Origin of the sequence: Azospirillum sp. (assembly GCF_035627195.1) — a bacterium.
Taxonomy (GTDB): Bacteria; Pseudomonadota; Alphaproteobacteria; order Azospirillales; family Azospirillaceae; genus Azospirillum.
The window spans coordinates 1-107632 of the sequence record NZ_DASPMG010000043.1 but is presented as its reverse complement, the minus strand read 5'-3'; the positions used below and the strand labels follow the sequence as shown (position 1 = coordinate 107632).

At 68.9% G+C, this 107632-nt stretch carries 74 protein-coding genes; 36 read left to right on the top strand and 38 right to left on the bottom strand.

Going from position 1 to position 107632, the window contains the following annotated elements:
* Nucleotides 1-2064: glycosyltransferase family 9 protein (locus tag VED21_RS03860; RefSeq protein WP_324880990.1), on the top strand; the 2064-nt coding region annotated here is incomplete at its 5' end.
* A gap of 427 nt (nt 2065-2491) precedes the next feature.
* Here VED21_RS03860 and VED21_RS03855 read toward each other — a convergent pair.
* Genes VED21_RS03855 through VED21_RS03840 form a run of 4 tightly spaced genes read right to left on the bottom strand, consistent with a single transcriptional unit; the run spans nt 2492 to nt 7430 of the window.
* Nucleotides 2492-3259, bottom strand: coding sequence for an SDR family oxidoreductase (locus VED21_RS03855; protein ID WP_324880989.1), 768 nt, complete (start codon nt 3257-3259; stop codon nt 2492-2494).
* A gap of 3 nt (nt 3260-3262) precedes the next feature.
* The gene (locus tag VED21_RS03850) at nt 3263-4351 is read right to left on the bottom strand and encodes a ketoacyl-ACP synthase III (protein ID WP_324880988.1); all 1089 of its coding nucleotides are present in this window, start codon (nt 4349-4351) and stop codon (nt 3263-3265) included.
* 51 nt (nt 4352-4402) lie between these two features.
* Nucleotides 4403-5794 carry a tetratricopeptide repeat protein gene (locus VED21_RS03845; RefSeq protein WP_324880987.1) on the bottom strand — a complete coding sequence of 464 codons (1392 nt, stop codon included), beginning with the start codon at nt 5792-5794 and terminating at the stop codon, nt 4403-4405.
* A 28-nt stretch (nt 5795-5822) separates the two neighbouring features.
* Nucleotides 5823-7430 (bottom strand): phosphotransferase, encoded by a 1608-nt coding sequence (locus VED21_RS03840; RefSeq protein ID WP_324880986.1) that lies wholly within the window; start codon nt 7428-7430, stop codon nt 5823-5825.
* A gap of 190 nt (nt 7431-7620) precedes the next feature.
* On the opposite strand from VED21_RS03840, the gene VED21_RS03835 reads away from it, so the two are divergent.
* From VED21_RS03835 to VED21_RS03825, 3 genes are all read left to right on the top strand, one after another.
* Complete coding sequence (locus tag VED21_RS03835) at nt 7621-9252, top strand: tetratricopeptide repeat protein (RefSeq protein WP_324880985.1); 1632 nt, start codon at nt 7621-7623, stop codon at nt 9250-9252.
* A 32-nt stretch (nt 9253-9284) separates the two neighbouring features.
* Nucleotides 9285-10280, top strand: a complete 996-nt coding sequence (locus VED21_RS03830) for an NAD-dependent epimerase/dehydratase family protein (protein ID WP_324880984.1) — start codon at nt 9285-9287, stop codon at nt 10278-10280.
* A 104-nt stretch (nt 10281-10384) separates the two neighbouring features.
* Nucleotides 10385-11113, top strand: coding sequence for a sulfotransferase family 2 domain-containing protein (locus tag VED21_RS03825; RefSeq protein WP_324880983.1), 729 nt, complete (start codon nt 10385-10387; stop codon nt 11111-11113).
* Between the two features lie 57 nt (nt 11114-11170).
* Here the strand turns inward: VED21_RS03825 and VED21_RS03820 are convergent, their stop codons facing one another.
* Both VED21_RS03820 and VED21_RS03815 read right to left on the bottom strand, forming a co-directional pair.
* Complete coding sequence (locus tag VED21_RS03820; protein ID WP_324880982.1) at nt 11171-11419, bottom strand: hypothetical protein; 249 nt, start codon at nt 11417-11419, stop codon at nt 11171-11173.
* A 193-nt stretch (nt 11420-11612) separates the two neighbouring features.
* Complete coding sequence (locus tag VED21_RS03815; protein WP_324880981.1) at nt 11613-18818, bottom strand: calcium-binding protein; 7206 nt, start codon at nt 18816-18818, stop codon at nt 11613-11615.
* A 271-nt stretch (nt 18819-19089) separates the two neighbouring features.
* Between VED21_RS03815 and VED21_RS03810 the strand changes: the two genes are divergently transcribed.
* The 4 genes from VED21_RS03810 (at nt 19090) to VED21_RS03795 (ending at nt 25771) form a co-directional block, all read left to right on the top strand.
* Nucleotides 19090-20199 carry a ketoacyl-ACP synthase III gene (locus tag VED21_RS03810; RefSeq protein WP_324880980.1) on the top strand — a complete coding sequence of 370 codons (1110 nt, stop codon included), beginning with the start codon at nt 19090-19092 and terminating at the stop codon, nt 20197-20199.
* A gap of 204 nt (nt 20200-20403) precedes the next feature.
* On the top strand, nt 20404-21933 hold the full coding sequence (locus VED21_RS03805; protein WP_324880979.1) for a methyltransferase regulatory domain-containing protein: 1530 nt from the start codon (nt 20404-20406) through the stop codon (nt 21931-21933).
* A gap of 164 nt (nt 21934-22097) precedes the next feature.
* On the top strand, nt 22098-24293 hold the full coding sequence (locus VED21_RS03800) for a peptidase domain-containing ABC transporter (RefSeq protein WP_324880978.1): 2196 nt from the start codon (nt 22098-22100) through the stop codon (nt 24291-24293).
* Nucleotides 24287-25771: an HlyD family type I secretion periplasmic adaptor subunit gene (locus VED21_RS03795; RefSeq protein ID WP_324880977.1), complete on the top strand. Its 1485-nt coding sequence runs from the start codon at nt 24287-24289 to the stop codon at nt 25769-25771. Before VED21_RS03800 ends, VED21_RS03795 begins: the two co-directional genes overlap by 7 nt.
* Nucleotides 25772-26037: 266 nt before the next feature.
* Here the strand turns inward: VED21_RS03795 and VED21_RS03790 are convergent, their stop codons facing one another.
* Nucleotides 26038-26838, bottom strand: a complete 801-nt coding sequence (locus tag VED21_RS03790) for a sulfotransferase domain-containing protein (RefSeq protein WP_324880976.1) — start codon at nt 26836-26838, stop codon at nt 26038-26040.
* Between the two features lie 224 nt (nt 26839-27062).
* Here VED21_RS03790 and VED21_RS03785 point away from each other — a divergent pair, with 224 nt between their 5' ends.
* The 3 genes from VED21_RS03785 to VED21_RS03775 are packed head-to-tail and all read left to right on the top strand — an operon-like array spanning nt 27063 to nt 28527.
* On the top strand, nt 27063-27383 hold the full coding sequence (locus VED21_RS03785) for an NAD/NADP transhydrogenase alpha subunit-like protein (protein WP_324880975.1): 321 nt from the start codon (nt 27063-27065) through the stop codon (nt 27381-27383).
* A 5-nt stretch (nt 27384-27388) separates the two neighbouring features.
* On the top strand, nt 27389-28207 hold the full coding sequence (locus VED21_RS03780) for a hypothetical protein (RefSeq protein WP_324880974.1): 819 nt from the start codon (nt 27389-27391) through the stop codon (nt 28205-28207).
* 11 nt (nt 28208-28218) lie between these two features.
* Nucleotides 28219-28527 (top strand): hypothetical protein, encoded by a 309-nt coding sequence (locus VED21_RS03775; protein WP_324880973.1) that lies wholly within the window; start codon nt 28219-28221, stop codon nt 28525-28527.
* Between the two features lie 54 nt (nt 28528-28581).
* Here VED21_RS03775 and VED21_RS03770 read toward each other — a convergent pair whose 3' ends face one another.
* From VED21_RS03770 to VED21_RS03745, 6 genes are all read right to left on the bottom strand, one after another.
* Entirely contained in the window at nt 28582-29829 is a 1248-nt protein-coding gene (locus tag VED21_RS03770; protein WP_324880972.1) for a glycosyltransferase family 2 protein, read from the bottom strand.
* Between the two features lie 25 nt (nt 29830-29854).
* Entirely contained in the window at nt 29855-31819 is a 1965-nt protein-coding gene (locus VED21_RS03765) for a glycosyltransferase family 4 protein (protein ID WP_324880971.1), read from the bottom strand.
* Between the two features lie 222 nt (nt 31820-32041).
* Nucleotides 32042-34651, bottom strand: coding sequence for a glycosyltransferase family 2 protein (locus VED21_RS03760; RefSeq protein ID WP_324880970.1), 2610 nt, complete (start codon nt 34649-34651; stop codon nt 32042-32044).
* Nucleotides 34652-34664: 13 nt separating this feature from the next.
* On the bottom strand, nt 34665-35402 hold the full coding sequence (locus VED21_RS03755; protein ID WP_324880969.1) for a class I SAM-dependent methyltransferase: 738 nt from the start codon (nt 35400-35402) through the stop codon (nt 34665-34667).
* A 169-nt stretch (nt 35403-35571) separates the two neighbouring features.
* On the bottom strand, nt 35572-36537 hold the full coding sequence (locus VED21_RS03750) for a type II secretion system F family protein (protein WP_324880968.1): 966 nt from the start codon (nt 36535-36537) through the stop codon (nt 35572-35574).
* 12 nt (nt 36538-36549) lie between these two features.
* Nucleotides 36550-37521, bottom strand: coding sequence for a type II secretion system F family protein (locus VED21_RS03745; RefSeq protein ID WP_324880967.1), 972 nt, complete (start codon nt 37519-37521; stop codon nt 36550-36552).
* Nucleotides 37522-37790: 269 nt separating this feature from the next.
* On the opposite strand from VED21_RS03745, the gene gmd reads away from it, so the two are divergent.
* On the top strand, nt 37791-38873 hold the full coding sequence (gmd, locus tag VED21_RS03740) for a GDP-mannose 4,6-dehydratase (RefSeq protein ID WP_324880966.1): 1083 nt from the start codon (nt 37791-37793) through the stop codon (nt 38871-38873).
* Between the two features lie 4 nt (nt 38874-38877).
* Here gmd and VED21_RS03735 read toward each other — a convergent pair whose 3' ends face one another.
* Nucleotides 38878-41070, bottom strand: coding sequence for a tetratricopeptide repeat protein (locus tag VED21_RS03735; RefSeq protein ID WP_324880965.1), 2193 nt, complete (start codon nt 41068-41070; stop codon nt 38878-38880).
* 221 nt (nt 41071-41291) lie between these two features.
* Between VED21_RS03735 and VED21_RS03730 the strand changes: the two genes are divergently transcribed.
* On the top strand, nt 41292-42644 hold the full coding sequence (locus VED21_RS03730; RefSeq protein WP_324880964.1) for a tetratricopeptide repeat-containing glycosyltransferase family protein: 1353 nt from the start codon (nt 41292-41294) through the stop codon (nt 42642-42644).
* Nucleotides 42641-42940 carry a hypothetical protein gene (locus tag VED21_RS03725; protein WP_324880963.1) on the top strand — a complete coding sequence of 100 codons (300 nt, stop codon included), beginning with the start codon at nt 42641-42643 and terminating at the stop codon, nt 42938-42940. The genes VED21_RS03730 and VED21_RS03725 overlap by 4 nt, the downstream gene beginning before the upstream one ends.
* A 10-nt stretch (nt 42941-42950) precedes the next feature.
* Here VED21_RS03725 and VED21_RS03720 read toward each other — a convergent pair whose 3' ends face one another.
* The 3 genes from VED21_RS03720 to VED21_RS03710 are packed head-to-tail and all read right to left on the bottom strand — an operon-like array spanning nt 42951 to nt 46131.
* Nucleotides 42951-43877, bottom strand: a complete 927-nt coding sequence (locus tag VED21_RS03720) for a DUF1612 domain-containing protein (protein WP_324880962.1) — start codon at nt 43875-43877, stop codon at nt 42951-42953.
* Nucleotides 43871-44887: a UDP-glucose 4-epimerase GalE gene (gene galE, locus VED21_RS03715; protein ID WP_324880961.1), complete on the bottom strand. Its 1017-nt coding sequence runs from the start codon at nt 44885-44887 to the stop codon at nt 43871-43873. Before galE ends, VED21_RS03720 begins: the two co-directional genes overlap by 7 nt.
* Nucleotides 44869-46131 carry an O-antigen ligase family protein gene (locus VED21_RS03710; RefSeq protein WP_324880960.1) on the bottom strand — a complete coding sequence of 421 codons (1263 nt, stop codon included), beginning with the start codon at nt 46129-46131 and terminating at the stop codon, nt 44869-44871. Before VED21_RS03710 ends, galE begins: the two co-directional genes overlap by 19 nt.
* A gap of 173 nt (nt 46132-46304) precedes the next feature.
* Here VED21_RS03710 and VED21_RS03705 point away from each other — a divergent pair, with 173 nt between their 5' ends.
* From VED21_RS03705 to VED21_RS03685, 5 genes are all read left to right on the top strand, one after another.
* Complete coding sequence (locus VED21_RS03705) at nt 46305-47885, top strand: glycosyltransferase (RefSeq protein ID WP_324880959.1); 1581 nt, start codon at nt 46305-46307, stop codon at nt 47883-47885.
* Nucleotides 47886-48048: 163 nt separating this feature from the next.
* Nucleotides 48049-49527, top strand: a complete 1479-nt coding sequence (locus VED21_RS03700; RefSeq protein ID WP_324880958.1) for an MBOAT family protein — start codon at nt 48049-48051, stop codon at nt 49525-49527.
* Entirely contained in the window at nt 49517-50800 is a 1284-nt protein-coding gene (locus VED21_RS03695; protein WP_324880957.1) for a hypothetical protein, read from the top strand. The genes VED21_RS03700 and VED21_RS03695 overlap by 11 nt, the downstream gene beginning before the upstream one ends.
* A 189-nt stretch (nt 50801-50989) precedes the next feature.
* A complete protein-coding gene (locus VED21_RS03690) occupies nt 50990-51649 on the top strand; it encodes a class I SAM-dependent methyltransferase (protein ID WP_324880956.1) in 660 nt (219 codons plus the stop codon).
* A gap of 174 nt (nt 51650-51823) precedes the next feature.
* A complete protein-coding gene (locus VED21_RS03685) occupies nt 51824-52609 on the top strand; it encodes an ABC transporter permease (RefSeq protein WP_324880955.1) in 786 nt (261 codons plus the stop codon).
* A 27-nt stretch (nt 52610-52636) separates the two neighbouring features.
* On the opposite strand, the gene VED21_RS03680 is transcribed toward VED21_RS03685, so the two are convergent.
* A complete protein-coding gene (locus tag VED21_RS03680; RefSeq protein WP_324880954.1) occupies nt 52637-54319 on the bottom strand; it encodes an ATP-binding cassette domain-containing protein in 1683 nt (560 codons plus the stop codon).
* Between the two features lie 496 nt (nt 54320-54815).
* Here VED21_RS03680 and VED21_RS03675 point away from each other — a divergent pair, with 496 nt between their 5' ends.
* Nucleotides 54816-57317: a sulfotransferase gene (locus VED21_RS03675; RefSeq protein ID WP_324880953.1), complete on the top strand. Its 2502-nt coding sequence runs from the start codon at nt 54816-54818 to the stop codon at nt 57315-57317.
* A 55-nt stretch (nt 57318-57372) separates the two neighbouring features.
* Here the strand turns inward: VED21_RS03675 and wecC are convergent, their stop codons facing one another.
* The 4 genes from wecC to VED21_RS03655 all read right to left on the bottom strand — a co-directional run bounded on the left by wecC (nt 57373) and on the right by VED21_RS03655 (nt 63547).
* Nucleotides 57373-58638 (bottom strand): UDP-N-acetyl-D-mannosamine dehydrogenase, encoded by a 1266-nt coding sequence (gene wecC, locus VED21_RS03670; protein WP_324880952.1) that lies wholly within the window; start codon nt 58636-58638, stop codon nt 57373-57375.
* A complete protein-coding gene (gene wecB, locus VED21_RS03665; protein WP_324880951.1) occupies nt 58619-59824 on the bottom strand; it encodes a non-hydrolyzing UDP-N-acetylglucosamine 2-epimerase in 1206 nt (401 codons plus the stop codon). Before wecB ends, wecC begins: the two co-directional genes overlap by 20 nt.
* A 236-nt stretch (nt 59825-60060) precedes the next feature.
* Nucleotides 60061-62136: a glycosyltransferase family 4 protein gene (locus VED21_RS03660; RefSeq protein ID WP_324880950.1), complete on the bottom strand. Its 2076-nt coding sequence runs from the start codon at nt 62134-62136 to the stop codon at nt 60061-60063.
* A gap of 169 nt (nt 62137-62305) precedes the next feature.
* On the bottom strand, nt 62306-63547 hold the full coding sequence (locus VED21_RS03655; protein WP_324880949.1) for a glycosyltransferase family 4 protein: 1242 nt from the start codon (nt 63545-63547) through the stop codon (nt 62306-62308).
* Between the two features lie 145 nt (nt 63548-63692).
* Between VED21_RS03655 and VED21_RS03650 the strand changes: the two genes are divergently transcribed.
* Entirely contained in the window at nt 63693-64871 is a 1179-nt protein-coding gene (locus VED21_RS03650) for a glycosyltransferase (protein WP_324880948.1), read from the top strand.
* Nucleotides 64868-66574 carry a tetratricopeptide repeat protein gene (locus VED21_RS03645; RefSeq protein WP_324880947.1) on the top strand — a complete coding sequence of 569 codons (1707 nt, stop codon included), beginning with the start codon at nt 64868-64870 and terminating at the stop codon, nt 66572-66574. The genes VED21_RS03650 and VED21_RS03645 overlap by 4 nt, the downstream gene beginning before the upstream one ends.
* A 77-nt stretch (nt 66575-66651) precedes the next feature.
* On the opposite strand, the gene VED21_RS03640 is transcribed toward VED21_RS03645, so the two are convergent.
* The 10 genes from VED21_RS03640 to rfbB form a co-directional block, all read right to left on the bottom strand.
* Nucleotides 66652-71034 (bottom strand): PPC domain-containing protein, encoded by a 4383-nt coding sequence (locus VED21_RS03640; RefSeq protein WP_324880946.1) that lies wholly within the window; start codon nt 71032-71034, stop codon nt 66652-66654.
* 303 nt (nt 71035-71337) lie between these two features.
* Complete coding sequence (locus VED21_RS03635) at nt 71338-74838, bottom strand: pre-peptidase C-terminal domain-containing protein (protein WP_324880945.1); 3501 nt, start codon at nt 74836-74838, stop codon at nt 71338-71340.
* A 41-nt stretch (nt 74839-74879) separates the two neighbouring features.
* Nucleotides 74880-75065: a hypothetical protein gene (locus VED21_RS03630; protein WP_324880944.1), complete on the bottom strand. Its 186-nt coding sequence runs from the start codon at nt 75063-75065 to the stop codon at nt 74880-74882.
* A gap of 87 nt (nt 75066-75152) precedes the next feature.
* Entirely contained in the window at nt 75153-76310 is a 1158-nt protein-coding gene (locus VED21_RS03625; RefSeq protein ID WP_324880943.1) for a DegT/DnrJ/EryC1/StrS family aminotransferase, read from the bottom strand.
* Between the two features lie 3 nt (nt 76311-76313).
* Nucleotides 76314-76943: an acetyltransferase gene (locus tag VED21_RS03620; protein ID WP_324880942.1), complete on the bottom strand. Its 630-nt coding sequence runs from the start codon at nt 76941-76943 to the stop codon at nt 76314-76316.
* A complete protein-coding gene (locus VED21_RS03615) occupies nt 76940-77554 on the bottom strand; it encodes a sugar transferase (protein ID WP_414638151.1) in 615 nt (204 codons plus the stop codon). The genes VED21_RS03620 and VED21_RS03615 overlap by 4 nt, the downstream gene beginning before the upstream one ends.
* Before the next feature lie 276 nt (nt 77555-77830).
* Nucleotides 77831-79048, bottom strand: a complete 1218-nt coding sequence (locus tag VED21_RS03610) for a L,D-transpeptidase family protein (protein WP_324880941.1) — start codon at nt 79046-79048, stop codon at nt 77831-77833.
* A 181-nt stretch (nt 79049-79229) separates the two neighbouring features.
* Nucleotides 79230-80102: a glucose-1-phosphate thymidylyltransferase RfbA gene (gene rfbA, locus VED21_RS03605; protein WP_324880940.1), complete on the bottom strand. Its 873-nt coding sequence runs from the start codon at nt 80100-80102 to the stop codon at nt 79230-79232.
* A gap of 8 nt (nt 80103-80110) precedes the next feature.
* Nucleotides 80111-81028 carry a dTDP-4-dehydrorhamnose reductase gene (gene rfbD / locus VED21_RS03600; protein ID WP_324880939.1) on the bottom strand — a complete coding sequence of 306 codons (918 nt, stop codon included), beginning with the start codon at nt 81026-81028 and terminating at the stop codon, nt 80111-80113.
* A complete protein-coding gene (gene rfbB, locus VED21_RS03595) occupies nt 81025-82104 on the bottom strand; it encodes a dTDP-glucose 4,6-dehydratase (protein WP_324880938.1) in 1080 nt (359 codons plus the stop codon). The genes rfbD and rfbB overlap by 4 nt, the downstream gene beginning before the upstream one ends.
* Nucleotides 82105-82286: 182 nt before the next feature.
* Here rfbB and VED21_RS03590 point away from each other — a divergent pair, with 182 nt between their 5' ends.
* The gene (locus VED21_RS03590; RefSeq protein ID WP_324880937.1) at nt 82287-82622 is read left to right on the top strand and encodes a hypothetical protein; all 336 of its coding nucleotides are present in this window, start codon (nt 82287-82289) and stop codon (nt 82620-82622) included.
* Here the strand turns inward: VED21_RS03590 and amrS are convergent.
* Nucleotides 82619-83722, bottom strand: a complete 1104-nt coding sequence (gene amrS, locus VED21_RS03585) for an AmmeMemoRadiSam system radical SAM enzyme (RefSeq protein WP_324880992.1) — start codon at nt 83720-83722, stop codon at nt 82619-82621. The two genes, VED21_RS03590 and amrS, sit on opposite strands and share 4 nt — an antisense overlap.
* Before the next feature lie 203 nt (nt 83723-83925).
* On the opposite strand from amrS, the gene VED21_RS03580 reads away from it, so the two are divergent.
* From VED21_RS03580 to VED21_RS03545, 8 genes are all read left to right on the top strand, one after another.
* Nucleotides 83926-88023: a Calx-beta domain-containing protein gene (locus VED21_RS03580; protein ID WP_324880936.1), complete on the top strand. Its 4098-nt coding sequence runs from the start codon at nt 83926-83928 to the stop codon at nt 88021-88023.
* Nucleotides 88024-88149: 126 nt separating this feature from the next.
* A complete protein-coding gene (amrB, locus tag VED21_RS03575; RefSeq protein ID WP_324880935.1) occupies nt 88150-89499 on the top strand; it encodes an AmmeMemoRadiSam system protein B in 1350 nt (449 codons plus the stop codon).
* Between the two features lie 210 nt (nt 89500-89709).
* The gene (locus tag VED21_RS03570) at nt 89710-90798 is read left to right on the top strand and encodes a glycosyltransferase (RefSeq protein WP_324880934.1); all 1089 of its coding nucleotides are present in this window, start codon (nt 89710-89712) and stop codon (nt 90796-90798) included.
* A 17-nt stretch (nt 90799-90815) separates the two neighbouring features.
* A complete protein-coding gene (locus VED21_RS03565) occupies nt 90816-92375 on the top strand; it encodes a tetratricopeptide repeat protein (RefSeq protein ID WP_324880933.1) in 1560 nt (519 codons plus the stop codon).
* 51 nt (nt 92376-92426) lie between these two features.
* Nucleotides 92427-93209 (top strand): hypothetical protein, encoded by a 783-nt coding sequence (locus VED21_RS03560; RefSeq protein WP_324880932.1) that lies wholly within the window; start codon nt 92427-92429, stop codon nt 93207-93209.
* A complete protein-coding gene (locus tag VED21_RS03555) occupies nt 93200-94153 on the top strand; it encodes a hypothetical protein (protein ID WP_324880931.1) in 954 nt (317 codons plus the stop codon). The genes VED21_RS03560 and VED21_RS03555 overlap by 10 nt, the downstream gene beginning before the upstream one ends.
* Nucleotides 94143-94934 carry a hypothetical protein gene (locus VED21_RS03550; protein WP_324880930.1) on the top strand — a complete coding sequence of 264 codons (792 nt, stop codon included), beginning with the start codon at nt 94143-94145 and terminating at the stop codon, nt 94932-94934. Before VED21_RS03555 ends, VED21_RS03550 begins: the two co-directional genes overlap by 11 nt.
* Nucleotides 94935-94942: 8 nt before the next feature.
* Complete coding sequence (locus tag VED21_RS03545; RefSeq protein WP_324880929.1) at nt 94943-95575, top strand: sulfotransferase family 2 domain-containing protein; 633 nt, start codon at nt 94943-94945, stop codon at nt 95573-95575.
* Here VED21_RS03545 and VED21_RS03540 read toward each other — a convergent pair.
* Complete coding sequence (locus VED21_RS03540) at nt 95566-96432, bottom strand: radical SAM/SPASM domain-containing protein (protein WP_324880928.1); 867 nt, start codon at nt 96430-96432, stop codon at nt 95566-95568. The two genes, VED21_RS03545 and VED21_RS03540, sit on opposite strands and share 10 nt — an antisense overlap.
* A 73-nt stretch (nt 96433-96505) precedes the next feature.
* Here VED21_RS03540 and VED21_RS03535 point away from each other — a divergent pair, with 73 nt between their 5' ends.
* Nucleotides 96506-97477 carry a sulfotransferase gene (locus VED21_RS03535; RefSeq protein WP_324880927.1) on the top strand — a complete coding sequence of 324 codons (972 nt, stop codon included), beginning with the start codon at nt 96506-96508 and terminating at the stop codon, nt 97475-97477.
* A 12-nt stretch (nt 97478-97489) separates the two neighbouring features.
* On the opposite strand, the gene VED21_RS03530 is transcribed toward VED21_RS03535, so the two are convergent.
* From VED21_RS03530 to VED21_RS03520, 3 genes are all read right to left on the bottom strand, one after another.
* Entirely contained in the window at nt 97490-97831 is a 342-nt protein-coding gene (locus tag VED21_RS03530) for a type II toxin-antitoxin system PemK/MazF family toxin (protein ID WP_324880926.1), read from the bottom strand.
* Nucleotides 97828-98073: an AbrB/MazE/SpoVT family DNA-binding domain-containing protein gene (locus tag VED21_RS03525; protein WP_324880925.1), complete on the bottom strand. Its 246-nt coding sequence runs from the start codon at nt 98071-98073 to the stop codon at nt 97828-97830. The genes VED21_RS03530 and VED21_RS03525 overlap by 4 nt, the downstream gene beginning before the upstream one ends.
* 624 nt (nt 98074-98697) lie before the next feature.
* Nucleotides 98698-100800 (bottom strand): class I SAM-dependent methyltransferase, encoded by a 2103-nt coding sequence (locus VED21_RS03520; RefSeq protein ID WP_324880924.1) that lies wholly within the window; start codon nt 100798-100800, stop codon nt 98698-98700.
* A 184-nt stretch (nt 100801-100984) separates the two neighbouring features.
* Here VED21_RS03520 and VED21_RS03515 point away from each other — a divergent pair, with 184 nt between their 5' ends.
* The 3 genes from VED21_RS03515 to VED21_RS03505 all read left to right on the top strand — a co-directional run bounded on the left by VED21_RS03515 (nt 100985) and on the right by VED21_RS03505 (nt 104103).
* Complete coding sequence (locus VED21_RS03515) at nt 100985-101767, top strand: tetratricopeptide repeat protein (RefSeq protein ID WP_324880923.1); 783 nt, start codon at nt 100985-100987, stop codon at nt 101765-101767.
* 75 nt (nt 101768-101842) lie between these two features.
* Entirely contained in the window at nt 101843-103066 is a 1224-nt protein-coding gene (locus VED21_RS03510; protein ID WP_324880922.1) for a radical SAM protein, read from the top strand.
* A gap of 17 nt (nt 103067-103083) precedes the next feature.
* On the top strand, nt 103084-104103 hold the full coding sequence (locus tag VED21_RS03505; protein WP_324880921.1) for a glycosyltransferase family 2 protein: 1020 nt from the start codon (nt 103084-103086) through the stop codon (nt 104101-104103).
* 290 nt (nt 104104-104393) lie between these two features.
* Here VED21_RS03505 and VED21_RS03500 read toward each other — a convergent pair whose 3' ends face one another.
* Nucleotides 104394-105389, bottom strand: coding sequence for a glycosyltransferase family 2 protein (locus tag VED21_RS03500; RefSeq protein WP_414638150.1), 996 nt, complete (start codon nt 105387-105389; stop codon nt 104394-104396).
* Nucleotides 105390-105726: 337 nt separating this feature from the next.
* Here VED21_RS03500 and VED21_RS03495 point away from each other — a divergent pair.
* Nucleotides 105727-107632: peptidase domain-containing ABC transporter (locus tag VED21_RS03495; RefSeq protein ID WP_324880920.1), on the top strand; the 1906-nt coding region annotated here is incomplete at its 3' end.

Below are 107632 nucleotides of genomic sequence, written 5' to 3'. Positions count from 1 at the left end.
ATGGCCGATACCCACTTCAACGTCGCCAATCTCTTCACTCAGGCCCACCGGCGCGCCGAGGCGCTGGTCCATTATCAGGCCGCCGCCCGGCTGTTGCCGAACGGCCTCCATACCCAACGCGAGTACCTCTACAACCTGCTGTTCGGCTGCCATTTCGACGAGGCCGACCGGATGGCCGCGGCTTTCCGCGCCGTCGTGCGGCACCACCTCGCCGCCGAGCGCGACTGGCGGCGCATCGCCGACGTGGTCTACCTCAGCGTCCTCGTCGCGCTGGACGACGCGCTGTTCCCGCCGATCTTCGAGCGCTTCGCCGCGCTGCTGCCCGAGGAGCCGGGGGCCATGGCACGGGCGCGCGCCGCCGCGCCGCCGCGCCCCGACGGCCGGCTGCGCATCGGCTATCTCTCGCCCAACTTCGGCAACCACCCGGTCGGCCACGTCACGCTCAGCCTCTACGGCCTGCACGACCGCTCCCGCTTCGAGGTCTTCGCCTTCTCGCTGGAGGACCGCGCCCACGAGGCCGAGCCCTTCCACCGCCAGATCCGCGCCGGCGTCGACCACTTCGAGGAGATCGGCCACCTGTCCGACGCCGCCGCCGCCGCCGCCATCCGCGCCCACGGCATCCACATCCTGATCGACCTCAACGGCTGCATGACGCCCAAGCGCCTGGGCATCCCGGCGCACCGCGCCGCCCCGGTCCAGGTCTACTGGCTGGGCCATGCCGGCGGCGTCGGCATCCCCAGCCTCGACTACCTCCTGGCCGACCGCGTCGTGGTGCCCGACGGCGAGCCGCGGCGCTACCGCGAGGCGGTGGCGCGGCTGCCCGACTGCTATCACGTCACCGACCGCGCGCCGATCGCCGCGGCGGTGAAGCCGCGGGCGGCCTACGGGCTGGCCGACGGCGCCGTCGTGTTCTGCGCCTTCAACAACCCGCAAAAGATCGACCGCGCCGGCTTCGGGCTGTGGATGGCGATCCTGCGCCAGGTGCCGGGCAGCCAGTTGTGGCTGACCCGCAACGACGATCCGGCGCTGGAGGCGAACCTGCGGCGGGCGGCGGAAGCGGCCGGGGTCGATCCCGGGCGGCTGGTGTTTGCCACCCGCGTGGCCGACAAGGCCGAGCATCTGGCCCGCCACGCCTTGGCCGACCTGTTCCTCGACACCGTGACGCTGACCGCCTCGACCACGGCGCTGGACGCGCTGTGGGGCGGGCTGCCGCTGCTGACGTTGCGCGGCTCCCGTTTTGCCGGGCGCATCGCGGCGTCGATGCTGACGGCGGTGGGGCTGGCGGAGATGATCGTCGACACGCCCGAGCGCTTTGTCGCCCAAGCGGTGGCGCTGGCGGGCGATCCGGCGCGCCTGAAGGGCTTGCGCGCCCGGCTGGAGCACCAGCGCAACAGCTTCCCGCTGTTCGACACCGAGCGCTTCGCCCGCCATTTGGAACGGGCGTTCGAGACGATGTGGGCCAATTTCCAGGCCGGGCGGCCGCCGCAAGACTTCGATGTGCCGGCTATCGGCGCTGGAGCGGTGCCGGCCGACCTGTCCGGCGTGGTGGCGGTGTGTCCCGGCGCCGGCCATCCCGCCCGGGCCTTCCCGCCGGCGCGGCTGGCCGACATCTGCCGGTGGCTGGCCCGCGATCCCGGCGTGCGCTTCGTGGTGCTGGGCGGCGAGGCGGAACGCCCGTTCGCCGAACGCTTGCCCGGCGCCCTGGATCTGACCGGCCGGTTGACGCCGGCCGAGGCAGCGGCGGTGATACGGGGGTGCAAGGCCGTCCTGTCCATGGACGAGGCGCCGGCGCGACTGGCGGCGGCGGAGGGCACGCCGGTGGTGGTCTTCACCTCCCATCCTTCGGCAAGCGATCCCGCCTACGAATCCGGCAAGGTCCTGCTGCTCCGCCCCGACAGCGCCCTGTGGCCGTGCGAGGACGGCTGCGCCGCGCCCGTGCCCCACTGCATCGCCAACGTCCAGGACGCCGAGGTGGCGGAGCGGATCGCCGCCTTCCTGTCGGGCCGCCCCTTCCCCCCGCCACCCCCATCGCGGGCGCCGGACTCCGGGTTGTCGGAACGCTGAGCCTTATCCCTGAGCTCGACTTTGCTCATTCGAGCCGTCTGCTTCCCAGCCTGAATGAGCAAAGTCGAGCTGAGTGAAGAAAAAAAGCGGCTTCTTCATCATGACATAGGGGAATTTCATTTTTCCGATGCCACCATAAGGCTACTATGACGCCGATTTCGAGCCCGTGACGTGCAGTAACAATCCTCTTTCAGAGGCCAACAGCGCCGCCCGGCGAGTCCCCGGTTCCCGCTGAATCGTGTTGTATACTTCCGCGCACGAAACCATTTAGGGAAAACTCTCCACAGTTTCTGTGGATATCTCCGTGCATAGTTGGGGAATGATGGTCGGCCGATCCCCCGCCCGCCACGGTTCAGCCTGTGAGTAAGTCGATATGCCCAAATTTTAGGCATTCACGAAGGTGTGATTTCCCCCCAGGGAACCGGGCTTAACCCGCCAGGTAGCCGCCGTCGAGCGGCAGCATGACGCCGGTGATCCACCGGCTGGCGTCGGACAGCAGGAAAGCCGCCGCGTCGGCCACATCCTGGGGCTGGCCGAAGCCCAGGGGATGGGCGGCCTTCAGGCCGGCGTTCTGCTCCGCCGTCAACAGGGCGAACTGCTGTTCGGCCCGCCGCCCCGCGACGATCCCCGGCGCCACGCCGTTGACGCGGATCTCCCGGTCGGCCAGTTCCAGCGCCAGGGTCTGCGTCGCCGACGCCAAGGCCGCCTTGGAGGCGGCGTAGAGCGCCCTTCCCTTCTGCCCGGTCAGCCCCGCCACCGAACCGACGAAGACGATGGCCGCCGGAACCGCCGCCACTCCCTTCCGCTGAAGCCCGCGCGCCAGCATCAGGCCCGAGCCGACGTTGAGCGTGAAGTAACGGTCCACCTGCGCCCGGTCGATCCGGCGCAACGGTGAATAGCCCTGGACGGACGCGGCATGGACGAGGCCGGAAAACGGCCCGCCGTCGTCGGCCAGCCGCGCCATCCAGCCCGGGATGGCGTCCAGGTCGGCCAGATCGACGGCGGCGACGATGTGATCGTCGGGCGATGGCAGCAACGCCCGCGTCTCCTCCAGCGGCTCCCGGCGGCGGCCGACCAGCACCAGCCGCGCGCCGAGGTCGGCGAGCGTCAGGCACAGGGCGCGGCCGATGTCGCTGTCGCTTGACGCCCCCGTGACCAGGATACGGCGGCCGGTGAGGGCCAGGGGATTGCGCATGGCTCAAGCCAGGGTAAGCGGTGGAAAGTCGTCGGGGATTTCGCTGACGCCCGGCGGGGCGATCGGGCCGATGTCGGCGATCAGCGCCCCCCACGACCAGCCGACCCCGAAGCCGGCCAGCAGCATCTTCATCCGCCCCCGGCTCAAGGGCTCGCCCAGGCGGTGGCTGATGGCCAGCGGGATCGAGGCGGAACTGGTGTTGCCGAAGTCCTGGATGTCCACCAGGAATTTGTCCTCCGCCACCCCGGTCTTCTTGCGCAGATGGTCGAGCATGAACTTGTTGGCCTGATGCATGACCACCATGTCGAGGTCGCCCAGGCCGACACCGGCGTGCTCCGTCACCTCGCGCAGCAAAGGCGGCACGGCGCGCAGGGTAAAGGCGAAGACCTCGGCGCCGTTGAGGCGCAAGCGCGAGTCCTCGAACAACCGGGCCTCCTCCTCGGGCGTGCGGGCGACCAGCCCCGGGGTCAGGTCGTGGCGCCGGCCGCCGGCCTTGACCAGGATATGCGGCGCCCCTCGCCCGTCGGTGCCGTAGCAGGCGTACATCGGTGCGGCGTCCTCGGCGCGCTCCAGCGCGATGGCGCCGCCGGCGTCGCCGAACAGCGGCAGGGTGGAGCGGTCGCCCGGCACGAGATGGCGGGTCGAGACGTCGCCGCACAGCACCAGCGCGCGGGTGGCGCTGGAGCCGCGCAGCAGTTGGCTGGCGATCCAGGTGCCGTAGACGAAGCCCGAGCAGCCGAGGTTGACGTCGAAAGCGGCGCAGGAGGTGGACAGCCCCAGCCGGCGTTGCATCACGCAGGCCGTGGCCGGCAGGTTGTAGTCGGCGTCCTGGCTGACGAAGATCAGCACCTCGACGCCGGCCGGGTCCCAGCCGAGCTGGGCCAGCAAGCCCTCGCCGGCCGCCACCGCCATGTCCGAGGCGCACAGATGGTCTGCCAGCACCCGGCGCGAGCGGACGCCGGTGGCGGCGTGGAGCTTGGCCGCCTCGTCGGCGGTGAACGGCTCCGGCGTCTCCACGAAGGAATGCCGCGCCCGGGGCACCGCCGCCCGGATGCCGGCGACCCGCACGCCTTCGATAACCGCCTTGACCATGTGCCGCCCTCGCTTGGAACCGGCGCCGACCATAACACGGCCGACGAAGCCTTATGAATGGTCACCGACCGCCAGGGCCGCCCAGTCCACGCCCGGCGACAGCCACTCCGGCTCGACATGGGTGGCGCGGCCGGGCAGCACCGAGATCAGGAAGCGACCCTTCTCCTGAAGCTCGAAAAAGGCGCAGTAGTCCTGCGGCATGCCCTCGGCGGTCCAGCGATCCCAGACCGCGCGGTCCGCCCGCAACGTGCCGGCCCGCGCGGCGAAGGTCATGGTGGTGCTGGCGGTGAACTTCCAATGGCTCGACGGCGTGCGGATCACCCGCGTCAGCTCGCCGCCGCAACGCACCACATGGGGCAGGCGCGAATCCTGCAAACTCAGGTACTTGTCGGCATGGTCGTAGAGGGTGACGTAGTCGGCCCGCGCCAGTCCTTCCAGGAGGTAGCCGCGCGGCTGCTCCAGATGGAGGTAGTCGTCCTCCAGAAGGTAGACCGCCCGGCCATCGTCCAACTCCAGGGCAAGGTCGCGCACGTAGCGCCAGGACAGGGAGTTGCCGAGGCTCGTCCGCTCGACGATCCGGTCAGGCTCCAGACCGGCCTGCGACAGGCACCGCCGAACCATGGCCACCAGGTCGTCCGTGGCATTGTCGGCGATCACCCTGAGCTCGGCCCCGTCCGGGCGGAAGGTATCGAGAAAGTTCCGCAGGCAGGTTTTCTTACCGGCGGTCTTGTGGTCGGGCCGACCGGAGCCGCTGATGCGGTAGTACACCATCACCGGCTCCGGGGCCGGCGTGGGTATGGCCCGGAAGTCGGGAGAGGGCGGCGGCCGGCTGGCTTCGTAGGCGTCCCACGGCCCGCCCTGGTTGCGCAGCTCGATAAGAGCCAGCAGCCGCCCGCCTTGCGCCTTCAGATAGGTCGGATCGGCGGCGACGGCCTGTTCGTAGCGCTCCAGGGCTTCCCGTGGCCGGTCCAGCCCCAGGAGAAGGGTGGCGACGTTGTACTGGGCGGGCGCCATCGCCGGGCGAAGAAGGGTGGCGTTGTGAAAACAGGCCAGGGCCTCGACGGGGCGGTTGCAGGCCATCAGCAGGGTGCCCAGCGAGGTATGCGCGTCGACCAGATCGGGTTGGAGGGTAATGGCCCTCATCCAGCAGACGGCGGCCTCGTTCGGCTGCTTCGCCTCCCAAAACAGGCAACCCAGCTCGAAATAGGACTGGACGTGCTGGGGAGTGAGTTCCAGCGTGCGCATGAAAAGGGCGGCGGCCGGTTCGGCCCGGTCGAGGCGGCGGAGAAGCCAGCCGGTGGCATAGGTCAGGCAGGGATCGTCCGGGCTGGCGTCGAGCTGGGCACGGCACAGGGCCAGGGCGGCTTCCAGCTCATCGGCCTGAACCAGCTTTATGATCCGCATGCGGGCGTGTTGATCCGTGTCCTTGGAACGTCTGTTCATGGCCTTCTCGCCGAAAAGGGGCCTGCCCCTACAGTTCGGTGTACAGGCGCAAGGCGTTGGCGAGAAGCGCCTTTTGCCGGCACGGCTCGTCGGCGTGCAGCGGCAGCATGGACAAGAACAGCAGCACGGTGATCGTCTTGACCGAGGGGGCCTCGACGGCGCGCCCCGCCAGCCGGGTCTGGCGGAACAGGACGGCCAATGCCCGGATGGCCTCGGTCTCCGGCAACTCGAAGGTCAGGTCATAGGGGGCGTGCTCCTCCAGATGATAATAACCGGCCATGATCATGTCGTAGCGGCCGACCATCGAATGGCGGACCTTGGCGAGGTCGTAGCGGATGTCGCCCCACGGCGTGGGGGTGCCGTCGGCGGCCATGCCCCGGGGGTCGATGACACGCACGGTTTCCAGCCGGAAGTCGTAAAAGACGTTGGAAAAGCACAGATCGCCGTGGACGAGGCAGAGATCGTCCGGCGCCGGGGGCTCCAGGCGCGCCGCCAGATCGTTCAGGATGGCGGCCAGCGACGGCAGGGGGCGGCCGTTGAGGCGCCAGGGCCGTTCCAGGTCGAGCCGCGCCGCCTCGGCGTAGCGATGGAGCCGCGCGCGGGTCTTGGCGACGCACAGTTCCATCGCCTGCGTCGCCACGCCGGCGCGCTCGGCGGCCGGCACGGGGTGGGCCATGCAGCCGCGCAGGAACTCGTCCAGCCCCGCCAGGATGCCCCGCCACACGAACGGCGGCAGCCGGCCGAACACGAACAGGTCGCTGAGCGTGGGCAGGAACAGATGCTCGATGGCGTAGCCCGGAATCCCGTCCACCACCTCCTCGCCCACGAAGGCCGGGGTGTGGAGCCGCATCGGCCCGGGCAGCGCGCGATACCAGCCGGCCTCGGCCGCCATCTTGGCGCCGTCCCGGCTTGCCTTGCGCACGGTGCGCCGGGTCACGCTCAGGCGGTTGAAGGCGCGCGCCCGGTTCAGTTCCGCCTTGGACTGGTAATAGGTGGGCAGGCTGCCGAAGTCGAGCCACGGCCCCGCCTCGACCGGCGTCAAGCCCGCCCCGTGGGCGTAAAGCGTCAGTCCCCGGATGAAGTCGCCGCCCGACGCCGCGATGGCCGCCGTCAGCCGGGCGCCGTCGCTGAACGCGAAATAGCCCGACAGCACCTTGCGTTCCTGCCGGTCGCTGCCCAGCCCATAATCGAAGGCGAAGGCGCCGTCGGCACCCGTCTCCACCTCGCTCCAACGGTAGTAGGCACGCGGGCTGCCCACCGTCACCACGTCGAGGGAGTCGAGCGGCAGGTCGCGGATCAGGGTATCGCCGTGCAGGAGGCGCACCGGGCCGCCGCTCCATCCACCCGCCTCCAGGCAATGGAGGATCGACCAGCCGAGCGTCAGGCCCGCCGGCACCCGCAGCACGACCACCCCCAAGCGGTCCAGCAGGTCCCGGTCCATGGGATCGAGGGCGAAATCCTCCGGCAGCGACAGGTGGACCGGCTCACCGGCCCCTTCGCGAAGAACGGCCGTGATCTCCTGAAGCTGATGGACGAACAGCCGGCGGTTGCCCACCGGCAGGAAGGCGGGCGGCAGCAGGCCGAACTCCGCGCTGAGTTCCGGGGCGACGTAGGCGGCCGAGGTGATCAGGAACATGCGGGCGTCTTGCCGGAAGCGGTGAAGGGCGGCCGGTATTGTGCGGCAAGCGGCGGGCGTGGCCAAGATGGTGTTCTCGGAAGGGGTGGGGCGAAATCGGCGACCGTCCAAGGGGGGCTTGCGCCGCCTGGGGCGGGTGGTCACACTGCGGGTCCCGATCCCGACCGCGCCGATCCCCAAGGACTCCCCCATGGCCGACGACTTCCGCGACCGCGTCCGCCGCCGGACCGAAGCCGGCTACCACTACGCCATGGGCAACGCGCTGCTGGTGGACGGCGATCTGGCGGGGGCGGTCGCGTCCTTCGAGCGTGCCGTCACCGTGGACCCCGGACACGCCGGCGCCTGGGACAACATGGCCGAAGCCCTGGACGCCGCCGGCCACCCGCCGGCCAAGGCGGCGGAGGCCCGCGCCCGCGCCCGCGCCACGGGAAGCGACGCGGGCGGGGCGTGGTACGATCTGGCCCTCCTGTGCGAGCGGCGCGGCCGTTACGACGAGGCGGTGTTCCTGCTCCAGACCGCGCTCGACCATCGGCCGGGCGCGGCCGAGTTCCACGCCGCCCTGGGGGACACGCTGCGCCTTCAGGGCCGGCTGGAGGAGGCGCGCGCCGCCTACCGCCGCGCCATCGACCTCGATCCCCGGGGGCGCGCCGTCGTTCGCCTGCGCGATCTGGCGCGTGACGACCTGCGGCTGGCCGAAAGCCTGGAAGCGGAACAGGGAGCGCAGGCCGCGCTCGCCTCCTGGCGCGCGGCGGCCGACACCGATTCCGGGCTGGTGGAGGCCCATGCCGGGCTGGTGCGCGCCCTGGACGGGCTGGGCCGCCTGCCGGAAGCGGCGGCCGCCGCGCTCGGTCTTGCCCGGGCACTGTCCCGGCGGGAACGCTGGCCCGAGGCCGAGGCGGTGTTCCGCCAGCTCGTGGCCTTCGCCCCCAACCATGCCCCGGCCCACGCCGGTCTTGCCGAGGTGCTGGCCAAGCTGGAGCGCCGGGCCGAGGCCATCGCCTGCTGGCGCCAAGCCGCCGACCTCACCCCCGACGCCGCCCCGCAGGCCGGCAAGATCTGGTTCGAGCTCGGCCGGGCGCTGGTGTTCGCAGGCCGCCCGGCGGAAGCCGAGGCGGCGCTTCGCCGGGCGCTGGCGTGCGGGAACGCCGCCATCCAGGTCCGCAACTTCCTGGGTGACGCGCTGCTCGCCCAAGGCCGGCAGGACGAGGCGGAGGCGGTCTGGCGCGAGGCGCTGGCCATCAGCCCCAACGCGCTGTGGGTGCTCCTGCGCCTGGGCCGGCAGCTTGTCGCCCGGGGAGCCTTGGCGGAGGCCATCGGCCTTTTCACCAAGGCCACGGCCCAGGCGAACGCCCCGACCGAGGCGTTTGCCGGGCTGGGCACCGCCCTGGCCGCGCAAGACCGCCTGCCGGAAGCCCTGGCGGCCTGCGAGACGGCCCTGGAACGGAGCCCCGACCATCCCGCCACCCTGGCGGAGCTGGCCGAAACCTTGGCCGGGCTGGGCCGCGCGGATCGGGCGGCCGACGCCCAGGCGCGGCTCGCCCGTCTCCTCCTCGACCGCAAGCGCCTGGGCGAAGCGGAACAGGCCGCCCTGGCCGCCCTGGCGCTCGATCCGGACAGGGCGGCCGCCCATGCTGCCCTGGGTCACGTCCGCCACGCCCAGGGGCGGGCGGAAGACGCCGCGGCGGCGTGGACGCGGGCGGTCGCCCTTGATCCCACGCCGGGCGAAACGCACCATCATCTGGCCCAGGCGCTGACGGTCTTGGGGCGAACCGCCGAGGCCGCCGAAGCCCGGCGTCTGGCGTTGGAAGCCGACTGGTGGTGATGGCGTAAACCTTCGGGAACAAGGAGAAACGGATGACCATCGTCGTGACGGGCGCCGCCGGCTTTATCGGCGCCCACCTCACCCGGGCGCTGCTGGCACGCGGCGAACGCGTGGTCGGCGTGGACAGCCTGAACGATTACTACCCCGTGACCCTGAAGGAGGCCCGGCTGGGCCTCTTCCGGGATGATCCCGCCTTCACTTTCGTGCGCGCCGACATCGCCGACCCGGACGCCATCGGCGGTCTGTTCACCCGGCTGGAGGCGCGGGGGCAGCCGATCACCGGCATCGCCCATCTGGCGGCACAGGCCGGGGTGCGCTATTCGCTTACCAACCCCTATGCCTACGTCCAGGCCAACGTCATGGGCCAGGTGGTGATGCTGGAGGCCGCCCGCCGGCTGTCCCATCTGCGGCATCTGGTTTACGCCAGTTCCTCCTCGGTCTACGGCGCCAACACCAAGCTGCCGTTCGCCGAGGACGACCGCGTCGACCGGCCGGTATCGCTTTACGCCGCCAGCAAGCGGTCGGCCGAACTGATCAGCCATACCTACAGCCAGCTTTACGGCCTGCCGGCGACGGGCCTGCGCTTCTTCACCGTCTACGGCCCGTGGGGCCGCCCCGACATGGCGCCGTGGCTGTTCACCGAAGCGATCACCCGCGGAGAGCCGATCCGGCTGTTCAACAACGGCCGCATGCGGCGCGACTTCACCTACATCGGCGACATCGTGGCCGGCGTGACGGCGGCGCTGGACCGCCCGCCCGAACCGGACGCCGACGGGGTGCGGCACCGGGTATACAACCTCGGCAACCATCAGGCCGAGGAGCTGGGCCGCTTCGTCGCCATCCTGGAACAGGCGATCGGCCGCCCGGCGATCCGCCGGTTGGAACCCATGCAGCCGGGCGACGTGGAGGCGACGTTCGCCGACATCGAGGCCAGCCGCCGCGACCTGGGGTTCGCGCCCGGCACATCGCTGGAAGACGGCCTGCCCCGCTTCGTCTCCTGGTACAAGGGCTATCACGGGCTGGCGTAAGCGGGGCGCGCCCGCACATCTCCTTACGCAACACACCCAATAGCAAACAGGCTATCAATCCACGATTCTCGGCCCCGTCAGCATAAAGCACGGCGGGCGCGCGGATGATCAAAGTCGTTTTCCTGCATATTCCCAAAACCGCGGGAACGTCGATGATGAAAAACATGGCCGGACATTACGAAGAGAGCCGGTGCCTGTTCTCATCCGGCCTCGCCGATCTGGCCTATTTGACCGACGCGGAACTGGCGGGGTTCGATTACATCCATGGCCACTTCGGTTACCGCCTGTTCCGGCGTCTCAACCTGCCGCACCGCAAGGTCACGACCTTGCGCCATCCGGTCGACCGGGTGGTGTCGCTGTACCATTATCACCGATCGGTAGACGAGCCGCAGCAGATGGCCTGGCTGACCAAGCGCCTGACGCTGGAGGAATTCATCGACAGCGATCACGCCGTGATCCGCGCCAACGTCGACAACGGCCAGACCTGGCAGCTTTTCCACGATATCCCCCCCTTCTGCCGGGCCCAGTACCGGCACTGGCGGGGCCGGGACATCCTGGCCCAGGCCAAGGAAAACCTGGCGGGTTTCGACGTGGTGTGCATCCAGGAACACTTCGCGGAGAGCCTGGATACTCTGGAGGAGCGGCTGGGATTGCCCCTGAACCGGCGCGCCCGGGCCAACGTGAATGCCCACCGGCCACGGCTGACCGATGTGCCGCAACGTATCCTGGACAAGATCGCCGACCGCAACCCGCTGGATATGGAACTCTACGAAACCGCCGTCGTCCGGCTCCGGTCGTTGACGGCAAGGGCGCTCCAGCCCTCCTTCGCCTGAAGAGGGACGGTTCAGCGACGGGCGGGGACGCCGGTCAGGTCAGGTCAGGCCGCCGCCTCACCACTCCAGCGGCTTGGCCGCGAACTTCTCGTTGACCTCGACCACGCCGCCGCAGGAGCGCACCAGCGCCGCCAGTTCCTCCGGCACGCCGATCCCGTGCCACGCCCGGTTGGCGTAATGGAAATCCCGGCCTTCGAGAACGGCGTGAACCGTGTCGGACGGACGGTCGGAGAAGCGGATGACCACCGCACGCACACCCCAGCAGGCGGTGTCGGCGTCATGATTCCAGGTCTTTTGCGCTGACATGGTGCTCTCCCCCTCAAAAGACTTCCGGTGGGGCGGACTGCATCGGCCAGCCCTCTTTTTCCGATTATCTTTATCCAGTTTGCACCAAAATGCCAGTCAGACGAATGCGGCACCTCGGCGCATAGCGCCAAAGTCTGGATCAAACGTTACGGCAACTTGGGAGGGCGGCGTGCGACGCCGCCCTCCCGGCGCATCAGAAGATGACGAAGTTGGACGAGGTCATGCCGGTGATGGTGGTGACGCCCTCCAGCGACGCCAGATGCACGACGTTGGCGCCGGCCCCGTTGGTGCCGACGTTGCTGTCGTAGATCATCTGGAAGCTTGCCGCCGCCCCGGTCTGGAAGAACACGACCATCCCGGTGCCCCCCGACGCCGCGCCGAAGCTGGTGAGGACCGCGTCGACCGCCGCCGCCGAGGTCCAGGACGCCTGGGTGTCGGTAAGGACCAGGACGTTGGCGGCGAAGCCGGACATCGGGCTGACCAGGGTGCCGGAGCCGCCTTCGGCGTAAGTGAAGGTGCTGCCGTCCCACGTCCCTTCGGCGTAGCTGATGGAACTGCCGCGCAGGCTCAGGTTGGCGTCGCCCAGATGGAAGCCGTCCGTTCCCGCCACGAAACCGGAAATGGTGTCGCCGCCGCTGACCGCCGTTCCCGCGCCGTCGCCGGTGGCGGTGTAGAAGAAGTAATTGGTGCCGCTGCCGGCGATCAGGTCATCGCTGCCGCTGCCGCCGTGGATCGAGTTGGTGCCGCCGCCGCCCACCAGGGTGTCGTTGCCCGCCTCGCCCCACAGAATGTCGTTGCCGCCGCCGCCCGCAAGACTGTCGGAGCCGCTGCCGCCGTACACCGTGGCGTTGCCGGCGCCGACGACCACGAGGTCGGTCTGGGAGGAGCCCTGGACGGTTTCAACCCCGGCGACGGTAACGGTGTTGGCCCCGGCATCACTCAAGGTCAGGCTGTCGGAGCCGCTTCCCAGATTGACGAAGCCGTTGGTCACCGTGGCCGAGAAGACCACCTGGTCGACGCCGGAATTCCCGGCGATGGTTTCGGTGCCGGCGACGGTCAGCGTGTAGTCGCCCGCCTTGGACAGGACCAGACTGTCGGCGCCGTCGCCCAGGTCGATGATGCCGTTCGTCAACGCCTGCCCCAGCAGGATGGTGTCGCTCCCGGAGCCGCCCTGGACGGTTTCGACGTTGACGGTGGTCACCGTGTTGGCGCCGGCGGCCAGATGCAGGGCATCCTGCGCGTTGCCCAGATTGACATAGCCGTACGCGACCGCCGCGCTCAGCACGATGTCATCGGAGCCGGCGTTGCCCTGCACGGTTTCGACGCCGCCCACGGTCAGGGTGTAATCGCCGCCCGTGGACAGCAGGATCAGGGTGTCCGCGCCGTTGCCCAGGTTGAAGATTCCCGCCGCCTGCGGTGCCCGGACGACGATGGTGTCGTTGTTGCCCGACGCGTGCAGGGTTTCGACGTCGCCGATGGTCAGGGTGTTGGCGGCACCGCCCGCCATCACCAGAGTGTCCTCGCCGTCGTCCAGGTCGACGAGTCCGGCGGTGGCGACGTTGCCCAGCACCACCGTGTCGGCGCCGGTGCCGCCGTAGACGCTCTCCACATTGACGGCCGTCAGGGTGTTGGTGCCGCCGGCCAGGACGAGCAGGTCGACGGCGGCGCCGAGATCGACGATGCCCAAGGTCTGGGCGCTCCCCACCACCACGATGTCCTGGCTGGTGCCGCCGATCACGGTTTCGACGCCGGAAACGGTCAGGGTGTTGGTGCCGTTGGCGAGATCCAGCCGGTCCGAGCCGCTGCCGAGGTCGATCAGCGCCTGGGTCGTGGCGCGGCCGGCGACGATGATGTCCTGACCGCTGCCGCCGGCGATGGTTTCGATGCCGTAGACGGTCAGGGTGTTGGTGCCAGCGGCGAGAACCAGCCGGTCGTCGCCCTCGTCCAGGTTGATGAAGCCGAAGGACTGGGCCTGGCTGAGAACGAGGGTGTCGGCGCCGGTGTTGCCGAAAATCGTCTCGACATTGGTGGCGGTGACCGTGTTCTCGCCGGCGTACAGCGCCAGACGGTCCGAACCGCTCGCCAGATCGACCCAGCCGTTGCCCAAGGCGGCGCCGAGCACGATCAGGTCGGCCTGCGAGCCTTGGCTCACGATGCTTTCGGCATGGCGGACGGTCAGGGTGTTGGCGCTGCCGGAGGCGAGCGAAAGGACGTCGCGGTCGCCATCGCCCAGGTTGATGTGGCCGGCGGACTGGGATGTCCCGAGCGTGACGGTGTCGTTGCCGGTGCCGCCGGTCAGGGTTTCGGCGTTGGACACCGTGAGCGTGACGCCCGAGGCCGTGACGATCAGGCTGTCGGAACCGCCGCCGAGATCAACGATCCCGGGCGAGGATGCCGCGCCGATGGTGACGAGATCGGTCAGGGAGCCGCCGGCCAGCGTCTCGACGCCATTGACGGTCAGGGTGTTGGCGGTGTTGGCCAGCGTCAGACGGTCGCTGTCCGCCCCCAGATCGATCACGCCGGCAGTCAGCGCGTCGCTCAGCGTAATGGCGTCGCCGCCGGTGTCGCTCAGCACGGTTTCGACGGAAACCAGCGTCAGGGTGTTGCCGCCGGCGGCCAACCGCAGGCTGTCCGAGCCGCCGCCCAGGTTGATCGTACCCCCGGTCCGCACCTCTCCCAGGACCACGGCGTCGGCGCCGCCATCGCCCACCAGGGTTTCCACCCCCACCACGGTCAGGGTGTTGGACGCCACGGCGAGCCGGAGGCTGTCGGAGCCCTGGCCCAGGTTGATCAGCCCCGAGGTCTGCGCCGCCCCCAGGGTGATGTCGTCGCCCAAGCTGCCGCCGACGATGGTTTCGACGCCGCTGGCGGTCAGGGTGTTGGCGCCGTTGTACAGCGCCAGCGAGTCCTCGCCGCCGCTCAGGTTGACGAAGGCGGCCGTGACGGCGGCGCCCAGGGTGATGGTGTCCTGGTCGTTGCGGCCGATGATGCTTTCGACCCCGGTCACCGTCAGGGTGCTGGAGCCGTCCGCCAGCCGCAGCCGGTCGCTGCCGCCACCCAGGTTGACATGGCCGTCGCTCTGGCCGTTGGCCAGGATGATCTCGTCGTCGCCCACGCCGCCGACGATGGTTTCGATGCCGTCGACGGTCAGGAGATTGTCGGCGGCGGCCAGCTTCAGGCTGTCCGAGCCACCGCCGAGATTGACCGTGGTGGCCGCCTGGCCGGTGCTCAGCGTGATGATGTCGCCGGCGCCGGCACCGATCAGCGTTTCGACGGAACCGATGGTCAGCGTGTTGCTTCCGTCGGCCAGCACCAGACTGTCGGAGCCGTCGCCCAGATTGAGGACGCCGCTGTCGAGCCGGGTCAGGAGATGGATGACGTCGTTGCCGCTGTCGCCCTGGATGGTTTCGACGTTGGCCACGGTCACGGTGGCCCCGGCGGTCCCGATCGACAAGGTGTCGGAACCGTTGCCTAAGTTGATGAAGGCGCCGTCGCCGCTGGCCAGCACCGTCACGGTATCGCCGCCGCCGCCGGCGATCAGGGTTTCGACGTTGGCGACCGTCAGGGTGTTGGCGCCATCCGCCAGGATGAGCTGATCCAGTCCGTCGCCGAGATTGACGGCCCCTCCCGTCACGGCGGCGACGAGAGTGACGATATCGACGTCGTTGTGGCCGACGACGGTTTCGACCCCCCTCACCGTCAGGGTGTTGGCGCCGTCCGCCAGCCGCAGCGTGTCCGAGCCGTCGCCCAGGTTGATCGTACCGGAGGTCTGCTGGACGAGAAGGGACACGGTGTCGTTGCCCTGGCCGGCGACCAGGGTTTCGATGCCGCCGAGCGTCACCGTGTTGCCGGCACTGCCCAGGGTCAGGCTGTCGGAGCCGTCGCCCAGGTTGATCAGCCCCGCCAGCGCTCCCGTCACCACCAGGATGTCGTTGCCGGCACCGCCGATGAGCGTTTCCGTCCCGCCGATGGTCAGGGTGTTGCCGCCGTCCGCCAGCCGCAGGCTGTCGTTGCCGGCGCCCAGCGTGATGAGGCCGGAGGCGAGATTGCCGCCGAGGATGACGCTGTCGGCGCCGGCGCTTCCCGTCAAGGTTTCGACCCCGGTCACCGTCAGGCTGCCGGTTCCCGTCGCCAGCGTCAGCGTGTCGCCGCCGCCGCCCAGGTTGAGGAAAACCGTTTCGTCGCCGCCGCGGAACACGATGGCATCGTCGCCGCTGCCGCCGGTCAGGGTTTCGACCGCCTCGACGGTCAGGGTGTTGGCGCCGTTGGCGAGTTGCAGGCTGTCGGCGCCGGCCGCCAGCGCGATGACGCCGCTGGTGAGGGTTTCCGCCAGGACGACGAGATCGGCCTCCCCGCCGCCCGCCAGCGTCTCCACTCCCCACACCGTCAGGGTGTTGGCATCGCTGGCGGCAAGGGTCAGGCTGTCGGCGCCTTCTTTCAGGTCGATCCGGCTCTGGCCCGCCTCGATCAGGGTCACCGTATCGGAGCCGGTGTTGCCGACCAGGGTTTCGACCCCGGTGACCGAGAGGGTGTTGGCGCCCGAGGCCAGCACCAGGCGGTCGCTGCCCTCGCCCAGGTTGATGATGCCGCCGGCCAGGGACGCGGCAAGGAGGATGATGTCGGCGGCACCGTTGCCGATCAGGGTTTCCACCCCCTGGACGGTCAGGGTGTTGGTGCCGTTGGCCAGTTCGAGACGGTCGGCGCCGTCGCCCAGGTTGACGATGCCGACGGTAAGCGTCGCGTCCAGCACGATGGTGTCGGCGGCGCCGTTGCCGATCAGGGTTTCCACCCCGCTCACGGTAAGGAGACTGGCGCCCGACGCGGCGGCCAGGGTCAGGGTATCGCCGCCTTGGCCGAGATTGATGAGGCCGCCCGCCAGCGTGGCCGCCAGAACGATGGTGTCGCCGTCGGCGTTGCCGACCAGGGTTTCGACGCCGCGGATGGTCAGCGTGTTGCTGCCGGCGGCCAGCCGCAGGTTGTCGCTGCCGGCGGCAAGGTTGATGAAGCCGGCGGTCAGCGCGGCCGACAGCGTGATGTCGTCGTTGCCCGACCCTCCCTGCACGCTCTCGACGCCGGTCAGGGTCAGGGTGCTGTCGCCCTCGGTCAGGGCCAGAATGTCGGCGCCCAACCCCAGGTTGATCCGCCCGCCGGTCAGGGCGGCCCCGAGAGTGATGATGTCGTTGCCGTCGGCGGCGACGAGGCTTTCCACCCCGCGCACCGTCAGGCTGTTGCCCTGGCCGAGCAGGGTCAGGCTGTCGCTGCCGCCGCGCAGGAAGATCTGGCCGCCGGTCTGCGCCGTCATCAGGGTGATGATGTCGGCGTCGTCGTTGCCATGGAGGGTTTCCACGCCCAGGACCGACAGCAGATTGGTGCCGCCCGAGGTCAGGGCCACGGAGTCGGCGCCGGTCCCCAGGTTGAGCACCCCTCCCGCGGAGAAGACTGCCGCCAGCGTCAGCTGATCGCTCCCCGTCCCGCCGACGACCGTCTCGATGTCCTGGATGGTGAGAAGGTTGGAGCCGTTGGCAAGAACGAGGCGGTCGTTGCCGTCGGCCAGATTGATGATCCCGGCGGTCTGCGCGCGCATCAGCGTGACGCTGTCGGCGCCGTCGGCGCCGGTAAGGGATTCGGTCCCGCCGACCGTCAGGGTGTTGATGCCTTCGGCGAGTTGCACGACATCGCTGCCGTTGCCAAGCGTGATGACGCCGTGGGTCAGGGCGGTGGTCAGGACGATGGTGTCGTTGCCGGCGCCGCCGGTGAGGGTTTCCACGCCGATGGCGGTCAGGGTGTTGCCGGTCGAGGCGAGTTGGAGCCGGTCGTTGCCGCCGCCCAGGTTGACCAGCCCGCCGTCGAGGGCGGTAAGGAAGGTGATGGCGTCGGCACCGCCGTTGCCGATGAGGGTTTCGACGTTGCGGAGGCTGAGCGTGTTGGTACCGGCGGCCAGGGCCAGGAAGTCGCTGCCGCTGCGCAGGTTGATCATCCCGCCGCCGATGGCGGCACCGAGGACGATGGTGTCGTTGACCGTGCCGCCGATCAGGGTTTCGACGGCCAGCAGCGTCAGACTGTTGCCGGCGTCGGCGAGTTCCAGATGGTCGGCGCCCGCCCCCAGAGAGATCCGGCCGCCGGTCACTCCGCCCACCAGGACGACCCGATCGGCTCCGCCGGTGCCGACGATGCTCTCCACGCCGACCAGCGTCACCTGGTTGACGCCGTTGGCCAGGGTGATCTGATCGTCGCCGCCGCCCAGGTTGATGATGGCCCCGGCCTGACCGGCGGCCAGCACGACGACGTCCCGGCCCGAGCCGCCGTCGAGCGTCTCGACGCCGCCGACCGTGAGCGCGTTGCCGCCGTCGCCGAGCCGGAGGCTGTCCGCCCCCGCCGCCAGATTGACGGTGCCGCCGGTGATGCCGTCGGTCATGACCAGCGTGTCGGCGCCCGCCAGGCCCTGCACGACCTCGACGCCGCGCACCGTCAGGGTGTTGATGCCGTTGGCCAGCCTCAAGCTGTCCCGGCCGGCGCCCAGGTCGATCAGGCCGGACGCCGTGGGACTGGTCATGGCGATGGTGTCGGCGCCGCCACCGCCGATGATCGTCTCGGCCCGGAGAACCGTCAGCGTGTTGGCGCCGTTGGCCAACGTCAGGATGTCGTTGCCGCCGCGCAGGTCGATGACGCCGCCGGCCTGAAGCGCGGTCAGAGTCACCGCGTCGTCACCGCCGCCGCCGGTCAGGCGCTCGACGCCGGCCGCCCGCACCGTGTTGTTCCCCTCCCCCGACAGGGTCAGGGCATCGGCTCCCTTGCCCAGGCTGATGCTCCCGGCGGTAAGCACGCTGGACAGGATGACGGTGTCGCCGACCGTCCCTCCCGTTACGGACTCCACGTTGGCCAGGGTGAGCCTGTTGCCGGCGTTGGCCAGCGTCAGCCGGTCTCCGCCGCCACCGAGATCGATGGTGCCGGTCTGGCCGACGCTGAGGACGATGGTGTCGCCGCCGTCACCGCCGATCAGGGTTTCCACCCCGCGCACCGTCAGGGTGTTGCCGCTGCCCAGGAGCTGCAGCCGGTCCATCCCGCCGCCGAGGTCGTAGCGGCCACCGGCCTGCGCCGCGGCCACCGTGATCTCGTCCTGGCCGGCGGCGGCGGTGACGCTTTCGATGCCGCTGACGGTGACGACGTTGCTGAAGCTCCCCAACGTCAGGCGATCGGCCCCGGCGCCGCCGTCCACCGACGTGCCGTCGGGCGCCGCCCGCGCGGAGAGATTGATGAAATCTGCCCCGGTGCCGGCGTCGATGCGGTCGGCCCCGCCCAAGCCCAGGATGGTGTCGTTGCCGGCCTGGCCGTTGATGGTGTCGGCCTCGGCCGTTCCGCTCAGAGTCTGGCTGGAAGCGTTACCCGTGACGATGGCCATGGAAGTCCCTCAACGACAATGCCGGTGCTTCCCACAGGTGGTATACTACCCGAGGGGGCCTCTCTAAGCCTTTTTTAAACGTACGCAACCGCCCGCATCCCCGGCCCCACTTTGCCCCGGCCCCACTTTGCCCCGGCCCGACTTTGCCCCGGCCCCGACTTTGCCCCGGCCACGCGCCGGTGCGCGTGGAACAGGCGGCATGCTATTGTCGGGGCGCAAGGCCGGTCCTTGCCGCCGTTTCCCATCCGCCTCCCCAGGAAGCCCGCCCTTCATGGCCGTCAGCATCATCCAAGGAGCAAGGATCGCCGGGCTCGTCTCCTGCCTGCCGGAACGGCGGGAGGACACGGCCGATCTGGCAACCCGCTTCGGCGAGGCCACGGCCGCCCGCATCGCCAAGGCGACGGGGATCGAGGCCCGCCGGCTGGCGGCCCCGGACCAATGCGCCTCCGATCTGGCCGAGGCGGCCGCCCGCGACCTCATGGACGGCCTGGGCTGGGAGCCCGGTGCCATCGACCTCCTGGTCTTCGTGTCGCAAACCCCCGACCACGTCCTGCCGGCCACCGCCTGCCTGCTGCACCGCCGGCTCGGCCTGGAGCGGCGCTGCGCCGCCTTCGATCTCAGCCTCGGTTGTTCGGGGTTCGTCTACGGCCTGTGGTCCGTGGGTGCGCTGCTGGCCACCCTGCCGGCCGGCGCCCGCGCCCTCCTGCTGGTCGGCGACACCACCTCACGCCTCATCGATCCTCTCGACCGCTCGGTCGCCCCGCTGTTCGGCGACGCGGCGGCGGCGGTGGCGCTGGTGCGCGACGGCCAAGCCGGGCCGATGACCTTCGATCTCGGCAGCGACGGGGCCGGCGCCCCCTACCTGATGGTGCCCGGCGGCGGCATGCGCCGGCCGGCGGCCGAACCGGCCGCGCCGGCCACCTTGTTCATGGACGGCACCCAGGTCTTCGCCTTCACTCTGCGCGAGGTGCCGCGCTCGATCGCCGCCACGCTGGAGGCGGCAGAGTGGTCCATCGCCGACGTCGATCATATCGTGCTGCACCAAGCCAACGCCCAGATGATCCGCCACCTGGGCCAGCGCATCGGCGCGCGGCCCGAGCGGATGGTGCTGGCGCTGGCCGACGTCGGCAACACCAGTTCCGCCTCCATTCCGCTGGCCCTGACCCAGGCGCTGGCGGCCACCCTGACCGGTCCCCGCGCCGACGGGGGGGGCTGCCGGCTCCTTCTCAGCGGTTTCGGCACCGGCTGGTCCTGGGGCACGGTGGCGCTGGCCTGCCCACCGCTGGCGGTATGCCGGACCATCGCGCTGGAGGAGGGGGGCCGGTCGCGGCCGAGTCCGGCGCCTCCTTTTGCGCTTGACCCTGATAAGACCAAAAGTTAGTGGGAAGACAGGCTTTTCGGGATAAGGTCGCCCTTTGCCGCTGCACGGAACTTACCGGGTGCATCCCGTGATATCGAGGAGCGAAGAGTTCGTCTCTCCTTCACGCCTTGATCCCGATGCGCGCGAAGGGAAACCGGCGGCCCTGACCTGACGACATCTCCCCTCCTGCCGGCCTTGCGCAAACATTTCATTGGACGTGAACACATGGACACCTGGACGCACGGGTACGTCGCCGAAATCAACTACACCCACGGCTTCTATCGTGAACTGACCCCGGCCCACCTGAGCCTGGCCCTGCTGCTGAAAGGTATCCGGCCGCCCTCCCTCACCGCTCCTTTCGCCTATTGCGAACTCGGCTGCGGCCAAGGTGTCAGCGCCAACATTCACGCCGCCGCCAATCCGGCGGGCGTCTTCTGGGCCACCGATTTCAACCCGGCGCACGCCGCCGGCGCCCGCCACCTCGCCGAGGCGGCCCAGTCCACCAACGCCGTCTTCTTCGACAACAGCTTCGCCGAATTCCTGGAAGCCGACACGCCGGCCTTCGACTTCATCTGTCTGCACGGCGTCTATTCCTGGATCAGCGAGGAGAACCGCCGCGTCATCGCCGAAATCATCCGCCGCAAGCTGAAGCCGGGCGGCATCGTCTACAACAGCTACAACTGCCAGCCCGGCTGGGCGTCGGCCATGCCGTTGCGCGAGCTGATGACCGGCCACGCCGCCCATTCGAACGAGCCGATCGTCGGCCGCATCAACAAGGCCCTGGAGTTCGCCGACCGGCTCAAGAGCCTCGGAGGGGGCTACTTCGCCCAGAACCCCGCGGTCGCGCCGCGCCTGGAGCGGTTGTCGGGCATGTCGCGCAACTATCTGGCCCACGAGTACTTCAACCGGGACTGGCACCCGCTGTATCACTCCGACGTGGCCCGCGAGATGGGGCTGGCCAAGCTGCAATTCGCCGCCTCGGCCCACTTCGGCGACCACATGGACGTGCTCAACTTCTCGGCCGATGCCCAGAAGCTGCTGGCGGAAATCGGTGACGCCACGTTCCGCGAGGTGGTCCGCGACTTCATCATCAATCAACAGTTCCGCCGCGACATCTTCGTCAAGGGCAGCACCCGGCTGGCGCCCTCGGAGCACCAGGCGATCTTGCGGGAAACCCGCTTCGCCCTGTTGATCCCGGCCGCCAACCTGCCGGAAACCGCCACCTTCCCGGTGGGGTCGGTCACCCTGCGCAAGGAAATCTACGGGCCGATCGTGGAGCTTCTCGCCCGTGGCCCCATGACCCTGGGCGAACTGGTGGACGACAAGTCGCGCGCGGATCTGACCTATTCCCAGGTGTTGCAGGCGCTCACCGTGCTGCTGGCCCAGGGCCATGTGGCGCCGGCCCTGCCGCGGCAGGGTGAGACGGAGCGGCGCTCCCGGACGAACGCCTTCAACGCGGCGATCCTGCAAAAGGCCTTGCACTCGGACGAGGTGCAGTATCTCGCCTCGCCGGTTACCGGCGGCGGCGTCTCGGCGTCGCGCCTTGACCAGCTCTTCATCCTGGCCATGCAAAAAGGCGAAGACCCCGCCCTTTTCGCCTGGCGGGTCTTCGCCCAGCAAGGGCAGCGCCTGATCAAGGACGGCAAGCCTCTGACCACCGAAGAGGAGAATCTTGCCGAACTGCGCGAGAAGGCGGCTCTCTTCCGCGAGAAGACCTGTTCCACCTTGCTCGCCCTCGGCGCCATAGCCGCCTGATCCGGACACGCTTCCGCACGAGATACCGGCCGATCCGCCCCATGGGCGGCGGCCGGGGTGCGAATACCTTTGAAGTTCTTGCGGCGACGCGGCGACACGCGAATAGTACGCATCCCGTGCTGTTCCTTGATCCGATGCCGGCCAGAAAGCGAGCTTAAGCGACCGTGAGCACCACCGCAGCCGACCCTCTCGACGAGTTCCCGCACACGGCGGTGAACTGCCTGGTAGCCATCGCCCGTCACTGGGGCGTCGACGTATCGGTCGAACGGCTGGTCCACGATCACGCCGTGGGCAGCGAGGAGCCGGACACGCTCACGCTCCAGGCCATGGCCCAGGGAATCGGGCTGAAGGCCCGAAAGCTGTCGCTGAGCTGGACCAAGCTCATCGCCATGAACGACGCGTTCCCGGTGATCGTGCGGCTGGCCAACGGCAACTCGGTCATCCTCGCCGGCATCCGCCCCGCCGAAGATGGTTCTTCGGGAGAGGGCGCGGTCGAGGTGGGCGTCATCGACCCGCTGGCCACGGCACCCGGCATCATCTTCGTCGGCGAAACCAAGTTCCGCTCGGTCTGGTCGGGCGAAACCATTCTTCTGAAGCGCCGCTTCAAGACCGGCGACGAGAACCAGCCGTTCGGCCTGCGCTGGTTTTTGCCGGAAATCCTCAAACAGCGCTCGGTGTTCCGCGACATCGCCATCGCCGCGCTCGTGCTGCACGTCATCGGGCTGGCCCAGCCGGTGTTCTTCCAGCTGGTCATCGACAAGGTGCTGGTCCACCATTCGGAAGCGACGCTGGTGGTGCTGGTGGTCGGCGTGATCCTGGCGCTGACCTTCGACGCGATCTTCAGCTACCTGCGCCAGTACCTGCTGCTGTTCGCCACCAACAAGATCGACATCCGGCTGGCCACCCGCACCTACGGCCATCTCCTGGGCCTGCCCATCGGCTTTTTCGAAACCAACTCGGCCGGCGTCATCACCCAGCACATGCAGCAGACGGAAAAGATCCGCCAGTTCCTCACCGGGCGGCTGTTCCTGACCATGCTGGACTCCTCGGCACTGTTCGTGTTCGTGCCGATCCTGTTCTTCTACTCGGCGAAGCTGACGCTGGTGGTGCTGGCGTTTTCGGCGCTGATTGCGGCGGTGATCGTCATCCTGATCGGCCCGTTCTCCAAGGCGCTCAAGAATCTCTACCGCGCCGAGGGCGAGCGGCAGGCCATGCTGGTGGAAACCATCCACGGCATGCGGACGGTGAAGTCCCTGGCGCTGGAGCCGGTGCAAAAGCGCAACTGGGCGACCAAGGCCGCCCAGGCGGTGGCCATGCACTTCAAGGTCGGCCAGATCTCCAACCTCGCCCAGGCGCTGACCCACTTCCTGGAAAAGCTGATGCTGGTGGCGGTGATCGGCCTGGGCGCCCACGACGTGTTCTCCGGCGCGTTGTCGGTCGGCGCGCTGGTGGCCTTCCAGATGCTGTCGGGCCGGGTGTCGCAGCCCCTGGTGCAGATCGTCGGCCTCGTCCACGAGTACCAGGAAACCGCCCTGTCGGTACGCATGCTGGGCGAGGTGATGAACCGCCCGGTCGAGGGCCACGGCACCGGCGGCCTGCGGCCGCGCATCCGGGGCGACATCGAGTTCGAGGGCGTGACCTTCCGTTACGCCACCTCGCCGGTGCCGGCGCTGGACAACATCGCCCTGCACATCCCGGCCGGCAGCATGTTCGGCATCGTCGGCCGTTCGGGTTCGGGCAAGACGACGCTGACCCGGCTGATCCAGGGCCTCTACCCCTGCCAGGAGGGATTGATCCGCTTCGACGGCTACGACATCCGCGAGATGGATCTGGCGCACATGCGCTCCTCCATCGGCGTGGTGCTCCAGGATTCCTTCCTGTTCCGCGGCACCATCCGCGAGAACATCGCCGCCACCAAGACCGACGCCACTTTCGAAGAGGTGGTGGCCGCCGCGCGGATCGCCGGCGCCGAGGAGTTCATCCAGCGCCTGCCCCAGGGTTACGACACGCCGATCGAGGAAGGGGCCTCGAACCTGTCGGGCGGCCAGCGCCAGCGCCTCGCCATCGCCCGCGCCCTGCTGCCGCGCCCGCCGATCCTGATCCTGGACGAGGCGACCTCGGCGCTCGACCCCGAGAGCGAGGCCATCTTCCAGAAGAACCTCGCCGGCATCGCGGCGGAGCGCACGCTGATCATCGTCTCGCACCGGCTGTCATCGCTGGTCAACTGTGACCAGATCATCGTCATCGACCGTGGCCGCATCTCCGACCAGGGCCGCCACCAGGACCTCCTGGGCCGTTCCACCATCTACCGCAACCTGTGGAACCAACAGATGAAGCACGCGGAGGGCAGCGGATGGTGACCCCGAACCCGGTAGCGGCCCCCGCGCCCGACCCCATGCCCGACGCCATGCCCGACGCCATGCCCGGCGCCGCCCCCGAACCCCCGCCGCCCACGCCCTCCCGCGCCAAGCCGCCGGCCCCGGTTCGTCGCGCCATTCCGGCCGAGGCGCTGGAGTTCCTGCCCGACGCCCTGATGATCGAGGAGCGGCCCCTGCCGTGGGCGGCGCGGGCGGTGCTCTACGCCCTGCTGGCCATGGTGGTGACCGCCCTCGTCTGGGCCTGGGCCTCGCAGGTGGACAAGGTGGTGTCGGCGCGCGGGCGCCTCGTCACCACGCCGCCGACGGTGGTGGTGCAGCCCATCGAGACCTCGATCATCCGTACCATCGAGGTGCAGGTGGGCCAGCGGGTGGAAAAGGGGCAGATGCTGGCGACGCTCGACCCCACCTTCGCCCAGGCCGACCTGTCGCAGATGCGTTCGCGCATGCGGGCGGTGTCGGCGTTGATCGGCCGCCTGGAGGCCGAGTTGGCGGGACAGCCGTTCGCGGTGGACGCGGCCCCCGGAGCGAAGGAGGCCGACGAGGCGCTGACGACCCAGGCCAGCCTGTACCGCCAGCGCATGGCCCAGTACCAGGCTCGCCTCAAAAGCTTCGAGGAGGCCATCGCCCAGAAGCGGGCGGCGCAGGAAACCAACCGCCGCGACCAGATCGTGCTGAAGCAGCGGGCCGACGCGCTGGCCGAGATCGAAACCATGCGCTCGCAGCTTTTGAAGACCCAGAGCGCATCGCGCCTCAACGTGCTGGAGGCCACCAACCTCAAGCTGGAGGTCGAGCGCGACCGCCAGCTTTCCGTCTACCGGGCCGAGGAGTTGGATCACGAACTGGCCAACGCCCTGTCCGAGCGCACCGCCTTCATCGAGGAATGGCGCCAGAAGCTCTTGGAGGAACTGATCCAGGGCCAGCGCGAGCGCGATCAGGTGTTCGACGCCCTGGAGAAGGCCAAGAAGCGCTCCGAACTGGTGGCCTTGGCCTCGCCGGTCGAAGGCATCGTGCAGGAGGTGGCGCGCAAGTCGGCCGGTTCGGTGGTGCGCGAGGCCGAGCCGGTGGTCACCCTGGTGCCGCTCGACACGCCGATCGAGGCCGAGGCGCGGGTCGAGGCCCGCGACATCGGCAACATCCGGGTGGGCGACAACGTGCGCCTGAAGATCGACGCCTTCCCCTTCCAAAAGCACGGCGTCATCGCCGGCAAGGTGCGGGCGATCAGCCACGACTCCTTCACCCACGAGGGCCAGGCCGCCGCCATGGCCGAAGCCGGGGCCGAGGCGTTCTATGTGGTGCGGGTGTCGTTCGACAAGGTGACCTTGCGCGACGTGCCGCCGACCACCCGGCTGATCCCCGGCATGACGCTGACCGGCGAGATCGTCGTCGGCAAGCGCGACGTGCTGAGCTACTTCATCTACCCGGTGATCCGGGTGTTCGATGAAAGTATCCGGGAACCGTAATACCAAGTTCAGAAAGTTCTCCCTTGTGAACTTGGTATAGGGCCGCGACCGCGCCCCCGTGGGCGCGAAGCCAAGCGGCCGGATGGCGCCGGCAAAAAAGCGGCCAGGGGTTTGAAACCGCCCCCCTGGCCGCGAAGGTTTGCCGGATGAAAATTCGGAAATGCCTGTGAAGAGAGGAGAGCCTCGTCACCGCTTCCTTGTAGCCGGAGCGACCTTACGGCCGGATGGAGCGAAGATGAAATTTCTGTCAGGTCAGAACCCCGCCGTCACCGAGGGAGGGCGAAATCAAGGCCAAGTCTGGACAGCGTCGGGCCAAAGCGGTCCATGCCGGCCGCTATCCATTCCGGCCTCAGCATCTCTCGATGCGCGCCGCTCTTGGCCCGCCAGTAAAATTTCCCATTGGGTTTGGTAAGGTCGAGAGATCGGTCAACCGCCCGCGCCAGATCCGCGTGGTCCACCGCGCGTCTTCCGATCAAACGCAACACGTCCTGCATGAAATCAAACGGACGGCCGGTTACGTAGCTATAATCGACAAATAAGCCATTTTCCGTTGAACTGATCGTGGAATGCCATGCCGCGATGTTTTCCGACCATTTTCCCGCAAGGGGCTCGAAGCAGGAGAGACCTTCGTCTTCGAGAAATCGATCAAAATAATGCTTCATTTCACCGTCGGCGATGATTTGCCCTACCGCTTTCGGAAACGCATTCAGAAAATATTTTGAATATGCCGGTTCTTGGCTATTAAGATAGATATAATTCAATCCAGACAAGAAGACATCCAAAGGATGCCTATAAATATAGATTGGAATATCTGTACCGTAATTGTATGAATTTGGCGTTCTGGGAAAATGCGTTTTTATAAAACGGACTTGACCTTTGTCGGTCTTGATAACACTTGACCCGCCAAACAAGCTTTCACCAACATGCACGGAAAACTCTGGTATATCTTTATCCAGGCTGGATGTGTCATCGCCAATAAGGGTCAAGGCAATAGCTATTCTTGCAAATGTATTTCCTGACCTTGGGTACGACGCGATCCAGCATTTGATAATGTTTGGATTGGCCATATCATCCTCCATAACTCCTGGCGCAAAATATGAAGTTTGTTATAGGACGCCGGCCGGAAGCGGGCAACACCCCCGCCTTTCCGCGGATATCCGGATACAGATGTCAGGTTGACATTCTTATGAAATGACTTTATACCCATAACCATCATGCCCCAGATTGCGTCCGCCGAAGCCCGCGCTCCGGCGTTTTTTTTGCCCGAGGGGTCGTCCTGAGAGGATGTTCGATGAAACCATTTCAAACGCGCTTCGATGCCATGGGCACGCCGACCGTGGCGGCCAACCTGTCGGATTCCCGTCATGTCGTCGTGCTGACGGCGGGCACGCCGAAGACCGTCGCCGTCCCCGCCGGCGCGCGGACCGTCCTGATCAACGCCACGGGTCCGGTGTGGGTGCAGTACGCCGCCGCCGCCGCCCTCCCCATCGCCGACCAGCTTGACGGCCACGCGGCGGAACTGAACCCGGCCATGCGCGACATCACCGGCATCGCCAGCCTCGATCTGGTGGCACCGGCCGATTGCGCGGCCAGCATCGCGTTCTACGGATGATCGCCATGACCAGCCCCTATCACAGTTCCCCCTTCGCCAACGCCGACGTCTCGGCGCTGGCGCCGCGGCGCGATCCGGCCTTCAGCGGCGTCGTCACGATGCCGCCCGGCTCCCCGGCCTTTCCCGGTATCGCCTTCGCCAACGACGCCGATACCGGGGTCTGCTCGCCCGCCGTCAACGAGCTGTCGCTCGTTACCGCCGGCAAGACGCGCGCCCACATCGCCGCCGACGGGACAACGCGACTCGGGACCAACGCCTCGGGCGTGGAAGCTTTGCGCGTGGTTCCGGTATCGACCATGGCCAACCGCCTGGACGCGCAAGGCGCCGCATCGGGCGCCAGCCCCGCCCTCGCCGCGCAGGGAACCGACGCGAACATCGACCTGACGCTGGCGCCCAAGGGTCAGGGGATGGTGAGTGCCGGCGGATCGCTTCGCCGCGTCGCCGCCAACCGCTTCATCGCCAACGGCGCCGCCTCCGGCGTGCATTTCAACGACGCGGGAACCACCGACGACATGCTCTGGGTGCTGCACAACGGCTACATGACGCTGCAGCGACGCCGCAAATCGGACAGCGCCTATCTGTCGACGGTCATGACCATCGACTCCGCCACCGCGGGGGACGCCCTCGTCATCACCGGCCCCGGCCATGTGGGTGTTGGCGCCGGCAACATCAACGAACGCCTGACGGTGCAAGGGGTGATGTCCCTGGCGCACGCGGCAGCCGCCCCCGCCGCCACCGCCGGTTTTGGCAAGCTCTATGTCAAGACCGACGGGCTTCTCTACTTCAAGAACGCCACCGGCACCGAAACCTGCCTCACGCCTTAAGGAGACCAGTCATGGCACTTGTGAAACCCGTTCCGACCGATTTCGGCATCGACGCGACCTACTGGAACATCCTCGCGGTCGAGAACAACCGTCCGCAGCAGGCCGCGCGGGTGATGATGGCGGGCTTCGCCAGCGCCCAGGCGCGGACCCACGGCCATCAACCGCTGGCGACGGTGCTCATCGACCTCGCCGGGGCGGACTATCCGGGCACCGCCGACGGGATCGCCTATCCCGCGATCTACGAGGCGATCAAGGCCCGCGCCGCCGCGCCGGGCGGCACACCGCCCTTCACCCTGTTCGCCCAGGCCACGGACGGCTGATCGCCGCCTCCGCCGGGTACCGGGCCGGCGGCCAGGCTCGCGGGCGATTCGTTCTCACGGTCCTGGCGCGCGATACACCTTGTCGATGAGCACGGACAGCTCACGGCGATCCGTCGATCCCGCCTCGACCAACGCCGGCGTGAACGTATGCCCGGCGACCAGATCGACGCGTTCGAGGGACCGGCCGCCCGGAACGCAGGGCAACGGAATGCGCCATGTGAATGCCTCGTTGCCGTCAAGATGAAGGGTGGAGAGCAGCGACGGCCCATGTAAGGCGGACAGGCATTCACGGGCGCCGGCCGGATGGGCGTGCCGGCCCTGCACGACCAAAATCCCGTGTCCGTTGGGCCGAAGGTGGACGGCCGTGCGGCGGCCGCCCCAACCATCGGCGGTGATGGCGACGGCCATCACGCCCGGCCCCGCCACCGCGAGGCGCCGGTCGGTGCGCGCATGGCGCTTCACCTCGGCAACTCCCCCGTGATCGAGCAGAGGAAAGGCCTTGCGCAGAAACCTCAAGGCCCAGGCCCGCCCGTCGAACTCGGCGTCCGCCGCATGACGGTCAAAGCACTCGGTGATGGCGCTCAGCACCCAATGGGGCGGCGCGGCGCCGAAATGCCGGTGGAGCACCCGCATGGCCTCGATCGCCGCCCGGTCCCACGCCGAGGCGGTCTTGGTCATCGGGTGAACACGGGATTGGGCCTGCTCCACGTCGATGAAGCCGATCCGGTCCGGTGCCGCCATGAACAGACGTATCCAAAGATCGAAATCATGCGCGGCGAACAGCGACGCATCGAGGAGGCCGACCCGCGCAATAGCTTCGCGCCGCAGGAACACCGTGGGCTGGCAGATGAAACACCCGTCGCGAAAGCGCTCCACCGGGCCGGGGCGCCGGGTGGGATAGCAATCGACGGGGCAACCCTTCGCGTCGATCCAACGCGCCTGTCCGTACACCATCAGATGATCGGGGTGGCTGCGAAAGTGCGCCACCGCGCGCTCGACGGCCTTTGGCGTCAAGAGATCGTCGGAATTCAGCCACCCGATGATCTGCCCCGTCGACTCGCCGATGGCGCGGTTGATGGCGGCGGCCTGCCCGCCATCCCGTTCCGAGCGCCAGGTGAAGCGGCGTGACGACAGCGGTGTCGCCGCCAGGATCGCGACGGAAGCGTCGGTCGATCCCCCGTCGCGGACGAGATGCTCGATATGGGGATACGTCTGCCCGGCGACGCTGGCCAGGGTCGCCGGCAGGAAGGCCGCCTGGTTGAAAGAGGGGGTGACGATCGTGACCGTCGGTGCGTGTTTCAAGGGAAGCATTCATGCGCCGCCCGTATCAGACGGTTGGCCCGAGAAGGGCCGCGTATCCCGCGCCGACGACCGCGGGGGCGTAGGTCGCCGCCGTCAGCCGCCGCCCCTGCCGCGCCAGCCGCTCGCGGAGGTGCCGATCCTCGACCAGCCGCCGCATCCACCAGGCCGCGTGCTCCACGTCCGGCTCCGCCCACAACTGCCCTTGGGCGAACGGATACTCACCCGGCGCCACCCTTCGCAATCGATGATCGACCAGCGCCGCCGTTCCCGGCGTCGTGAAGTCCATGTTCCCCGAATAGCCGGTGACGACCACCGGCTTGCCCAGCATCATCGCCTCGACGATCCCCCGCCCGAACCCCTCGGCCCGGTGCAACGACACGAAACAGTCGCACGCCCGGTAGAGGTCGAGCACGGCGGCACGGCTCAGCGTCCCGCTGATGACGGCGATGCGGTTGTCCGTTGCGGCCTCCGCCAGCAGCCCCTGCCACAGCGGGTCGTCCGGTGTTGCCCGCATCGCCTTGACCACGAGCCCGGCCGGCTCGTCGCCGCGCGGAAACGCCGTTCGGAAGGCCCGTAGACAGGCCTGGGGATTCTTGCGGGCAAGACCGGAGAGGAGATCGAAAGAGAACACGAACAGGAAACGATCCTTGCGCAACGCAAAGTCGCGCCGGCCCAGCCCGGCGGTGGCGTCGACCGTCACGGCCATCGGCACATGGCGCACCGGCTTCGGGCAGCTTTTAGCGTAGGCGTCGTAGGTATGGCGGCTGGAGGCCCAGACCTCGTCGACCAGATTGTAGGCGTGCCGCCATTCCACCGGCCACTCAGGCAGTTCCCAGGGCCAGTAGCCGATGGTCCGCCGCCCGTCCAGCAGCCGGGTCCCTTCGGTCGCCGCCACACGCGCCGTCTCGATGCCGGTGGTGCAGATCAGGTTCACCGCGTAGGGCAAGCTGTCGGTGATCAGCGCTTCCAGGCCGCGCTCGCCTTGGCAGACGTCGCGCCCGGGCTGGATGTTGCGAATGGCAAAGGGGATGTTTCGGGCCTTGAGGGCCAGGGCGGCCATCCGCACGTCCTCGCCGAGACCGAACTGGCCGCGGGCGTAGCCGATCAGGTTGACGCCGGACGGTACCCCACCGCCCGCCCCCACCATGGGCGCGGGCGGCGCCAGCGCGCCCATTTCCGCCAGCCGCCGGAGAACCGGGTACGACTCCCGCCCCTCGCCACGCGCCCAATCCCGGAACCCGGGATGGCCGGGATCGGGGAAACGCTCCTGAACAGCCGGGTCGGCCGCCCAGATCATCGCCAGAATGCGCGGGACCCGCGGGGGCGTGGCCAAGGGCGCCAGCAGGGCCCGGGCCTGCCGGTCGTCGACGACATCGGCAAGGCGCGTTTCCCCCAAGCCCCGGGTGAAATACCAGTCCAAGAACGCCCCACGGCCGCCCGGTTCGCCCAGGGGACAGGCCGCCTGAAGGCTCGGCCGGCGGACCCACACCTGCCGCATCAGCCGGGTGACCGGCACGAAGGCATCGTCGGGCACCTCGGGGTCCGGCTCGTTCAGAAAGCTCTTCTGCTCCTCGGTGAAGAAGCGCCCGAGACCAAGCTCGGCGGCGCCGTAGACGAAGTACCACCAGACAAACCCCTGCCGCCCCTCCCGTGTGGCCAGGTCGAAGGCCGCCTGAAGATCGGGCCGCATCGCCCAGACCCGCGTCATCAGGCGCGTGAGCCCCGGCTCCACGCCCGGCAGCGCCTCATCCGCCGGTTCCGACAGCACGTCCAGGGCGACCGCGAGATCGGCCTCGGCCAGCGCGTGGTATTCGCCGGAGCCGTTCATGAGCAGCCACCACTCGAAACCCGCCGGGTCGTCCTCGAACAAGGCCCGAAGGTCGGGGCGGATCAGCCAAATGGTTTTTCCCACGTCGCCCAGCCGCGCCGTCGCCAGCGCTCGCCGGCGTTCGGCAACGTCCAAGGGGGTGAGGCGCGCGGTGGGGAGCATCGTTGCGTCTCCGTGATCTGATACGGGCGGCGTTTGAACACTTCCATCATTTGCCGCCCGTATCCCCCTTTCGCACAGTGCGCCGCACTGTGCCGTCGGGTTTGAACCAAAGGCGGTTGATGGAAGCCACCAACCGCCTTTGGTATGATACGGTTCGCGAATAATGGAAGCGATCATCCGCCGGCGGTGTGATGCCTCGGCCATAACGCCCACCGGGGCCGCTCACCGGGCGTCCATCCCTTCGGCCAGGGCGACATGGCTGCTCAGCCCCAGGCGCCCCAGGTTGGGGCTGTAGAACGGATCGGCGTAGTCCCTGGTGCCCCACCGCTCGCGCAGCCGCTCCACCTCCCGGCGTTCCCGTTCGTGGACGGCACCGCCGCCGAGGGGCTTGCGGGTGGCGGATTCGTGGTGGAGCAAGGTGGCGTGCGGCGTCCAGATCACCCGGAAGCCCCGCGCGCGCAGCTTCAGGCAGAAGTCGACGTCGTTGAAGGCGACCGGGAAGGCTTCCTCGTCCAGGCCGCCGACCGTATCGTAGACCGCGCGCCGGCACACCAGGCAAGCGGCGGTGACGGCGCTGGCGTTCTGCGCCACCACCGCCGAATGCCAATAGCCGGGGGACTGGGCCCCAAAGGCGCGCTGCGCGTTGTCGGCGGCGCCGAACAGGCCGATGACCACGCCGCCGTGCTGGATGAAACCGTCCGGGAACAGGAGCTTGGCGCCCACGGCCCCCACCTCCGGCCGCAGGGCATGGGCGGCCATCTCGCGCAGCCAGCCCGGTTCCGTCACCTCGATGTCGTTGTTCACCAGACCGATCAGCGGCGTGGCGGTCCGCGCCACGGCATGGTTGTTCAGGCGCGAGAAATTGAAGGGGCCGTCGTCGCGCCACACCGACACCCGCGGGTCCCGCCCCACCTTCGCCAGATAGGCCGAAGTCTCCGGCCGCTCGCTGCCGTTATCGACGATCAGCAGGCGCAGGGCCGGGTAGTCGGTCCGCGTCAAGACGCTCTCGACGCAGACCGACAGCAGGTCGACGCGATCGCGCGTCGGTACGATCAGGGTCACCGGCGGCGGCGGTTCCGGCAAGGGCCGTTCGACACGCAGCACGCCGTGCGGCGCCGGCACCAGCCGGGCACCGGGGGCGAGCGCCGCCAGCGGGCCCGTGAGATGGCGCGCCCGCTCCGTCGGCGCCGGCAAGGCCACGGCGTCGGCAAAGCGGTGGAACAGCACCCAGGGCAGATGATCGACCTCGGTATCCTCCGCCCCCAACAGCACGGCGGCGATCAGCGCCTCCGGCGTGGCGCCCGCCTCCGTGCCGAGCGCCTCCATCACCCGGTCCCGGCGCAAGGCGACGGCGCGGCCGACGAAATCCGCCGCCAGGAAGCGGTCGGGGTCCCAGTCGGGCTTGAACCGGGGCTGGGAGCGCGCTCCGTCCTCCAGAACATCGTCGTCGGCGTAGACGGCGACGGGCCGCCGGTCCCCCAAGTGCCGCGCCAGCAGTTCCAGCGCGCGCGGATGGGGAAAGCCGGCCCGGCCGGGAAACAGCACGTACGCCCCCCTCGCCTCGCGCAGGGCGCGCGGCAGAGGCAAGGAGACGGCCTCGTCCGGGATCAGGCTGAACAGCGGGCTTCCGGACACGCCGGGCGCCGCTGGCTCGCCGGGCCACGAGGCCTCGTGACCGGCGAGCCAGCGGCGGTACGGCGCCGCATCCGCCAGCTCGTTGAGGGGAAGCTTCAGCAGCCGTTCGCGCAAGCGATCGCCCCGGCCCCCGAGGCCGGCGAGGTCGGCTTCAAGCCGGCGCCTCTCGTCCGGCACGGTCGCCGCCGCAAAGCGTACCGTAACGGGCGGGCCGTCCAGGTCATGATCGGTGTTGGCGACCCTGACCGCCACCCGGTGAGGCTCTCCGTCGCACAGCGCCGAGGGCAGCGGGATGCGAAAGGCGTTGTGGCCGCGCGTGCCCAGGACCTGGGCCAGATCGGGGCGGAACTCCGACGCCTCGACGCGCTGCCGGGGGGCGCCGTCGATCATCACGTCCAGCACCACCGGCCAGTCCGGGCTTCGCGTGTCGAGCGCCCAGCCTTCCACGACCAGCCCCGCCACCCGCTCGATGCGGCCGCGAAAGCGTGGCGGGGGGACGGCGACCGGCGGTGGCTCAAGCGGTTGGCCGGGATGCGCCACCGTCACGCCCGCCCGCTCGCCGCCGCCGCGAAAGCGCGGCACGGTGACGACCTGCGGCGAGTGGTCGAGCGGCTGGCCCAGAAGCGCCGTCGTCACGCCCACCCGGTGGGGTTCGCCATCGGCCAGCTCCGCCGGCAACTCGACGCGGAAGGCATGACAGCCGCGCGTGGCGAACGCCTGGGCCAGATCGGCGCGGAACGCCGATGCCACGACGCGTTGCGGCGGGCCGCCGTCGATGACGACATCGAGCGCCACCGGCCGGTCCGGATTCAGCTCGTCGAGCGCCCAGCCCTCCAGCACCCGCCCGGTCACCCGCTCCGCGCAGCCGCGAAAGCGCGGCACGGTGACGGCCATCGGCGACCGCTCCAAAGCCAGGCCGGAGCGAGCCTCCGTCACGCTCACCTCATGGGGGTGTCCGTCGGCCAGCGCCGGGGGCAGTTCGAAGCGGAAGGCGTGGTGTCCGCGCGTGGCGAACGCCTGGGCCAGATCGGGGCGGAACGCCGATGCCACGACGCGTTGCGGCGGGCCGCCGTCGATGGCGACGTCGAGCGCCACCGGCCGGTCTGGGTCCTGCTCGTCGAGCGCCCAGCCCTCCAGCACCCGCCCGGTCACCCGCTCGACACGGCCGCGAAAGCGTGGGGTGAGGGTGGCGGTCACGGGCGGACAGTCTTCAGGGCTTCTCCAGGATGCACAGGGATTGGCCGAAGGCATGACGGCCGCCGGGCACCTTCTCGCTCGCCTGATCGTCGCCGATCTCGATGAAGGGCGTGTCGCCGGAAATGACATCGACGACTCGGAAGCCGATCTTCTCCGCCCAGATCGCGAGATCGCCGCGGTTGATGAAGACGTTGATGTGACCGAGATAGGCCCGCTTGCGGACCCAGTCGACGTTGGCCATGAAGACCGACCAGTTGTGTTCGATCCCGAACTCCAGGAAGGACAGCACGACCTTGCCGCCTTTGTTCAGCGCACGGTAGGCCTCTTCCAGGTAGACATACGACTCTTCATGCAGAAGATGGGTGAACACGGAGAAGAACGTCACGAAGTCGCCGGCCGAAACGGCTTCGGGAACTTCGATCTTCTCGACACGGTAAAAGGAGAAGTCGGGCCGGGATACGCACTTGCGGCGCGTGTACTCCAGCATCTTCGGCACGATGTCGGTGCCGGAATAGCGGATACCGGGAAAAGGCGCCAGCTTCGTCGCCAGACGGCCGGAACCGCACCCGATATCGATGACATGATGCCCATCGGCCAGACCGAACTGCCGAAGCAACTGCCGCTCCAGGGTTCCGAAAAGCTCGTATTCGCCCCCGACGGCCAGCGACATGGCTTCGTCTTCGGGGAAAGCCGCGAGGTTGGCGTCCACCACAGCTTTATAGCTTTGCAGGTATTGCAGTTGCTCGCTCACGTCACAAAACCCCGGCGCGCCTGAAAGATAAAGCTCCATTCCGGCAAGGAAGGCATCTGTTTGGGTTATATCCTCCGCCAGATCCCACGAACAGGAGTTTCAATCAGCCGTACCCTGCCCTTGCCGGCTGCTGCTGCATTCTAAAATGAAGCCATGACGGGTGGCGGGGTCACCGGCTGGTGATCTGGATAATCGCCGGCCCCAGGATCACCACGAACAGCACCGGCAGGAAGAACACGATCATCGGCACCGTCAGCCGGGCGGGCAGCGAGCCGGCCTTTTTCTCCGCCGCCGCCATGCGGCGGTCGCGGCTTTCCTGGGCGGCGGTGCGCAGCGCCGAGGCCAGCGGCGTGCCGTACTTCTCCGCCTGGATCAGGGTGGTGGTGACGGCCTTCACCGCCGGCAGGCCGGTGCGCAGGGCCAGGTTCTCCAGCGCCTGCCGGCGTTCGGGCAGATAGGCCAGCTCCGCCGTGGTCAGTTCCAGTTCCTGCGCCAGGGCCGGCGACGAGGCGCCGATCTCCTGCGCCACCCGGCCGAAAGCGGCCTCGATGGACAGGCCCGCCTCCACGCAGATGAGCAGGAGGTCGAGCGCGTCGGGCAACGCCTCGGCGAACGTCTGCTGGCGCTTCTGGATGGCGTTGGACATCAGAAGGTTGGGCAGGTACACCCCGACCACCACCGCGCCGAAGGTGATCGCCACCTTCACCTGGGGCTTGAGCGTGAAGGTGTTGGAGCCGAACAGCAGGAAACCCGCCACCCCGGCGAACGCCAGCGGCGCCAGCGCGCGGGCCGTCACGAACAGGGCGACGGCGTTGGGGCCGCGCCAGTTGGCCTGAACCAGCCTGGTGCGCAGATCCTCGCCGGCGAACAGGTCGCGCAGCTTCAGCCGCTCCACCAGGGTCTTGAGCGGCGACGGCCGGTCGCGCCTGAGCCGCGACTTGCGCTGCAACGCTTCCATCTGCTGGGCGCGCAGGGCATGGCGGTGCCGGGACACCGTCTTCAACCGGCCGGCGAGCGGGTCGGACCGCACATAGGGCAGGATCAGCGCCATCACCGTCAAAAACGCGCTGAGCGAGGCCACCAGCACGATCATCGACGCGGGGTCGGTGAGGAAGGCGAAGAAGCTCTCGACCATGGTGCCCTCCCCTCAGATCCGGAAGTTGATCATCTGGCGCATCACCAGCACGCCCAGCGTCATCCACAGCCCGCCGCCCGCCAGCATGTAGGTGCCGGAGGTGGTGCTGAACAACAGGCCGATATAGCCGGGGTTGACCAGCCACAGCACACCGGCGACCAGGAACGGCAGCGAGCCGATGATCGCCGCCGAGGCCTTGGCCTCCGACGACATCGCCTGGATTTTGTCCTTCAGGCGCCGGCGCGCCCGCAGCACGTTGGCCAGCCCCTCCAGCGTGGCGGCGAGGTTGCCGCCGGTTTGCTGCTGGATCACCAGGACGATGGCGAAGAACTTGAGGTCGGTGGTGGGCATGCGTTCCAGCGCGCGTTCCAGCGCCTGCTCCATGGTCATGCCGACGCGCTGCGCCTCCACCAGCATGCGGAACTCGTACCCCACCGGGTCGGGCAACTCGCGGCCGATGATGCGCAGGCATTCGCCCACCGGCAGGCCCGAGCGGGTGCCGCGCACCAGCACGTCCAGCGCCTCGGCGAAATGGGCGGTGAACGCCTGCTGGCGCTTTCGGGCCTTGAGGCCCAGCGCGGCCTTGGGCAGGCCCAACGCGGCCCCCATCGCCCCCAGCGCCACCACCGGCGGGCTCAGGCGCAACAGCACCAGCGAGACGGCCACGCCCAGGCCGACGCCGAGGCTGACCAGCACGTAGCCGCGCACCGACAGCGGCAGGCCCGATTGCAGGAGAAGCTGGCGCAAGGTGCCGCGCCGGCGGCGCGCCCGCTGGCCTTCCAACTCCTTGAGCTTGCCCTGGATCAGCTTGCGCCGCGCCCCGGCCTCGTCCCCCTCGCCCGGCCTTTCGCGGACCGCCCCCGCGAGCCCCCGCGCCCGCTGCCGGAACCGGGCCTGCGGCGACCAGCGCCAGACGTAGACCAAGGCCAGGACACAGGCCGAAACCAGAAGCAGCCAAAGGGCCAGGATGAGGGCGATGTCCATGACAGGCACCATACGGCAAGGCCGAAAGGCCCGCCAGAGCACACCCGGCGGGATGCGCGGGTGTCACACCTCTTTGTCCTGCGCCCGGACGCTCCCGCCCGCCGTGCCCGCCGTCACAGCCAAAGCCGGCATCGGGAAAAAGACGGAATCCGGGCATGGGGCGGCGATATACTCTCAATAAGGTCGTAAAGACGTTCGTTGACACTCCTTCATTCAGGGGATAGTGACTGCCAAACGGCCAAGTCCATTCGCCGATTGGGAGAGAGTCCTTGTCACGCGTCGCTCTGATTACCGGCATCACCGGCCAAGATGGTGCCTACCTTGCCGAGTTCTTGCTGTCGAAGGGCTATGTGGTTCACGGCATCAAGCGCCGCTCCTCTTCCTTCAACACCGGCCGCATCGACCACCTCTATAAAGACCCGCACGAGGCCACGCGGTTTTTCATGCATCACGGCGATCTGACCGACGCCACCAACCTGATCCGGATCATGGAGGAGGTGCAGCCCGACGAGATTTACAACCTTGCCGCGCAAAGCCACGTCCAGGTCAGCTTCGACACCCCGGAATACACCGCCAACGCCGACGGCATCGGCACGTTGCGGCTTCTGGAGGCCATCCGCATCCTCAAGATGCGCGACACGGTGCGGTTCTATCAGGCCTCCACCTCGGAGCTGTTCGGCAAGGTGCATGAGACGCCGCAGCGCGAGACCACGCCGTTCCACCCGCGCTCGCCTTATGCCGTGGCCAAGCTCTACGCCTACTGGATCACGGTGAACTACCGCGAGGCCTACAGCTTCCACGCCTCCAACGGCATCCTGTTCAACCACGAGAGCCCGATCCGCGGCGAAACCTTCGTCACGCGCAAGATCACCCGCGCCGTCGCCGCCATTCATCTGGGCCTCCAGGAAAAGCTCTATCTCGGCAACCTGGACGCCAAGCGCGACTGGGGCCACGCGCGCGACTACGTGGAGGGCATGTGGGCGATCCTCCAGCAGGACGAGCCCGACGACTACGTGCTGGCCACCGGCGAGACCCATTCGGTGCGCGAATTCGTCGAACTGGCCTTCGCCCGTGTCGGCCGCACCGTCGAGTGGACGGGCCACGGCGTCGAGGAGAAGGGGCTCGACGCCGGTACCGGCAAGGTGCTGGTGGAGATCGACCCTCGTTACTTCCGCCCGGCCGAGGTCGACCTGCTGCTCGGCGACCCGGCCAAGGCCCACGCCAAGCTCGGCTGGCGGCACACGACCAGCTTCGCCGATCTGGTCCACGAGATGGTGGACTCAGACCTCCAGGTCATCGCCCAGGAGGCCGGGCAGGTTCCGTCGGCCAACGGCTGGCACCCCGAGCGCTGATCCTTCACCGCCCCGCCGGGCCGGGAGCCAGAGCGAACGGAACCGGCGGCTGCCCCGCGCACCAGCGCCGCCACATGGCGCGGTAGGCGCCCTCCACCCGGCGGGCGAAGCCGGGTCCGTCGCACAGGGGCGAGGCCCGCATCCGCTCGCGCAGGCCCATCCGCAACATGGTGAGCCGTCCGGTGTCCTGGGCCAAAGCCACGGCGAGGGCGTGATAGGCCACCGCGTCGCCGGCCACCAGATCGCCAAGCCCGACCGCCGACAACAGGCTCGCCCCCACCCGCCCGGCGTGGCGGTCGCCCCTCAAGCTGACCACCGGCACGCCCATCCACAGCGCCTCGCAGGTCGTCGTCGTGCCGTTGTAGGGGAACGGGTCCAAGGCCACGTCCACCTCGCCGTAGAGCGACAGATGATCCTGGCTCATCGCACTCCAGGGCCGGATGTCGAGCCGGTCGGGCGCGATTCCGCGCGCCTCGAACAAGGCGGCCAGCCGCCGGCGGGTGCCGGCGTCGTCGAGTTGCCGGGCCTTGAGGAAAAGCCGGGAGCCCGGCACCGCCGCCAGGATTCCCGCCCACGCCGTCACCACCTCGTCGGTGATCTTGGAGACGTTGTTGAACGAGCCGAAGGTCACATAACCGCGCGTCGGGCCGGGCGGCGGCACCGGCTCCGGCGCGTCCGGCGAAGGGCGGTAGCACAGGAAGACGGGAGCCAACCGGACCAGCTTCTCGGTGTGGAAGGGATCGGCGTCGCCGGGTGGGTCGGTAACGGCGTCCACCAGCCGGTAATCCATGGCGTCGAGGCCGGTGGTGTTGGGATAGCCCAGCCACGTCACCTGCACCGGCGCCGGCTTGCGCGCGAAGGTCAGGATGCGGGAGTCGGCGAAATGGCCGTTCAGGTCGACCAGGATGTCGATGCCGTCGGCCCGGATCAGATCGGCCAGCGCCGCGTCCTTCACGCCGAAGGTCTCGCGCCACAGGTCGGCGTTGGCCCGGATCGCCTGGGTGAAGGTGTCCGGGCGCTTGACGTCGGAATAGCAGACCACCTCGACCTGGCGCCGGTCGTGACTGGACAGAAGCGGCAAGGTGAAATACGCGCACGAATGGCGCCAGAAATCGGGAGAGACGTAGCCTACCCGGAGCCGCCGCTCCGGGTCCCGGTCCCGCGTCGTGGCGCGTCTCTCCCCCGCCAGGGCGGCGGCGTGCCGGGCGGCGAAGGCGCGGTGCTCGGCAAAGACCTCCGAGCGCGACAGCCCGGTGGTGTAGTTGAGAACCGTCAACAGGTTCTGGTTGGCCAGCAAAAGCCCGGGGCGCAATTCCACCGCCCGGCGAAAGTTGGCGATGGCCGCCATCAGCCGGCCACGGGACTGCAAGCCGTTGCCGTAATTGTAGAAGGTGTCGGCGTTGGTGGGATCGGTGCGCACGGCCATGTCGTACACCTCGAACGCCTCGTCGAGGCGGCCCAGCTTGCGCAACGCCACCCCCAGGTTCGACATCGCCTGGGCGTGCCCGGGGTCCAGGGCCAGCACACGGTGGTACATTTCCACCGCCTCGCCCCCCCGCCCTTGCATTTGCAGCAGTCCGGCCAGCTTGAAATGAGCGTCGGCGTGGTCGGGCAAGGAGGCGACCAGCCGGCGGCAGGCCGCCTCCGCCGCCGCCAGCCGCTTGGCGATGGGCAGGCCGTGGTCGATGCTGTAGCGGCTTTCGCTCAGACCGGCCCGCAGGATGATGGCATGGGCCAGGAGGTTGCCGGCGTCCTCACGCTGGCCCAGGCGCATCAGGGCGTCGGCCAGCCGCTCCAGGGTATCCACCCAGTCGGGCCGGATGCCCAGGGCGTGGCGGTATTCGCGCGCGGCCTCGCCCGGCCGACCGGCCGCCAGCAGCGCGTTGCCGAGATTGACGCGGATTTCGGGATGGTCGGGGCGCTGGTCGACGGCCCGCCGGGACAGGGCGATGGCCTCGTCCAGCCGGCCCTGCCCCTTGAGCAGGACCGCCAGGTTGGACAGGGCGTCGGCGGCATCGGGCTGGAGCGCCAGCACCCGACGGATGAGCGCTTCGCCCTCGCCCACCCGCCCCTGCCGAATGAGCGTCATCCCCAGGAGATGGAGCGCCGGCGGATGCTCCGGCGCCACCGCCAGAACGCGCTCGCAGGCCTGCCGGGCCTCCGGCAGCCGGGCGGCCTGAAGATGCCGCGCCGCCATGTCCAAATCCCGCTGAAACATCGACATCCCGATCCGCCGGCCATAACCCACAAAGACCCCGCCATCGTGCCGCGTCGGCAACTCCTTGTCAGCCCTGGATATTCCCTCCCGCGCCGTCTCCCGTTTTGATCACCGCCCGGACGCTCGCAAATTCGCTCCAAACCCGATAAAACCAGACGTCTTCGCCCATCCGCCGCCCACTCCGAAGGGGTTTCGTCACCATGGACGCCAGCCAGCTCAAGGCCCTGCTCGACCAAGGTCTGCGCCATCACCATGCCGGGCGGCTGCCGGAGGCGCTCGACTGCTACGCCCGCTACACCCAGCACGACCTGACCCAGCCGGACGTGCTCAACAACATGGGGGTGGCGTTGCGGGCGCTGGGCCATCATCACGCCGCCGTGGCCAGCTACGAGCGGGCGCTGGCGCTCAACCCCGGCGCCCCCGGCACCTGGACCAACATGGGCAACGCGCTGCGCGAGCTGGGGTTGTTCGAGCGGGCGCTGGCGGCCCATGCCCGCGCGGGCGAACTGGGCGACCTCAACCCGACGCTGCTCCACAACATCGGCATCGTCTACCGCGACATGGGCGACATGGAGCGGGCCATCGCCCACTTCGACCGCGGCCTCGCGATGGACCCGGATCACACCAACTGCCGCTGGGACCGGGCGCTGGCGCTGTTGATGCTGGGCCGCTACACCGAGGGCTTGCGCGAATACGAGTGGCGCTGGAAAACCGACAAGGCCAAGTCGCGCCGCCTCACCGACCGGGCGTGGAACGGCGCGCCCCTGGACGGCAAGACCCTTCTGCTGACCACCGAGCAGGGCTTTGGCGACGCCATCCAGTGGATGCGCTTCATCCCGCAGGCGGCGGCGCGCGGCGCGCGGATCATCGTCGAAAGCCAGCCCGAACTTCGCCGCCTCCTGGAGCATGTCGAGGGCGTGGCCGGCTTCATGGAAGCCGGGACGCCGCCGGTGCCCCACGATGTCCAGCTGCCGCTCCTCAGCCTGAGCGGAACCTTGGGCACCACGCTGGAGACGCTGCCGCGCCAGGTGCCCTATATCACCATCCCCCGCGACCCGGCCTACGCCCTGCCGCCGGTGGGCGGAACCACGCGCCGCATCGGCATCAACTGGGCGGGCAAGCTGAAGCCGCGCGACCGCTCGTGTCCGCTGACGGCGCTGGCGCCGCTGTTCGGGCGCGCCGACGTTGCCTTCTACAGCCTGCAGATGGGGGGGCGCGCCGACGACGTCCACAAATTGGGCTTCTCCGGCCTGGTCACCGATCTGGGTCGCCATATCCGCGACTTCCACGACATGGCCCAGTTCATGATGCAGATGGATCTGGTCATCACCATCGATTCCGCGCCGGCGCATCTGGCCGGCGCGCTCGGTGTGCCGACGTGGACGATGCTGCTCTATGCCGCCGACTGGCGCTGGATGCTGGAGCGCTCCGACAGCCCCTGGTATCCCACCATGCGCCTGTTCCGCCAGACCGCGTGGGAAGACTGGTCGACGCCGACCGCCCAGGTCCGGGAAGCTTTCACCGCCTACATGAACGGGGAGCCGCCGGTATGACCCGCGCCGCCGTCCTTCTCCTGGCCCTCCTTGCCGCCGGCTGCTCGTCCTCGCGCTTCGACGACGCGGCGTACATCAAGAACAGCGGCGACTTCTCGGTCCCGGAGGGGGTGGAGCGGCGCTTCACCATCTGCCACGACCCGCTGTCCGACAAGGAAAGCACCCGCGAGGCCATCGATCGGCTGGTATTCGCCCAGTGCGGCCGCTACGTGGAGCCCCGCTCCGAGCGCGCGGCCGCCTGCACGCTCTTCCACCCCAGCCAGAAGACCTTCACCTGCCTTCTGCCGCCGGAATAAGGCGCGGCCCTCACCGCATCGCGCGGTAAAGGCGAAAACGTTCGCGGCCGCTGACCTCCTCGATGACGCCGGCGCCGGCCAGCCCTTCCAGCAGCATCATGGCGCCGCGCCGCGTCATGCCCACCACCTGCGCCACGTCGCCCGACGACACCACCGGCCGGTCGATGAGCAGCGTCACCACCTGCGCCAGCCGCGAGTTGCGGCGATGGCTCTCGCACCGCTCCATCAGCCGCTGGCGCGCCAGGGTCAGCGCCGCCAGATCCTTCACTCCCTGCGTCGCTCCGCGCGCCACGGCGCTCAGGAACAGCGGCAGCCAGCGCTCGGGCGGATCGAAGGGGCGGTAGTCGGCCAGCCCCTCGCGGAAGCCCCGCGCGATGGGGGTGAACGGCCCTTGCGTCTTGCCCCGCCGCCAGAGATAGACGGCCGTCAGGAGACGGCCGGTGGCCTCGCCGTGGCGCAAGGGGGCGAGGCGATGCCACGCCGCCAGCGCCAGCCCTGCCGCCGGCAGGGCCGGAGTGCGCTCCAGCTCCTCCAAGGTTTCCAGCCACGCCAGGATCTTGTCCACGCCGTCCACCCCCACCAGGGGAAGGGAGTCGGCGCCGATCAGGCGGCCGTGCAGTTCCAGGATGCCGTCGGCGGTCAGCACCTCGCCGGCCTCGGCCCGTGCCGCCGCCCGCCACGCCCGGACGATGCCGTAGCCCAGGCGCAACGCGGAATCGGCCGGTGCTTCCGCCGCGTCGCTTTCCCACAGGGCGATACGTTCGCTTTCCACCCACGCCGCCTCCAGCGCCGCCGAAGCCGAGGCATCGACGGCGACGGTGCGCGCCAGCCAGCCTTCGCGCGCCGGGTGGCCCTTCAGGCGCTCGTCGAGGCGGGCAAGCGCGCTTTCCGCGCGCTCCCAGGCGGTGGCCCAACCGGGCAGGGCGGTCGTCACCATCGCCCCGCCTCTTCCCTGGCCGGACTTTCCGGGGACGGCGCCAGCCGCCGATGCCACGCGCACGCCGTGGCCAGGATGGTCGGCAGGTCGGACAGGCGGGGCGCCCACCCCAGGATGTCGCGCGCCCGCGACGGGTCGGCCACCAGCACCGGCGGGTCGCCGGGCCGCCGGGGGGCTTCCTGGCGGGGAACGGGGCGGCCGGTCGCCGTTTCGATGGCCGCCACCACCTCGCGCACGGAATAGCCCCGGCCGGCGCCCAGGTTGGCCGCCAGGGGATCGCCGCCGGCCAACAGCCGCTCGATCGCCGCGACATGGGCCCGCGCCAAGTCCGAAACATGGACGTAGTCGCGGACGGCGGTGCCGTCCGGCGTGGGATAGTCCGTGCCCATGACCTTGAGCGGCGGACGCCGGCCCAGTGCCGCGTCGATGGCCAGCGGGATCAGGTGGCTTTCCGGCTCGTGGGCCTCGCCCAGCTCGCCGTCGGGATCGGCGCCGGCGGCGTTGAAGTAACGCAGCGCCGTCCAGCGCACGCCGTGCGCCGCCCCGTACCAGCCAAGCGCCCGCTCGACCGCCAGCTTGCTTTCGCCATAGGGATTGACCGGCGAGAGCGGGTGGCTCTCCACGATGGGCACGGACCGCGGGTTGCCGTAGACCGCCACCGTCGAGGAAAAGACGACCGCGCGAACCCCGGCCGCCACCAGGGTATCCAGCAAATTCAGGCTGCCGGTCAGGTTGATGCGGTAGTACCGCCCGGGCCGGGTCATGGACTCACCCGCCTGGATCAGGCCGGCAAAGTGCAGCGCCGCCTCCACCGGCTCGCGCGCCAGGGCGGCGCGCAGGGCCTCGGGTTGGGTCAGGTCCGCCTCGATCAGCGGCCCCCAGCGCACCGCGGCGCGATGCCCGCCCGCCAGCGAGTCGAGGGTAACCGGCACATGGCCTGCCGCCGCCAGCGCCTTGCAGGTGTGCGAACCGATGTAGCCGGCGCCGCCGGTCACCAGGATGCGGGCCATGGGCCATGCATCTCCGTCTTCAGGGCGCCCTCGCCCTCTGCCTGCCGGCGCCGGGCCGGATCATCGGCGGCCATCGCCAGAAAAGCCGCCGCCGTGCTGATCAGGCCGATCCACCAGCTCTGCCACAGGCCGTGGCTGACCGTCGAAACGGTGCACACGATGGCCAGAAGCGCCAGCGCCGTGGCGTGGGCCGGGCCGCTCAGCCGGCCGATCCGCCGGACGATCTGCACCAGGATGCCCAGCGTCAGGACGACGCCGACCAGCCCCAGATCGACCCAGACCTGGAGCGGCCCGTTGTGCGGGTGCATGGTGGTGTCACGGTTGCGCATGAAGACCACGGGTTCCTGGAACAGGTCCGGGGTGGAGCGGATCGCCTCCATCCCCCAGCCGAACAGCGGTTTTTCCAGCGCCATCCGGGCGCTCGCGTCCCAGATTTCCATGCGGGCTCCCGCCGAGGCGGTGCGCCAGTCGGTGAGGAACGACGGTTGGGCGTCGTGCAGGCCGAGCGCCAGCCACGGGGCGGCCAGAACGCCCACGACCAGCACGGCGGTCAGGCCCCGCCGGGCCACCGCCGGAGCCCGGGCGGCCAGCAGGTAGACGCCGCCCGCCGTGGCCATGCCCAGCGCCGCCGATTGGCTCTGGGTGCCCAGCAGCACGCCGAACAGCGTCACCGGCAGCAGGGCGGCGACCCAGGCGGGGACGAACCGGCGAGCCGCCAGCATGGCTGGCCACACCAGCACCGCCAGGACCATCGCCCCACGGTTGAGAACCGACGGGAGGACGCGCGGCCGGGACGGGATGCCGCGTACCGCGCGGTAGAGGGGATAGTTGAGGAGGAGTTCTTCCAGCAGCAGGGCGATCCCGACCGCCACGGCGGCGACGAAGACGGCCAGCAGCAGGCGTTTATGCCCCGCCTCCAGGGTTTGCGCCGCCGCCAGCAGGACAAGGCCGCCGGCCGTCAGATAGGCCAGCCGCAACACCCGGCCGGCGGCGAAACCGGGATCGGCGGCCCACAGGGCGCTGGTCGCCGCCCACGCCAGCAGGACCGCCAGACCGGCGGCCAGTGTCCGGTCCACCGGCGGCGGCCGCCGTGTCGCCCACAGCGATCCGGCGAGGCACACGACGGCGCCGACCAGAGGAAGCGCGCCCATGGCGGGCAGGACGAGGATGCTGGCAAGCGGGGCCGCCACGGCGATGAGAAGCAACCCGAAAAAGGCAAGGGGAAATTGCCGGTACGCACCCATGATGCTTTCCTGTCCGCCCATCCCACACCCGGTAAGATCGAACCCAAGGTGCCCGATCCGCCGGGCAGCGATGCATACACCGGGAACCCCCGGCCTCGATAGCGCCAAGGCGCACGAGGGCATGGCACCGTCGGGAGTGGCGACGGCCTTCGCCAGGGCATAGTATCGCGCTCATGACGATCGATCTCCATCCGTGGCGGGCGCTCAAGGCGAAGGCGGAGGCCGCGACGCGGCGACGCGGCCGTCTGCTCGACCTTCTGACCCATCCGGCCCTGCGCGGCCCGCGGTGGCCGCTTTACGCCCTGTTCCCCGCCATCCGGCTCGCCGTTGCCCACTACATCTGCCGCAACGGCCATGTCACCCGCGCCCGGCGCGAGCTGGGAACGGCCCGCCCGGCCGGCGCCCACCGCATGGCGGCGCGCCTGGACGCCATGCTCGCCGTGATCGCCGACGGTCATCCCGCCGCGCCGCCGTCGCGGGTTCCCGGGCGACCGGCAGCGAACGGATCGGAGAACGGGCCGGTGCTGATGGCCCTGTCCAGCTCCCTGCCCTTCCACCAGGCCGGCTATGCCCGGCGCAGCGACGCGTTGCTCCGCGCCCTGCGTACCCTCGGCGTCACGGCACACGCCGCCACCCGGCCCAACTTCCCGGCCGACCGGCCGGCTTACCGGCTCGGCCTGGTGACGCCGGCTTACCGGCTCGGCCTGGTGGCGGGAGACGGGACGGCGGAGCCGGGCGGCGTGGTCTACCAGCATCTGTCGGCGCCCGGTGTCGCGATCAACCGCAGCCCGGACGACGCCTATATCGCCGCCTACGCCGAGGCCCTGGCGAAGCTGGCCGAGGAGAGCGGGGCCGCCGTCCTGCATGCCCATTCCAACTTCATCAACGGGCTCGCCGCCGCCCAGGCGGGGCGGCGGCTGGGCCTGCCCGTGGTTTACGAGGTGCGCGGCCTGTGGTTCCTGACCCAGGCGGCCGAGGACCCGGAATTCGCCGGCAGCGAGCTGGCGCGCTACCAGCAGGCCATGGAGATGGCCGCCTTGGGGGCCTGCGACGCGGTGGTCGCCATCGCCGCCTGTCTGCGCGACGAACTCGTCCGGCTCGGCGTGCCGCCGGGCAAGATTCACGTCATGCCCAACGCCGTCGACCCGGCCCTGTTCGAGCCCGCCCCGCGCGACGCCGCCCTGGCGCGCGAGCTGGGGATGGAGGGACGCACGGTGGTGGGGTTCGCCGGATCGCTCAACGGCTATGAAGGCGTCGACCGGCTGATCGACGCGGTGACCGCCCTCGCCGCCGACGGGCTGGACCTCGGGCTGGTCGTCGCCGGTGGCGGCCCGGCGGCGGCGGCGTTGCGGCGGCGGGCGCGGCGGTCCGGCGGTCGCATCGTCTTCACCGGGCCGGTGGCGTTCGCGCGGATGCGCGCGCTCTACAGCGTGTTCGACATCTGCCCGCTGCCCCGACGGGACCTGCCGGTGTGCCGCGCGGTGCCGCCGATGAAGGCGCTGGAAATCATGGCCATGGCCAAGCCGCTGATCGTCTCGGCCCTGCCGCCGCTGCTGGAGTTCGGCGAGGAGGGGGTGAGCCGCCTGTCCTGCCCGCCCGACGACACCGCCGCGCTGGCGGCGGCCCTGCGCCGGCTGGCGCTCGACGCCGCTGAACGGGAGCGGCTGGGCCGGGCGGCGCGGGCGTGGGTGGTGGATCACCGCGCCTGGGATGGCATCGCCAAACGCTACCGCAACCTGTATCAATCCCTATAAGAAATCGAAAAGCGATAGCCGTTGATAGCGGCCCGGATTGCGGTTAGGATCGCCGTCTCTCATGGGAAACTCCGGCTTTTTCCCCATGTTTTCCGATCGCATTCCCGGAGGCGCCGAACGCGGCTTCATGCGCCTGCGGCAGGACTGACGACAGGTCCCATTCATGCTGTTCAATTCTGCGGAATTCCTGTTCGTGTTCCTGCCCGTCACGCTGGCGGGATTTTACATCCTACGGCGTTTGCGCAACGTCAATTTCTACGCCAGCTGGCTGTTTGCCGCCTCGATGGTATTCTACGGATACTGGTATCCCCAGTATCTGCCGCTCATCATGGGCTCGATCACCTTCAACTACGGCATCGGTCTGGCGGTCGGCCGGGCCACGCGGTGGCGTCGGCCGCTGGCGGTGTTCGGCATCGCCGCCAATCTGTTCGGGCTTGGCTATTTCAAATACACCAACTTCCTGGTCGACAACCTGAACGCGGTCCTGGGAAGCGGGTTATCCGTCGAAGCCCTGGCCCTGCCGCTCGGCATCTCCTTCTTCACCTTCCAGAAGATCGCCTATCTGATCGACGTCTACACGGGACGGCCGGCGGAGCGGAACTATCTGGCCTACGGCACCTTCGTGATGTTCTTCCCGCAACTGATCGCGGGACCCATCGTCCATCACAGCGAGATCCTGCCGCAGTTGCGCCGGATCGGCGGCCCCCAGCCGGTGCTGACCAATCTGGCGGTCGGCCTGACGGTCCTGACCTTCGGGCTGTTCAAGAAGGCGGTGATCGCCGACGGCATGGCGGTTTACGCCAACGCCATCTTCACGGCGGCCAACGCCGGGCAGGCCCTGTCGCTGGCGGAGGCGTGGCTGGGCGCGCTGGCGTACACGCTTCAGCTCTATTTCGACTTCTCCGGCTATTCGGACATGGCCATCGGCCTGGGCCTGATGTTCGGCATCCGGCTGCCGGTTAACTTCTGGTCGCCCTACAAGGCCACCAGCATCATCGATTTCTGGCGCCGTTGGCACATCACCCTGTCGCGCTTCCTGCGCGACTATCTCTACATCCCGCTCGGCGGCAACCGGAAGGGACCGGCGCGCCGCCATGTCAACCTGTTCCTGACCATGCTGCTGGGCGGCATCTGGCACGGGGCGGGGTGGACCTTCGTCATCTGGGGGGCGCTGCACGGCGCCAGCCTGACCGTCAATCATCTGTGGCGCGTCGTCCGGCCGACGGCCGGGCGGTCGGGCGCGACGGCGCGGGGCGCGTCGTGGCTGTTGACCTTCACCGTGGTCGTGATCGGCTGGGTCTTCTTTCGCGCCGAGTCCGTGCCGGTCGCCCTGGGGGTGCTGCGCGGCATGGCCGGTCTGAACGCCCTGCTGCCGGCCAAGGCCGCCACCCTGGCCATGCTGGCCCAGGGCTTCGCCGCCGCCGGTCTGCTGCTGACGCTGTGCCTGATCGCGCCCAACACCCTTCAGCTTATGCGCTCCGCCCGGCCGGCGCTCAACATCCCCGCCGAGGAGGGTGGCGGCCCGCCGGCGTGGCTGGCCTGGCGGCCGTCGCTGCGCTGGTCGGTGGCCATGACCGGCTTGGCCCTGGCGGCCCTGCTCAACCTCACTCAGATCAGCGAGTTTTTGTACTTTGACTTCTGAGAGCGAAAATCCCGGCGGGACCGAAGAAGGCCACGGCCGCTATCTGCGGGCTTTCCTGGGGCTGCTGTTCGGCGCGGCGCTCGGCATCGTGGCGTTGAACTGGTGGGTCGATCCCTACGGCATGTTCCGCGCCGCGCCCGCCGGCCTGGAGCCCGCCGGCTTCAACACCACCTTGCGCCTGAGCAAGGCCCGCGCGGTGGCGCGGATCAAGCCCCAGGCGATCATCCTGGGCACGTCGCGCGCCGAGTTGGGGCTGGACCCGTCGCATCCCGGCTGGCCGGTCGCCCCGGTCTATAACCTGGCGCTCAGCGGCGGCACCTTGTACGAGATGTCCCGCTACCTGCAACACGCCCAGCAGACCCGGCCGCTGACCCATGTGGTGATGTCGGTGGAGTTCGGCGGCTTCCTGGCCAAGACCTCGACCCAGAAGGGCTTCGACGAAACCGCCCTGGCCGTCGATGCCGACGGCCGACCGACGCCGCCGAACTGGCGCCGGATCATGCTGCCCCTGTTCTCCCGCGATGCCCTGGAAGCCAGCCTCGCGGCCCTGACCGCCCGCGCCGCCCCCAAGAACGCCATTCTCTACCACAGCAACGGCCAGCGCGAGTGGCGGTCGAAACTGGAGCAGGTCAAGCGGAGCGGCGGCTACCACCGGGACTTCGTCAAGCGCGAGGACATCTACCTGCGCTCGGTCCAAAACCGCAGGAACCAGCTTGAGGACGCGCCGCTGGCCTCTTTCGACCGCATCCTGGCGTTCGCGGCAACCCACGGCATCCATCTGTCGATCGTCCTGGACCCGGTACACGCCCGCCGGCTTGAACTGTACGACCTGACCGGCCGGTGGCCGCTGTTCGAGGCGTGGAAGCGCCGGCTTGCCGCCATGGTCGAGGCCCGGCGGCAGGCCGGCGCCACCATCGATCTGTGGGATTTCACCGGCTACAGTCCGGTCACCACCGAACCGGTGCCGCCCCCCGGCGACAAGAAGACCGAGATGGCCGGCTATTGGGAGGTTTCGCACTACAAAAGCGTGGTCGGCGATCGGGTCCTCGACACCCTGTTCGGCCGAACCGGGCCCGACGGCTCGTCCTTCGGCGTCCGCCTGACTCCGGAGAGCCTGGAGCCCCACCTGGCGCTGATCCGGCATGAGCAACAGGCGTTCCGAACCCGCTATCCCGAGGTGGCCGCCGAGTTGGCCGAACGCGCCAGGCGTCTCGCCAAGAGCGGCAAGGGGGAAAGCAAGGAAAAGCCGGACCTGAACGCCAGCCTGGATTGACACGGGCGGGGCATGGCGCGAATGAAACATGCCTTTGCTCAAAGGAGTATCTCTAATTGCTGAATTGAGAGGGGATGGCAGCCAAGACTACTATGCCGGACGTTTCACGAATTTCCGACACCCCATCCCATGCCGATAAGTAGACACGCTCCCTCGGATCAATATTATCCGGCGATCGAGATTAATCGCTTGGAACTGAAAAAAATCAAATATCATCCGACGGTCAGCCTTGTTCGCGATGAGTATTTTAAAAGATTCCCGGACAAGGCGGAGCGATTCGGCGAAAACGATTGGAAAAGAGTGTGCCATGTGTTCGGCCGCCTGTGCCGAGGCGACTCCCTTCTCGAAGTCGGTGTCGGGCAAGGCCCCTTCATCAATTGCGTCAGCCAGTCCCGAACCTTTGACCGGCTGATCGGCATCGACATCAAAAGCTACAGCATGTTTTTCAAAATCAGGGACAATTACGACGTTTTGACCATGAACGCCGCGGCCATGGCGTTCCCCGACCGATCCTTCGATGTGGTGACCTGCATGGAGGTGCTGGAGCATCTGGAACCCGACGTGTTCGAGCGCGCCCTGGCCGAGTTGCGCCGGGTCTGCCGCCACCAGCTTCTGATCACCGTTCCCTTCAAGGAGCCCCTGCCCCTGCCGAAATACCACAAGCTCCGCTTCGACGAGGCGGATCTGCTCCGCTGCTTCCCCACCGGCCGTTTCACCCTGCTGCGCAAGGACAATCCGCGCAAGGTCCCTTGGGTGCTGGTGGAAGAACGGGTCGATCGCCCCGAAGGCGCGGACAAACCGTGGGGATGGTTCACGCGGATCGGCGACATCATCGGGCGGGCGTTCTAGGGCGAAGCCCCGTGTCCGGCCCTGGACCTGCGAAAGACCGTCGTGCCCGGGCCTGGGTGGAACGCGGGCACTCCTGGATGGCGCTTGCGGCGCGCTCGGGCACTCTCTATGAAGCCCTCGCGGGCTCGGTTCAGCAGCCCACCCTTTCCTCCGCCTGCCCCCGACGCGAAGCCAATGATCGATATGCTGAAAGAGGTCTGGCGCTACCGTTACGTCGTCGTCGTCCAGACCTGGGCGACGCTGCGCGCCAGCAACGTCAATACCCGGCTCGGCCCTTTGTGGTGGTTCTTCGAACCGCTGGCGATGATGTTCGTTTACTACTTCGTTCTGCACACCATGATGGGACGCGGCGGCCCCGGCTACCACGTCTTCGTGCTGAGCGCGCTGATCGTCTGGAAGTGGTTTTCCCAAAGCGTGTCGCAATCGGCGGGAACCTTCGTCCGCAACCGCAACCTGATCCTCCAGGTGCGCTTTCCGTTGCTGTGCCTGATCGTCGCGCCGATCCTGGCCAATCTGTTCCATACCCTCCTGGGGGTGGCGGTGGTCCTGCTGTTCGCCCTGCGCGTGCCCGGGCTGGAACTGCTGTATCTGGTGCCGCTGTTCCTGGTTCAGTTCCTGTTCACGCTCGGCCTGTCGGTGCTGGTGTCCATCGTGAATGTCTATGTCCGCGATCTGGAGCACAGCCTGTCGGCCATCCTGCGCGCCTGGTGGTTCCTGAGCCCGGTGCTCTACGACGTGTCGCTGGTTTTGGAATCGGACCGGGTGCCGGAGTTCGCCAAGACGCTGTTCATGCTCAATCCGCTCGCCACCCTGCTGCCGGCCTATCGCGGCGTGCTGTTGGACGGCGTGGCGCCGGACATGGCGGCGGTCGGCGCCTGCGGTGCCGTTTCGCTGGTTCTCGTTCTTCTGGGAACCGCCCTGCTCCAGGCGCAGCAGCGCGTCATTCCAAAGATGATCTGACGGTGGCGGCTGGCGGCGGGAGAAGCGTCAGCGCGAGGCGTCGCGGCTGAAGCGCATGTAGGCGTCGATCACCGGCTCGGTCGGGCCGTCCATGATCAGGCGCCCCTTGTCCAGCCAGATGACCCGCTGGCAGGTTTCGCGCACGAAGGACATCTGGTGCGAGATCAAGATCATGCAGCGCGCCGCCTCGATCAGGCGGCTGAGGCGCGTGCGCGCCCGTTCGCGGTAGGCGTGGTCGCCGGCCGCCAGGGCTTCGTCGAGCACCAGGATGTCGGGCGTCATGGCGGTGGCGATGGCAAACGCCAGACGCGAGCGCATACCCGAGGAGTACTCGCGCACCGGCGCATCGATGAAGTCGGCCAACTCGGCGAAGGAAACGATCTCGTCCAGCTTGCGGCTGATCTCCCGGCGCGAGGCGCCCATCAGCGCGCCGCTGATGAAGATGTTGTCGTAGCCCGACAGGTTGCTCTTGAAGCCGGTGCCCAACGTCAGGATGCAGGCCCGCCCGTCCACCCGGACCGCGCCGCGATCGGCCTGGAACACCCCGGCGATGACCTTGGCGATGGTGCTCTTGCCCGACCCGTTGCGGCCGATCACGGCCACGGTTTCGCGCTCGCGGATGGCGAAGGAGACGTCCCGCAGGGCCCAGAACGGCTGACGGCCGCGCAGCAGACGCCCCAGCCCGCTGCGTTCCAGCCGTTGATAGGAGATGCCGACCTGGTCGAAGTCGATGACGACCGGCCGGTCGCTGCCCTTGGCCGGGGAAGACAGCTCCGATGGCGGGACGGCCGCCTCGCCCGGCACCGTCGGCACCGGCTCGCGGCCCCGTTTCCTGGCGGCGGGGCGCGATAGCCCCAGGGCCTTGGCAAGAGACTTCGGGCCGATCTCGGTGCGCGGCGCGACCGCCGGCGGCAGCCAGTCCCGCCAGGCCGCCGGCACCGGCTGCAGGCCCAGCAGCATGGGGGGCGACAGGGGCGCCTTGGTCGGGACGAAGATGGCGCGTTCGAAAGCGCCGCTCGTCCGGCCGAATTGCACGAGGTGCGGCAGGCAGTGAACCTCGGCGGAGCGGCTGCCGTGGGCGTCGGGGCACCAGATCTTGTCGCCCACGATCACGGGTTGGCGCAGGAAGCGCGGGCTGTCGGGCCGGTCGGGATCGCTGATCCCGGCACGCAGCAGACGCGGCGTGGCCCCGGCCACGCTCTCCAGGGCGCCGTCGGCCAGCTCGTATTCCCGGATCACCCCGTCCTCGGCCAACGAGACATAGAAGCTGTTCTCGTGGATGCGGGCGCCATAGGGCATGGGAAGGTCGGACAGCAGCACCTCGCCGGTATCCCAGGACATCACCGCGCCCCGTCCTGTCCCCCGGATTTCACCCAGGACGGCGAAAAGACGCCCGCGGGCATCCTCGGCCAAGCCATTCAGGAAAGTCAGCCCGCGCGCGCCGGCACCCGTCGGCGTCACCCCGCCGAACAGAGCGGGACAGACCGACAGGACGTGGCGGCTGTCGACGAAATCGCCGTCCAGGGTGAACTCGTCGATGGTATCGGCCCGTGTCGCCACGACCAGGACGCGCGCGCGCGCGGCGGAGGCATGAACGGCCAGCAGGCCGCCGCCGTTGGCGGTGGAAGGCAACCACTCCGGCCGCGCCACACGCCGTTCCAGGCCGATGACCGGCCCGTCGCTGGAACCGCTGACGCGGAAAACATACAAAGCGCAATTGTTGATCGCATAAATCCGGTCGCCCAGAAGGGCGCCGTCGCGAAAACCTACCCGAGGGAAGCTTTCCTCAAGGTCGATCACCTGCAACCAATCATAAGACGCCCGCTCGGTATCAAGCAGAGCGATACCGCCAAGGTTCTGTTGAACAAAATTGGCGACGGCAAGAAGCTTCATGTCAAGAGATGGCCGTTTGGAAAACTGGCGAGAGTTTGGCTAAAACCAATAACGGTGGCAATAACCGAACAGAAGCCACCGCAGAAAGCGCAACAAACAGCGCGAAACTGCCCCCTCGTAACGAACCTGTTCCGAAGTGTCAATGGCGATTATCGAACCGCCACATTCGCTCGACGATATTGCCTCCGGCCGGCAAGTCGATACAATTCGGATTCATCACGCGGCCCGCCGTTCTCCCGGAAGGCGGTCCGGTGACCAGAGGCCGGTCCTTTGGCCTCACCGCGGAGATGGCCATCTCCGCCTGGAGACACGGATGCACGTTTTTCTTCCCATCTATTTCAACGCCAGCCTGGGCGGTCTCCACGAGCACGCCATGGCGCAGATCAAGGCGCTGCGGTCGCGGGGGCACACCTGCACGGTCATGTGCCGGCCGGGCGCTTTCGCCGAGCGGGCCAGGGCGGCGGGGGGCCGGGTGGTGACCTCCCATTTCCGCGACCCGGACGAGGACGTCGCCAAGGCTTTGAGGCATCCGGGCATCGATCTGGTGCATGCCCATCCTTTCGCGGCGCGGCGGGTCGGGCTCAAGGTCGCCCAAACCCTGGGCGTGCCCTTCTTCCTGACCATCCACGGCATGTATACCGACGATCTGGAGACTTACGCTCCGTGCGTCGACATGGTGTGCGCGGTCAGCGACGCGCTGCGCGATCATATTCTGGCCCACACCGCGATGGAGCCGCGCCGGGTGGTGGTCCTGCGCAACGGGGTCGATACCGAGGTCTTCCGGCCGGACGCGTCTCCCAGCCGGTTTCCGCCCCCGCCCCGGGGGCTGCTGGATTGCGTCAACCGCACCCTGCGCGCCGTGCCTGCCCTGCTGCACCGGCCCGGCGGCGGCCGGGCCGCCGCGCCGCCGGCCGCCCCGGGCGACGGAGAACGCACCATCGTCTTCGCCTCGCGCTTCGACAAGGACAAGGCGTTCATCCTGGATATCATTCAGGAAACGTGGCGCACCATGGCGGAAACCGGCCGGTCGGACCTGCACTGGGTCATGGCCGGTGACGGCGTGCTTCGCCCTGATCTGGAAAAGGCCGCCGCCCAACTCAACGCCCGGACCGGCCGTCCTCTGGTCCGCTTCGAGGGCTGGCGTCCGGCGGCGGAGTTGGCGCACCTGTTCCGGCAAGCCGACATCGTCGTGGCGCCCGGGCGCTCGGCCCTGGAGGCCATGGCTTGCGGCGTGCCGGTGATCGCCGTCGGCAGCAAGAAGTACGTCGGCATTCTGCAAGGCGACGGCCTGCTCCAAGGCATGCACACCAATTTCGGCGGCATCGGCAACAAGCATAAGGACTATGCGCCCGGCGCGATGCTGCGCGACATCGACCGGATCATCGGCGATGGCGAGTTTGCCGACCGTTTGCGCGCCACCTACGCCGGGCTGATCGAATCCACCTATCGACAGGCGACGATCGACCGTTTGCTCGACGCGCTCTACACCATGAGCCTCGACGAGGGCGCGTGCAACGGCCGGCTGAGCCGTCAGCGGGTCCGCGTCGATCATCCCGGCCTGGGTTTCGCCGCCGCCGACGGCCGGTTGCAGTGGACGGCCGGGACCGTCCCCGGCTATCGGGCGTCCCTGGCCGAGAACGGGACGGCGCGCCTGGTTTCGACCCTGGCGGCGAAGGAGTCCGCCTATTTGGCGAGCGCGCCCGGAATTCACATCCGCCCCCCGGAAAACCCGAGCCTGTGGCCCATGAAGGCGGGAGCGGTGCATGCCCTGGACCTGACGGTGTCGGTCGAGGACGGGGCTCCCCGCCTGTGGCTCTGGGTTCTCGAATACAACGACCACAAGCGTGTCGGCCGCCTCCGTCTGAAGTTGCAGAACGGCACCAACCAGATTGTCTTCCGCGCCGCCGCCGATACCGTCAGCTTCCGTCTGGCCATCGGCCTGAGCGATTCCGGCACGGCGGTCCTTGGGCCGCCGCGTCTGTTCGAACTCGATCCGGAGCGAACCGAACCGTTCGAAGGCGGCCCCTTCGACAACCGGCGGGATCGCACCCTCCCCCCTCCCGAGCGGTACGAGGGAGGGAACCTGGTGTTCATCGTCGGCGCTCCGCGCTCGGGCACGACCTGGCTGCTCAATCTCTTGGCGGCCCATCCCGACGCGGTCGCGGCCACGGTCGACAACCTGGACATCCGCATCAACGACAAAACCACCCAGGAAACCAACATCTTCACTCCCAACCGCGCCCTGAGCGATGCCGAGATCGCGGCGCGGTTCCAGCGTTTATCGCAGGCCAATCCGGGCAAGGTGGTGGTGGAGAAGACCCCCTATCATCTGTTGCAGGTCGATCGCATCCGCCGCGTTTTCCCCCGGGCGGCGCTCGTCCTCGTCTTGCGGGACGGCCGGGACGTCGCGACCTCGATGATCCATGTCGGCCAGAACCAGGACAGCTGGTGGAAGGGAGCCCCAAAAACGATCGAAAACGCGGCCGAAATGTGGAAAACCTACGCCCAGGCGGCCTTGCGTTGCCAGTTCCTCCACGCGCCGCGCACCGTCCACTACGAAGAGCTGGCCGAAAATCCCGTCGGCGTGCTGACCGACCTGCTGGCGGCTCTGAATCTTTCCACCGCCGGGGTCGACCGCCAGATCGAGGCTTGCCGCGATGGCAAGGGCATTCCGATCAAAGGGGTGTTCCGGGAGGGCAAGGTCGGAGCGTGGCGGGATTTCCTCACGCCGCAGGACGTGGCGGCGTTCGAAGGTGTGGCCGGGCCATTGTTGCGCGCGCTCGGCCCCGCCGAAGCCGGCACGCGGGAGACATAAAAAAACCGGCCGCGGCGGGGCCAACCCCGCCGCGGCCGGTTCAGCCATGCCCGCGTCAGCCCGCCGGCCGGTCGCGCCAGAAGCCGCGGGTGTCGATGACGATCTTGTTGAGAAGCTGGGACGCCGTCACCGCCCGGAACATCGAGTGGTCGACCAGCAGCACCACGATGTCGGCCTGGCTCAGCGCCTCGCGCAGGTCGGCCAGGACGACGTTGTCAAAACCGGCCAGCTCCTTGGGCAGCGCCTCGACGAAGGGTTCAACCACCAGCATCCGGGCGAGCTTCTCCCCCGCCAGATGGGAGACGATCTCCACCGCCGGACTCTCGCGCAGGTCGTCGACGTCGGCCTTGTAGGCCAGCCCCAGGCAGGCGACGACCGGCGCCTTGAAGCGCTCGGCGTGATGGCGGATCTGCTCCAGCACATGGAACGGCTTGTGATCGTTGACTTCGCGCGCGGTGCGGATCAGCCGCGCCATCTCGGGCACGCTTTCGACGATGAACCAGGGATCGACGGCGATGCAGTGGCCGCCCACCCCCGGCCCGGGGTTCAGGATGTTGACGCGGGGGTGCCGGTTGGCCAGCTCGATGACGCGCCAGACGTCCAGCTCCAGCCGGTCGCAGATCATCGACAATTCGTTGGCGAAAGCGATGTTGACGTCGCGGTAGGCGTTCTCGGTCAGCTTGACCAGCTCGGCGCTGTCGGCGTCGGTGATCAGGCAGGCGCCCTTGACGAAGGTTTTGTACAGCTCCAGCGCGCGGGCGGCGCACCGCGGCGTCATGCCGCCGAGAATGCGGTCGTTCTCGACCAGCTCGGTGACCATGCGGCCGGGCAGGATGCGCTCGGGGCAGTGGGCCATCAGGATGTCGGCCTGCTCGCCCTTCTGGTGCGGGAAGCTCAGGTCGGGGCGCTGCTCGGCCAGCCAGCGGGCCAGCTGGGCGGTGGCGCCGACCGGCGAGGTGGATTCCAGGACCACCAGCGTGCCCGGCCGAAGCACCGGGGCGATGGAGCGGGCCGCCGCCTCGATGTAGCTGAGGTCGGCGCGCTTGTCGGCGACGATCGGCGTCGGCACGGCGATGATGAAGGCTTCCGCCGGCTCGGGATTCCGGGTGGCCCGCAGCTTGCCGGTGGTCACCGCCGCCTTGACCAGCATGTCGAGGTCGGGCTCGCTGAAATGCACCTCGCCCTGGCTGATCAGGGAAACCACCCGCTCGTTCACGTCCACGCCGACCACCTCGATGCCGCGGCTGGCGATGGTCGCGGCGGTCGGCAGACCGATATAGCCAAGGCCGATGACCGAGATCTTATTGAACGGGTGTCGCACGAAGCAGCTCCTTCACAATACGTTCGCTGGCATGCCCATCCCCGTAGGGGTTATGGGCGAGACTGGCCTTCTCATAGGCTGCCGGGTCGTCAAACAAGGTCGTGAAACCCTCCAGGATGCGATCGGCGTCGGTCCCGACGAGCTTGACGGTGCCGGCTTCCACGGCTTCCGGGCGCTCCGTCACGTCGCGCATGACCAGCACAGGCTTGCCGAGCGACGGCGCCTCCTCCTGGATGCCGCCGGAATCCGTCAGGATCAGACAGGACCGGTTCATCAGATAGACGAACGGCAGATAATCCAGCGGCTCGATCAGATGCACGCGCGGCCGGTCGCCCAGGATGCGCCGAACCGGCTCACGCACGTTTGGATTGAGGTGGACCGGATAGACGATCTCCAGATCGTCGCGATCGGCCATGCGGGCAAGCGTCGTGCAGATGCGCTCGAACCCGCCGCCAAAGCTTTCGCGGCGATGGCCGGTGACCAGCACCAGCCGCTTGGCCGGGTCGAGGAACGCGAAACGCTCCTCCATCGCGCGCTTGATCGCCGGGTCGCCGTCGATGCGCGCCACCACATGCAGCAGGGCGTCGATCACGGTGTTGCCGGTGACCAGGATGCGGCGGTCGCCCAGATTTTCGGCCAGCAGGTTGCGGCGCGATCCCTCGGTCGGGGCGAACAGAAGGTCGGCCATGCTGTCAACCACCCGCCGGTTCATCTCCTCCGGCCAGGGGCGCTTCAGGTCGCCGGTGCGCAGGCCCGCCTCGACATGGCCGATCGGCACCTGACGATAGAAGGCGGCGAGCGCGGCCGCCATGGCGGTGGTGGTGTCGCCGTGAACCAGCACATGGCTGGGCGCGCACTCCCCGATCACCCGCTCCACGCCTTCCAGCACGGCGGTGGTGATCTGGGCCAAAGTCTGCCCCGGCTTCATGATGTTGAGATCGTAGTCGGGACGAATCTCGAACAGGTCAAGCACCTGATCGAGCATTGAACGGTGCTGGCCGGTCACGCACACGATGGGCTGGAGACCGGGCTCGGTGCTCAAGCGATGCACGACCGGAGCCATTTTGATGGCCTCGGGCCGGGTTCCGAAAACAACGAGGACTTTGCGCATCAAGAAGCTTTCCTGGTCGCCGCAAGGCGGGGTTCGCAGATAGACCTTATCCGCACCGATTTCCAGTTGTGACACGGGCGATCCCAAGGACCCGGGCCGTCGTTCCGCCGACAAAAGACGGCTGGCCACACTCTTGCAATTCCTCTGGCCCTCTTGTCAACGCGTCATACCAAAGGCGGGTGATGGCTTCCATCACCCGCCTTTGGTTCAAACCCGACAGCACAGTGCGGAGCAATGCGCGGAAGGGGGATACGGGCGGCAAATCATGGAAGTGTTCAAACGCCGCCCGTATCAACCAAGCATCGCCCGCATTACCGCCGGACCTGAGACGCCAGGGTTTCATAAAGCGTGCCCAAGCGGCCCGCCAGCGCCATCCAGGACCGCTCCCGCTCCACCCAGGCGCGGGCCGCCTCGCCCAGGCGCCGACGCAAATCGGCGTCCCGGACCAAGCGCTCCAGGGCGTCGGCCAGATCCCCCACGTCGTCCTTGCGATGCTGCAGGCCGGTGACGTCGTGTTCAACGATCTCGGCCAGCGCCCCCACGTCGGAGACGATGACGGCCTTCCTCATGGCCATGGCCTCGAACGGCTTGAGCGGCGACACGACCTCGCAGACCGGGTGCCCCTTGCGCGGGAACGGCGCGATGTCGATCACCGAGTAATAGTCCTCGACCTGGGCGTGGGGGACCCGGCCGGTAAAGCGGACCATGTCGCCCAGATCCAGCTCCCTGGCCAGGGCGCGGGCGTCGGCCGCGGCCCCGCCGTCGCCCACCATCAGCACACCGAAGTTATCCAGGCCACGCCGGCGCAATTGGCCAATGGCCTGCATCAGGTAGTCCAGGCCTTCGTAGAACACCATGGAACCGACGAAACCGATCACCACCTTGCCTTCGAACCCCAGCTGGCGGGCCAGTTCGATATTGCGGGGGCGGCCCTGGAAACGGTCGGCATTGACCCCGTTGGGCAGAAGCTGGATCTTGTCGCGCGGCACCCCGCGCTCGACCATCAAGTCGCGCAGGCGGCCGGTGATGGTCATCACCGCGTCGGCGCCGCACGAGGCGTCGACCTCCAGCCGCCGCATCAGGCGGTACTGATCGGAGCCGGCCCACTCCGGTTGGCGCGACATGCGCGTCAGGTCTTCCAGGCCGCGGATTTCGTAGATGGTCGGGAGGCCCAGGGTGCGCCCGGCGATGTTGGCGGCGATGCCGTTGTAGTGGAACGACGCGGCGTGCAGCACCGCCGGCTTCAACTCGCGGCACAGATCGACCAGCCGTTCGGCATACTTATCCAGGTATTCGCCGCGGGTCAGCGTGCGCAGGTTGTAGTCCAGGTCGATCAGATAGCGATAGCGCACGCCGTCGATCTCGCGCTCCGCCGGCACGCCGGCATCGGTCGTGACGCGATCATGCGGATAGCCCAGGCGGCCGACCGCGATCACGTCCCACCCCTGACGGACCAGCGCGGTCAGCAGGCCGTGGGCGCGGGTGGCATAGCCGCCGGAATGATAGGGCAAGGCGTTGTGCAGCAAATAGAGGACCCGGCGCGGATTGTCCGGCGTGTAGGCGGCCGGCTGCCGGGGGGGCAGGGCTGCGCCTTCGTCCAGAATCCGCACCTCGTCCGCCAGCCGGGGCAACCGGCGCACGCGGAACCCCGCCTCGGTGAGCTGGCGGGCGCACTCCAGTTCCCGGCGCATCTGTCCCCGGGCGAAATACAGGCTCATCAGATGCTGGATCAGAACCGGGTCGAAATTTTCGGTGCTGGCCGCTTCGCCATAAGGCAGGACAACCGCCGGATAGGTTTCAAAACCGGCGTAGAAGAAGGTCGACCGATAGGAACGGGCCAACTCGGGCCGGGTGCGCAGTTGGTCCTTCACCCAGGCTTCGGTGGTCTCGATGCCGTCGATTTCGATCTTGCGCCGCACTTGGGCCGTGCCGAAGTTGTCGATGACGATCCGCTCCACCCCGCGCCTGGAAAAAGCCTGGACCCGGTGCCACAGGGCGGTGTCGAACAAAACGTCCTGGCGGCTGCCCCAGGAGGCAAGGATCAACTTCAAGATGCTGTTGACGGCATCTTGCCAGCCATGGCTGACGGCCCGCCGGGTGTAGCGGGAGGCGCGGGCGGTGCCCTCGACGATCAGGCTGCTTTTCAACACGCGCTGACTGGCGCGCTCCAGGCGGGGATGCAGGTGCCACGGCACGCCGGGAAGCCGCCGCATGATCCGGTCGGCCGGAATCACCAGACCGAACAGGATCAACTCCACACAGACGTTGCGGGCAAGAATTCTTGCTTTGCGTTTGGTGATGAAGCGCCGCCAGCCCCGGCTCCCGGACTTCTTTCGCGCGTGTCCCGGAAGCCTATGCACCGGAAGAAGCCGGACTTCACTTGCCATACTCAAACACCCTGCTTGCCCGCGCGCGGAATCCTTCAGCCGGCGCCCACCAGCCGAGAGCTATAGCACCATGATTTTGATGCGGGGAGGGCAATTTGGCCGGTCCACCATGCTTCCTGGAAAGCCCTGGCCCGCTTTCGGAGCGGTGGGGGGCGGGGCATGCCTGTGCTCATGCCGCTCCGGCCGCCACGTCTTCCAGCACGCGGCGCAGATCGCCGGCCAGCCGGTCGCGATCGAAGCGGGTTTCGGCCAGCCGGGCGGCGGCGGCGCCCGCCCGCGTCAAGGCTTCGGGATCGCCCAGCAGGGCGTGCAGCCGGGCGGCGGCCGCCGGGGCATCGGCGGCGGGCACGACGATGCCGGCGCCGGTTTCCTCGACCATCCCGGCCTGCCAGCCCCGGTAATTGATCATGAGCGGTCGGCCGGCGGCCAGCGCGTCGAACATCTTGTTGGCCGAATTGGCCCACATGGCCGGCATGTCGACGAACAGGGACGCCGCCACGGTGGCAGCGGAGAACACCGCCGGCATGTCGCGCTTGGACAGCGGCGGCATCATCCACAGATTGCGGTTGAGCACGCCCAGCTCCTCGGCCCGCGCGCGCACCCGATCGCGCTGGGCGCCGTCGCCCATGATCAGGAAGCGCACCCGAGGGTCGAGATCGCGCAAGGCCGCCGCGATTTCCGTCAGATAATGGACGCCGTTGATCAGCCCGAGCGTGCCGGCATAGAGCACCAGCGGCCCGCCGGCCAGATGGGGATGCTCGGCCAGGAACGCCCGGCCCCGCTCCTCGGGCACCCGGAACAGGTCGAGATCGCAACTGTTGGGGACGACGGCGATGCGGTCGGCCGGATAGCCGGCACGGGCGACGCCGTCGCGCATGCCGGGCGACAGCGCGATCACCCGCGCGGCGTTGCGATAGGCAAACCGCTCCAACCAGCGGGCGGCGGCGATTGACAACGGATCGCGCAACGCGCCCACGGCGATGGGCAGCGTCGGCCACAGATCGCGGACCTCCAGCACCATCGGCACCCGTCGGCGGCGCGCGGCGTAGACGGCCGGCAGGGCGATGGTCAGCGGCGTGCTGGTGGCGAAAACAAGATCGGCCTCCAAGGCCGCCGCCTGGCGCGCCGCCGCCCACGCGAAACGGAAGAACGCCTGGATGCGCGCGCGAAACGGCATGTGGTTGGAATAGGGCACCGGCAACCAGTGGACGCGAATGCCCTCCACCTCGGTTTCGGTCCAGCCGCCGGCCTGGCGCTCCCCGGCTCCCGGCGGCGCGCCGGCGGCACGCCACGAGGTCACCATGTCCACCCGATGCCCGGCCCGGACCAGCCGGCGCGCCATCTCATAGGACCGGGTGCCGCCGGACATGGCGGGGGTGGTGAAATACTGGTGAAGGTAGATGATGCGCACCGGAACCTTGCCGACAGGCGATGGGAGCGGGCCCCATTCATCGCAGGCGGTTCCGGCCTTGGCAAGGGCGACGGGCGTCGCGAATAGGTGTATGGATTTCCTGGATTCCGGGGCGTCGCCCCGGCGCGGAAGAGGGAGAGGCGGAGTGAGGCCGTTCCGGGTCGTGCATATGTCCAGCGTGCATTCCTGGAAGGACCCCCGGATTTTGCTCAAGCAGTGCGCATCGCTCGCCCAGGCCGGCTGGGAGGTCCATCTGGTGGTGGCCAACGGGCCGGGCGGTACGGTCGACGGCGTTCGGATTCACGTCGTGCCGGGCGCCGCCGGCCGGCTCGGCCGCATGACCCGCACCGCTTTCCGGGTATGGCGCCGCGCGCTGGCGCTGGATGCCGACATCTATCATCTGCACGACCCGGAACTGGTGCCCTGGGGTCTGCTGCTGCGCGCCCGGGGGCGGCGGGTGGTCTATGACGTCCACGAGGATTACGTCACCGGCATCGCCCAGGCGCCCTACCTGCCCAGGCCCGTGGCCCGGCTGGCCGGGCGGCTGTACGGCGCGCTGGAGCGGCTGGCCGCCCCGGCCTTCGACATCGTTATCGCCGAAGCCTATTACGCCCGGCGCTTTCCCCGGGGCGTGCCGGTGCTGAACCACCCCCGGCTGGACGCCTTCCGCGATGCCGCCTTCGACGGCCGGGAGGCGCCGGCCGGAGGCGTGCGCCTGCTTTACACCGGCAACGTCACCGAAGGCCGGGGGGCGCTGCTCCACGCCGCCGCCCTGGCCGCCCTGCCCGACGCCCATCTCCATTTCGCCGGACGCTGTCCGGCGGCGCTGGCGGAGCGGATCATCCGGGCGGCCGGAGGACCGGAGCGGGTTTCCTTCGACGGAATCGACGCCTATGTGCCGTTCGAACGCATGCTCGACACCTACCGCCAGCCCTGGACGGCGGCGCTGGCGCTATTTCCCGACAGCCCGCATTACCGGGAAAAGGAGCTGACCAAACTGTTCGAGTACATGGCCGCCGGCCTGCCGCTCCTGTGTTCGGACTTTCCGGTCTGGCGCCGGCTGGTCGAAGGCGTCGGCCTGACGGTCGATCCGACGGACCCGGCCGCCATCGCCGCCGCGGTCGCGCGGCTGCACGGCGATCCGGCGCTGTACCGCTCGCTCGCCCGCAACGGCCGGCACGCCGCCTTCGAGCGCTTCGACTGGGCCATCCAGGCGGACCGTCTGGCCGGACTATACCGGCGGATGCTGCGCATGGACCCACCCGGCTTGATGCCGGTCTTGGGGAGCACGGCATCTTCGACCAAGGGACAGGACGCGCCATGAGCCGACAGCACCGCCCCCCCTCCGACGAAGGCGTGGCTACCGGACACCTGCTGGCCCTGGCTTTCGCCCATCACCGCGATGGCCGTCCCGCCGAGGCCGAGGCCCTGTACCGCCGGCTGCTCGACCGGGACCCGGGCCATGCCGACGCGCTGCACCTGCTGGGCGTGCTCCACGCCCAGACCGGCCGTGCCGTCGAGGCGGCGCGCCTGATCGAGCGGGCTATCGCGGTGTCTCCCGGCACGCCGGACTTCCATCTCAACCTCGCCAACGCCCTGCTGGACGGCGGGCGGGCGGCCGACGCCGTTCCGCGCTACCAGGAGGCCCTGCGTCTTGGGGCCGATGCCGCGACGGCCCTGACCGGCCAAGGCCGGGCGATGATCCATCTCGATCGGCCGGACGGGGCGGAACGGTACTTCCGCCAAGCGGCGGCGGTGGCGGCCGACCCGGTGCCGCCGTTGCTGGAACTGGGCGCGCTGCTGGTGGATCAGGACCGTCCGGCCGAGGCGGTGGCCGCCCTGGAACACGCGGTGAAACAGGCTCCCCGGCGGCCCGATACCTGGTCGGCGCTGGGTGCCGCCCAGCGTCGCCTGGGGCAGCCGGCGCACGCCGCCCACTGCTTCGCCCAGGCGCGGGCGCTGGCCCCGCGACAGGCCGCCCACGCCGCCAACCTGGGAATTTCCCTCATGGAACTGGGCCGCCTCGACGAGGCCGCGCGGCAGTTCGACACCGCCGTGGCGCTGGCCCCCGACGATGCGCGCCACCACTACGGCCGCGCCTTCTGCCGGCTGTTGGCGGGCGATCTCGCCGGCGGTTTCGCGGAATACGCCTGGCGCACCCGCGCGCCCGACTTCACTTCGCCCCGCCGCGTCTTCGACCGGCCGGTGTGGGACGGTCGGCCGCTGCCCGGCGGCACGATCCTGCTCCACGCCGAGCAGGGCTTCGGCGACACCCTCCAGTTCGCCCGCTACGCCCGGCGGGTGGCCGAACGGGTGCCGCGGGTCATCGTCGAGGCGCAACCGGAACTGGCCGACCTGCTCGCCACCCTGGACGGGGTCGAGCGGGTGGTCGTCGAGGGTTCGCCCCCGCCCGAGGTCGACGCCGTCTGCCCGATCCCGGAACTGCCCCGGCTGTTCGGCACCACGCTGGCCGGCATTCCGGCCGAAATCCCCTACCTCACACCCGATCCGGCGCGGCGGGCGGTATGGCGGCAACGGCTGGACCGCATCCGCGACCGCCGGGTCGGGCTGGTGTGGGCGGGGCGCCCCACCCACCCCAACGACCACAACCGTTCGCTGACGCTGTCGGCTCTGGCGCCGCTGGGCCGCGTGCCGGGGGTGGTGTTCGTGTCGTTGCAAAAAGGCCCGGCGGCGGACCAGACGCGCCTGCCGCCACCGGGCATGGCGTTGTGGGACGCCGGTTCCGAATTGGCCGACTTCGCCGACACGGCGGCGGTGCTGGCCACCCTCGATCTGGTGATCACCGTCGATACCGCCGTTGCCCACCTCGCCGGGGCCATGGGGGTGCCGACCTGGGTGCTGCTGCCGGTGGCGCCGGACTGGCGCTGGCTCCTGGGGCGCGATGACAGCCCCTGGTACCCGAGCCTGCGGCTTTACCGCCAGACCGCCTGGGGCGACTGGCCGGGGGTCGTCGCGCGGGTGCGCGACGACCTCGGACGGTTCGACAGATCAACGCGCCAGCCCTGATCGAAAGGGGCGGCGTTCCCGGTTTATACGCGTTTCAGAAAGTTCTGACCGCCGGTCAGAACTTTTTGAACCTGGTATTAAATCAGGCTGGCGAGGACGCCGAAGCTGCTCGACGTCGCGCCGCCCGACAGCGGCGGCACGCTCACGCTGGCCAGACGGTCGGCCATGCGCGCGGTGGTGGAGGCGGCGGACATCACCAGGTCGTACGCCGTCTCGCCCCGCGACGGCGTGACCTTCACGAAGTACTGCCCGACCGCCAGCGTCGGCGTCAGCACGGTGCCGGGGCTGTTGACCCGGTTGTTGCTGATCACGTCGCCGTCGGCGGCGAGCAGGCTGACGTTGATGCTGGTGCCGAACTTCACCTCGTTGAGGGCGATCGAGGCGGTGCCGGCGGCGCTGACCCGGAACGAGAACACGTCGGTGTCGCCGGTCTTCATGTAGTCCTCGGCCGTCACCACGCGGCTGGACAGGATGCCCATCGACTTGGCGCTGCCGGTGGTGCCTTCGGCCCCGTCGGCGTAGGTGGCGCGCAGGCCCAGGGCGTACGGCGTGTCGCTGCCGCTGTCGGAGACCTGCACGAAGTAGCTGCCCTCCGTCAGCGTCACGTTGATGGACTCGTTGGTGCTGCCGTTGGCGTTGGACCGGCGGATGACGGTGTGGGCCGAGTTGTCCCGCAAAATGGCAAGGTCGGCATCGCCGGTCATGCCCGTCAGGTTGAGCGCCAGGGAGGCCGGGCTGTCCACGGTGAAGCGATAGTAATCCGTGGCGTCGTCGTCGCCCACCTTCTCGCGGACGGTGGTCGCCGCCGCCGTCAGGGTGCCGACGTCGTAGGGGGTGGCGAAGGTGTTGCCGGCGAGGTCGGCGTAGGCCGAGCGCAGGTTGAGGGTATAGGACGTCTCGGCGCCGCCGTCCGGCCGGACCCGGACGTAGTAGGTCCCGGCGCCCAGGCCGTAGTTGAAGGTGTCGGGGGTGGAGCCGGAGGTGCTGGAGCGCCGGAGCGTCCGCCCGGTCGAATCCAGCAACTCAAGATCGGCGTCGCCGGTCATGTTGGTGAGTTCGAAGAAGGCCTTTCCGCTGGCGATGGTCGAGAACTTGTAGACGTCGATGTCGGTGGTGCCGCGCACCGTGCCGACCCAATCGGTGCCGGTCAGCACCCGTGAACTCAAGATGCCCATGTTGGTCGCCGCCGTGATCGCGCCGTCGGTGGCACGGTCGGCGTCGTCGGCCTCGCCGGTCAGGTTGAGGGTGTACTGGGTGTCCGAGGCGTTCTCGATCACCTGGGCGTAGTAGGTGCCCGGGGTCAGCACGCGCTCGATGGACTCGGCCGCCGAGCCGCTCTGGTTGGAGGTCGCGACCACCCGGTCGAGCGCGTTGTACAGCTTCAGGTTGGCATCACCCTCCATGCCGGAGAGGTTGAGCCGGATCGTGGCCCGCGAGCGGATCGAGAAGCGGTAGTAGTCGGAAGTGTCGGCGTCGCCGACGAACTCGTTGCTGGTGATCGCCACCCCGTTGAGGTTGAGCGGATCGGCCAGCCACGAGGCCATCGGCGCGGAGTTGCCGACGCGGTCGGTGGGCACGGCGCTGACCGAAACCGCGTAGGGCGTCTCGACCCCGCCGCGCGACGACAGCTTGACGTAGTAGGTACCGGCGCCGACGTTGCGCGACAAGGTGGCCTGGGTCCGGCTGGACGTGGTCTGCAAGGGCTCGTCGCTGGTGGCGTTCAGCAAAGCCATGTCGACGGTCGAGGTCATCTCGTCGACCTGGAGACGGATCGTCGAGTTCGAGGTCACGACGAAGCGGTACATGTCGATGTCGGTCCCGCTCAGCGAATCGCCGTCGCGGAAGGAATCGCTGGTGTTGGCCAGCGTGCCGAAGGTCTGCGCCGTTTCCTTGGTGTTGCCGATGGGGTCGGCGCCCACCGCCGGCTCGGCCTTCATGCCCAGGGAATAGCGGGTTCCGGCGACGGTGTCGGCCGGGTAGACCTGGGCGACGTAGGTGCCGGCGGCCAGGGTGTCGTAGACCTGTGTCTCGTCGGCGGTGCCGGTGGCCGTCCCGCCGGTGCTCACGGTGACCGGGTTGCCCGAGGTGGCCGAGTACAGGATGATGTTGGCTTCGTTCCGCAGCCCCGACAGGCTCAGCGTCACGGTGGCGGCGCGGGACAGGGTGAAGCGGTAATGGTCGTGGGCGTCGGCCCCGCCGACGTGGTCGCTGAACCGCCGGATCGCCGGCCCGAGCGCTTCGATGTCCTGCGCTTGCGTCAGCGAGTTGTCGGCCTGGTCGGGCGGGATGTAGAGCGGCGTCGCGATGCCCAGCGTGTAGTTGGTGCCGGCGGAGGCCGCCCCGGTGCCGGGCAGGACGCGCAGGTAGTAGGTGCCGGCCGGCAGCGCGCTGCGCGTCAGCGTCTCGGCGGTGGTGCCGGTGCTGGTGCCGCCCGTGGTTCCGGTCACCGCGGCGCCGGTGGCGCCCAGCAGCTTGATGTCGGCGTTGGTGCCGAGCCCGCTCAGGTTGACGCTGAGGTTGGTATCGTCGGTGGTGACGAACTTGTAGTAATCGTCGCTGTCCGAACCGCGGCCGATGTGATCGCTGAAGGTCTGTTCGGTTTCCCCGGCCTCGATCATCCGCGCGGCGGCCTGCGTGTTGCCGGCGTTGTCGGGCGGCAGGGCGGACGGCGCGGTGAAGCTCAGGGTATAGCTGGTGACGGCTCCGCCGCTCACGGCCGGGGCCACGTCCAGATAATAGGTCCCGGCGGCCAGATCGGCGGCCATCAGGGTTTCGTCCGCCGTGCCGGTGTTGGAACCGCCGACCGCCGCGCTGACCGGCAGGCCGGTCGCGCCCAGCAGGCGGACGTTGGCGTCCTGGGTCAGGCCGGTCAGGCTGGCCGTCAGGTTCACCGGCTCGGTCAGGACGAGACGGTAGTGGTCGTGGGTATCCGTCCCGCCGATGTGCTCGGAGGTCGACTGCGCCGTCGCCCCCGCCCAGGTGAGGGAGGACGCGGCGGTCATGGTGTTGCCGACGGTGTCGGCCGGCGGCGGTTCGGCCAGCGACAGCGACAGTGAATACGGCGTGCTGGCGTAGTCGTAGGAATAGACCCGCACGTAGTAGACGCCCGCCGCGAGATCGCTCACGGACAGGGACTCGGAAGCCGAACCGTATGAGCTGCTGTAGGAAACGGAGGCGCCGAAGCTGTCGAACAACTCGACGTCGCCGTTGCCGGTCATCCCGGTCAGGCTGAGGCTGAGATCACCCGCGGTGTTGGTGGTGAACTGGTAATAGTCGTCGGCATCGGCCGCGCCGATGCTGTCGAAGGCGCTCTGTCCGCCGGTGGCCAGTATGCCGAGATTGCTGGCCGTCGCCATCGTGTTGCCGACCGCATCCGTTCCAGGCGCCGGCCCGGTCGAGGTGGCCGACAGCGTCAGGGTGTAGTCGGTGGTGGTGCCGCCGTAGGGGTAGACGCGCACGTAGTAGGTGCCGGCCGGCAGGCTGGACAGGCTGATCGCCTCGGGCGCCGAACCGCTGGCGCTGCTGCTGCCCAGCGAGGTGAAGCCCGAGCTGTCGAGAAGCTTGACGTCCGCGTCGGCGCTCAACCCGGTCATCGACAACTGGAAGTTGGTCACCTCCGAGGTGGTGAAGCGGTAGTAGTCGTTGGTGTCGTCCGATCCGACGGCGTCGTTGAAGCTCCCCCCCGCGCTGGTCAGCGCGCCGATGTCGCGGGCGGCCCAGGTCGAGTTGCCCGCCGAATCCACCGGCCCGGTAGGCACGGCCGACATCTGCAGCGAATAGGGCGTGTTGGTGGAACTGGTGGAATAGACCCGCACGTAATACGCGCCGGCCGTCAGGCCGCTCCAGTTGATCGCCTCGGCGGCCGATCCGGTCCCGTTGCTGCCGGTGAGGGCGGAGCCGTACTCGTTGACCAGCTGGACGTCGGCGTCGGCGCTCAGCCCGGTGAGGCTCAGGCTGAAGGTGGACGGGCCGGCGATGGTGAAGCGGTAATAGTCGTTGCCGTCGCTTCCCCCGACGTTCTCGTTGAAGAGCTGGCCGGCGGCGGTCAGCGCGCCGAAGTCGCGCGCCGTCGCGGTCGTGTCGCCGACGGTGTCCGGCACCGCCGTCGGCGTGGCCGACATCCGCAACTGATAGGAGGTGCTGTTGTAGCCGCCGTAGGAATAGACCCACACATAGTAGGAGCCGGCCGACAGGTTGGACAGGTTGATCGCCTCGGACGTCGAACCGCCGGCACTGCTGTTGCCCAGCGCGGTATAGCCCGAACTGTCGAACAGCTTGACGTCGGCGTCGGCGCTCAACCCATCCAAATTCAACCGAAAGTTGCTCTCGCCGGTAGTGGTGAAGCTATAATAATCTTCGGTGTCGTCACTGCCGACGTAATCCCAGAAGTACAAGTCCGTACTTCCGAGAGTCCCGACGTTCTGGGCTGTGTCGCGGCTGTTGTCGGTGGTACCGGGCATGGGACATCCGTTGGCTGAAGGGGGAGAGCCTTTGGCGACGATTTTATGCTTTTTCGCTCTGAAAGTGATGAACGAGGAATGCTGTAGGACCACCCTCGAACTTGAGAACTAACCCTTGCGAAACAGGGCCTTAGCCGGATAACGACCCGATCCGGCCTCAAAAGGCGCCGCTAAGTGACAAAAAAGCGACAACTTGTCGCATACGTGGCGAAGCCAAGACCCCGAAGCAGAGCGGCATAAGGAAACGGCAGCGGCGTCGGCCGCTGCCGTCTTCCATCCGACCTGTTCGGGCGGACGCCTGGATCAGGCGGCCAGAATGCCCTGCCAGGACGTCCGCGGCTCCATCCCCGACAGCGCCGAGGCGAGACCGCTGCTGAGCGGCATCGACAGGCTTGCCGTGTCGGTGAACGACGGACGGGAGCGGGCGGCCGAAGCGGTGCCGCCGCCCGTCACCGTCAAGGCGTAGTTGGTGTCGGCGCCACGGGACTGCACATGGATGTAGTAGAGGCCCGCGCCCAGATCCTCCTCGGCGACCGTGCCACCGGTGGCGCCAAGACGCCGGGTGGTCAGGATGCTGCCGTCCACTTCGACCAGCGAAACGTCAATGCTGGCACGGGCGCTGAGCTCGCTCAGGCTGACCGTGAAGTCGAGCGGCGTCTCCGAGTCGATCCCCACCCGATACCAGTCGTCCGCGTCGCGGGCCGAGGTGGTGGCGGTGCCGACGAAGTCCTGCGTCGACAGCTCCGACGAGGCACGGCGCAGATTGCCGAGGGAGGCGGCCTCCTCCTGGGTATCGCCGGCGTTGTCGGACGGCAGGGCGTTCAGCGTCATGGCGTAGGACGATTCGCCAAGGTTGCCGGTGAGCTTCATGTAGTAGGTGCCCGGCGACATGTGGCTGGTCATGGTCCGGGAGCTGAAGTTCGACGACTCGATGACCTCGCCGCTGGCATCCAGGAAGGCGTAGGTCGACCGCGTGTCCGTGGTGGTGTCGCCCAGGGTGGCGGTCACGTCGGCTTCGGAGCCGACGACGAACTTGTAGATGTCGACATCGGTGCGGCTCAGGGTGTCGTTGAATTCGACAGTGCGCGGCAGCAGCGTGCCGAGAGCCGTCGCCGTCTCGATGGTTTCGCCGGCGCTGTCGAGCGCCGCCGCGCTGACCGTCGCGCGGTAGCCGGTCTGGGCGCCGCCGTTGCCCGACACCTGCAGGTAGTAGGTGCCGCGGTTCGCCTCGTAGGTGAAGCGTTCCTCGGCGGTGCCGTTGGCGCTGGACGCCTGGATCACCGTGCCCTTGCCGTCCAGCAGCGCCAGATCGGCGTCGGCCGTCATGCCGGTCATGACGAAGGTCAGCTCGCTGCCGTTGGTCGCCACGGCGAACTTGTAGATGTCGATGTCGTCACCGACGACGATCTCGGAGGCCGGCGAGGACAGGGTGGCGCCGGTACGCAGCGTGCCCATGTCCTTGGCCTTGCCGAGGGTATCGCCCACCGTGTCGGTCGGCACCGAGGCCAGGTTCAGGGTGTAGCTGGTGTCGAGGCCGCGGTCGGCGACCTTGAGGAAGTAGGTACCGGCGCCCAGCAGCTCGGTCAGCCCTTCGCCGGCGGCGCCGGTGGCCACCGAGGTGGCGATCTCGCTGCCCGTGGAGTCCAGGAGGACCACGTCGGCGTCGCCGATCATGTTGGACAGGCCGACGTTGACGGTTGAACGGTTCTTGGTGCTGAACTTGTAGAAGTCGAACTGGTCGCTGTTGCCGACCGCCTCGTTCTCGGTGAACGCCTTGGTGCTCAGGTTGCCGAGGTTCTTGGCGGCCTCCTTGGTGTTGCCGGCGCCGTCGCGGACGGTGGTCTGCAAGGTCAGGGTGTAGTCGGTGTCGGCACCGCGATCCGGCGCCACTTCCACCATGTAGGTGCCGGCTTTCAGGCTGTTCTGCTTGACGGTGTCGGCCGCCGTGCCGGCGCTGTTCGACCGCCGGATCAGCGTGCCCTTGGTGCCGTCGGCCTTGACGTTGTAGAGCGCCACGTCGGCGTCCGCCGTCATCTCCTTCAGGCCGATGGCGACGTTGCCGGTGGCATAGGTGCTGAAGATGAAGGTGTCGGTGTCGCCGGCGCCGACATGGTCGGTCACCGACTGAACGGCCGCCGTCAGGGTGCCCATGTCGATCGGGCCGGCGGAGTCGCTGTCCCAGGCCGCCGCGTTCAGGCTGAGCTGGTACGGCGTGGCGGCGCCCTTGTAGCCGGCGATCTTCAGATAATAGGTGCCGGCGGCCAGCACGCGGTTGATGTGCTCGGCGTCATCGCCGCGCACGGCGGAGCTGGCGATCACCCGGTCGAGCGCGCTGCGCAGCGACACGTCGGCGTCGGCGCTCATGCCGTCGAGGGTGATGGTCAGGTTGCTGCGGGTCTGCACCGCGAAGCGGTAGTAGTCGACGTCCTTGCTGTCGACGAACTCGGCGGTCGAGCGGGCGCTGTCGCCCTTGGTTTCCAGGAGGCCCAGGTCGGTGGCCGTCGCCACGGTGTCGCCGGCGTTGTCCTCCGGCGTGACCACCGGCGGCGGCGGGGCGGACGGGGCGATGGACAGGGTGGTGTCGGCGAACCGCAGGGTTTCGGCGTTGACCACGGTGTCCAGGCCGTCGCGGCCGCTCATGGTGTCGAGCACGGTGACGGTGGTCGCGTTGACGCGGCTGACGACATACTCGTTCTGGTTGCCGTTGAACACCGCCGTATCGATGCCGGCGCCGCCGTCGAAGAAGTCGTCGCCATTGCCGCCGACCAGCGACGGGCCGTTCTCCAGGGTGTCGTCGCCAGCGCCGCCGGTGAGCGAGTTGACCAGGCCGTTGCCGGTCAGGGTGTCACCACCCGTGCCGCCGATGGCGTTCTCGATCAGCGAGGTGCGCGCCGCCGTCAGACCGCTGAGGATGGCGGTGGTGAGGTTGGAGCTGTCGCCCTCCAGTTCGACGACGACGCCGCGGCCCAGGTCGCTGACCAGCGTCTGATAGGACGACATGGCGTCGTCGGTGACGGCGAAGATCGGCACGATGTTGGCCGCCTCAAGGGCGGTGCGCAGTTGGGCGACCGTCGGATAGTCCTCGCCGCCGTCGACCACGGCGTCGCCGTTGTTGGCGGCGGCCAGGCCGGCGCCCATGCCGTCGCCGGCGATGTGGAACGTTGCGTCGGTGCTCAGCACGACGGTGCGCAGCGCGCCCTCGCGAAAGCCGATCTCGGCCGGATTGGTGACGGCGCGCTTGGCCACCTGGAACAGCGCTTCGATCTGCGATTCCGGAAGGTCGCCGCCCCAGAGGACGCTCAGTCCTTCGATGGTGCTCTTCAAGGTGGCGGCGTTGGTCATCGCCAGCTCGGTGCGGTAGCTGTAGTCATCGCCGCCGCCGAAAGGATAGACCGGCTTGTCGACGAAGGTGCCGAGACCGTAGGCGACGTCGGCGCCGGTGGCGACGACCGCGCTTTCCAGCGTCGGCAACAGCGTGGCCACCGTCGACAGGTCGTCGCTGAAGGAACCCGACAGATCCTCAAGCAGGAAAACGTCGGTCTTGGACCCCGAGGCCGGACGCGACAGGGAGACGGAGGCCCCATTGATCTGCGAGGTAGCGCCGCCGGGCGCAAGGTTGACCGTTACGGCGCCGGAAGCACCGGACGCGTTGATCGTATCCGCCCCTTCGACGTCGTCGACATAGATCGTGCCGCTGGTCGCCGTGATGACAAAGGTATCGTTGCCGTCGAGACCCGACAGGATATCGTCGGCCGCCGAGCCAACAAGGGAATCGGCACCGGTGGTGCCAACGGACGTAGTCATGGGTTCCTCCTGGATTTGCCGCCGGTCTTTCGACCAGGGGATCATACCAAGTTGCGACAAATTTGGGAAACCTCGAACGAAGCGCCGCCGCCACCTTCGAAAAACAGTCTGAAGTAGAAACATTCATCGGTGGCAATCCCGGCGCTTTTCCCGCAAGGGTTGGCGTCATGGCCCGAAAAGCGGCGGGAAAGCCATTGTTCGGCCTGATTTTTTCCCGACGCCGCCACGCTGGACGCCCTCCTTCGAAGGGCTGCCGGCCCCGACGACCGATGCGGCAAGGTCGCGGTCAAGAAGAACCCGCCTCTCGTCGCAATCTAAGGTTTGCTTTGCCCGGCAAGGCGGCGGATCACCGCGACCACCCGCGCCTGATCCGCGTCGGTCATGGCGGAGCCCGACGGCAGGCACAGACCGTGCTCGAACAGGCGGTCGGCCACCTCGCCGCCGAAGCGCCGGCTTTCGGCGAACACTGGCTGGCGGTGCATGGGTTTCCACACCGGCCGGGATTCGATGTTCCGGACCTCCAGCGCCAGCCGCACCGCCTCGCGGTCGGCCCCGAAGGCGCCGGGGTCGATCTGGACGACGGTCAGCCAGCGGTTGGCGCGGCCGTAGGGCGCTTCCGGCATGAACGACAGGCCGGGCAGGTCGCCCAGCGCCTCCCGGTACCGCTCGAAGATGGCGCGGCGTCGGCGCACCCGCTCCTCCAGCATGCCGAGCTGGCCCACGCCGATGGCGGCGACGATGTTGCTCATCCGATAGTTGTAGCCGACCGTCGAGTGCTGATAGTGCGGCGCCGGATCGCGGGCCTGCTGCGACAGGAAGCGGGCGCGCTCGATCAGGGCGGCATCGTGCGAGGCCAGCATGCCGCCGCCCGAGGTGGTGATGATCTTGTTGCCGTTGAAGGACCAGACCGCCGCCGCCGCCCCGTGGCCGGCGGCCCGCCCGCGGTAGGTGGCTCCCAGCGCCTCGGCGGCGTCGGCCACCACCGGGATGCCGAAGGGGGCGCACAGCGCGCGGATGGCGTCCAGGTCGGCGCTTTGGCCGTAAAGATCGGTGGTAATCACCGCCTTGGGCAACCGCCGCCCGGCGTCGGCGATCTTCAGCGCGGCCTCCAGCCGGTTGGGATCGAGCGTCCAGGTGGCGGGAGCGACGTCGAGGAACACCGGCTCCGCGCCCAGGTAGGTGATGGGGGCCACACCGCCGATGAAGGTCAAGGTGGCCGACCACACCGCGTCGCCCGGCCCCACCCCCAGCTCGCGCAGGGCCAGATGCAGCGCCGCCGTGCCGCTGGTCACCGCCAGCGCGTGGGGAATGCCGGTCAGCTCGCGGAACGCTCGTTCGAAGGCTTCCAGCATCGGCCCGGCCGGGGCGACATAGTTGCTGGCGAAGGCCTGTTCGATCAGCCCCAGTTCGGTCCCCGCCATGTGCGGCGGCGACAGGAAAAGGCGGGGAGCCCCCTCGGGATCAGCGGACATGGGTTATCGACTCCCGGATAAAGGGCGGGCGGGAACGCCCACGGCGGTCATGCCGTCGGGCAGGTCGCGGATCACCGCCGCCCCGGCGCCGACGATGCACCAGGCGCCCAACCGGCGGCCCGGGACAACGCTGGCGCCGATGCCGACCAGGGCGCCCTCCCCCACCGTCACCCCGCCGGCCAGACCGGCGCGCGGGGCGATGTGGGCAAACGCGCCGATGTCGCCGTCGTGCTCGACGACGGCGGCGGTGTTGATAATGGCGTGGGCGCCGATGCGGACGTCGGGCTGGATCACCGCCCCGGCGCACACCAGCGCCCCCGGCTCGACGGTGACGGACGCATGGACCGTCGCCGCCGGATGGATGGCCGTCGCCCAGCCGCCGGCCGGGTGCAGGCGGTCGGCCGCCCGGCGCCGCAGGGCGTTGCCGCCCAGCGCCAGGAAGGCCGGCAGGGCCTCGGCGGCCCACCACGCCGGATCGGGAACGGCGCCGATCACCGGCACGCCCAAGACAAAGCCGCCGCGCTTGGCGGGGGCGTCGTCGAACACCCCGCGCACCCGCCGTCCGGCCGCCTCCAGGGTGGCGATCACCACCTTGGCGTGGCCGCCGCCGCCGATCACCCAGACCTCGGTCATGACGGCCGCCGGCTGTGGTCGAGACGGGGCATGGTGGCGTGGCCCTCGGCGCTGATGCCCTCGCGGCGCAGCACCTTGGCGACGGTGAGCCAGAGAATCTTCAGGTCGCGCGCCAGCGTGCCGTGGTCGACGTACCAGACGTCGAGACGGAAGCGGTCCTCCCACGACAGGGCGTTGCGGCCGTTGACCTGGGCCCAGCCGGTGATGCCCGGCCGCACCGCGTGGCGGCGCGCCTCCTCGGCCGTGTAGTACGGCAGATATTCGACCAGCAGCGGTCGCGGGCCGACCAGACTCATCTCGCCGCGCAGCACGTTGAGAAGTTCGGGAAGTTCGTCCAGGCTGGAGGCGCGCAGGAACCGGCCCAGCCGCGTCAGCCGCACCGCGTCGGCCAGCGGCTGGCCGTCCGGGCCGATGGCGTCGCGCATGGTGCGGAACTTCAGCAGCACGAAAATCCGCCCGTTCCGGCCGACGCGCGGCTGGCGAAACAGCACCGGTGTCCCCAAGTGCCGGCGCACCGCCACGGCGACCGCCAGCATGGGCACGGCGAACAGCGCCAGGGCGATCAGGGCGCCCGTCACATCCAAGGCCCGCTTGAGAAAAGAGGAGCGCAAGGGAAAAGCCGTCCATCCAGAAAAGCGCCGGCCCAGGAGGAACGCCGGCGCAATCCGCACCATGACGCCGCACCAGGGGCCAGTTCAAGCCGTTTCACCGCGCGGCGGGCCGGACAGGCGACCCAGGCGGACGAAGCCTTCGGGCGCCGTCCGTATCAGCCAGCCGTATCAGCCGGCCGTATCATACCAAGTTCAAAAAGTTCTCCCTTGTGAACTTGGTATAGGGCCGCCCCCGCGCGCCCGCGTGGTATAGGGCCGCCCCCGGCGTTTGAGGGTTCAGATGGTCGGCGTGGCCGCGGCCTCGCCGACCAGGCCATAGATATCCCGGTGCAGGACGATCCGCCCCTCTCTCTCGACCGTGGCTTCCCAGTAGACGAAACGCACCGGCACAGGCCGGGCCAGTTTGAACCACTGGGGCGCGCCGGTGGCCAGAAGGGCGTCGATGCGCGCCGGCATGACGCCGATGTCGGCCAGCAGCGTCTCGGCCATCGCGCGGGCGTCCTCCAGCCGCACGCAGCCGGAGCTGACGGTGCGGGAGTCGCGGCTGAACACCTGGGGATCGTTGGTGCCGTGAAGATAGATGCTCTGCGAATTGGTCAGGTTGAAACGGAAGCGGCCCAGCGCGTTGTGATCGCCCGGCGCCTGGACGATGCGCACGCGGTTGGGGGTGACGGCCGACCAGTCCACCGTTTCCGGGATCACCATCTCGCCGTCGAGGTAGACGGCGGCGTAGTCGATGCCGGGCGTGCCGGTCTTGCGCAGGATCGGCAGCTTGTCGGCCTTGAGGACGGTGGGCGGCACCGTCCAGGTGGGGTTGACGATGATGTGGGTGATGGCGTCGTTGAGCAGCGGCGTCTCGCGCTCCGGTCGTCCCACCACGGCGCGCATGGTCAACTGGACCTGCCCCTTGCGCACCAGCGCCACCGTCTGGCTCGGCAGGTTGACCAGCACGACGTCCACCGGGGCCAAGGCGTGGATCTGGCGCATCGCCAGGGCCGAGCGGCGCAGGGCGGCGGCGGTTTCGGCCGGGGTGCGGTCGAGGCCGGCGCGGGTCTGCGCGCCCACGATGCCGTCGGGGCGCAGTCCCTGGGACGCCTGGAAGACACGCACGGCGGCCTCCACCTCGGCACCGAAGACCGAGGTCTGCCGGCCGTCGTCGGGCAGCAGGCCCAGTTCGACCAGACGCCGCGACAGCCGCCCCACCCGCTCCCCTTCCGCGCCCGGCTTCAACGAACCGCCGGAGCCGATGCGGGTGGTGGCGCGGGCGGGCTCTCCCTCCAGTCGGACGGCTTCGGCCTCCAGCCGCTCGATCCACCCCGCCAGTTGCTCCTGGAAGGACGGAGCCTGGGGCTGGGGCTGGGCTTGGTTCTGGGCCTGAGTCTGGGCTTGGTCCTGGGCCTGGTCCTGGGCCTGGGCGACGGCGCCGACGAACATCACCCCAAGGAAGGCGAGGATGACGGTCGTCAAAAAAGTTCGCGAAACAAGGGTCGGCATGTCCGGTGATCCTGGCAACGGCCGCGCCGTCAAGGAAAGGTCAACTGGATATTAACATTAGAACATCTTTTGGAGAATGACGATTGTCGCAACATAACGCGCCACCAGGGGCAACCGGCAGCCGCTCCGGGAGGGGGGCGCTTCGGGAAAAGCCACGGGGTCGAGCGGAGCCCCCCGCCCTTCAGAAGCGTTGCCTCAACACGTCCAGCAGGTACTGGCGCAGGCCGCCCTGCCCCACCTCGCCGGCCAGCCGCTCCAGCTGGGCGGCGTCGATGAAACCCATGCGGTAGGCGATCTCCTCCAGGCAGGCGATGCGGTGCCCCTGGCGGTGCTGGATGGCGCGCACGAAATCCGAGGCGTCCTGCAGGCTGTCGAAGGTCCCGGCATCCAGCCACGCGTAGCCGCGGCCCAACCGCTCGACGTTGAGTTCACCCTGCTCCATGTACCAGCGGTTGACATCGGTGATCTCCATCTCGCCGCGCCCCGACGGGCGGATGGACCGCGCCACCTCGACCACGCGGGAGTCGTAGAAGTAGAGCCCGATCACCGCCCACGCCGACTTCGGCAGTTCGGGCTTCTCCTCGATCGAGCGCGCGCGGCCGTCCGGCCCGATCTCCACCACGCCGTAGCGCTCGGGGTCCTTGACCTCGTAGCCGAAGACGGTGGCGCCGCGTTCGATCCGCGCCGCGCGCTGCAAGGCGGCGGTCAGGCCGTCGCCGAACAGGATGTTGTCGCCCAGCGCCAGGGCGCAGCCGTCGTTGCCGATAAAGTCGGCGCCGATATGAAAGGCCTGGGCGATCCCCGACGGCTTGTCCTGCACCCGGTACCGGAGATTGAGGCCCAGCGCGGCGCCGTCGCCCAGCAGGTCGGCGAAGCGCGGCGTGTCGCGCGGGGTGGAGATCACCAGGATGTCGCGGATGCCGGCCAGCATCAGCAACGACAAGGGATAGAACACCATCGGCTTGTCGTAGACCGGCAACAGCTGCTTGGAGACCACGCGGGTCAGGGGGTAAAGACGGGTGTTGGCCCCGCCGGCCAGGATGATGCCTTTCATGGGACCACTCAGGAAATTGCCGGGGTAAGAAGTTCCGCCAGCACGCCGCGCAAGGACTCCCGCCAAGGGGGGGCGGCCACGCCGAAGGCGGCCTGGAACCGCGTGGTGTCGAGCACCGAATTGGCCGGGCGCCGGATCGGCGAGGGATAGTCGCGGCTGGGGATGGCCGCCACTTCGGGCACCCGCCCTCCCCGGGCCGCCACCCGATCGAAGACCGCGCGGGCGAAGCCGTGCCAGGAGGTGGGCTCGCCGCCGCCGGAGTAATGGAAGGTTCCGTAGGCGCCGGAACCGCCATCGATCACCCGACCGGCCACCGTCAGCAGCGCCGCCGCCAGATTCCCCGCCTCGGTCGGGCGGCCCCATTGGTCGTCGACCACCGTCAGCCGGTCGCGCGTGGCGCCCAGCCGCAGCATGGTCCTGACGAAGTTGGGACCGAGCGCGCCATAGATCCACGAGGCGCGGACAATGACATGGCGGTCCCAGGATTCGCGCACGGCGGCCTCGCCGGCGGCCTTGCTCGCGCCATAGGCGCCCAGCGGGCCGATGGGATCGTCCTCGCGCCACGGGCCGTCCTTGGCGCCGTCGAAAACGTAGTCGGTGGAGATGTGGATCAGCGGCACGCCGCGCGCGGCGCAGGCGCGCGCCAGATGGGCCGCCCCGTCGCGGTTGACGGCGAACGCCCGCTCCGGCTCGCTCTCGGCCTTGTCCACGGCAGTGTAGGCGGCGGCGTTGACCACCACGTCGGGCCGGATCGTCGCCACGGCGGCGCTCACCGCCTCGGCATCGCCGATATCCAGGGCGGCGCGGTCCAGGGCGTTCAGCCGGAAGGCCCGGAGGCCGGGTTGGCGGCGGAACTCGGCCCCCACCTGACCGGCCGCCCCGGTGACCAGCAGGACCGGCAGCCCCTGGCCGTGCGCGCCGGTCATGCCGGAACCGCCTCCAGGCCCAGGCGGTGGCCGTCGTAGCGCTGGCCGCGCACCGTCTCCAGCCAGTCGCGGTGGGCCAGATACCACGCCACGGTGTTCTTCAGCCCGGTGTCGAAGGTCTCACGCGGGGTCCAGCCCAGTTCGCCCCGGATTTTGGCGGTGTCGATGGCGTAGCGCCGGTCGTGCCCCGGCCGGTCGGTGACGAAGGAGATCAGCCGCCCGTACGGGCCGGCGGCGTCGGGCGCCAGCTCGTCCAACAGGCCGCACAGCCGGCGGACCAGCGCGATGTTGCTCATCTCGGCCTCACCGCCGATGGCGTAGGTTTCGCCGTCGCGGCCGCGCTCCAGCACGGTGACGAGCGCCTCGGCGTGATCATCGACGTAGAGCCAGTCGCGCACGTTCTCGCCCGTGCCGTAGACCGGCAGCGTCTCCGCCTTCAGCGCCTTGGCGATCATCAGCGGGATCAGCTTTTCGGGAAACTGGAACGGACCGTAGTTGTTGGAGCAGTTGGTGACCACCACCGGCAGGCCGTAGGTGTGATGCCACGCCCGCACCAGATGGTCGCTCGACGCCTTGGAGGCCGAGTACGGCGAGTTGGGCCGGTAGGGCGTGGCCTCGTGGAACGGCGGGTCGTCCAGGTCGAGACTGCCGAACACCTCGTCGGTGGAGACGTGCAGCAGGCGGAAGGCGGCGCGCTCGGCGCCCTCCAGCCCGGCCCACCACGCCCGCGCCGTCTCCAGCAGGGTGTAGGTGCCGACGATGTTGGTCCGGATGAAATCGGCCGGGCCGTCGATGGAACGGTCGACGTGGGTTTCAGCGGCCAGATGCATCACCGCGCTGGGGCGATGGCGGGCGAACAGGGATTTCAGCGCCGGGCCGTCGGCCACGTCCACCCGCTCGAAGGCGTAGCGGGAGCTGTCTGCAACCTCGGCGAGGGCGTCGAGACTGCCGGCGTACGTCAGCTTGTCGACCACCACCACCCGCGCGGGTGTGTCCCGGATCAGGCGGCGCGCCACGGCGGAACCGATGAAGCCGGCGCCGCCGGTGACGAGGACGGTATCGAGACGGTCGGTCATGGGGTCCGGACGGTGGTTGCCGGACTTTCTTACCCGAGCGCCCGCCCCCTTTTCGAGTGTGTTTTTTCGGCTTACCTCGCGCGCGTCCTGCCAAAAGCGTGAAAGCCGGTGGAATGAACGGCGGCGGGCGGACGTTCGTGGAAATGGGGGGACGACCCCCGATTGGCAAAAGGGTGCCGAACATGTTTGGCCGTCTCAAGGGTGGCGTTCTTCTTCGCCGGGCCGGGCGCGGGTTCGCCCTGGTGGCCCTGGGAGCCTTGCTGGCCGGAGCGGTCGCCCAGCCGGCGGCCGCGGGCAGGGATCATGGCTGGGGGCATGGCCGGGGCCACGGCCACCATCAACGCCATTGGCGGCCCGGCCCGCCGGCCATCATCTACGGAGCGCCGCCGCCGGTGTACTACGCCCCGCCGCCGGTGTACTACGCGCCGCCGCCGCGGGTGATCTACGCCCCGCCGCCGCCCGTGGTCTACGCGCCGCCGTCCTCGCTCAACATCGTCGTGCCCTTGCGCTTCGACTAGCCGGCCGGGCGGAACCGCACCGGCACCCGGCGCGAACCCCAGGTGCCGGGCGCGGCCTCGAACACCCCGGCGCACGGCGTGCCGCAGGACCGGCAGGCGCCGGCTTCCGTCAGGCCCCAGCCCGTGATCTCGTAGCCGGCGCGCACGATCAGCGGCGTGCCGCACCCTGCGCAGTACGTGCTCTGCCGCGCCGGGTCGTGGACGTTGCCGACATAGACGTGGCGCACCCCGTTGCCGCGCGCGATGTCGCGCGCCCGCGCCAGGGTGGCCGGCGGGGTGTTGGGCCGGTCGGTCAGCCGCCACGCCGGATGGAAGGCGGAGAAATGCAGCGGCACGTCGGGACCTAGATTTTCCACCACCCACCCGGTCAGCGCCTGAAGCTCGGCCTCGGAGTCGTTCTCGCCCGGGATCAGCAGGGTGGTGATCTCCACCCACACGCCGGTTTCGTGCCGCAGGTACTTCAGGGTGTCGAGCACCGCGCCGAGATGCCCGCCGGTCAGCTTGCGGTAGAAACCCTCGTCGAACGCCTTCAGGTCGACGTTGGCGGCATCCATGGAAGCGTAGAACTCGGCCCTGGGTTCGGGATTGATGTAGCCCGCCGTCACCGCCACCGTGCGCACGCCCCGGGCGCGACAGGCCCGGGCCACGTCGGCCGCGTATTCCAGGAAGACCACGGGGTCGTTGTAGGTGAAGGCGATCGCGCGGCAGCCGAGCTTCACCGCCGCCTCGGCCAGCAGCTCCGGCCCGGCGGCATCGGCCAGCGTGTCGGTTTCGCGCGACTTGGAGATGCTCCAGTTCTGGCAGAAGCGGCAGGCCAGATTGCACCCCGCCGTGCCGAACGACAGGACCGGCGTGCCCGGCAGGAAGTGGTTGAGCGGCTTTTTCTCGATCGGATCGACGCAAAAGCCCGAGGAGCGGCCGTAGCTGGTCAGCACGATCGCATCACCTTGCCGCGCCCGCACGAAGCACAGGCCGCGCTGTCCCTCGTTCAGCGCGCAACCGCGCGGGCAGACGTCGCACCGCACCCGCCCGTCATCGAGCCGCGTCCAATAACGGGTGGCAACGGTGAAGCGGGCATCGGCGTCGAGCGGGCCGGTCATGGGCCGGTCGGTCATGGGCCGGTCGGTCATGGGCGGGGCGCTCCGGTCATCAAACAGTTAGATCATAAAGTGTGATGTCGATCACTGTTTCCCCTTAAGGCTGCGTCAATATCGAGGCGCATTACCAGTGCGACAGAAACACCGGAAGGTGCAACTGCCGGATCGAGGGGTGCCCAGGAAAAGCCAACAATGGAGAGCTCGCCATGCCCACCCTTTCCGTCACCTCTCCCGGCATCATCAGCGAAGGCAACAGTGGCACCGCCAGCGCCGTGTTCACCTTGACCCTGTCGGCCCCGGCCAACTCTCCCGTCACCCTGTCCTACACCACCGAGGGCGGCTCCGCCCCGGCCAACGCCGCCACCGCCGGCGGCGACTATACCGCGACCTCCGGCACGCTGACCATCGACGCCGGCCAGACCACGGCCACCATCATGGTGCCGGTGCTGGGCGACGCCACGGTGGAGGGCGACGAGGTGATCTCCCTCACCCTCCAGAACATCTCGGGCGCCGATCTGGTGCCGGAGATCACCGGGCCGATCACCGCCACCCTCCAAAACGACGACGCGGCGCCGGCCAACCAAGCCCCGGCGCTTGCCGGCGCCCTCCCCGACCTGGCGGCGACGGAAGGGGCCGCGTTTTCCTACACCGTGCCGGCCGATGCTTTCGCCGATCCCGAGGCCGGCGCGCTGACGTTTTCCGCCACGCTGGCCGACGGCTCGGCCCTGCCGTCCTGGCTGGCGTTCAACGCCGCGACCCGCACCTTCCAGGGCACCCCGCCGGCCGGCGGCGGCGACCTGACCGTCCGGGTGACGGCGACCGACGCCGGCGGCCTCGGCGTCTTTGACGACATCGCGCTGGCGACCCCGGCGCTGCCGCCCACCGTCACCCTGGCGCGGCTGGGCAACACCACGGTTACCGAAGGCAACAGCGGCGCTACCGACGTCCCCTTCCAGGTGCGGCTGAGCCGGGCGGCGGCGGCCGACGTGACCGTCAGCTATGGCATCTATACCTACGTCACCAACAGCGTGAACGCCGCCGACTTCACCGCCACCACCGGCACGGTGACCATCCCCGCCGGCCAGACCGCCGCCGACTTCAACCTCGGCGTCGTCGGCGACACCGCTTATGAGCCGACCGAAACATTCCAGGTCCGGTTGACCGGCGTCACCGGCGGTTCGGCGGCGCTGTCCGACGCCGGCACCTCCCTTGACAGCCACATCCAGAACGACGACCTGGCCCCGCCCGCCGTCACCCTGGCGCGCACCGGCGGCAGTTCCATTACGGAAGGCGACAGCGGCAACACCGCCGTTCCCTTCCAGGTACGCCTGTCCCGCGCCGCGACGGCCGACGTGACCGTCAGCTACACCATCGGAGGCTCGGGCTCCAACGCCGCCGGTTCGGGTGATTTCACCGCCACCACCGGCACGGTGACCATCCCCGCCGGCCAGACCGCGGCCGATTTTTCCATCGGCATCGCCGGCGATACCACCTACGAGCCGAACGAAGGCTTCCAGATCCAGCTGACCGGCGCCACCGGCGGTTCGGCGACGCTGAGCGATTCCGAGACATCCTGGAGCGGTTCCATCAGCAACGACGATCAGGCCCCGCCCACCGTCAGCCTCGTCCGCACCGGCGACGCTTCCATCGACGAGGGCGACAGCGGCAGCACCGCGGTGACCTTCCAGGCGCGCCTGAGCCGCGCCGTAAGCACCGACGTGACCGTCAATTATACCGTCGGCGGTTCGGGCTCCGGGTCTTCCGCCGCCGGTTCGGGTGATTTCACCGCCACCACCGGCACGGTGACCATCCCCGCCGGCCAGACCACGGCCGATTTTTCCATCGGCATCGCCGGCGACACCGCCCACGAGTCCCACGAGAACTATCAGGTCCGGCTGACCACGGTGTCCGGCGCTCCCCAGGTTGTTCTGGCCGGCGACGACACGGCCCAGGCCACCGGCACCATCCACAACGACGACAGCACCCCGTCCGCCGTCACCCTGGACCGCGTGGGCAGCTACTACATCGTCGAAGGCAACCGCGGCATCAGCAACGCCCCGTTCCAGGTGAACCTGAACCAGGCCGCCGACAGCGACATCACCGTCAGCTACTCGATCATCGGCACCGGCTCCGATTCCTATGCCGCCAGTGCCGCCGACTTCACCGCCACCACCGGCACGGTGACCATCCCCGCCGGCCAGACCACGACCGACTTCTCCGTCGGCATCGTCGGCGACACCGCCATCGAGCAGACCGAATACTTCCAGATCCAACTCACCGGCGTGACCGGCGGCCCGGGCGTCCTGGGTTCCAGCTATTACCTCTATGATGACGCGGCCATCCAGAACGACGACCGGCCGGCGGCGGCCGTCTCCCTGTCGCGCATCGGTGGATATTACATCCCCGAGGGCGACAGCGGCACCGCCGACGCCACGTTCCGGCTGACCCTGAGCCGGGCCGCCGATACCGATGTCGTGGTCGGCTACTCGATCACCGGCACCGGCTCCGATTCCTACGCCGCCCGTGCCGCCGACTTCACCGCCACCACCGGCACGGTGACCATCCCCGCCGGCCAGACCACGACCGACTTCACCGTCGGCATCGTCGGCGACACCCTCAGCGAGGAGAACGAGGGTTTCCAGGTCCAGCTCTCCAGGGTGACCAGCGGCCCGGCCATCCTGGCCAGCTACAACACCTATGAAACCGCCTACATCAAGAACGACGACCGGGCACCGCCCGCCGTCACCCTGGCCCGGGTAAGCGGGCATTACATCACCGAAGGCAGCAGCGGCACCACCGACGCCACCTTCCGGCTGACCCTGAGCCAGGCCGCCGATACCGATGTCGTGGTCGGCTACTCGATCACCGGCACCGGCTCCGATTCCAACGCCGCCAGTGCCGACGACTTCACCGCCACCACCGGCACGGTGACCATCCCCGCCGGCCAGACCACGACCGACTTCACCATCGGCATCGCCGGCGACACCGTCTACGAGCCGACCGAAGGCTATCGGGTCCAGCTTTCCAGGATCGTCAGCGGCACGGCCTCCCTGGCCAGCAACTACACCAGCGAAACCGTTTACATCCAGAACGACGACATGGAGGCGCCCACCGTCAGCCTGACGCGGACCGGCGGCACCGCGGTCCACGAAGGCAACGGCGACACCACCGATCTGCCTTTCCAGGTGCAACTCAGCCGTGCGCTCACCAGCGACATAACCGTCGCCTACACTCTCAGCAGCATCGGGACGAAGCCCGCCACCGCCGCCGACTTCACCGCCACCACCGGCACGGTGACCATCCTGGCCGGTGAAACCTCGGCCGACCTGGATGTCGGCATCGTCGGCGACACCATCACCGAACCGAACGAAACCTATCGGGTCCGCCTGACCGGCGTCACCGACGGCCCGGCGTCGCTCGCCACCTCCGGCATCCAGCTCTCCGGCACCATCACCAACGACGACCTGTCGCCGCGCCTCGTCGTCAGCGACGTTACGGTGGACGAGGACGATGGGATGGCGGTGTTCACAGTGCGCCGTGCCGGCAGTTCGCGCCTCGTCTCCTCGGTCCGCTACACCACCGAGGACGGCACCGCCGAGGCCGGATCGGACTTCACCGCCGTCAGCGGCTCCCTGAGCTTTGCCGTGGGACAGATGTCCAAACCCATCCGCGTGCCCCTGCTCAACGACGGGACGCGTGAACCGACCGAGAGCTTCACCCTGGTCTTCTCCGACACGGTCGGCTTGAACAGCGACGAGGCCAGCGTCACCGCCACCATCCGCGACAACGATGTGGTCCCGCCGCGCCGCGACGACTTCACCGCCAACCGCACCACCCGTGGCACCCTGACGCTCGGCCACGAGCAAACCGGCTGGATCGGGCAGATCGACGACGCCGACTGGTTCCGGGTATCCCTGCTCGCCGGCACCGGCTACGTCATCAGCGCCGGGCCGACCGAAGAAAGCTACCTGGGCGCGCTCTGTATCCGGGTTCGGGACTCGCTCGGCCGTATCCTGACGACGCTGCCGGTCACCGCCGACGAGGAGGACCCGTACATCTTCACGCCCACCCGCAAGGGCACCTTCTACCTCTCGGTCGAGGAGGACGTGGGCTCCAACATCGGCCAGTACACCGTGATGATCGAGACGGCGCCCGAGGACGAGGACACCGCGTCCGCCCGCGCCCGCCCGGCCGCCGACCTTGCGGCGGCGATGCGCGAGATGCCGCTGAGCGGTGCGTCCGCCACGCTGACGGCCACCGGCGCGTCAGCCGCCGCCACCTCGGCGCTGCTGGCCGCCGTCTGATACCAGGTTCAGAAAGTTCTCCCTTCTGAACTTGGTACAGGGCCGCGACCGCGGCCCCTCTGGCCCGGCCCGGCCCTCTCTGCTACTTCTTGGGTACTCTGAAAGCAGTAGAGAGGGCTCCGGATCATGTCCATCCGCGAGGCACAGGTGGCCGGTCACTTCTACCCGGCCGCCCCCGACGTCCTGGCCGGTCAGGTGGACCAGGCACTGGGTACGACCGCCCGGCCGCCGGCCCGCCGGCCCAAGGCCATCATCGCGCCGCATGCCGGCTACGGCTATTCCGGCCCCATCGCCGGCACCGCCTACGCCGCGCTGGGCGACGACGTGTCGGACATCACGCGGGTGCTGCTGCTGGGGCCGGCGCACCGCCACGCCTTCAACGGCATCGCCGTGCCCAGCGTCAGCGCGCTGAAAACCCCGCTGGGCCTCGTGCCGGTGGACTGGGACGCCATTTCGCCGCTGCTCACCCTCCCGGAAATCCAGGTGCTGGACGACGCCTTCCGGATGGAGCACAGCCTGGAGGTGCAACTGCCTTTCCTGCAACGCCGCCTGGGCGCCTTCAAGGTGGTGCCGCTGCTGGTCGGCGGCGCCTCGGCCGATCTGGTGGAGCGGATGCTGGAACGGCTGTGGGGCGGGCCGGAGACGCTGATCGTCATTTCCTCCGACCTGTCCCACTACACCCCCTATGGCGACGCCCGCGCCACCGACCTGGAAACCTGCCGCTTCGTCGAAACGCTCCAGGCCGAACGGCTGGACGGCCGCCGCGCCTGCGGCTTCCGCGCCATGGCCGGGCTGATCCGCCGCGCCCGCGCGCTGGATCTGCGCGCCACCACGCTCGACTACCGCAACTCCGGCGACACCGCCGGCAACCGCGACCGGGTGGTGGGCTACGCCGCCATCAGCTTCGAGGACGCGGCCTCCGCCCGACTGGCCGAAGGAGAGCGCGCCGCCCTGAAGTGGGTGGCCAAGGCCGGCATCGAGCGGGGACTGGCCACCGGCGCCTGCCCGCCGGTGGACGCCACCACCTTTCCCGTCGCGTTGCAGGCGTGGCGTGCCGCCTTCGTCACGGTCAACCTGGACGGCAACTTGCGCGGCTGCATCGGTTCGCTGGTGCCGCACCAGCCGTTGGCCGTCGATGTGGCGCACAACGCCTTCAAGGCCGCCTTCAGCGACCCGCGCTTCCCGCCGCTGACGGCCGAGGAGGCGGGGCGTATCGACATCCACGTCTCCATCCTGTCCACCCCGCGGCTGATGGCGTTCAAGGACGAGGCCGATCTGGTGGCGCGGCTGCGGCCCGGCGTCGACGGACTGATCCTGGAAAGCGCCGGCCGGCGCGGGCTGTTCTTGCCCTCGGTGTGGGAAAAGCTGCCCGATCCCGCCCAGTTCGTGCGCCATCTCAAGGCCAAGGCCGGTCTGCCCCCCGACCATTGGGCCGCCGACCTCCGGGTGTGGCGCTACACCACGGAAAGCTTCTGATCCCTTGGAACAGGGGGGGTGCGACCGTTCGTCCCCTTGCCCCATGCTGCGTCGCAACATACGTTTAAAAATACGCTCTTAGTGGAGCGTTTCCTCCCTAGACTTCAGGCCGCCGGTTCTCCGTTGCGGCCTTTTTTTTGCAGCCCCTTCGCTGCTGCCGCGCCGCCGGAAGGCTGATAGACTGCCCTTCCGAAAGGAGAAGGGTCCGCGATGAAGGTCGCCGTCGTCACGCCTTACTACCGGGAATCCCCCGACATCCTGCGCCGCGCCCATGACAGCGTCGCCGGCCAGACCCATTCCTGCCGCCATGTCATGGTGGCCGACGGCTTCGCCCGCGCCGAGATCGACGGCTGGGACGTGGAACACATCCGGCTGCCGCAGGCCCACGGCGACAACGGCAACACCCCGCGCCATATCGGCGCCGCGTGGGCGCGCGACAACGGATTCGACGCCGTTGCCTTCCTCGACGCCGACAACTGGTACGAGCCGGGGCACATCGCCGGCCTCGTCGCCCTGCACGGCGCCACCGGCGCGCCGGTGGTGAGCGCGCGGCGGCGCATCTGGAGCCTGGCGGGCGCGGTGCTGCTGGCCGAAGGCGAAGCGGCCGACGGCGCCGGCCACGCCGACACCTCCACCTTGATGGTCACGCGCGACGCCTTCGACCTCCTCGACCTGTGGGCGGCGATGCCGCGCGTCTTCTCGCCGTTGTGCGACACCATCTTCTTCTACGCCGCCCTGTTCCGGGGCCACCGCCACGCCTGGACGCCGGCGGTCACCCTCAATTTCCAAAGCCATTACAAGGACCACTATTTCCGCGCCCTGGTGCCGGCCCCCCACGACAACGGGGTGGAAAACGCCTTCTACGCCGCCTACGGCGCCTTCATCCGCGCCCCGGCGGAGGAGATGGCCCGCGTCTTCCTCGCCGCCCCCGACCTGCCCGCCGACCTGCCCCAGCGCTTCGCCGCCTTCGGGGCGGAACTGGCGGCGCGCGACAAGTCGGGCGACGGGCTCAAATACCTGGAGCGGGCGGCCGAGCTGCTGCCCCTTGATCCCGCCCCGGCCAACGACCTGGGCGCCGCCCTGGCCCGCCGGGGCCGCCATGCCGAGGCCGTGCCGCCGCTGCGCCGGGCGCTCGACCGGGCGTCGGGGTTCGCGCCGGCCTTGCACAATCTCGGGCTTGTGATGGTAATGCAAGGTGACGGCCGGGCGGGGGCGGCACTCCTCGCCGAGGCCGCCGCCGGTCTGGAACGCCTGCCGGTGCGCCGGCTGGCCTATGGTTTCGTCGTGGTTGCCGGATGAAGGCGGGAGAACGGGAAATGGGCAAGACGGCCACCGACATCGAGGCCCTGCGCCGGGCGATCCGTGACGACGCGGAAGCCGGCTACCACTACCACATGGGCAACGCGCTGCTGGTCCAGGGCAAGTACGAGGCGGCGATCGCCGCCTACGGCCGGGCGATGGCGATCCTCCCCGACCACCCCGACAGCCTGGCCAACATGGCGGTGATCTTCGAAATCCTGGGCGACGAGAAGACCTCAAACGATCTCTTGGATCAGGCGCGGGCCGGCGACACCGACCTCGCCGACGCCGCCTTCGACCTCGGCACCACCTTCGAGCTGCAAGGCCACGCCGACGCGGCGGCCGGCGCCTACCAGCGCGCCATCGAGCGGCGTGCCGACCATGTCGAGGCCCACACCAGCCTGGGCGACGCCCTGGTGCTGATGGACCGGCTGGACGAGGCCGAGGCGGCCTACCGCCGCGCCGTCGAGCTGGCCGCCGCCGCCGACCCGCCGCGCGCCGGCCGGCGGCTGGTCAGCCTGTCCACCCGCCACGCCGAGCGGGGCGACCTCCTGGCCGGCGATGGCCACGCGGAAGACGCCCTGGCCGCCTACCGCAAGGCGCTGGAGCTGTCCCCCGACAACCTGGACGCCCTGAAGGCGCTGACCGAAACCCTGGCCCGCCTCGGCCGCCGCGAAGACGGCGCGCGCGAGTTGATCGCCTTCGCCCACGCCCGCATCGACGCCTTGCGCCCCTTCGTCGCCGAAGCCGCCTACCGCGAGGCCGCAAGCCTCGATCCGGCTTGCGCCGAGGCCCATGCCGGCCTGAGCCTCGCCCTGCGTCAGCTCCAGCGGCCGCGGGAAGCGATCGAGGCCGCCCGCCGGGCGCTGGCGCTCCGTCCCGATTGCGCCCCGGCCCTGGCCAACCTGGGCCTCGCCCTGCACGAAACCGGGCAGTCGGCGGAAGGTCTGGAGGCGTTGCGCCGGGCGCTGACGGCCGACCCCGATCTGGGGCTGGCCCACCAGGGCCTGGCGACCGTGCTGGAGGCCCTGTCGCGACTGGACGAGGCCGAGGACGCCTACCGCCGGGCGCTGGCCATCCTGCCCAAGCGCGCCATCGTGCGTATCGGCCTGGGCAACGTGCTGCTGAAACGCGGCCGGGCCGATGAGGCGGTGGCGCTGTTCGATCAGGCGCTGGACCTCAACCCCGAACAGATCCAGGCGCTCGCCGGCCGCTCGCGGGCGCTGGAGGTGCTGGGCTGCCCGCGCGAGGCGGCACGGATCGAGCTGGATCTGGCCGAGCGGCAGCTTCGCCGCGATCAGGCGGCGCTGGCGCTGGCCGCCTACCGCCGCGCCGTCAAGCTGGACCCGGCGCTGGCCGGGGACGCCGTCCGCACCCTGGGCGAGGGCCGGGCGCTGGAGAAGCTGGGCCGGCTGGCCGAGGCCGAGGCCGCCTACCGGCAGGCCGCCGCCCAGGATGCCTTCCTGGCCGAGGCGCACGCGGCGCTGGCCGCCGTTCTGGAGGCCCAGGGACGCGCCGCCGAAGCCGCCGAGGCGCGGCGTCAGGCCCGCGCCATCGAGCCTCTGGTCTACCGCTGAGGGCCGAATAGAATCCGACGAATGCCTTCCTTATCCCCCGCCCCGTGGCGCATGGACGCGGTTGTCCTGACGTTCGATCATCAGGCGGGCTTGGCCGAGCTGGTCCACAAGAGCTACCGCGACCTCTGGCCGGGCTGCCCGCTGCGCTTCCGCATTCCGGTCAACGACCGCCGGACCAACCCGTCCCTGGCCTACCTGGCGGCCCGCCCCGACGTGGTGCTGGTGGACAGCCCGCCCGACATCCGCGCGACCATGGCGGCCCTGCTCGACGGTCTGGACGATGACGCCTGGGTCTACTGGTGCATCGACGACCGCTTCCCGGAGGCGATCCCCGCCCCGGCCGCCCTCGATGCGCTCGGCGCCCGGCTCGCCGCCGGAGAGGGGGGCGACGCCTCGGCCGTCCGCCTCATCCACTGGCACGAGACGCTGACCGGCCCGCCGGTCGAACTGGCCGGGCAGACGTTCCGCCGCCAGCGCTATTCCGGCCTTTTCGGCTTCTGGCATCACCAGTTCGCGCGCGCCGGCCTGCTGCGCCGGGTGTTCCTCAGCCCCGAGTTGCCGGGCGACTACGACATCCGCACGATCCAGGCCCTGTTCCACGACCTGGAGCGCGAACGCCCCGGGCTGGCCGGCGCCCTGGTGCCGGTGCGGCCGCTGGTCCGGCTGGGCGAGCCCTGCTGCCGCGGCCGCCTGACGCTCAACGGGCTCGACGCGTTGCGCCGCCACGGCTGCCCGGTGCCGGACTACGCGGTGGAGGCGCACCGCCGGGTGTTCGAGGACATGGCCGTTCCGGTCGAACGGACGGCCGATCCCGGGGAGGGACCATGCGACTGACCGACAACGTCCACAAGCAGGACATCGGGCAATCCCTGCACGCCCTGCTGCGGGAGCGGTGCGGTGCCTTGCCGGAGCGGCTGCCGGGCACCCGGCACCGCTTCACCCATATCATCAACCCCTACCGCTGCCCGCCGGGCTCGGTCGGCGACCGGACGCAACGGCTGACCTTCGCCGCCCTGGCGCAGGCGCGGCAGCTTGCCGCCGGGCGGCATCGGGTGGACACCGTGGCGGTCGGCTTTCCCGACGACCGGGATTTCGCGGCCGCGTTCTTCGACCGGCACGCCACCATCGGGCGGACGGTGCTCGACGGGCGGCGTTTTCAGGTCCCCCGCCCGCTGCCCCTGCTGTTCGACCTGCTGGAGGCCGGCGTCGGGGGGCCGGGCGATGATGGAGACGATGGCGGGCATATCATCTTCACCAACACCGACATCTGCCCGGCCCCGGGCTTCTACGACGCCATCGCGGCGCTGCTGGACCTGGGCTTCGATGCGCTGACCATCAACCGGCGGACCGTCGCCTCCTATCCGCCGGACGCCTCCTGGCTGCCGCTCGCCGCCGCCGAACCGGGGCGGCCGCATGAGGGGTTCGACTGCTTCGTCTTTCCCCGTGCCGCCTTCCCCCACTACCGGCGCAGCGACGCCTGCATCGCCGCCGGCGGCGTGATGCGCAGCCTGCTCTACAACATGGTGGCGTTCAGCCGGAACATGCTGATGCTGACCGACGCGCATCTGACCTGCCATATCGGCGACGACAAGGAGTGGGACCGGCCCGAGCTGCGCGACTACGTCACCCACAACTGGGCGGAAGCCCGCCGGGTGTTCGATCACCTGGCCCCGGAGCACGGCCGGCGCCTTCAGGCGTTCTGCGACACCCACGGTGAGTGGGACCTGCTGCCGCGCCACGGCGCGCCCGCCGACGGCGGGGGGAACCATGCCGACTGAGCCGGTCATCCGGGTCATCCACCAGTTGGCGCGGACCGGCGGAACGCTGCTGAACCGCTGCCTGGGCGCCATGAACGGCGTGCTGGTGCTGTCGGAAATCCACCCCTTGCGCCATGTGGTGGACCCGCTGGAGCAGAGCCGCGACTGGTTCGGGCTGGACGGCGTCACCGTCGACCTTCCCCCCGGCACGCCCCCCGACCAGGCTTTCGCCCTCACCGTCGAGGCCATCGCCGGCCGCGCCCAATCGCTGGGCAAGGCCGTGGTGGTGCGGGACTGGACCCACCTGGATTTCATCGGGGTCCCCTTCGTCTTTTCGCCCTCGTACCGCCTGTCCACGGCGGCGGCGCTGGCGGAGCGCTTCCGTGTCCGCAACGCCTGCGTCGTCCGTCACCCGATCGACCAGTACCTGAGTTCGCGGCTGCGACCCGGCATGGCCCCGCACCTGAAGGTGGGGATGTTCCTGACCGGCTACCGCCGCTTCGCCGAGCAGTGCATCGCTGTCGGCTTCCTGCGCTACGAGGACATCGTCGCGGCGCCGGAGCGGCGGATCGCCGAGATCTGCCGCCGCCTCGACCTGCCGTTCGACCCGTCGTTCCTCGACCACTGGCACGCCTACGACAAGGTGACGGGCGACACCATGGCGGAGTGCTCGCGCGGCCTGGGCCGCCGGGAGTTCCTCAGCCTGCCGCGCCGCGACTGCCCGCCCGATCTGCTGGTGGAATTCGAGAGCAACGCCGATTACCGGGCCAGCCTCGCTCTCCTGGGCTATTCCGAGGACTAAGGCCGCCGATGCTGTCCGAAACCTACCGCTTCATCTACCTGCACGTACCCAAGACCGGGGGCAACTCGATCCAGACCGTCCTGGAGCCGTACAGCGAGGACCAGCGGGTTGTCGCGGAAAGCTACCAGGACGGGATCGACCGTTTTCAGGTTCTGGGTCCCCGGACCCCGACCAAGCACGCCACGCTGGCCGACTACCACGCCGTGCTGGGGCGGGGGCTGGCGGCCTATCGGCGCATCATCAGCGTCCGCCATCCCTTCGCGCGCGCAGTTTCCTATTATTTCTCCCCCAACCGCTGGATGCGGCAGGAGCCGGACGGCCGTTGGGTCACCCTGGAGGCGGTCTGGAACCCGGACGCCTTCCTGGACTTCCTGGACAAGATCGCGCCGATCGCCGATTTCCTGACCCTTGACGGCGCCGTCCAGGACCCGGGCCATGTGGTGCGCTACGAAAATCTGGCGGCGGATTTCGACCGGGTGGCGCGGACGCTCGACCTGCCCTGCCGCAGCGGCGACCTGCCGCACGTCAACCGCTCGACGGCCGATCCCGCGCTCCGCGCCGCCGCCGGCGCCGACCCGGCGGTGCGGCGCGCGGTGGAGGAGCGTTTCGCCCGCGACATGGCCCTGTTCGGCTACGGCTGAGGCAACTCCACGAACGGCCCGGCGTCGCAGCGGCCGCACACGGGATAGTCGGCGGCGCGGCCCGTCCGGTGGGCGGTGATGAAGGCGCGGCAGGCGGGACTGTCGAACACCTCCGCCAGGGATTGGCCGCGCAGGTCGCCGAACACCACCGTGGCGTCGAAGTCGAAGCTGCACGGCACCACCTTCAGATCCCAGGTCACCACCAGGATCTCCCGCCGGTGACCTTCGATGATCGAGCAGGCGTGGCGCGGCCCGGTGCCGGGCGGGTTGTAGGCGCGGCCGTTGCCGTAATTGTGCAGCAGCTTGGTTCCCGCCGGTCTGCCCGACAGCTCGTCGGTCATGCCGATCGAGTCATGGATGTCGTGGAAGGCGTCCTTGGTGTCGATGACGAGGCCGCTGCCGGCCTCGGCCGCCAGCCGCGTCACCCGGTCCAGGTTGGCCATGGCGACATCGTACATATCGACGCCGTGAACCTTGCGGTAGCTCTCGCGCGTCAGGCCGTAGACGCTGACCTTCAGCACTTTGAGGCCGCTGTCCACCAGTGCGCGCAGATAATCCTCCGAAACCCGGAGGCCCAGGGTCGAGGTGATCCACGGGCCGCACTCCGGCCATGTCCGGCGCGTCAGCCGCACCTTGTCCGGCAGGTTTTTGTCCAGCAGCGGCTCGCCGTAGCCGTGCAGGTGGACCAGCCGGCGGAAGTCGGGGATGGCGTCCGACAGGCGGCCGAGCAGAAACCGGAAGTCCTCGACGCCCATGACTCCCTGATCCCGCGTCAGCTTTTCGCGCGGGCAGAAGAAACAGGCGTGGCCGCAACGGTTGGTGTTCTCGATGCGGATTTCCTTGAAGGTCGGAAGCATGGGTCGGTCGTTGTCGCCTTGGCCGGAAGGGTTATGCTACGACAGTCGCAGCTTTTCGTCGCGTGAGTTCCCCATGACGTTCCAGCCCGTCTTCCTCATCTCCTCGCCCCGCTCGGGGTCCAACTGGACCAAGGCGGCGCTGAACGCCCATCCCGACATCGTCTGCACCGAGCAGCGGCTGTACGGCGGCTTCTTCGAGATGTGGGTGGACGATCCCGTCACCGGGCGGTCCAACCCGCGTTTCACGCTGGACCGCATCGTCGACATCATGTCGGGCTACAACAACTATCCCGCCGCCGCCGGCGACCTGCCGCGCGAGGAACTGGCGCGGCGCATGACCGGCCGGCTGGCCCGCAGCCTGTTCGAATTGGCGCACGACACCAGCGGCAAAAGGCTGGTGGTGGACAAGCTCACCCCCTACCTCGACTCCTGCGCCACGGTGGCCGAGGGCATCCGCCGCGACTTCCCCGAGGCCCGCATCGTCTACCTGGAGCGCGACCCGCGCGACGTGCTGACCAGCGGCGTCTTCAACTGGCTCAAGCGCCGCCGCCAGGACACGGAGTGGAACCCGGTCCAGCGCGCCCGCCACGAGCGTTTCGTGCTCAAGCGCGACGACGTGCGGCTGGACCGTTTCTTCACGCCGGACGACATCGCCTACTGGGTCGGCCACTGGACCGGCCCGGTGGATCACATCCTGCCCATCGCCGACCTGACCTTGCGCTACGAAACGCTGCACGGCGATCAGGCCGGCGAGCTGAAGCGGCTGTTCGATGCCCTGGGCGTGGCCGGCGACGAGGCCATCTTGCGCGGCTGCCTGGAGGCGTCCTCCTTCGCCCGGCTGTCGGGCGGGCGGTCGCGCGGCCAGGAGGACCCCGACAACCCCACCGCCATGACCCGCAAGGGCATCGTCGGCGACTGGCGCCACTACGTCACCCGCGCCGACGGCGAGGCGATCCAGGCCCACACCGGCGAGCGCCTCCAGGCGCGGGGGTATGAGGCGGATAAGGGGTGGATCAAAGGGTTGCCGGAGCGGTTGGCGCTTTAAAAAGGCGCCTCTTCACATCCCCACCAACGCCGCCAGCTTGCCGCGAGCCTCCTCAAGCGTGGCTAGCGGCACCGTGGCCCCAACAGGGATAATGGGGCGGGCCAGCGTGTCGATGCTACGGACATGGCTGGTCAGGATTTCGCCCATGATCGGCAACCCGTCGGGCAATACCGCGCTGCTCGGAAAGGGGCGGATGCGGCTGCTGATCGGGCAAACGATGGCAAATCCCGTGGCGCGCCAGAACGCCACGGGGGACACCACCAAAGCCGGCCGGCGCCCGCTCTGCTCCCGGCCCACGCGCGGATCGAAGTCGGTCCAGATCAGGTCGCCGGCATCGGGCTCGTAGGCCATCATTCGACGATCTCACGGCCGACGTCCGGCCCCCAGTCGAACGCCTCGCGCATGGCCTCGGGCGTCACACCCTTCAGAAGCTCATCGAGCGAATAACGCGGCCGGCTGACCGAGATCACGATCCGGTCACCCTCCGCCTCCATCTCGACGCGCGTCGCTTCAGTCAAACCGACGCGGTTGGCGATGTCCTTCGGAATGCGAACGCCCAGACTGTTGCCCCACCGGGCGACTTGCACCTGCATCATGCCCTCCCTGGCATCTGGGGAACAATATGACGGATATCCGGCGGATATACAAGGGTGGCAATGGAGAAGGATGGATGGGATGGGGCTGTTGGCGTCCGAAGCAAAACTCCTTATGCCACTAGATTTGTGGTGTAAAAAATCGTATGTAAGTAGCGTTTACGTAAGGTAAACTTACATGTAAGGCGAACTTACAACCGGTATACCAAAATGGTGTTGCGTCATGTAGGTAAGCCGGCTCTGCGCCCTCATCACCAAAATGGTGATGATTTTCCATGAACATGCCGCGCAATAAGCCCTTTACTAAGCGTCGCAACCGATATTATAAGGGTGGTTGTGGTCAAAGCGCCACCATGCCACGCGGTGGTAGGCCGCGCGGCTGGATCTTCAAAAGGTGAGGTGACTATGGGCAAGGTTTCCCTTGCCGGGTGGACTGCCTTTTTCGATGCCCTCGCACGGTTCATCAAGGCTGTCTACCTGCTTCCTCAGCCGTGGTTCCGTTAGGACCGCCGACTGGCAAAACGCCTCCAGAGACTCGCACTCTCAAGGAGGCGTTTTGTTTGCCGTCAGATATCAACGGCGCCTTTCACCATGCCGCAAAGGGTCGTTTTATGCAACGCCGCCATTTTAGCCGCTAAAATGGTGGAGTACGCGTAACCCCGCCGCCATCGCCCGCACCGCCCCGTCCAGCGGCTCGCCCGGCGGCACGGTGAACAGGCGCATGGACGGATACCACGGCCGCCGGCCGGTCCCCAGCATGGCCCAGTCGTCGTCCCAGCCGGCCCGCCACACCGGCACGCCCACGGCCCCGGCCAGATCGCCCACCGCCGTGGGCGCGGTCACCACGAGATCGAGCGCCGACATCAGCGCCGCCACCCCGTCGAGATCATTGGTCAAATCCAGATCGTGCCAGGAATGCACCGCTTCCGCCGGATCGGGATCGTATTGCAGCGAGACGACGCGCACCCCCGGGACATCCAGCACCGGCCGCCACGTCTCCAGGCTGCCCGACCCGCGCCGCCCCCGCCAGCTTAAGCCCACCTTGGGGCCGTCGCCCAACTCGGCCAGCCGTCCCCGCCAGAAGGCGACGCGGGCCGGATCGGCCTTCAAATAGCCGCCCGCCGCCGGAAACCGCGACAGATCGGGGCGGAACAGGCGCGGCAGCGCCGCCATCGCCACCTCGGCATCCGCCGCCCCCGCCTCGGCCAACGGGAACGAGCGGGCGTAGAGCGGCGCCAGCCTCGGGTCGCCCTCGACCACCACCCGCGCCCCGGCGGCGATCAGGTCGGGCAGGCAGGAGGCGAACATCAGTTCGTCGCCCAGGCCCGGCCCACCCGTCACCCGCACGCGCTGGCCCGTCAAACTCTCGACCGGTGACGGGAACCGCCGGGCGAACCAAGCCCAGCCCTCGGCCAGCAGCCCCTGACCCAGCAGCGCCTGGGCGACGAACCACGCCCCCCAGCGCGCATCGCGCGCCTCGGCGGCGGCGAAGCAGGCGTCGGCCCGCTCCCGCTGCCCCGCCGCCAGCAACGCCGCCCCGCGCAGGGCCAGCTGGCGCAGCCGCATCCCGCCGATCTCAGCCTCCAGCCGCTCCCGCTCGGCCCGCACGGCGCGGGGATCGACGCCGCGCCCGGCCCACACCGCCTGCGTCCGCCGGTCCCGCGACGCCGCCGCCCCGCCGGCCTTGACCACCACGCCCAGGCACCATTCGGAGTCCGCCGGCCCGTCGCCCTGAACTTCCGCCAGCTCGCGCGCCGCCCCGGGGTCGCGCATGCCGCCGCCGGCCCGTTGCGAGAACCGGCGCTCCAGGGCCAGCGTCCCGCCGAACAGGGCCTCGAAGCGCGGCCAGTCGAAGACGTGGAAGTGCCAGGGGTTGGGGTCGGTGCCGGTTTCGTCGATCCACAGGTTGGGCACGCTGGCGATCAGCCGCCCGCCGGGCTTCAGCACCCGCGCCACCTCGGCCAGGAAGGGGCGGTAGTCGGGCAGATGCTCGATGGTCTCGAACGACACCACCAGATCGAACGCGCCGTCGGCGAACGCCGACAAGTCACAGGCATCCCCCGCCCGGTACGACAACCTCTCATCCAGCGCCGCGTAATTGAGCGTGGCGTAATCCACCGCCCAGCCGCTGGCGTCCATGCCGACCACCCGCGCGGCCGCCGTCCGCCGGGCCAGCAGCGCGCTGCCGTAGCCCAGGCCGCAGGCCACGTCCAGCACCCGGGCGCCCGGCTCCACCAGTTCCGCCGCCAGCTCGTAGCGCACGACATGGGCGTCGGCGCGCCGGCCGGGCTCGCGCAGCATGTCCATGTGCAGATCGCGTTCCGCCGCCAGCCGGGCCAGCGGATAGGCGGCCAAGGCGGCATCGGGGATGCGCTCCAGCGCCAGGGTGAACGGCGGCGCCTCGCGCTCCAGAGCGTGGTACGGCGTCACCCCGAGATACAGCGGGTGCTTGCGCCAGCCCGCCGCGAACGCGCACGCCTCCCACCAGCGGCGGTCATGGCCGCCCGCCTTCAGCATCAGGCCCCGGCGGGCGACCCGCCGGAACTCCGCCAGCGCCGCCGTCACCGCGTCGGCGTCCAGCCCGTCCAGGCCATGGGCGCAGGCCACCCCGTCGATCGCCCCGTCGGCCATGTTGTCGGCGAAACCTCGCGCGGCGGTCAAATCGGCCAGGGTTTCCCCCCTCCCCTCGCCGAAGGTGTTCCGCCATGCCGTGACCAGAAAGCCTGCCATCGCCCGCGTTTCCTGCCTTTTTGCCCGCCCCGTGCCCTTGGTAGCTCCCACCCCGGCGGCCCTGTCAAAGGGAAACTTCCGTGGGACGGCCGACAATCGCCTTGTGACCGGCGCGCCGCTCCACTATCCCTGGCCCAGGGCTTGCTTGCGTCAGAGCCCGTAGCGCCCCTGGGAATACCGCCGCATGGACACGATCACCGCCGATCTCTTCGATACCATCTGCGTCATGGTCGGGGACAAGACCGCCAACCGCCACGCCGAGGCCGAGATCCGGTGCGCCGAGGCCCTGGCCCGCGATCCCGCCGACGCCTCGGCCCTGGCCGCCTCGGGCTACCTCGCCCTGTGCGCCGGCGCCCTGCCCCAGGCGGTCGGCTTCATGGAGCGGGCGGTGGCGCTGAACGGCGCGCGGGCCGTGTGGTGGCGGGTGCTCGGCCTGGCGGCGCGCCACACCGACACCCCGGAAAAGGCCGTCGCCGCCCTGCGCCGGGCGGTGGAGACGGACCCGCGTTACATCGACGCCTGGAACGACCTGGGCATCACCCTGCGCGACCTGGGCCGCCCGCGCGAGGCGGCGGCCGCCTTCGACACGCTCATCGGGATCAAGCCGAGCCACGCCGGCGCCATCCGCCGGCTCGGCACCTGCCACCAGCAGGCCGGCGACCTGGACGCGGCACAGGCCGCCTATGCCCGCGCCATCGCGGCCAAGCCGGACTACGTCGAGGCGTTCATCAACCTGGGCAGCGTCCACGAGGCGCGCGGCGAGTTGGATCGGGCGCTGGAGTGCTACCGCACCGCCGTTTCCCTGAAGAACGACTTCGCCCCATCCTTCCATGCGCTGGGAGCGGCGCTGGCGAAAAGGGGCGAGCGCGAACCGGCGATCCAGGCCCTGTTGCGCGCCGTCGATCTCATGCCCCGGCACGCCGATGCCCATGGCGCCCTGCTGGAATTGGGCTATCGCTGGGCTTAAGTCGGCAAATCATGCCGCAAGCACGGCAAATATTGCCGAGAAACTAGGCAATAAGGCACAAGGAGCCTTCGAGTCATGGACGATCGGGTCACGGTCGATACCTCTTTCCGCAAGACCACCAAGCGCGTGCTGACCCGGCGCGGTGTCTTGTGGCTGGGGCAGACCTGCAACATCCGTTGCCATTTCTGCTATTTCCTCGACCGCATCGCCAACAAGGACCATCCCGAGCACGCCTTCATGCCGTTCGACAAGGCGAAGGCGATCTGCGACACCCTGCGCTTCACCTACGGCAACAACGCCATCGACATCCAGGGCGGCGAGCCGACGCTCTACAAGCCGATCTACGATCTGGTGAGCCACTGCCGCGCCATCGGGCTGGCCCCGACGCTGATTTCCAATGCCATCCTGCTGGCCGACATGGAGCGCTGCAAAAAGCTCCAGGAGGCCGGGGTGCAGGACCTGCTGCTCTCCATCCAGGGCATCGGCGACACCTACGACAGGATCGTCGGCGTGCCCGGCGGCTCGGTCAAGCAGATGCGCGCACTCGACAACCTGATGCAAATCGGTTTGCCGTTCCGCTTCAACGTCGTGCTGTCCAAGCCGGTGCTGACGCAGCTGGAGAAGGTGGCGGAGCTGGCGGTGACGGCCGGCGCGCGGGTGGTCAATTTCCTGACCTTCAACCCGTTCGAGGATCAGGCCGCCGGCGGCAAGCGGTCGGGCCACAACGTGCCGGGCTACACCGACGTCGCCGGCCCGCTGAACCGCGCGCTCGACATCCTGGAAGCCGCCGGGATCGAGGCGAACGTGCGCTATTTCCCGCTGTGCATGGTCGAGCCCCGGCACCGCAAGTCCATGTACAATTTCCAGCAGCTCTCCTACGACTTGCACGAATGGGACTACGCCTCGTGGTCGTGGACCGGGCAGCAGGCCCAGCGCATGGCCGGCGGCGAGCTGACGGCGCGCCCCAAGCTGCGCGACATGACCTACCCGCGCGCCGCCCTGTTCTACGAGGTGTTCCCCGAGCTGGACGCCACCCCGCACGAGGAGCGCGATCCCGAGATGTACCGGGACAACGCGCGCCTGCGCGCCGGGACCGATTGCAAATACCGCTACGCCGCCGCCTGCGACGGCTGTTCGGCCAAGGCGATCTGCGACGGCTTCCACGGCGACTACGCCTCGATCTTCGGCCTGGGCGAGGCCAGGCCGATCGTCGAGCCCGCCCCGGTGGACGATCCCACCCACTACATCCGCCACCAGGAAAAGGTGGTCGAGGCGCAAGACCTCGACTGGGCGCTGTGAATTTCGGGAACAGGACCATGACCAAGCGGCTTACCGTCATCATCCCCACCTGCAACCGGCTCCAGCGCATCACCCGCTGCCTGGAGGCGCTGGAACGCCAGGACACGCCGCCCGGCACCTTCGACGTCATCGTGGTGGACGACGGCTCGACCGACGGCACGGCCGAGGCGCTGAAAAACCGTTCCTCCACCCTCGATGTCCGGGTGCTTTCCCAGGCCAACCAGGGGCCGGCGGCGGCGCGCAACCGCGCGCTGGCGGCCGGAACGGCGCCCTTGGTGCTGATCATCAACGACGACACCATCCTGACCGAAGGCGCGGTCCGCCGACACATTGACCTGCACGACGCCGCCGGCCCGGGTGAGAAGAAAATCGTGCTCGGCAACTTCCGCATCATGCCGGAGTACAGGTCCGACCTGTTCACGGCGGCCGTGGACGCCACCACCCACATCTTCCCCTTCAGCTGGCTGAAGGCCCGCAGAATCCTGGACTTCTCCTACTTCATCACCTGCAACACCAGCCTGGCCCGGGCGGCCTTCGACGAGGCCGGGGTGTTCGACGAGAGCTTTCCCAAGCCGGCCGGCGAGGACATCGAGATGGGCTACCGGCTCTACGCCAAGGGCTGGAGCATCGAGTTCGTCCCCGACCTGATGTCCTGGCACGACAGCTACTTCACGCCCAGGAGCTACGCCCGCGCCCGCTTCATCCGGGGCGAGGAGGACCTGCGCTTCATCCACAAGCACCCCGAGCAGCGTGGCGTCTACCAGCGCCACGCCCTGGCCTTCGCCCGCAGCCATTACGACCGGCTGGTCAACCACTGGGACGACTATCAGGCCTATGTGGACTCCACCGTCGCCCTCACCGACGCCCTGATCGCCCGTCATCAGGCGGCGCAGACCCCGGCCGAACGCCACGGGACGCTGCACGACATCATGGGCCGGATCGAGGCGATCGGTTACCTCGCCTACGCCGCCGGCGCCGGCAAAAGCCCCTACTTCGCCGAGGTCGTCCGGGGATTCCAACCGCAGGCGGTGTTTTGAGGCGACGGCACGGCCGGCTGAGGCACACTTGCAAAAGTTCACTAAATGTTCTATATTGCGCGCGCATCCATACCCGGATTCCGCGCGTCGCCGCGCGGGTGGAACCGGGAAAGGTTACATCGGTTACATCGGTTACATCGGTTACATCGGTTGCGGCGGGCGGAATAAGCCATCCCGATCAAAGGCTTGTCCGCGCGCCCTCGTTGCGCCCCGTTTCACCCCGTTGCGCCCGTTTCACCGGCCTTTGATAAAAAACAAGGACTTGGCTGAAACGCCGGGGTTGCACGATGTTACACCTTCCGCCCCGGCGGGGCCGCCTGGGCGAGGTAGAACAGCCGCTTCATCTCCTTGCGGCCGCGCGTCACCGTTTCCAGGATCAGCCCGCAGGCGAGGCTGAGGAAGGCCAGCAGCATCATGCCGGTGGACAACAGCGCCGTCGGCAGACGCGGCACCAGCCCCGTCGCCATCCACGTCGCCACCACGGGCGCGGCCAGCATCAGCGACGCCAGCGCCAGGATGGCGAAGACGCCGTTGAACAGCGCCAGCGGCCGTTCCTCCTTCACCAGCACCAGAATGGTCCGGAGAATGCGCCCCCCGTCGCGGATGGTGTTGAGCTTGCTGGCCGAGCCCGGGGGCCGCTCCTTGTAGGGAGTGGCGATCTCGGCGACGGGCATGTTCAGTTCCAGCGCGTGTACGGTCAGCTCGGTCTCGGTTTCGAAGCCGGTGGCCAGCGCCGGGAACGACTTCACGAACCGGCGCGAGAACACCCGATAGCCCGACAGCATGTCGTGGATGCGGTTGCCGAAGATCCACGCCACCATCGACGTCAGCGCCACGTTGCCGAAGCGGTGGCCCGGCCGGTAGGCAGCCTCGGCCTCGCTGCTCCGCGCGGCGTTCACCATGTCGAGCTGATGGTCCAGAAGATGCCGGACCAGCCGCGGCGCCGACGCCGCGTCGTAGGTGTCGTCGCCGTCCACCAGCACATAGACGTCGGCCTCGACGTCGGCGAACATCCGGCGCACCACATGGCCCTTGCCCTGGAGCGTCTCGGTCCGCACCACCGCCCCGGCGGCCCGCGCCACCTCGGCCGTGCGGTCGCGCGAATTGTTGTCGTAGACGTGGATGGCGGCGTCCGGCAGGGCGCGGCGGAAGTCGCGCACCACCACCCCGATCGCCACCTCCTCGTTGTAGCAGGGGATCAGCACCGCCACCGACGGCGCCGCCATCAGGGAAGCCTGGGCACCGGCCGCCAGGGATGGTTTCTTCTCAGCAAGGTCGGTCGACATCGTTCGCCCGGTTTGAGGAGGCCGTGACGATCCCAAGTGTAGGAAACCCGGCGGCGCCGCACAATCAGCCATCCGAAACAGCCCCATCGCCGGCCGCGCCCGGAAAACGGCGCGATTCCATCCGGCGGCTCACGCCCGGCGGGTGGATGGCGGTGCCGACGGCGCATTCGTTGAGCGACGGCGCCGGCTCTGATATCTTTAGCCTCCATCGACCGCGCATGGGCTCACTTTAGCCACAGAACCGCCTCCATAAGATGATTGTCTCTTTCGGGATGGCCGGTCTACGCTCCCTGTTCGCCGTTCGAGTGAAGAAAGACAAACTCAAGAGACATTGCCCATGTCCGAAAGCGCGGTCTGCGCCCACACCGTCGTCAAGAGCCTTGCCCTCATTGCTGGAAAAAGAGGGATCGGCGTCATCGCCGAGGACCTTCTCAAGCAGTACGGCATCGGCGACCAGGAAGCCTCGACCGACCAGATCCTGGGCATGGCCGAAGGCTTGGGACTGTCGGCCAAGGAAACCACGCTGAGCTGGGAGGAACTCGTCGATCTCGGCGGCGATTTCCCGGTGATGCTGATCTTGAAGAATGGCAACGCCATGGTGGCGGTCAACACGACCGCGATCGAGGGCGTGCCGGTGATGATCCTGCACGACCCCCTGGTACCGGACGACAGCATGATCGCCGTGGACGAACGGCGCCTGACCCAGGCGTGGGACGGCCGGGTGATGCTGCTCAAGCGCCATTACAAGCTGACGGACGTCGAACAGCCGTTCGGCTGGCGCTGGTTCTTCCCGGAAATCATCCGCCAGCGCCGCCTGTTCCGCGACATCGCCATCGCCGCCATCATGCTGAGCCTGTTCGGCCTGGCGGCGCCGATCCTGACCCAGCTGATCCTGGACAAGGTCGTCGTTCACAAGGCGTACGGCACCCTGTACGTCCTGGCCGCCGGCTATGTCATGGTCGTGCTGTTCCAGGTGGTGTTCAACTACCTGCGCGGCTACATGACGCTGGTGGTGACGAACCGCATCGATTCAATCCTGAACGTGCGCGTCTTCAACAGGCTGATCAGCCTGCCGATGCATTATTTCGAGACGGCCTCGGCCGGCGTGGTGCTGCGCAACGTCACCCAGACCTCGACGATCCGCAATTTCCTGACGGGGCAGGTGTTCTCGACGCTTCTGGAATGCGTCACGCTCGCCTTCCTCATTCCCTTCATGTTCTACTTCCACGCGCCGCTGGCGATCATCATCCTGGGCATGACCGCCCTGTTGTGCGTCGTGTTCGCGGTCACCACCCCGTACATGAAGCGCAAGCTGGCCACGGTGGCCGAGACGGAGGCCCGCCGACAGGCCTTCCTGGTCGAAACCATCCACGGCATGCGCACCATCAAGTCGCTGGCGCTGGATGCCCGCCAGCGCAAGGAGTGGGACAACCGCACCACCCAGACGCTGCTGCGCCAGTTCGACGTCGGCCGGCTGATGATCGGCATGCAGTCGGTGACCCACTTCCTGCAGGTCGCCATCAACATGGTGGTGGTGCTGTTCGGCGCGTGGTTCGTGCTGCAGGGGTCGCTGTCGGTCGGCTCCTTCATCGCCATGACCATGCTGACCGGCCGGGTGGTCGGCCCGCTGGTCCAGGTGTCGCAGATCTTCCAGAGCTTCCAGCAGGTCAGCCTGTCCTTGGATATGCTGGGCAACATCATGAACCACCCGGCCGAGGAAGGCCGCTCGGGCATCGGCACCCGCCCGCGCATCCAGGGCAAGGTGGAATTCCGCAACGTCCGCTTCCGTTACCCGACGGGGGCCGCCTGGGCGCTCGACGACGTCTCGTTCAAGGCGGAGGCCGGCACCATCCTCGGCATCATGGGCCGCTCGGGCTCGGGCAAGACCACCATCACCCGCCTGTTGCAGAAGCTGCACCCGATCCACGGCGGCTCCATCCGCATCGACGGCCACGACCTGCGCGATCTCGACCTGGACCACCTGCGCTCGTCGATCGGCGTGGTGCTCCAGGAATCCTTCCTGTTCCGCGGCTCCATCCGCCAGAACATCGCCGCCGGCAAACCCCACGCCACGCTGGAGGAGATCATGCGCGCCGCGCGCATGGCCGGCGCCACCGAGTTCATCGAGCGCATGCCCAAGGGCTTCGACACCCTGCTGGAGGAAGGCGCCTCCAACCTGTCGGGCGGTCAGCGCCAGCGCCTGGCCATCGCCCGCGCCCTGCTGGTCGATCCGCCGATCCTCA

What these genes read in the sequence shown, in the direction of transcription:
- VED21_RS03855 (WP_324880989.1), bottom strand. Translation starts at nt 3,259, where the DNA reads ATGCGCAATCCCCTGGCCCTCACCGGCCGCCGTATCCTGGTCACGGGG.
- VED21_RS03850 (WP_324880988.1), bottom strand. Translation starts at nt 4,351, where the DNA reads ATGGTCAAGGCGGTTATCGAAGGCGTGCGGGTCGCCGGCATCCGGGCG.
- VED21_RS03845 (WP_324880987.1), bottom strand. Translation starts at nt 5,794, where the DNA reads ATGAACAGACGTTCCAAGGACACGGATCAACACGCCCGCATGCGGATC.
- VED21_RS03840 (WP_324880986.1), bottom strand. Translation starts at nt 7,430, where the DNA reads ATGTTCCTGATCACCTCGGCCGCCTACGTCGCCCCGGAACTCAGCGCG.
- VED21_RS03835 (WP_324880985.1), top strand. Translation starts at nt 7,621, where the DNA reads ATGGCCGACGACTTCCGCGACCGCGTCCGCCGCCGGACCGAAGCCGGC.
- VED21_RS03830 (WP_324880984.1), top strand. Translation starts at nt 9,285, where the DNA reads ATGACCATCGTCGTGACGGGCGCCGCCGGCTTTATCGGCGCCCACCTC.
- VED21_RS03825 (WP_324880983.1), top strand. Translation starts at nt 10,385, where the DNA reads ATGATCAAAGTCGTTTTCCTGCATATTCCCAAAACCGCGGGAACGTCG.
- VED21_RS03820 (WP_324880982.1), bottom strand. Translation starts at nt 11,419, where the DNA reads ATGTCAGCGCAAAAGACCTGGAATCATGACGCCGACACCGCCTGCTGG.
- VED21_RS03815 (WP_324880981.1), bottom strand. Translation starts at nt 18,818, where the DNA reads ATGGCCATCGTCACGGGTAACGCTTCCAGCCAGACTCTGAGCGGAACG.
- VED21_RS03810 (WP_324880980.1), top strand. Translation starts at nt 19,090, where the DNA reads ATGGCCGTCAGCATCATCCAAGGAGCAAGGATCGCCGGGCTCGTCTCC.
- VED21_RS03805 (WP_324880979.1), top strand. Translation starts at nt 20,404, where the DNA reads ATGGACACCTGGACGCACGGGTACGTCGCCGAAATCAACTACACCCAC.
- VED21_RS03795 (WP_324880977.1), top strand. Translation starts at nt 24,287, where the DNA reads ATGGTGACCCCGAACCCGGTAGCGGCCCCCGCGCCCGACCCCATGCCC.
- VED21_RS03790 (WP_324880976.1), bottom strand. Translation starts at nt 26,838, where the DNA reads ATGGCCAATCCAAACATTATCAAATGCTGGATCGCGTCGTACCCAAGG.
- VED21_RS03785 (WP_324880975.1), top strand. Translation starts at nt 27,063, where the DNA reads ATGAAACCATTTCAAACGCGCTTCGATGCCATGGGCACGCCGACCGTG.
- VED21_RS03780 (WP_324880974.1), top strand. Translation starts at nt 27,389, where the DNA reads ATGACCAGCCCCTATCACAGTTCCCCCTTCGCCAACGCCGACGTCTCG.
- VED21_RS03775 (WP_324880973.1), top strand. Translation starts at nt 28,219, where the DNA reads ATGGCACTTGTGAAACCCGTTCCGACCGATTTCGGCATCGACGCGACC.
- VED21_RS03765 (WP_324880971.1), bottom strand. Translation starts at nt 31,819, where the DNA reads ATGCTCCCCACCGCGCGCCTCACCCCCTTGGACGTTGCCGAACGCCGG.
- VED21_RS03750 (WP_324880968.1), bottom strand. Translation starts at nt 36,537, where the DNA reads ATGGTCGAGAGCTTCTTCGCCTTCCTCACCGACCCCGCGTCGATGATC.
- VED21_RS03745 (WP_324880967.1), bottom strand. Translation starts at nt 37,521, where the DNA reads ATGGACATCGCCCTCATCCTGGCCCTTTGGCTGCTTCTGGTTTCGGCC.
- VED21_RS03735 (WP_324880965.1), bottom strand. Translation starts at nt 41,070, where the DNA reads ATGGCGGCGCGGCATCTTCAGGCCGCCCGGCTGCCGGAGGCCCGGCAG.
- VED21_RS03730 (WP_324880964.1), top strand. Translation starts at nt 41,292, where the DNA reads ATGGACGCCAGCCAGCTCAAGGCCCTGCTCGACCAAGGTCTGCGCCAT.
- VED21_RS03725 (WP_324880963.1), top strand. Translation starts at nt 42,641, where the DNA reads ATGACCCGCGCCGCCGTCCTTCTCCTGGCCCTCCTTGCCGCCGGCTGC.
- VED21_RS03720 (WP_324880962.1), bottom strand. Translation starts at nt 43,877, where the DNA reads ATGGTGACGACCGCCCTGCCCGGTTGGGCCACCGCCTGGGAGCGCGCG.
- galE (WP_324880961.1), bottom strand. Translation starts at nt 44,887, where the DNA reads ATGGCCCGCATCCTGGTGACCGGCGGCGCCGGCTACATCGGTTCGCAC.
- VED21_RS03710 (WP_324880960.1), bottom strand. Translation starts at nt 46,131, where the DNA reads ATGGGTGCGTACCGGCAATTTCCCCTTGCCTTTTTCGGGTTGCTTCTC.
- VED21_RS03705 (WP_324880959.1), top strand. Translation starts at nt 46,305, where the DNA reads ATGACGATCGATCTCCATCCGTGGCGGGCGCTCAAGGCGAAGGCGGAG.
- VED21_RS03700 (WP_324880958.1), top strand. Translation starts at nt 48,049, where the DNA reads ATGCTGTTCAATTCTGCGGAATTCCTGTTCGTGTTCCTGCCCGTCACG.
- VED21_RS03685 (WP_324880955.1), top strand. Translation starts at nt 51,824, where the DNA reads ATGATCGATATGCTGAAAGAGGTCTGGCGCTACCGTTACGTCGTCGTC.
- VED21_RS03675 (WP_324880953.1), top strand. Translation starts at nt 54,816, where the DNA reads ATGCACGTTTTTCTTCCCATCTATTTCAACGCCAGCCTGGGCGGTCTC.
- VED21_RS03660 (WP_324880950.1), bottom strand. Translation starts at nt 62,136, where the DNA reads ATGGCAAGTGAAGTCCGGCTTCTTCCGGTGCATAGGCTTCCGGGACAC.
- VED21_RS03645 (WP_324880947.1), top strand. Translation starts at nt 64,868, where the DNA reads ATGAGCCGACAGCACCGCCCCCCCTCCGACGAAGGCGTGGCTACCGGA.
- VED21_RS03640 (WP_324880946.1), bottom strand. Translation starts at nt 71,034, where the DNA reads ATGCCCGGTACCACCGACAACAGCCGCGACACAGCCCAGAACGTCGGG.
- VED21_RS03635 (WP_324880945.1), bottom strand. Translation starts at nt 74,838, where the DNA reads ATGACTACGTCCGTTGGCACCACCGGTGCCGATTCCCTTGTTGGCTCG.
- VED21_RS03625 (WP_324880943.1), bottom strand. Translation starts at nt 76,310, where the DNA reads ATGTCCGCTGATCCCGAGGGGGCTCCCCGCCTTTTCCTGTCGCCGCCG.
- VED21_RS03620 (WP_324880942.1), bottom strand. Translation starts at nt 76,943, where the DNA reads ATGACCGAGGTCTGGGTGATCGGCGGCGGCGGCCACGCCAAGGTGGTG.
- VED21_RS03610 (WP_324880941.1), bottom strand. Translation starts at nt 79,048, where the DNA reads ATGCCGACCCTTGTTTCGCGAACTTTTTTGACGACCGTCATCCTCGCC.
- rfbA (WP_324880940.1), bottom strand. Translation starts at nt 80,102, where the DNA reads ATGAAAGGCATCATCCTGGCCGGCGGGGCCAACACCCGTCTTTACCCC.
- rfbD (WP_324880939.1), bottom strand. Translation starts at nt 81,028, where the DNA reads ATGACCGGCGCGCACGGCCAGGGGCTGCCGGTCCTGCTGGTCACCGGG.
- rfbB (WP_324880938.1), bottom strand. Translation starts at nt 82,104, where the DNA reads ATGACCGACCGTCTCGATACCGTCCTCGTCACCGGCGGCGCCGGCTTC.
- VED21_RS03590 (WP_324880937.1), top strand. Translation starts at nt 82,287, where the DNA reads ATGTTTGGCCGTCTCAAGGGTGGCGTTCTTCTTCGCCGGGCCGGGCGC.
- amrS (WP_324880992.1), bottom strand. Translation starts at nt 83,722, where the DNA reads ATGACCGGCCCGCTCGACGCCGATGCCCGCTTCACCGTTGCCACCCGT.
- VED21_RS03580 (WP_324880936.1), top strand. Translation starts at nt 83,926, where the DNA reads ATGCCCACCCTTTCCGTCACCTCTCCCGGCATCATCAGCGAAGGCAAC.
- amrB (WP_324880935.1), top strand. Translation starts at nt 88,150, where the DNA reads ATGTCCATCCGCGAGGCACAGGTGGCCGGTCACTTCTACCCGGCCGCC.
- VED21_RS03570 (WP_324880934.1), top strand. Translation starts at nt 89,710, where the DNA reads ATGAAGGTCGCCGTCGTCACGCCTTACTACCGGGAATCCCCCGACATC.
- VED21_RS03565 (WP_324880933.1), top strand. Translation starts at nt 90,816, where the DNA reads ATGGGCAAGACGGCCACCGACATCGAGGCCCTGCGCCGGGCGATCCGT.
- VED21_RS03560 (WP_324880932.1), top strand. Translation starts at nt 92,427, where the DNA reads ATGGACGCGGTTGTCCTGACGTTCGATCATCAGGCGGGCTTGGCCGAG.
- VED21_RS03555 (WP_324880931.1), top strand. Translation starts at nt 93,200, where the DNA reads ATGCGACTGACCGACAACGTCCACAAGCAGGACATCGGGCAATCCCTG.
- VED21_RS03550 (WP_324880930.1), top strand. Translation starts at nt 94,143, where the DNA reads ATGCCGACTGAGCCGGTCATCCGGGTCATCCACCAGTTGGCGCGGACC.
- VED21_RS03545 (WP_324880929.1), top strand. Translation starts at nt 94,943, where the DNA reads ATGCTGTCCGAAACCTACCGCTTCATCTACCTGCACGTACCCAAGACC.
- VED21_RS03540 (WP_324880928.1), bottom strand. Translation starts at nt 96,432, where the DNA reads ATGCTTCCGACCTTCAAGGAAATCCGCATCGAGAACACCAACCGTTGC.
- VED21_RS03535 (WP_324880927.1), top strand. Translation starts at nt 96,506, where the DNA reads ATGACGTTCCAGCCCGTCTTCCTCATCTCCTCGCCCCGCTCGGGGTCC.
- VED21_RS03530 (WP_324880926.1), bottom strand. Translation starts at nt 97,831, where the DNA reads ATGATGGCCTACGAGCCCGATGCCGGCGACCTGATCTGGACCGACTTC.
- VED21_RS03525 (WP_324880925.1), bottom strand. Translation starts at nt 98,073, where the DNA reads ATGATGCAGGTGCAAGTCGCCCGGTGGGGCAACAGTCTGGGCGTTCGC.
- VED21_RS03520 (WP_324880924.1), bottom strand. Translation starts at nt 100,800, where the DNA reads ATGGCAGGCTTTCTGGTCACGGCATGGCGGAACACCTTCGGCGAGGGG.
- VED21_RS03515 (WP_324880923.1), top strand. Translation starts at nt 100,985, where the DNA reads ATGGACACGATCACCGCCGATCTCTTCGATACCATCTGCGTCATGGTC.
- VED21_RS03510 (WP_324880922.1), top strand. Translation starts at nt 101,843, where the DNA reads ATGGACGATCGGGTCACGGTCGATACCTCTTTCCGCAAGACCACCAAG.
- VED21_RS03505 (WP_324880921.1), top strand. Translation starts at nt 103,084, where the DNA reads ATGACCAAGCGGCTTACCGTCATCATCCCCACCTGCAACCGGCTCCAG.
- VED21_RS03500 (WP_414638150.1), bottom strand. Translation starts at nt 105,389, where the DNA reads ATGTCGACCGACCTTGCTGAGAAGAAACCATCCCTGGCGGCCGGTGCC.